93 protein-coding genes and 1 pseudogene (2 of these 94 only partly in view) are annotated in these 115,343 nt (G+C 65.0%); 42 read left to right on the top strand and 52 right to left on the bottom strand.

All coding sequences use genetic code 11. The features are described from left to right. The 5 genes from FJV43_RS15320 to FJV43_RS15300 all read right to left on the bottom strand — a co-directional run. Positions 1-6: the beginning of a tripartite tricarboxylate transporter substrate binding protein gene (locus FJV43_RS15320; protein WP_239628184.1), read on the bottom strand. 972 nt of this gene lie to the left of the window's left edge; 6 of the gene's 978 nt are visible here — the first part of the coding sequence; its start codon is at positions 4-6; its stop codon lies off the left edge, out of view. A gap of 205 nt (positions 7-211) precedes the next feature. After that, positions 212-3,079, bottom strand: a complete 2,868-nt coding sequence (locus FJV43_RS15315; protein WP_239628183.1) for a PAS-domain containing protein — start codon at positions 3,077-3,079, stop codon at positions 212-214. Positions 3,080-3,406: 327 nt separating this feature from the next. Continuing rightward, a complete protein-coding gene (locus tag FJV43_RS15310) occupies positions 3,407-4,282 on the bottom strand; it encodes an acyl-CoA acyltransferase (protein ID WP_239628181.1) in 876 nt (291 codons plus the stop codon). Between the two features lie 36 nt (positions 4,283-4,318). Next, positions 4,319-5,299, bottom strand: a complete 981-nt coding sequence (locus FJV43_RS15305; RefSeq protein ID WP_239628179.1) for an amino acid--[acyl-carrier-protein] ligase — start codon at positions 5,297-5,299, stop codon at positions 4,319-4,321. A gap of 56 nt (positions 5,300-5,355) precedes the next feature. Further along, entirely contained in the window at positions 5,356-6,573 is a 1,218-nt protein-coding gene (locus FJV43_RS15300) for an acyl-CoA dehydrogenase family protein (RefSeq protein ID WP_239628177.1), read from the bottom strand. Between the two features lie 356 nt (positions 6,574-6,929). Between FJV43_RS15300 and FJV43_RS15295 the strand changes: the two genes are divergently transcribed. The 3 genes from FJV43_RS15295 (at position 6,930) to mtnA (ending at position 9,377) form a co-directional block, all read left to right on the top strand. Then, positions 6,930-7,202 (top strand): phosphopantetheine-binding protein, encoded by a 273-nt coding sequence (locus FJV43_RS15295; protein ID WP_028180428.1) that lies wholly within the window; start codon positions 6,930-6,932, stop codon positions 7,200-7,202. 174 nt (positions 7,203-7,376) lie between these two features. After that, on the top strand, positions 7,377-8,252 hold the full coding sequence (locus FJV43_RS15290) for an S-methyl-5'-thioadenosine phosphorylase (RefSeq protein WP_239628176.1): 876 nt from the start codon (positions 7,377-7,379) through the stop codon (positions 8,250-8,252). Positions 8,253-8,270: 18 nt separating this feature from the next. Beyond that, on the top strand, positions 8,271-9,377 hold the full coding sequence (mtnA, locus tag FJV43_RS15285) for an S-methyl-5-thioribose-1-phosphate isomerase (protein WP_239628173.1): 1,107 nt from the start codon (positions 8,271-8,273) through the stop codon (positions 9,375-9,377). Positions 9,378-9,478: 101 nt separating this feature from the next. Here the strand turns inward: mtnA and FJV43_RS15280 are convergent, their stop codons facing one another. Beyond that, positions 9,479-10,114: an HAD-IA family hydrolase gene (locus tag FJV43_RS15280; RefSeq protein WP_239628172.1), complete on the bottom strand. Its 636-nt coding sequence runs from the start codon at positions 10,112-10,114 to the stop codon at positions 9,479-9,481. 110 nt (positions 10,115-10,224) lie between these two features. On the opposite strand from FJV43_RS15280, the gene FJV43_RS15275 reads away from it, so the two are divergent. Continuing rightward, positions 10,225-10,983 carry a trypsin-like serine protease gene (locus tag FJV43_RS15275; RefSeq protein WP_239628170.1) on the top strand — a complete coding sequence of 253 codons (759 nt, stop codon included), beginning with the start codon at positions 10,225-10,227 and terminating at the stop codon, positions 10,981-10,983. 125 nt (positions 10,984-11,108) lie between these two features. Further along, positions 11,109-12,611 (top strand): NAD(P)/FAD-dependent oxidoreductase, encoded by a 1,503-nt coding sequence (locus FJV43_RS15270; RefSeq protein ID WP_239628168.1) that lies wholly within the window; start codon positions 11,109-11,111, stop codon positions 12,609-12,611. A gap of 226 nt (positions 12,612-12,837) precedes the next feature. On the opposite strand, the gene FJV43_RS15265 is transcribed toward FJV43_RS15270, so the two are convergent. Continuing rightward, positions 12,838-13,758 carry a response regulator gene (locus FJV43_RS15265; RefSeq protein ID WP_035672991.1) on the bottom strand — a complete coding sequence of 307 codons (921 nt, stop codon included), beginning with the start codon at positions 13,756-13,758 and terminating at the stop codon, positions 12,838-12,840. Then, on the bottom strand, positions 13,748-17,119 hold the full coding sequence (locus tag FJV43_RS15260) for an ATP-binding protein (RefSeq protein ID WP_239628167.1): 3,372 nt from the start codon (positions 17,117-17,119) through the stop codon (positions 13,748-13,750). Before FJV43_RS15260 ends, FJV43_RS15265 begins: the two co-directional genes overlap by 11 nt. A gap of 169 nt (positions 17,120-17,288) precedes the next feature. Between FJV43_RS15260 and urtA the strand changes: the two genes are divergently transcribed. The 8 genes from urtA to FJV43_RS15220 all read left to right on the top strand — a co-directional run bounded on the left by urtA (position 17,289) and on the right by FJV43_RS15220 (position 25,341). Further along, complete coding sequence (gene urtA, locus FJV43_RS15255; protein ID WP_028180849.1) at positions 17,289-18,548, top strand: urea ABC transporter substrate-binding protein; 1,260 nt, start codon at positions 17,289-17,291, stop codon at positions 18,546-18,548. Positions 18,549-18,675: 127 nt separating this feature from the next. Beyond that, positions 18,676-19,602: an urea ABC transporter permease subunit UrtB gene (gene urtB / locus FJV43_RS15250; protein WP_239628165.1), complete on the top strand. Its 927-nt coding sequence runs from the start codon at positions 18,676-18,678 to the stop codon at positions 19,600-19,602. Between the two features lie 17 nt (positions 19,603-19,619). Next, the gene (gene urtC, locus FJV43_RS15245) at positions 19,620-20,762 is read left to right on the top strand and encodes an urea ABC transporter permease subunit UrtC (RefSeq protein ID WP_239628163.1); all 1,143 of its coding nucleotides are present in this window, start codon (positions 19,620-19,622) and stop codon (positions 20,760-20,762) included. Positions 20,763-20,772: 10 nt separating this feature from the next. Next, positions 20,773-21,528: an urea ABC transporter ATP-binding protein UrtD gene (gene urtD / locus FJV43_RS15240; RefSeq protein WP_239628161.1), complete on the top strand. Its 756-nt coding sequence runs from the start codon at positions 20,773-20,775 to the stop codon at positions 21,526-21,528. 246 nt (positions 21,529-21,774) lie between these two features. Beyond that, the gene (gene urtE / locus FJV43_RS15235; protein ID WP_239628160.1) at positions 21,775-22,464 is read left to right on the top strand and encodes an urea ABC transporter ATP-binding subunit UrtE; all 690 of its coding nucleotides are present in this window, start codon (positions 21,775-21,777) and stop codon (positions 22,462-22,464) included. Positions 22,465-22,491: 27 nt separating this feature from the next. Then, a complete protein-coding gene (fmdA, locus tag FJV43_RS15230) occupies positions 22,492-23,721 on the top strand; it encodes a formamidase (protein ID WP_239628158.1) in 1,230 nt (409 codons plus the stop codon). Positions 23,722-23,860: 139 nt separating this feature from the next. Continuing rightward, positions 23,861-24,238: a zinc ribbon domain-containing protein gene (locus FJV43_RS15225; RefSeq protein WP_239628157.1), complete on the top strand. Its 378-nt coding sequence runs from the start codon at positions 23,861-23,863 to the stop codon at positions 24,236-24,238. A 62-nt stretch (positions 24,239-24,300) separates the two neighbouring features. After that, on the top strand, positions 24,301-25,341 hold the full coding sequence (locus tag FJV43_RS15220; protein WP_035716139.1) for an aliphatic amidase: 1,041 nt from the start codon (positions 24,301-24,303) through the stop codon (positions 25,339-25,341). A gap of 65 nt (positions 25,342-25,406) precedes the next feature. On the opposite strand, the gene FJV43_RS15215 is transcribed toward FJV43_RS15220, so the two are convergent. The 4 genes from FJV43_RS15215 to FJV43_RS15200 all read right to left on the bottom strand — a co-directional run bounded on the left by FJV43_RS15215 (position 25,407) and on the right by FJV43_RS15200 (position 31,799). Continuing rightward, the gene (locus tag FJV43_RS15215; RefSeq protein WP_239628155.1) at positions 25,407-26,231 is read right to left on the bottom strand and encodes an MlaD family protein; all 825 of its coding nucleotides are present in this window, start codon (positions 26,229-26,231) and stop codon (positions 25,407-25,409) included. Positions 26,232-26,429: 198 nt separating this feature from the next. Continuing rightward, positions 26,430-28,646 carry an acetate--CoA ligase family protein gene (locus tag FJV43_RS15210; RefSeq protein ID WP_239628147.1) on the bottom strand — a complete coding sequence of 739 codons (2,217 nt, stop codon included), beginning with the start codon at positions 28,644-28,646 and terminating at the stop codon, positions 26,430-26,432. A gap of 140 nt (positions 28,647-28,786) precedes the next feature. Continuing rightward, entirely contained in the window at positions 28,787-29,356 is a 570-nt protein-coding gene (locus FJV43_RS15205) for a class GN sortase (RefSeq protein ID WP_239628145.1), read from the bottom strand. A gap of 178 nt (positions 29,357-29,534) precedes the next feature. Then, positions 29,535-31,799, bottom strand: a complete 2,265-nt coding sequence (locus FJV43_RS15200; RefSeq protein ID WP_239628143.1) for a marine proteobacterial sortase target protein — start codon at positions 31,797-31,799, stop codon at positions 29,535-29,537. Between the two features lie 186 nt (positions 31,800-31,985). On the opposite strand from FJV43_RS15200, the gene FJV43_RS15195 reads away from it, so the two are divergent. Beyond that, a complete protein-coding gene (locus FJV43_RS15195) occupies positions 31,986-32,747 on the top strand; it encodes a helix-turn-helix transcriptional regulator (protein WP_239629432.1) in 762 nt (253 codons plus the stop codon). 83 nt (positions 32,748-32,830) lie between these two features. On the opposite strand, the gene FJV43_RS15190 is transcribed toward FJV43_RS15195, so the two are convergent. Together FJV43_RS15190 and FJV43_RS15185 are read right to left on the bottom strand one after the other, a co-directional pair. Beyond that, entirely contained in the window at positions 32,831-34,054 is a 1,224-nt protein-coding gene (locus FJV43_RS15190; protein WP_239628141.1) for an ABC transporter substrate-binding protein, read from the bottom strand. Between the two features lie 74 nt (positions 34,055-34,128). Then, positions 34,129-35,679 (bottom strand): long-chain fatty acid--CoA ligase, encoded by a 1,551-nt coding sequence (locus FJV43_RS15185; RefSeq protein WP_239628139.1) that lies wholly within the window; start codon positions 35,677-35,679, stop codon positions 34,129-34,131. A gap of 262 nt (positions 35,680-35,941) precedes the next feature. Here FJV43_RS15185 and FJV43_RS15180 point away from each other — a divergent pair, with 262 nt between their 5' ends. The 8 genes from FJV43_RS15180 (at position 35,942) to FJV43_RS15145 (ending at position 45,765) form a co-directional block, all read left to right on the top strand. Continuing rightward, on the top strand, positions 35,942-37,078 hold the full coding sequence (locus tag FJV43_RS15180) for an acyl-CoA dehydrogenase family protein (protein WP_239628137.1): 1,137 nt from the start codon (positions 35,942-35,944) through the stop codon (positions 37,076-37,078). A 114-nt stretch (positions 37,079-37,192) separates the two neighbouring features. Continuing rightward, complete coding sequence (locus FJV43_RS15175) at positions 37,193-38,356, top strand: acyl-CoA dehydrogenase family protein (RefSeq protein WP_239628135.1); 1,164 nt, start codon at positions 37,193-37,195, stop codon at positions 38,354-38,356. Beyond that, positions 38,356-39,012, top strand: a complete 657-nt coding sequence (locus FJV43_RS15170; RefSeq protein ID WP_239628133.1) for a glutathione S-transferase family protein — start codon at positions 38,356-38,358, stop codon at positions 39,010-39,012. Before FJV43_RS15175 ends, FJV43_RS15170 begins: the two co-directional genes overlap by 1 nt. Before the next feature lie 192 nt (positions 39,013-39,204). After that, positions 39,205-40,005, top strand: coding sequence for an AraC family transcriptional regulator (locus tag FJV43_RS15165; protein WP_239628131.1), 801 nt, complete (start codon positions 39,205-39,207; stop codon positions 40,003-40,005). A gap of 193 nt (positions 40,006-40,198) precedes the next feature. Next, complete coding sequence (locus FJV43_RS15160) at positions 40,199-41,065, top strand: 3-keto-5-aminohexanoate cleavage protein (RefSeq protein WP_239628129.1); 867 nt, start codon at positions 40,199-40,201, stop codon at positions 41,063-41,065. 115 nt (positions 41,066-41,180) lie between these two features. Beyond that, on the top strand, positions 41,181-42,797 hold the full coding sequence (locus tag FJV43_RS15155; protein WP_239628127.1) for an acyl-CoA carboxylase subunit beta: 1,617 nt from the start codon (positions 41,181-41,183) through the stop codon (positions 42,795-42,797). Beyond that, on the top strand, positions 42,794-44,770 hold the full coding sequence (locus FJV43_RS15150) for an acetyl-CoA carboxylase biotin carboxylase subunit (RefSeq protein WP_239628125.1): 1,977 nt from the start codon (positions 42,794-42,796) through the stop codon (positions 44,768-44,770). Before FJV43_RS15155 ends, FJV43_RS15150 begins: the two co-directional genes overlap by 4 nt. A gap of 182 nt (positions 44,771-44,952) precedes the next feature. Continuing rightward, complete coding sequence (locus FJV43_RS15145) at positions 44,953-45,765, top strand: hypothetical protein (protein WP_239628124.1); 813 nt, start codon at positions 44,953-44,955, stop codon at positions 45,763-45,765. On the opposite strand, the gene FJV43_RS15140 is transcribed toward FJV43_RS15145, so the two are convergent. The 7 genes from FJV43_RS15140 to FJV43_RS15110 all read right to left on the bottom strand — a co-directional run bounded on the left by FJV43_RS15140 (position 45,737) and on the right by FJV43_RS15110 (position 54,509). Next, complete coding sequence (locus FJV43_RS15140; RefSeq protein WP_239628122.1) at positions 45,737-46,723, bottom strand: dipeptide ABC transporter ATP-binding protein; 987 nt, start codon at positions 46,721-46,723, stop codon at positions 45,737-45,739. The genes FJV43_RS15145 and FJV43_RS15140 overlap by 29 nt on opposite strands. Next, a complete protein-coding gene (locus FJV43_RS15135) occupies positions 46,720-47,727 on the bottom strand; it encodes an ABC transporter ATP-binding protein (protein ID WP_239628120.1) in 1,008 nt (335 codons plus the stop codon). Before FJV43_RS15135 ends, FJV43_RS15140 begins: the two co-directional genes overlap by 4 nt. Beyond that, positions 47,727-48,620, bottom strand: a complete 894-nt coding sequence (locus FJV43_RS15130; protein WP_239628119.1) for an ABC transporter permease — start codon at positions 48,618-48,620, stop codon at positions 47,727-47,729. The genes FJV43_RS15135 and FJV43_RS15130 overlap by 1 nt, the downstream gene beginning before the upstream one ends. A gap of 368 nt (positions 48,621-48,988) precedes the next feature. Further along, the gene (locus tag FJV43_RS15125; protein ID WP_194390406.1) at positions 48,989-49,936 is read right to left on the bottom strand and encodes an ABC transporter permease; all 948 of its coding nucleotides are present in this window, start codon (positions 49,934-49,936) and stop codon (positions 48,989-48,991) included. Positions 49,937-49,978: 42 nt separating this feature from the next. Next, the gene (locus FJV43_RS15120) at positions 49,979-51,577 is read right to left on the bottom strand and encodes an ABC transporter substrate-binding protein (protein WP_239628117.1); all 1,599 of its coding nucleotides are present in this window, start codon (positions 51,575-51,577) and stop codon (positions 49,979-49,981) included. 208 nt (positions 51,578-51,785) lie between these two features. After that, entirely contained in the window at positions 51,786-53,336 is a 1,551-nt protein-coding gene (locus FJV43_RS15115; RefSeq protein WP_239628115.1) for an AMP-binding protein, read from the bottom strand. Positions 53,337-53,354: 18 nt separating this feature from the next. Beyond that, positions 53,355-54,509: an iron-containing alcohol dehydrogenase gene (locus FJV43_RS15110; RefSeq protein WP_239628113.1), complete on the bottom strand. Its 1,155-nt coding sequence runs from the start codon at positions 54,507-54,509 to the stop codon at positions 53,355-53,357. A gap of 494 nt (positions 54,510-55,003) precedes the next feature. On the opposite strand from FJV43_RS15110, the gene FJV43_RS15105 reads away from it, so the two are divergent. From FJV43_RS15105 to FJV43_RS15095, 3 genes are all read left to right on the top strand, one after another. Next, positions 55,004-56,209, top strand: a complete 1,206-nt coding sequence (locus tag FJV43_RS15105) for an efflux RND transporter periplasmic adaptor subunit (RefSeq protein WP_239628111.1) — start codon at positions 55,004-55,006, stop codon at positions 56,207-56,209. Continuing rightward, positions 56,206-59,370, top strand: coding sequence for a multidrug efflux RND transporter permease subunit (locus FJV43_RS15100; protein ID WP_239628110.1), 3,165 nt, complete (start codon positions 56,206-56,208; stop codon positions 59,368-59,370). Before FJV43_RS15105 ends, FJV43_RS15100 begins: the two co-directional genes overlap by 4 nt. A 170-nt stretch (positions 59,371-59,540) precedes the next feature. After that, on the top strand, positions 59,541-60,731 hold the full coding sequence (locus tag FJV43_RS15095; protein ID WP_239628108.1) for an ABC transporter substrate-binding protein: 1,191 nt from the start codon (positions 59,541-59,543) through the stop codon (positions 60,729-60,731). 97 nt (positions 60,732-60,828) lie between these two features. Here FJV43_RS15095 and FJV43_RS15090 read toward each other — a convergent pair whose 3' ends face one another. The 4 genes from FJV43_RS15090 to FJV43_RS15075 are packed head-to-tail and all read right to left on the bottom strand — an operon-like array spanning position 60,829 to position 65,427. Next, on the bottom strand, positions 60,829-61,215 hold the full coding sequence (locus FJV43_RS15090) for an MAPEG family protein (RefSeq protein WP_239628107.1): 387 nt from the start codon (positions 61,213-61,215) through the stop codon (positions 60,829-60,831). A gap of 27 nt (positions 61,216-61,242) precedes the next feature. After that, the gene (locus FJV43_RS15085) at positions 61,243-62,325 is read right to left on the bottom strand and encodes a lipocalin-like domain-containing protein (RefSeq protein WP_239628106.1); all 1,083 of its coding nucleotides are present in this window, start codon (positions 62,323-62,325) and stop codon (positions 61,243-61,245) included. Then, positions 62,315-64,777, bottom strand: coding sequence for an FtsX-like permease family protein (locus FJV43_RS15080; protein WP_239628105.1), 2,463 nt, complete (start codon positions 64,775-64,777; stop codon positions 62,315-62,317). The genes FJV43_RS15085 and FJV43_RS15080 overlap by 11 nt, the downstream gene beginning before the upstream one ends. Then, positions 64,774-65,427 (bottom strand): ABC transporter ATP-binding protein, encoded by a 654-nt coding sequence (locus FJV43_RS15075; RefSeq protein WP_239628104.1) that lies wholly within the window; start codon positions 65,425-65,427, stop codon positions 64,774-64,776. The genes FJV43_RS15080 and FJV43_RS15075 overlap by 4 nt, the downstream gene beginning before the upstream one ends. Before the next feature lie 143 nt (positions 65,428-65,570). Here FJV43_RS15075 and FJV43_RS15070 point away from each other — a divergent pair, with 143 nt between their 5' ends. Beyond that, the gene (locus FJV43_RS15070) at positions 65,571-66,908 is read left to right on the top strand and encodes an MFS transporter (RefSeq protein ID WP_239628101.1); all 1,338 of its coding nucleotides are present in this window, start codon (positions 65,571-65,573) and stop codon (positions 66,906-66,908) included. A gap of 56 nt (positions 66,909-66,964) precedes the next feature. On the opposite strand, the gene FJV43_RS15065 is transcribed toward FJV43_RS15070, so the two are convergent. The 11 genes from FJV43_RS15065 to soxX form a co-directional block, all read right to left on the bottom strand. Beyond that, complete coding sequence (locus tag FJV43_RS15065; RefSeq protein WP_239628099.1) at positions 66,965-68,680, bottom strand: amidohydrolase family protein; 1,716 nt, start codon at positions 68,678-68,680, stop codon at positions 66,965-66,967. A 213-nt stretch (positions 68,681-68,893) separates the two neighbouring features. Next, positions 68,894-70,102 carry an MFS transporter gene (locus FJV43_RS15060; protein ID WP_239628097.1) on the bottom strand — a complete coding sequence of 403 codons (1,209 nt, stop codon included), beginning with the start codon at positions 70,100-70,102 and terminating at the stop codon, positions 68,894-68,896. A gap of 482 nt (positions 70,103-70,584) precedes the next feature. Beyond that, the gene (locus tag FJV43_RS15055; protein WP_239628095.1) at positions 70,585-70,758 is read right to left on the bottom strand and encodes a hypothetical protein; all 174 of its coding nucleotides are present in this window, start codon (positions 70,756-70,758) and stop codon (positions 70,585-70,587) included. Positions 70,759-70,841: 83 nt separating this feature from the next. Beyond that, positions 70,842-71,879 (bottom strand): MBL fold metallo-hydrolase, encoded by a 1,038-nt coding sequence (locus tag FJV43_RS15050; RefSeq protein ID WP_239628093.1) that lies wholly within the window; start codon positions 71,877-71,879, stop codon positions 70,842-70,844. Positions 71,880-72,170: 291 nt separating this feature from the next. Further along, positions 72,171-72,629: a hypothetical protein gene (locus tag FJV43_RS15045; RefSeq protein WP_239628091.1), complete on the bottom strand. Its 459-nt coding sequence runs from the start codon at positions 72,627-72,629 to the stop codon at positions 72,171-72,173. After that, positions 72,626-74,377, bottom strand: coding sequence for a thiosulfohydrolase SoxB (gene soxB / locus FJV43_RS15040; RefSeq protein ID WP_239628089.1), 1,752 nt, complete (start codon positions 74,375-74,377; stop codon positions 72,626-72,628). The genes FJV43_RS15045 and soxB overlap by 4 nt, the downstream gene beginning before the upstream one ends. A gap of 54 nt (positions 74,378-74,431) precedes the next feature. Continuing rightward, the gene (locus tag FJV43_RS15035; protein ID WP_239628087.1) at positions 74,432-74,737 is read right to left on the bottom strand and encodes a hypothetical protein; all 306 of its coding nucleotides are present in this window, start codon (positions 74,735-74,737) and stop codon (positions 74,432-74,434) included. Further along, positions 74,734-75,597, bottom strand: a complete 864-nt coding sequence (soxA, locus tag FJV43_RS15030; RefSeq protein WP_239628085.1) for a sulfur oxidation c-type cytochrome SoxA — start codon at positions 75,595-75,597, stop codon at positions 74,734-74,736. Before soxA ends, FJV43_RS15035 begins: the two co-directional genes overlap by 4 nt. Beyond that, a complete protein-coding gene (gene soxZ, locus FJV43_RS15025) occupies positions 75,597-75,908 on the bottom strand; it encodes a thiosulfate oxidation carrier complex protein SoxZ (RefSeq protein ID WP_239628084.1) in 312 nt (103 codons plus the stop codon). Before soxZ ends, soxA begins: the two co-directional genes overlap by 1 nt. Before the next feature lie 14 nt (positions 75,909-75,922). Beyond that, positions 75,923-76,414: a thiosulfate oxidation carrier protein SoxY gene (gene soxY, locus FJV43_RS15020; protein WP_239628081.1), complete on the bottom strand. Its 492-nt coding sequence runs from the start codon at positions 76,412-76,414 to the stop codon at positions 75,923-75,925. A 25-nt stretch (positions 76,415-76,439) separates the two neighbouring features. Continuing rightward, positions 76,440-76,790 (bottom strand): sulfur oxidation c-type cytochrome SoxX, encoded by a 351-nt coding sequence (gene soxX / locus FJV43_RS15015; protein WP_239628080.1) that lies wholly within the window; start codon positions 76,788-76,790, stop codon positions 76,440-76,442. Between the two features lie 231 nt (positions 76,791-77,021). On the opposite strand from soxX, the gene FJV43_RS15010 reads away from it, so the two are divergent. Beyond that, positions 77,022-77,693 (top strand): DUF938 domain-containing protein, encoded by a 672-nt coding sequence (locus FJV43_RS15010; RefSeq protein WP_239628075.1) that lies wholly within the window; start codon positions 77,022-77,024, stop codon positions 77,691-77,693. Between the two features lie 247 nt (positions 77,694-77,940). On the opposite strand, the gene FJV43_RS15005 is transcribed toward FJV43_RS15010, so the two are convergent. Further along, complete coding sequence (locus FJV43_RS15005) at positions 77,941-80,010, bottom strand: prolyl oligopeptidase family serine peptidase (RefSeq protein WP_239628073.1); 2,070 nt, start codon at positions 80,008-80,010, stop codon at positions 77,941-77,943. Positions 80,011-80,234: 224 nt separating this feature from the next. Between FJV43_RS15005 and FJV43_RS15000 the strand changes: the two genes are divergently transcribed. Next, positions 80,235-81,482: an MFS transporter gene (locus FJV43_RS15000; protein WP_239628072.1), complete on the top strand. Its 1,248-nt coding sequence runs from the start codon at positions 80,235-80,237 to the stop codon at positions 81,480-81,482. A gap of 212 nt (positions 81,483-81,694) precedes the next feature. Further along, complete coding sequence (locus FJV43_RS14995) at positions 81,695-82,930, top strand: MFS transporter (RefSeq protein ID WP_239628070.1); 1,236 nt, start codon at positions 81,695-81,697, stop codon at positions 82,928-82,930. 122 nt (positions 82,931-83,052) lie between these two features. On the opposite strand, the gene FJV43_RS14990 is transcribed toward FJV43_RS14995, so the two are convergent. Both FJV43_RS14990 and FJV43_RS14985 read right to left on the bottom strand, forming a co-directional pair. Continuing rightward, entirely contained in the window at positions 83,053-83,547 is a 495-nt protein-coding gene (locus FJV43_RS14990) for a VOC family protein (RefSeq protein WP_239628069.1), read from the bottom strand. An 89-nt stretch (positions 83,548-83,636) separates the two neighbouring features. Further along, a complete protein-coding gene (locus FJV43_RS14985; RefSeq protein WP_239628066.1) occupies positions 83,637-84,182 on the bottom strand; it encodes a carboxymuconolactone decarboxylase family protein in 546 nt (181 codons plus the stop codon). A 135-nt stretch (positions 84,183-84,317) separates the two neighbouring features. On the opposite strand from FJV43_RS14985, the gene FJV43_RS14980 reads away from it, so the two are divergent. Both FJV43_RS14980 and FJV43_RS14975 read left to right on the top strand, forming a co-directional pair. Continuing rightward, the gene (locus FJV43_RS14980) at positions 84,318-85,517 is read left to right on the top strand and encodes an acyl-CoA dehydrogenase family protein (RefSeq protein WP_239628060.1); all 1,200 of its coding nucleotides are present in this window, start codon (positions 84,318-84,320) and stop codon (positions 85,515-85,517) included. 126 nt (positions 85,518-85,643) lie between these two features. Then, a complete protein-coding gene (locus FJV43_RS14975; protein ID WP_239628059.1) occupies positions 85,644-86,783 on the top strand; it encodes an acyl-CoA dehydrogenase family protein in 1,140 nt (379 codons plus the stop codon). 472 nt (positions 86,784-87,255) lie between these two features. Here the strand turns inward: FJV43_RS14975 and FJV43_RS14970 are convergent, their stop codons facing one another. The 10 genes from FJV43_RS14970 to FJV43_RS14925 all read right to left on the bottom strand — a co-directional run bounded on the left by FJV43_RS14970 (position 87,256) and on the right by FJV43_RS14925 (position 98,457). After that, positions 87,256-88,293: an amino acid ABC transporter substrate-binding protein gene (locus tag FJV43_RS14970; protein ID WP_239629431.1), complete on the bottom strand. Its 1,038-nt coding sequence runs from the start codon at positions 88,291-88,293 to the stop codon at positions 87,256-87,258. A 130-nt stretch (positions 88,294-88,423) separates the two neighbouring features. After that, the gene (locus FJV43_RS14965) at positions 88,424-89,017 is read right to left on the bottom strand and encodes a L,D-transpeptidase (RefSeq protein ID WP_239628057.1); all 594 of its coding nucleotides are present in this window, start codon (positions 89,015-89,017) and stop codon (positions 88,424-88,426) included. Between the two features lie 273 nt (positions 89,018-89,290). After that, positions 89,291-90,265 (bottom strand): hypothetical protein, encoded by a 975-nt coding sequence (locus FJV43_RS14960; protein ID WP_239628056.1) that lies wholly within the window; start codon positions 90,263-90,265, stop codon positions 89,291-89,293. Positions 90,266-90,367: 102 nt separating this feature from the next. After that, the gene (locus tag FJV43_RS14955; protein ID WP_239628054.1) at positions 90,368-90,931 is read right to left on the bottom strand and encodes a thioredoxin family protein; all 564 of its coding nucleotides are present in this window, start codon (positions 90,929-90,931) and stop codon (positions 90,368-90,370) included. A gap of 31 nt (positions 90,932-90,962) precedes the next feature. After that, complete coding sequence (locus tag FJV43_RS14950) at positions 90,963-91,661, bottom strand: cytochrome c biogenesis CcdA family protein (protein ID WP_239628053.1); 699 nt, start codon at positions 91,659-91,661, stop codon at positions 90,963-90,965. A gap of 331 nt (positions 91,662-91,992) precedes the next feature. Continuing rightward, positions 91,993-92,604 carry a sigma-70 family RNA polymerase sigma factor gene (locus FJV43_RS14945; protein WP_197968692.1) on the bottom strand — a complete coding sequence of 204 codons (612 nt, stop codon included), beginning with the start codon at positions 92,602-92,604 and terminating at the stop codon, positions 91,993-91,995. Positions 92,605-92,916: 312 nt separating this feature from the next. Further along, positions 92,917-93,651 carry a response regulator gene (locus tag FJV43_RS14940; RefSeq protein ID WP_239628051.1) on the bottom strand — a complete coding sequence of 245 codons (735 nt, stop codon included), beginning with the start codon at positions 93,649-93,651 and terminating at the stop codon, positions 92,917-92,919. Positions 93,652-93,661: 10 nt separating this feature from the next. Beyond that, on the bottom strand, positions 93,662-95,407 hold the full coding sequence (locus FJV43_RS14935) for a DUF3369 domain-containing protein (protein WP_239628050.1): 1,746 nt from the start codon (positions 95,405-95,407) through the stop codon (positions 93,662-93,664). Further along, positions 95,377-97,455, bottom strand: coding sequence for an ATP-binding protein (locus tag FJV43_RS14930; RefSeq protein ID WP_239628048.1), 2,079 nt, complete (start codon positions 97,453-97,455; stop codon positions 95,377-95,379). Before FJV43_RS14930 ends, FJV43_RS14935 begins: the two co-directional genes overlap by 31 nt. Positions 97,456-97,461: 6 nt before the next feature. Continuing rightward, complete coding sequence (locus FJV43_RS14925; RefSeq protein ID WP_239628047.1) at positions 97,462-98,457, bottom strand: TRAP transporter substrate-binding protein; 996 nt, start codon at positions 98,455-98,457, stop codon at positions 97,462-97,464. 204 nt (positions 98,458-98,661) lie between these two features. Between FJV43_RS14925 and ugpB the strand changes: the two genes are divergently transcribed. From ugpB to FJV43_RS14875, 10 genes and pseudogenes are all read left to right on the top strand, one after another. Further along, the gene (gene ugpB, locus FJV43_RS14920; protein WP_239628045.1) at positions 98,662-99,984 is read left to right on the top strand and encodes a sn-glycerol-3-phosphate ABC transporter substrate-binding protein UgpB; all 1,323 of its coding nucleotides are present in this window, start codon (positions 98,662-98,664) and stop codon (positions 99,982-99,984) included. A gap of 158 nt (positions 99,985-100,142) precedes the next feature. Then, positions 100,143-101,090: an aminoglycoside 3'-phosphotransferase/choline kinase family protein gene (locus FJV43_RS14915; RefSeq protein WP_239629430.1), complete on the top strand. Its 948-nt coding sequence runs from the start codon at positions 100,143-100,145 to the stop codon at positions 101,088-101,090. 229 nt (positions 101,091-101,319) lie between these two features. Further along, positions 101,320-102,942, top strand: coding sequence for an ABC transporter substrate-binding protein (locus FJV43_RS14910; RefSeq protein ID WP_239628043.1), 1,623 nt, complete (start codon positions 101,320-101,322; stop codon positions 102,940-102,942). Between the two features lie 115 nt (positions 102,943-103,057). After that, positions 103,058-104,071: an ABC transporter permease gene (locus FJV43_RS14905; RefSeq protein ID WP_239628042.1), complete on the top strand. Its 1,014-nt coding sequence runs from the start codon at positions 103,058-103,060 to the stop codon at positions 104,069-104,071. Between the two features lie 221 nt (positions 104,072-104,292). Next, positions 104,293-105,192, top strand: coding sequence for an ABC transporter permease (locus FJV43_RS14900; RefSeq protein WP_239628040.1), 900 nt, complete (start codon positions 104,293-104,295; stop codon positions 105,190-105,192). Between the two features lie 325 nt (positions 105,193-105,517). After that, positions 105,518-107,334, top strand: a pseudogene (locus FJV43_RS14895) (ABC transporter ATP-binding protein). 26 nt (positions 107,335-107,360) lie between these two features. Beyond that, on the top strand, positions 107,361-107,540 hold the full coding sequence (locus tag FJV43_RS14890; RefSeq protein WP_239628038.1) for a DUF4089 domain-containing protein: 180 nt from the start codon (positions 107,361-107,363) through the stop codon (positions 107,538-107,540). Positions 107,541-107,547: 7 nt separating this feature from the next. Then, a complete protein-coding gene (locus tag FJV43_RS14885) occupies positions 107,548-108,942 on the top strand; it encodes an AtzE family amidohydrolase (protein WP_239628037.1) in 1,395 nt (464 codons plus the stop codon). A gap of 1 nt (position 108,943) precedes the next feature. Beyond that, positions 108,944-109,339 carry an oxalurate catabolism protein HpxZ gene (hpxZ, locus tag FJV43_RS14880; protein WP_239628035.1) on the top strand — a complete coding sequence of 132 codons (396 nt, stop codon included), beginning with the start codon at positions 108,944-108,946 and terminating at the stop codon, positions 109,337-109,339. Further along, positions 109,336-110,058, top strand: a complete 723-nt coding sequence (locus FJV43_RS14875) for a GntR family transcriptional regulator (RefSeq protein WP_239628033.1) — start codon at positions 109,336-109,338, stop codon at positions 110,056-110,058. The genes hpxZ and FJV43_RS14875 overlap by 4 nt, the downstream gene beginning before the upstream one ends. Before the next feature lie 128 nt (positions 110,059-110,186). Here FJV43_RS14875 and atzF read toward each other — a convergent pair whose 3' ends face one another. After that, positions 110,187-111,992 carry an allophanate hydrolase gene (gene atzF, locus FJV43_RS14870; protein ID WP_239628031.1) on the bottom strand — a complete coding sequence of 602 codons (1,806 nt, stop codon included), beginning with the start codon at positions 111,990-111,992 and terminating at the stop codon, positions 110,187-110,189. A gap of 195 nt (positions 111,993-112,187) precedes the next feature. Then, positions 112,188-112,694 carry a MarR family winged helix-turn-helix transcriptional regulator gene (locus FJV43_RS14865; RefSeq protein WP_239628029.1) on the bottom strand — a complete coding sequence of 169 codons (507 nt, stop codon included), beginning with the start codon at positions 112,692-112,694 and terminating at the stop codon, positions 112,188-112,190. A 150-nt stretch (positions 112,695-112,844) separates the two neighbouring features. Here FJV43_RS14865 and FJV43_RS14860 point away from each other — a divergent pair, with 150 nt between their 5' ends. Next, a complete protein-coding gene (locus FJV43_RS14860; RefSeq protein WP_239628027.1) occupies positions 112,845-114,695 on the top strand; it encodes a feruloyl-CoA synthase in 1,851 nt (616 codons plus the stop codon). Positions 114,696-115,104: 409 nt separating this feature from the next. Here the strand turns inward: FJV43_RS14860 and FJV43_RS14855 are convergent, their stop codons facing one another. Next, a protein-coding gene (locus FJV43_RS14855; protein ID WP_239628025.1) for a MarR family winged helix-turn-helix transcriptional regulator crosses the window boundary here: on the bottom strand, positions 115,105-115,343 show its 3' end. The gene runs 268 nt beyond the window's last position; only the last 239 of its 507 coding nucleotides appear in the window; its start codon lies beyond the right edge, outside the window; it ends in the stop codon at positions 115,105-115,107.

Raw genomic sequence — 115,343 nt, 5'->3', positions numbered from 1 at the left:
CGACATCGAAACGCCTCCCTCGCAGCGGCCCCTTTGGGCCGCCGCCTCTTGTTCTTGTGAGACGATTGTTCCTGAAATCGCGGGAGAAGAAAAGCGCATTGCGCGGACCGCACGTGGCGATCGGTTGGGCCATGCCGGCAGAGCCGGCAGATGCGACAATTCGTCGTTCGGCCGCGTGCCGAGAGGCGGAATTTGAGGGGGGGAGAAGCCGTTAGGCCACGCGCCGGACCATGTTCAGCCTCTCGATGGTGCGGCCGACCTCCGATGCGAGACACGGCTTGCCGAAATAATAGCCCTGCACGGCAGTGCAGCCGCATTCGCGAACGAAATCGAGCTGCTCCTCGGTCTCCACCCCCTCCGCCGTGGTCTCGACGCCGAGCACGGAGCCGAGGCTTGCGATCGTTCGGACGATGGCAACGCTCTCCGGGCTTTCGCCGAGCGTGCCGACGAAGGAGCGGTCGATCTTGATGCGGTCGAAGGGAAACTTGCGCAAATAGCTCAGCGAGGAATAGCCGACGCCGAAATCGTCGAGGCTGACGCGCACCCCTAACGTGCGGAGCTGGTGCAGGATCTCGATCGTCGCCTCGCTGTCATCGAGCAGCGCCGTCTCCGTGACCTCGAGCTCGAGCCGCTGCGGCGGCAGGCCTGCCTCTGCAAGTGCGCTCGTGACCATCGCCACCAGCCCGCGCGCGCGGAACTGCACCGGCGACAGGTTCACCGCGACGGTGACATCGGGCCAGGACGCGGCGGCCGCGCAGGCCGTGCGCAGCACCCATTCGCCGATCGGTACGATCAGCCCGTTCTCCTCTGCAATCGGAATGAACTCGGCCGGAGCGACGAAGCCGCGCGAGGGATGTTTCCAGCGCAGAAGTGCCTCGAAGCCGGTGAGCTCGCAGGAATCGAGCCGCATCTGCGGCTGGAACACCAGGTGGAATTCACGTCCTTCTAGCGCGCCAACCAGATCCTGCTCCAGCGCGTGCCGGCTGCGCGCCTCTTCCTCCATCTCGGGCTCGAACAGCTGATAGGCTCCGCGCCCCCTGGCCTTGGCCTGGTACAGCGCGAGATCGGCGCATTTCATCAGCTCGTCGGCATCGAGCCCATGGTCGGGTGCGATCGCGATGCCGACGGAGACGCCGACATGGATCGACTGGCTCTCCAGCGGCGGCGGATGACCGATGATGTCGACGAGGCGGCGGGCGAGCTCCTCGGCCGATTGCGGCTGCGGTCCGCGCTGGAGGATGGCGAACTCGTCGCCGCCGAGGCGGGCGACGGTATCGTGCTCGCCGACGTTCTCCTTCAGGCGTGCTGCGACCCAGCGCAGCAGGCGGTCGCCTGCGGCATGGCCGAGACGATCGTTGACGGTCTTGAAGTTGTCGAGGTCGAAGCACAGCACGGCCATGGCGCCGCCGGCGATCGCGACCTGGTTCAGTCCTTCGCCCATCTTCTCGCGGAACAGCGTGCGGTTGGGCAGGTCGGTGAGCGAATCGTGCTGCGCCATATGCGCCACCCGGGCCTGGGCCTTGTGACGCTCGGTGACGTCCTCGTAGGTGACGACCCAGCCGCCGTGCTCCATCCGCTTGTGATTGAGCTTGATGATGCGGCCGTCGCTCAAGTGCCGGTGCAACGTGTGCTCGCCCTCGCGCAACCTCTCGACATAGTCGGCATAGAGCTTGGCGCCGGTCATGTTCGGATGGATGCCGAGCTCGCAGCCGTACTCCATGATCTCTCGCATCGAGACGCCGGGCTTCACGATCTCCGGCGACAGCCCGTACATCTCGAGATAACGGCGGTTGCAGACGATCACGCGCAGGCTCGAATCGAGCATGCACAGGCCCTGGCTCATGTTGTTCAATGCAGCGTCGAAGCGCCGATATTGCTCGCCCAGCTCCTCGACCGCGTGCTCGCGCTCAGTGATGTCCTCATAGGTGGCGACGAAGCCGCCCTCGGCGAGTGCGCAGTAGCGCACCGACACCACGGTGTCGTTCGCCATGCGCCGGCGCATTGGCGAGGAATCGCGTTTCGCAATGCTCGTGCAGGCGGCTTCGAGGAGCTGTTGCGGACTGTATTCGGAGGAGAATGCGCCCTTCGCCATCGAACGCTCGATCAGCTCGGCGAGATGCGTGCCGGGCCTGGTCTCCTCCGGCGACAACCGGTAGAACTTGCGGTAGGTGGCGTTGCAGACCCGAAGGCGCATGTCGCTGTCGTAGAAGGCGAGCCCGTGCGCCATGTTCTCCAGCGCCGCATCGAGGATGAAGTTCTGCTGCCTCAGCGTTTCCTCGTATTGCAGCCGCTCCGTGACGTCCTCGTGCACCGTCACCCAGCCGCCGTCGGGCAGGAAGCGGGAGACCGCCTGGACCATCCGTCCGTCGTAACGCATCACCAGCAGGGTTTTCGCCTTCCTGCGGCGCACATCTTCCAGCCGGCTTTCGTAAAATTCGTCGTTCGACATGCCCGGCAGGTTGCCGCGCGACATCCAGTGCTCGATCACCGCACAATGCGGGACGCCCGGCTTCACGATCTCGGGATCGAGATCGTAGAGCTTCAGGAACCGTTCGTTGCAGAGGACGACGCGGCTGTCGACGTCGTACATGATGAGGCCATGCGACATGTTCGCGAGCGCGTGCTGGCTCCGCTCGGTCTGCAGGCATAATTCCGCTTCGAGCCGGGCGAGGCGGCTGACATCGTCGCAGATCGTCATCCAGCCGCCGCCGGGGAGCGGCTTCAGCTCGAGCGACATGACGAGGCCGCTCGCAAGCCGCTGCTCGGTCCGGAACGGCATGCCCGCGGCGATCTGCGCGATCCGCGCCGAATACAACGCGTCGAGCTCGTCTTGCGGAAAGTTGCCGCGCCTCGCGCTGTGCTCAAGCACCTCACGGTAGCTCGTGCCGACCCGCACGATGTCGGCCGACATGTCGAACAGCGTGAGGTAGCGCTGGTTCACCAGCACGATCCGGTTGTCGGCGTCGTAGACGCAGACGCCCTGCTCCATGTGGTCGAGCGCAAGCTGGCTCAGGACGACCAGGGCGTCCGGGCCCTGCTCGCGGCGTGCACCAGGCTCGTTGTCGCGGGTCGACATCATGGGCTCGGCGGGACCTCGGCAGGCAATAGACTTAAAGCAACCTAATTCAGCGGCCGAGGGTAGCGAAGAGGCCGGAAAATTCCCTTAAGCGCGTTAGTTTACGGAGGGTGACCGGCGATGGTGAAGATGTATGTGCCGCGATCTGCACGGTGGAGCCGTACCTCAGGCACCGAACTTTCACCGTCATCCTGAGGTGCCGGAGCGAAAGCGGAGGCCTCGAAGGACGACGGCCCGGCTGCATCCCGCCGTTCACCCTTCGAGGCTCACCACGCTGCGCGCGGTGAGCACCTCAGGATGACGGTGCTGGACTGTTGGCTCTAGGTCTAACTACGGCCCGTACAGCACGAGCTCCGTGTCCGTGAGGTCGCCAAGCTGCGGCCGGTGCGGGCCCTTGAAGTATTTGCGGCCGCGCCGCTCGGTGTAGATGCCGACGAGGCCGGCAACCGGACCGTTGGCATCGACGGCCACCGAGACCTTGCCGAGCCGCAGCAGCAACCGGCCGATGCGGCCGGCGCATTCGGCATATTCCTCGGCACTTCGGCAATAGATCAGCTTCATCGCGGGCGGTGCGATAAAACCGCGGCGGATGCGAACCGGTTGCAGGATGAAGGGGAACGTTCCCTTCGGCGTGCGGCAGACGAGGCTGAGGCAATTGTAGCGCGCATGCCGCGTCAGGAGCTCGGTCTCGGCGTCGGAAAGCCCCTCGATCTCCTTGGCGTGCGGCGCGATAACCTCGATCTCGCTCCAGCGCGGAGCGCGCGCCAGCAGAGGGACCGAGAAGAATATGCCGCGGCAATAGGCGCGAAAGCCCTGCGTCTCGATGATCGGCCAGGTCCACGGCGCCGGGCTGATGTTGAAATAAGTGACGTCCTTGTGCCGCTGGGCGATCTTGGTCAGCAGCGGGGCGTAGTTGCGGTAGGCCGGATCGACATACCAGCTCGACAGGTTGCACCGGATGGCGGTCTCTTCGCCATCCTTACGCGCCGTGTAGATCAAGAGCAGCACGCCGACCGGTGTGCCGCCGTCGTCGAGCATGTAGCCGAAGCGCGGATAGCCCTCCGGCACGGGCCGGAAGGCCTGCCGCCGCAGGCCCTCAACCCAGTATTCGCGCGAACGTCCCGCGAAGCCGCGCGTCAGCAAGTCCGCGATCTTGTCGACGTCGGACTCGGTGATCTCGCGGCATCGGACCTTGGTATGGATCACGCTCGTCTTGCCCGTGGAAATGGTCGACCTCTTACCTTAGCGCCAGCCTTCGCCATGAGCCTCGGCCGCGACCTGCGGCTGCAAGCCCAGGATGTCCCGCACCTTCGCCGGCCAGGCGGAAAGGTCGGTGCCGTGGGTGTGGAACATGGCGACGGCCAAGCGGTCCATGCCGAAGGCAACGCAGCCGGTATGGGCCGGCTCGCCGTTGGCGTCCTGGATGCCCCAGGTCGTGCCGAAATGCTCGCGGTGATAGTTGAAGCTCATGCAGGCGGTCGGCTGCTCTTCCGAGCGCAGCGGGATAAGGAGCTCGAACTTGAGCTGCTGCTGCTTCTGGCTCACCGCCTTCATCTGGCCGACGCGGCCGAAGAAAGGATCGCTGGCGTAATCGACGCGGAAGGTGAGGCCGAGGTCGCGGGCGATCGCCTGCGCGCGCACCATCCAGCGCTCGCGGAAGTCGGCGACGTCCTCGGGGCTGCCGATGCAGACATATTCGCGCATCCGGAACGATTGCAGCCGGTCGAGATGCTTCGACGGCTCGCGGCGGAAGCAATCCGCCGCGACGTCGAAGCGCAGGCCGCCCTTCGGCAATTGGCCACGGCTCGCCGCGATCGGGTAGACCGGATAGCAGGCGGCCGGTGACAGCACGAGATCGGCGGGGGACAGCGAACTCGTCCAGTCGCCGCCGGCATCGAAGCGGCTCACCGCGGCATTGATCTCGCGCTCGGTGCCGTGCAGGCCGCAGACGCAGCCGAGCAGGTTCGGAAAGCTCTTGAGGTAGCCGGATTTTTCCAGCTGGGCGCGGCTCATGACCGGCGGGAAGCGCATCACCTCGGTGCCGGTCTCGCGATGGCTGGTGATCAGCGCGGCGAGCTTCTCGACGATCCCCTCATAGAGTGCGGTGCGGGCGTAGACGCCGTCGGCCCCCATGCGGTGGAACAGCTTGTCGGCGAGATGATCGAGCGGATCGATCATCTGCGGGGCGGTGGCGGGCGAGTCGGGGAGGACGGCAATATTCATGGTTCGATGTCCTGCTATCTCAAAATTGTTCTTGTTGATTCAGTCGCCGGGGCATTTCAGTCGCGAAGGCTCGTCGGCACCCCGCTCATCAGCGTCGACGTCGCGGCGTTGGCGAGGATGCGGTCGTTGTTGATCATGATCGGCGACGACAGCACGTCGCGCAGGTGGCGACCCATGGTGAACTCGCCGTCGTTGCGGTAGCCGGAAAGACCCGCGGTGCGCATCGCATGCATCGCGGTCTCGACCGCAAGCTCGGAGGCCTGCACTTTCAGCAGCGTGATGGAGGACTGGAAGTCGAGCGAGGCGAGCGCACGCTCGTCATGCTCGGCCCGCGCGAAAGCGTCGATGTTGGCGGCGATCAGCGCGCGCAGCTTGGCCAGCGACATCTTGGCTGCGGTGAAGTGCGCCGCGGCCGGAGGCATCTGGCCGCCGGAGGAACGCGCCGCCTTGCGGATGAAGGCCTGCGCGCGGGTCACTGCCGCAGCGGCGATGCCGGCCCAGACCGACGACCAGCACAGATGCGCGAACGGCGTCATGGTCTGGGCGTGGATCTTGTCATAGGCTTCAGGGAACACGCGGTCGGCGGGGCAGTCGACCTTCAGCTCGAACCCGGTCGAGCAGGTGCCGCGCATGCCGAGCGTTTCCCAGCCCAGCGTCCGCTTCAGCGAATAATCGTCCCTGGCGAGCGCCAGCAGCACCTGGTCGGAGGCCGCCGCATCGGTGGCGCGGCGGGCGATGGTGACGAGACCGTCGGCCTCGGCGCCGTAGGAGATCACGGTGGCGTCGCGCACCAGCGAGACGGTGTCGCCGGCATGATCGACCGCAGCGGCGCTGGCGCGGATGTTGCCGCCATTCTGGCCCTCGGTGGTGGAGGAGGCGAGTAGCCACTGGTCGCGGGCGACCCGGCGCATCATGGTCTCCATCCAGGGAATGCCATGGCCGTGCCTGATGATGCAGGCGACCTTGGTCTGGTGCATCGCGTAGATCATCGCGGTGGACGCGCAGGCGCGTCCGAGCGTGTAGCAGATGTCGGTGACGTCATGGATCGAAGCGCCGAAGCCGCCGAACTCGACCGGAACCATCACGCCGAGCAGCTTCTGCTCACGTGCGACCCCGAACGCCTTGTGTGGGAAACGGGCGTCGCGATCGACCCCGTCTGCGTCGGCCGCTGCAGCGGCGGCGGTCCGGGCGGCGCGCTCGATCAGGGAGGGACCCTGCTCGAGGAAGCTCGTCTGCATCTCGTCGACAGTAAGGACCGCTTCACGCACGTTCATGCTCGTCCGCCTCCGTTTTGCCGTTCGAGATCGCCGGCATCATTCGCGATGCCGCCGGTGATCCTCCGGCCATCTTTGCTTGTGAGACGAGGCTACGGATTTAATTCAAATTCGTCGATGAAATAGAGGGTAAACAAAGCCCAATTCCGGACGAACAGTTAAGGGCCGGTTGTTTGCATCACCGGATTCTCCGGCATCGCGTTAGGACTCTGGAAGAAGCCTGAATTCCGGACAATCTGAGTCATCGTTTACTAAGAAACGCGAAGTATTGGTGATGCCCATTGCAGGACCGGCGAGCCGTGCCCATCGTAGCCGGCAGTCCGGTCCGACCTCGTTAGACAGATGGGAATTTGCCGATGCAGGCCTTCAATACCGACGTGCGCAATCGCATCATCAAGCTGGTGAAGGGCATCCTCGAACAGAATTCACTCACCGCAGACGTCACGTCTTCCGCCAAGCTCGTTGATGTCGGCCTGACGTCGATGGACATGGTCAATCTGATGCTCGGCGTCGAAGCCGAGTTCGATTTCACCATCCCGCAATCCGAGATCACGCCGGAGAATTTCCAGTCCGTCGAGACGCTGGAGCGGATGATCGCGACCCAGCTGCAGCCGGCGACCGCGGCGTAGGTTAGGCGCCACTGCCTTCTTCGCCGTCGTCCCTCCGAACGCAGGGACGACGCTGAGCGCGAGATCTCGTCATCGCTCCTTCACAGTACCTCTGCTCCAACAACCCGTTCCAAAACCGCCGCAAAGCTGGCATAGCTTAACCATGTCACACATGGCGGACAGGTTGGAGCGGGCATGACGCAGGCGGTATTGGGTATCATCGGCGGCTCGGGCATCTATGACCTCCCGGGCCTCGAGGGTGCGCGCGAAGAGGTGATCAAGAGCCCCTGGGGCGAGCCGTCTGCGCCTTTGCGGCGTGGCTCCATCGCCGGCCTGCCCATCGTGTTCCTGCCGCGGCATGACAAGGGCCACCGGCTGTCCCCCTCCGACATCAATTATCGCGCCAATATCGACGTGCTGAAGCGGGCCGGCGTCACCGACCTGATCTCGCTCTCGGCCTGCGGCTCCTTCAGGGAGGAACTGCCGCCCGGGACTTTCGTTCTCGTCGACCAGTTCGTCGACCGTACCTACAAGCGAGAGAGCTCGTTCTTCGGCCGCGGCTGCGTCGCGCATGTGTCGATGGCGCATCCGGTCTCGCCGCGGCTGCGCATCCATCTCGCGGCGGCGGCCGAAGCCGAGGGCATCGCGGTCGCGCGCGGCGGCACCTATGTCTGCATGGAAGGGCCGCAATTCTCCACTTATGCGGAAAGCACGACCTACAAGACATCAGGCTATTCCGTGATCGGCATGACCAACATGCCCGAGGCGAAGCTCGCACGCGAGGCGGAGATCTGCTACGCCACGGTCGCGATGGTGACTGATTTCGACTGCTGGCATCCCGATCACGATGCCGTCACCGTTCAGGACATCATCCGCGTGCTGACCTCGAACGCCGACAAGGCGAAGGCGCTGGTGGCGCGGCTGGCAAAGGATTTTCCGCGCGAGCACGAGCCGTGCCCGATTGGTTCGGACCGTGCGCTCGACACCGCGCTGATCACGGCGCCGGAGGCGCGCGATCCGGAGCTTCTGAAGAAGCTCGACGCTGTGGCAGGCCGAATCCTGCGGGCGTGATGTGAAAGGCAGAATGCTATGAAGGTCGACGGCAAGCATTTCCGCAGCATCTGGCGCGTGCGTGACGGCTGGTCGGTCGGTGCGATCGACCAGCGCCGATTGCCGCACGAGTTCGTCATCGCGCGCCTCACCTCCTGCGAGGACGCGGCCACCGCGATCCGCGACATGCTGGTGCGCGGCGCGCCGCTGATCGGTGCCACCGCGGCCTATGGAATGGCACTCGCGATGCGCGAGGATGCCTCGGATGCAGGCCTGAAACGCGCCTATGACGCGCTCGTCGTGGCGCGGCCGACCGCGATCAATCTGAAATGGGCCCTGGACGAGATGCGGGCGACGCTCGCGCCGATCGACCCCCTTGAAAGGGCCGAAGTGGCCTATGCGCGCGCCGACGAGATCGTCGAGCAGGACGTCGAGATCAATCGCGGCATTGCCGGCAACGGTCTGAAGCTGATCGAGGCAATCGCGGCGAAGAAGCCGGGGCAGGCGGTCAACGTGCTGACCCATTGCAACGCCGGCTGGCTCGCCACCGTCGATTGGGGCACGGCGACGGCGCCGATCTATCTCGCGCATGAGCGCGGCCTCCAGATCCATGTCTGGGTCGACGAGACCCGTCCGCGCAACCAGGGCGCCTCGCTGACGGCCTGGGAACTCGGCCATCACGGCGTGCCGCACACCGTGATCCCGGACAATACCGGCGGACACCTGATGCAGCATGGCATGGTCGATCTTGCCATCGTCGGCACCGACCGCGTCGCCGCCAATGGCGACGTCTGCAACAAGATCGGCACCTATCTGAAGGCGCTTGCTGCGCATGACAATGGCGTGCCGTTCTACGTCGCGCTGCCGTCGCCGACGATCGACTTCGCCGTCCATGACGGCATTCGCGACATCCCGATCGAGCAGCGCAGCGGCACGGAGGTCACTGACATGACCGGCCGTACCGCCGATGGAAGGCTGGAGACGGTTCGTATCGTCCCGGAGAACTCGCCGGTCGCGAACTACGCGTTCGACGTGACGCCGGCGCGGCTCGTCACCGGCCTCATCACCGAACGCGGCGTGCTGAAGGCGGATCGCGACTCCCTGGCGGCGGCGTTTCCCGAGCGCATCGCCGCTGCGGCGGAGTAGGCTCCCGTAGGGTGGGCAAAGGCGCGAAGCGCCGTGCCCACCATATGCTGGTGGTGGGCACGCTGCACTTTGCCCACCCTACGGTTGCGGAATGAGTTGCGCTAGTTGAGCTTCAGCCCAGTCGCCGCTTCCAGCTCGGCGATCGCCTGTGCGCCGCTCGTCACCTTGATGGTGGTCATGCCCATCTCGCGCGCGGGCTTGAGGTTGACGCCGAGATCGTCGAGATAGACGCAGTCCTTCGGATCGACCTTCAGTGTGTCTACCATTAGCGCGTAGATGCGCGGGTCAGGCTTGCGCAGTCCGATCTTGGCGGATTCGATGACGTGATCGAACAGCACCATCACTTCGGCGATGTAGAGGGAGCGTCCCGTCATGCTGCCGATGGCGTTCGCCGGCAAATTGTTGGTGATGCAGCCGGTCTTGAACTGCGCCTTGATGCGCTTCAGAGCCTCGACCATCTCCGGGCGCAGATCGCCCTGCAGCAGCGGCAGCACGTCACGGCCGCGCACTTCCGCGCCAAGCGCGAGCGATTCGGCGGCGAACAATTCGTCGAAGGTGTCGATGTCCACCTCGGCCCGCTCGAACTTGGCCCAGGCGTTCTCCAGATGGTTGGCGGCGTTGGTGCGCCGGATGATGTCGATGGGCAGGCCGCGCTCGGTCTCGAACCGCGTGAACGCCTCGAATGGTGAGCTCGTCAGCACGCCGCCAAAATCAAAGATTACAGCCTCGATCGTCAATGTCCTGCCCTCGTCAATTCCTTTCCAAGAGGGCTAGCATGCGCTATCGGCAAGAGCCAGTCCGAAGCCGTCTCCCTCCTTCACCGATGCTGACGCCAAAGCGTGTTCCCATGAAGAAGCTCGCCACGTTCATCGCAGCAGCGACGCTGCTCGCCACGCCTGCCCACGCCATCGTCGGCGGCGGCACGCCGCAGGCCGATGGTGTCGCGCGCGCCGTCGTCACCATCGTCGGATCGCGGGGCAATTTCTGCACCGGCAGCCTGATCACCTCGAAGGTGGTGTTGACAGTCGCTCATTGCGTGCAGCCCGGCGCCGACTACAAGATCGTCGATCGCGGCGCGGACGGCCAGCCGCAATTGCTGAACGTCCGCGCCGTCGCGATCCATCCGAATTTCAATATGCAAGCGATGCAGGCGCACCGCGCCACCGCCGACGTGGCGCTGCTGCAGCTGGAAATTCCATTCAAGGGAAAATCCACGGTGACGGTCGGCACGCCGACGATTCCAATTCAGGTCGGCAGCCGCTTCGTCATTGCCGGCATCGGCGTCACCGTGCGCGGTGAAGGCAAGAGCGGCGGCACGACGCGCGTTGCCGGCCTCGTAGCCACAGGGCAGCCCGGCACGCTCCAGATTCGCCTGGTTGATCCCGTAACCAACGGTGTTCGCGACGGAATTGGCGCCTGCACCGGCGATTCCGGCGGCCCCGTGTTCGAGGACAGGCCGAATGGTCCCGTGCTCGTCGGGCTCATCAGCTGGTCGACAGGGCCGAACGGCGCCGCCGGTTGCGGCGGATTGACCGGCGTCACGCCGCTCACGCTCTATCGCGACTGGATCTTGCAGACCGCGCGGAGCTGGGGTGCGGCGCTGTGATTTGACCGCGACTTGATCTATGTCATTTTGTAGCGGAAGCGCGGCGGGCGAAGCTGCCCGGCGCGGAGGAAACGCGCCGTCCGGTCAAGGACGGCCACAAAAACAAGCAAGGCATAGAAACAACAATGAATGTCGCTGTTCGCAGTCACGCCACGGCCAAACAGGCTTCTGAACATTTCGACGTGCTGATCGTCGGCGCCGGCATCTCCGGCATCGGTAGCGCCTATCACATCCAGAAGCAGCTTCCGGGCACGAGCTACGTCATCCTGGAGACGCAGGAGACATTCGGCGGCACCTGGAGCACACATCGCTATCCCGGCATTCGTTCCGACAGCGATCTCCATACCTTCGGTTACAGCTTCAAGCCGTGGGTCGGTCCGCCGATTGCGACCGCCGAGGAAATCCTCTCCTATATGAAAGAGGTGATCGATGACAACGATATCGCGCGGCACATCCGCTACAAGCACAAGATCAATTCGGCGAGCTGGTCGAGCGAGCGCAATCTCTGGACCATCGAAGCGGTAACGACCGACACCGGCGAGTCCAGAGCATTCACCGCCAACTTCCTCTGGATGTGCCAGGGCTATTATCGCCACTCAGAAGGCTACACGCCGCAATGGAAGGGCATGGACCGCTTCAAGGGCCGCATCGTCCATCCGCAGACATGGCCCGACGACATTGACCTCGCGAACAAGAAGGTGGTGGTGATCGGCTCGGGTGCGACGGCGGCAACGCTGGTGCCGAACATCGCGGACAAATGCACGCATGTCACCATGCTCCAGCGCTCGCCGACCTATTTCCGCTTGGGGCGCAACGCCATCGAGATTGCCGAGGAATTGCGCCGGCTCCAGGTCGACGAGGCCTGGATCCACGAGATCGTCCGCCGCAAGATCCTGTTCGAGCAGGATGCCTTCACCAAGCTCTGCGTGTCCAAGCCCGAGCAGGTGAAGAAGGAGCTGATCGGCCAGATCAGCGCCGTGCTCGGTCCCGATTACGACGTCGAGACACACTTCACGCCGACCTACCGGCCGTGGCGGCAGCGCATCGCCTTCGTGCCGGATGCCGACCTGTTCAAGGGCATTGCCAGCGGCAAGGCCTCCGTCGTCACCGACGAGATCGAGTGCTTCGTCGAGAACGGCATCCAGCTGAAATCGGGCAAGCTGCTCGAAGCCGAAATCATCGTGACCGCAACCGGCTTCAATCTCGCCGCGCTCGGCGACATCGCTTTCGAGATCGACGGCAAGCCGCTCGCCTTCGGCGACACCGTCACCTATCGCGGCATGATGTTCACGGGCGTTCCGAACATGGTCTGGGTGTTCGGCTATTTCCGCGCCAGCTGGACGCTGCGCGTCGATCTCGTCGCCGATTTCGTCTGCCGGTTGCTCGGTCACATGAAGGCGAAGGGCGCGAGGAAGGTCGAGGTGAAACTGCGCCCCGAAGACCACAACATGCCGATCCTGCCCTGGATCGATCCGGAGAACTTCAACCCCGGCTACATGATGCGCAACATGGGCCTGTTGCCCAAGCGCGGCGACAAGCCGGAATGGCAGCACAGCCAGGATTACTGGATCGAGAAGGACGAGATCCCGAAGACGGACCTGGACGACAAGGCGTTCGTTTACGGGTGAGTGGGGCGGAGGCGGAAGTTGCGGTGGACGCGCTCGCCACACACTCCACTGTCGTCCCGGGGCGCGAAGCGAACCCAGGACCCCTAATCACAGGGAGCGGTGGTTACGGGGATTCGGAGTTACCAACTCGCGCCGAAACTATTCCCTGTGGTTATGGATCCCGGATCTGCGCTACGCTTGTCCGGGACGACACCGGTTGTTGGGTCGGTGGCGTGTCAACTCACGCTCACGAATTCCGCCTCGTCGCATTCGCCGCAATGGCCGCCGCGGCCGTCCGGTTCTCCACGCCGAGCTTGGCGTAGATCTGTTCGAGATGCTTGTCGACCGTGCGCGGGCTGAGACCCAAAATCTGCGCGATGTCGCGGTTGGTCTTGCCCTTGCTGAGCCAGGCCAGAACCTCTCCCTCGCGCGTGGTAAGGCCGAGCTCGCTGGTGAATTCGGGTGGCAGCGCGGTGCCGGACTCCCTGGAGAGCCGCAGCAGGAACTCGTTCGGCGCGGTCTCACCCATGTAGAAGAGCCGAAGTTGCGGATTGTCGGGCAAGGAGGCGCCTTGCGACTTCGAGCTGCCCTTGGCCTTGGCCTGCTCCAGCCATTGCAGCAGCGCTGGGGGCAGGACGAAATCGTCGGCCTGCGCGCCGTGATGGTCGGACAGCAATTTCTGCGCCTGCGGCGTCGCCCACAGCACGTTGCCCTGGCGGTTGACCGCGAACAAGAACCGGCCGGAGACGTCGAGCGCGGTCCGGGCGCTCTGGGTCAGCCGGGCATTGCCGAGATGGACGCGGATACGCGCCAGCATTTCCTCGATCACGATCGGTTTGGTCACGTAGTCGACGCCGCCAGCTTCAAGCCCGCGCACGATGTGTTCGGTCTCGGCAAGGCCCGTCATGAAGATCACGGGCACGTTGGCGAGACCGGCATCGCGCTTGAGCCGGCGGCAGGTCTCGAAGCCGTCGATGCCGGGCATCACGGCATCGAGCAGAATGATGTCGGGCGTGATCTGGTCGATGATGCGCATCGCCGCGGCGCCGTCGAGCGCCACCATGACCGTCATGCCGGCGCCGTCGAGCGCGTCGGTGAGCAGCCGCAGCGTCTCCGGAGAGTCATCGACAACGAGCGCGACGTCGCGCTTCTTCGACTCAATGTTCATACGCGTGCAACGTCTTCAATGTGGCCATGTACTGGTCGAGATCGAAGCGATCGACCAGCGACCGCATCTGCGCGACGAAGTCGGCATGCTCAGGATGTTCGCTGCCGATCTCGTCCAGCTTCAACTGGATACCCTTGACGTAGCCGATCTGGCCGAGCCCGATCAGCGCCTCGATGTGCCGCACCGGCGGCTTTGATCCGGTCTCGGGACGCCAGAACGGCACCGCGATCTCGTCCGAACCGTATTGCCATTCGATCTTGAGCAGGTGGCGGATCGTCTCCAGGAGCCGCGGGATGTCGATCGGCTTCATCAGATAGCCGTCGTGGAAAGGTTGCGCCAGCGGAGCGCCGTGGGCCTCCAACGCGCTTGCCGACACCATGAGGATGCGCGCCTGGTGATGGCCGCTCGCGCGCAAGGCCTCGGCCACGGTCCAACCGTCCATGGCAGGCATCGAGATGTCGAGCAGGAACAGATCGGGCCGGCAATGCTGTGCCAGCGCGAGGCAGCCAGCGCCGTCCGGCGCGCTGAGCAGGATGAAACCGAGCGGCGTCAGCACCTCGCGCAGGAGATCGCGATGCACGGGGTCATCGTCGGTAACGAGGATGGTCTTGCGCGCGCCGTGATAGCCGGAGACCGGGGCCTCGACCGGCGCGATGCGCCGGGGATTGGTGACCTCCGAGAGCAGGACCTTGACCTTGAACGTTGATCCGGTGCCGACCGTGCTCGTGACCTTGATATCGCCGCCCATCACGCCGGCGAGCAGGCGGCTGATGGTCAGGCCGAGCCCGGTCCCGGTCTGCGGCTGCGAGACGCCGAGCGCACCGCGCTCGAAGGGTGCGAAGATGCGTTCGAGATCGTCGCCCCGGATGCCGGGGCCGGTGTCGATCACCTCGAACTCGGCAACTGGGCTGCGATAGTGCACCACGAACTGCACACTGCCCGCCTGGGTGAACTTGATGGCGTTCGAGAGCAGGTTGATCAGCACCTGACGCAGACGCTTCTCGTCGGCATAGACCACGCGCGGCAACGACGCCGGCCGCCCGAACACGAAATCGACGCCCCTGGCTGCGGCCTGAAGGCGGAACATGCCGACGAGCTGATCGAGGAATTCGCCGAGGTGCACCTCGTCGCGCGACAGATACAGCCGCCCGGCCTCGATCTTGGAGATGTCCAGGATGCCGTCGATCAGGCCGGACAGGTGGTCGGCGCTGCGGCGGACGACGCGGACCTGGTCGCGCGGCTTCGGGCCCAGTGTCGTATCCTGCTCGAGCAGCTGGGCATAGCCGCTGATCGCGTTCAGCGGCGAGCGCAGCTCATGGCTCAGGCCCACCACGTAGCGGCTCTTGGCCAAATTGGCGGATTCGGCGACCTCCTTGGCACGTTGGAGCTCGGCGTCGGTGCGCTTGTGCGCGTCGATCTCCTGGATCAGGAGCGTGGTCTGCCGCCGCGTCTCGGCCTCGGCGGCGCGGCGGCTCTGCTGTGCCAGCACGAACAGCCAGGCAACCACGCCGATGATGATGCTGAGCGAGAAGAACACCTTCCACAGCACGTCGGAGACGAGCTCGTTCTCGCCATGGACGCTCGCCGATGTCTGCAGATAGATCAGTCCCAGCACCAGGGCGACCAGGCCGGCGGAGACCACGAACACGCCGATATAGTGGCCGAGCTGCGAGTTGATCCGGGCGTAGATCGGTTGCGGCATCAGCTTGCCCAGCGTCTCTGCCACTTGCGCCTGGATTCGTGCATGCGGCTTGCAGAGGTCGTGGCAGCGCGCGTCCAGCGAACAGCACAGCGAGCAGATCGGCCCTGCGTAAGCGGGACAGGAGGCCATGTCCTCCGGCTCGAACGCGTGCTCGCAGATACAGCACTGGATCGCCTCGAGGTTCTGCCAACTCCGCTTCGGCTTGCGCGCGATGTAGTACTTGCCGTCCGTGGCCCAGGCAATCAACGGCGCGGCGAGGAAGGCCACTGCGAGCGCTATGAAGGCCGACAGCGCCCTCGCGGTAGGTCCGAACAGGCCGTAAAAGGCGCTGATGGAGACGACGGTTGCGATCGTCATCGCGCCGACGCCGACCGGATTGACGTCGTAGAGATGCGCGCGCTTGAATTCGATCTGCTGCGGCCGCAATCCAAGCGGCTTGTTGACGACGAGATCGGCGACCAGCGCGCCGACCCAGGCGATCGCGACGTTCGAATAGAGCGCCAGCGTCTGCTCCAGGGCCTTGTAGACGCCGATCTCCATCAACAGCAGTGCCACGATGACGTTGAAGACCAGCCAGACCACGCGCCCGGGATGGCTGTGGGTCAAACGCGAGAAGAAGTTCGACCAGGCGATCGAGCCGGCATAGGCGTTGGTGACGTTGATCTTGACCTGCGACAGGATCACGAAGGTGCCGGTCAACGCCAGTGCGAGCTCGGGCTGCGACAGCACATAGCGGAACGCTTCGAGATACATGTGCGCCGGCTCGGCGGCCTCCTCGGGAGGCACGCCGTGGCTGAGCGCGAAGAAGGCGAGAAACGAGCCGGCCAGGAGCTTCAGCGCGCCGAGCACGATCCAGCCCGGTCCTGCGCTCATCAGCGCCATCCACCAGGAAAACCTCGAGGCGCGGCGGTCGCGCGGCAGAAAGCGCAGGAAGTCGACCTGCTCACCGATCTGCGCCACCAGGGAAAACACCACCGAGGCCGCAACGCCGAACAGCAACAGATCGAAATGTCCGTTGAGATCGCCGTGCTCGCCCGAGAACTTGCGCCATTCCGCAAAGGAGTGCGGGTTGTGCCAGGCAATCGCCGCGAACGGAATGATGTGAAGGATCACCCATAGCGGTTGCGTCCACAATTGGAAGCGGCTGATCAGCGTGATGCCGTAGGCCACCAGCGGGATGATGACGACGGCGCTGATGAGATAGCCGACCGGCCGCGGAATCCCGAAGCACATTTCGAGTGCGGACGCGAGGATCACGGCCTCGATCGCAAAGAAGATGAAGGTGAAGGACGCGTAGATCAGCGATGTGACGGTCGATCCGATGTAGCCGAAGCCGGCGCCCCGCGTCAGCAGGTCGATGTCGATGCCGCACTTGGCCGCATAATACGCAATGGGCACCCCGCAGCAGAAGATGATGATCGAAACCACGAGGATGGCGGCAGTCGCGTTGGTGACGCCATAGTTCAGCGTGATGGTGCCGCCGATCGCCTCCATCGCCAGGAACGAGATCGCGCCCAGGGCCGTGTTGGCGACGCGGGCGGCGGACCAGCGGCGTGCGCTCTTGGCGGTGAACCGCAGGGCGTAGTCTTCCAGAGTCTGGTTGGCGACCCATTGGTTGTACTGGCGCCTGACGCGGTCTATTCGCTGCCGCCCTGCCACTGAACCCCCACTCCCGATACGGACCCGGACCCCTCGCAAATTCCGTACCAGAAGCCTACGTCGGCATTTTGCGGTGCAGTATACGCGATCTTGCGTATGCTTGCGCTGCATAAATTCGAGCCATCCTCACGGCACCAATAGCGCGTTCTCGAACAAAAGTGGGGTGCTCATGTCAGACGAAGCAAACAAGGGCCTGTTGTCGCCGCTTCGGCGCAAATTGTTGATGGGGATGGCGGCCGTGCCGGCCGTCACGATGCTGCCGCGGGCATCCTTTGCGCAGGCCCCGGCGACCTCGGCGGTCAACACCACGGGTCTCGCGGTCACCGACACCGAGGTGACGGTCGGCATCCTGCACTCGGCGACCGGCACCATGGCGATCTCCGAGACCGGCTCGATCGAGGCCGAAAAGCTCGCGATCGAGCAGATCAACGCGGCGGGCGGCGTCCTCGGGCGCAAGATCAAGTTCATCCAGGAGGACGGCGCCTCCGATTGGCCGACCTTCGCCGAAAAGGCCAAGAAGCTGCTGGTCAACGACAAGGTCGCGGCCATCATGGGCTGCTGGACCTCGGCCTCGCGCAAGGCGGTGCTGCCGGTCGTCGAGCAGTACAACGGCATGCTCTACTACCCGACCTTCTACGAAGGCCTCGAGCAGTCCAAGAACGTGATCTACACCGGCCAGGAGGCGACCCAGCAGATTCTCGCCGGCCTGAACTGGATCGCCAAGGAGAAGGGCGCGAAGACGTTCTTCTTCATCGGCTCCGACTACATCTGGCCGCGCACCTCGAACAAGATCGCGCGCAAGCACGTCGAGAACGTCCTGAAGGGCAAGGTCGTCGGCGAGGAGTACTATGCGCTCGGCTCGACGCAGTTCAACTCGGTCATCAACAAGATCAAGCTGACCAAGCCCGACGTGATCTTCACCGACGTCGTCGGCGGCTCCAACGTCGCCTTCTACAAGCAGCTCAAGGCCGCCGGCATCGACCTCGCCAAGCAGCCGCTGCTGACGATCTCGGTCACCGAGGACGAAATCGACGGCATCGGTGGCGAGAACATTGCGGGCGCGTACGCCTGCATGAAGTACTTCCAGTCGCTCGACAATCCCAACAACAAGGCCTTCGTGCCCGCCTTCAAGAAGATGTGGGGCGAGAAGACCGTGATCGGAGACGTCACCCAGGCTGCCTATCTCGGACCGTGGCTGTGGAAGCTGACGGTCGAGAAGGCTGGCTCCTTCGACGTCGACAAGATCGCGGCGGCGTCGCCCGGTGTCGAGTTCAAGGGGGCCCCGGAAGGTTACGTCCGCATCCACGAGAACCATCATCTCTGGTCGAAGACCCGGGTGGGTCGCGCCAAGCTCGATGGCCAGTTCGAGCTGATCTACGAGACCGCCGATCTCGTCGAGCCCGATCCGTTCCCGAAGGGTTACCAGTAAGCGGCATCCGTCGCGCTTTCTCCCCGATACCAAGCCGCTCCCTGGCGTGGATCGCAAGTCCATGCCTCAAGCCCCCGCGTCGCGCACCTGCTCGCGACGCGGGACCCCATCTCGACGGAGGACCTAGATGTTCGGCGACTATTCGATTGGCGACCTTGGCTCGATCTTCGTCATGCAGGGTTTTGCCGGACTGATCCTGTTCTCCGTCTATGTCCTCATGGCCCTCGGGCTTGCCATCATCTTCGGCCAGATGGGCGTCATCAACATGGCCCATGGCGAGTTCATGATCCTCGGGGCCTACGTCACCTGGATGACCTCAAATCTCTTCCAGGCCTACATGCCGAGCCTGTTCGGCGGCTACTTCTTCCTCGCGATGATCCTGGCCTTCATCGCATCCGGCGCACTGGGCATGCTGGTGGAGTGGGTGCTGATACGGCACCTCTACAAGCGCCCGCTCGACACGCTGCTCGCCACCTGGGGTCTCAGCCTGATGCTTCAGCAGGCTTATCGCTCCGTGTTCGGCGCGCGTGAGGTCGGCGTCGAGCTGCCGCAGTGGATGCTCGGCTCGCTGCACGTGACCGAGAGCATTGAAGTGCCGATCAACGGCGTCTTCGTGATGGGCCTCACCGTGCTGATCACCGTCTCCGTCGCCTATGTTCTCTACCTGTCGCGCTGGGGTCGCCAGGTCCGCGCGGTGGTGCAGAACCGCATCATGGCCGGCGCGGTCGGCATCAACACCGAGAAGGTCGATCGCTATACGTTCGGACTCGGCTGCGGCATTGCGGGTGTCGCCGGCAGCGCCTTCACCATGATCGGCTCCACCGGGCCGACCTCCGGTCAGCTCTATATCGTCGACACGTTCCTGGTCGTCGTGTTCGGCGGCGCCGCGAGCCTGCTCGGCACCATCGCCTCGGCCTTCTCGATCTCGCAGACGCAATCGACCCTCGAGTTCTTCATGTCGGGCTCGATGGCCAAGGTGCTCACGCTGCTCGCTGTCGTCGGCATCCTGATGCTGCGGCCGCAGGGTCTCTTCGCCCTCAAAGTCCGCAAATAACGAGAAGCAGGCAAGCCATGATCATCAACTCACGCTTCTTCAATCGCTCCGAACTCACGGGCTTTGTCGTCCTCGCCGCCGTGTTGTTCGTGATCCTGCCGCTGTCGCTGGACGTATTCCGCCTCAACCTCGTCGCGAAATACCTGACCTACGCCTTCGTTGCGATCGGCCTCGTGCTGTGCTGGGGCTATGGTGGAATTCTCAGCCTGGGGCAGGGCGTGTTCTTCGGCCTCGGCGGCTACTGCATGGCGATGTTCCTCAAGCTCGAGGCTTCGAGCGTCGAGAACACCAAGATCCAGTCGACGCCCGGCATTCCCGACTTCATGGACTGGAATCAGATCACGTCGCTGCCGTTGTTCTGGCAACCGTTTCACAGCCTGACCTTCACCATCCTTGCCATCATTCTGGTTCCCGGTCTCTTCGCCCTGATCATCGGCACTGCGATGTTCAAGCGTCGCGTCGGCGGCACCTACTTCGCGATCATCACCCAGGCGGTCGCCGCCATCCTGACCATCCTGATCGTCGGGCAGCAGGGCTACACCGGCGGCATCAACGGCATGACCGACCTCCGCACGCTCAAGGGGTGGGACATCCGGCCCGACCACGCCAAGGTCATCCTGTACTTCGTCGAGGTGGTGCTGTTGTTCGCCTGCATCGGCATCGCGCAGTTCATCCGCTTGACCAAGCTCGGCCGCATCCTGGTGGCGATGCGCGAGCAGGAGGACCGCGTCCGCTTCTCCGGCTACAGCGTCGCCAACTTCAAGATCTTCGCCTTCTGCATGGCCGCGATCTTCGCCGCGATCGGCGGCGCCATGTTCGCGCTCAACGTCGGTTTCATGTCGCCGTCCTTTGTCGGCATCGTGCCGTCGATCGAGATGGTGATCTACACCGCCGTCGGCGGACGGACGTCGATCTTCGGCGCGGTTTGGGGAGCCATCCTGGTGAACTTCGCCAAGACCAGCCTGTCGGAATCCTTCCCGCAGCTCTGGCTGTTCGGCCTCGGCGCGCTGTTCATCGCGGTCGTGCTTGCCTTCCCGAACGGCCTGTCCGGGCTCTGGGCCGACTACGTGCAGCCGCGCATCGACCGGCTGTTCGCCTCGCGCAAGACGAAGGCGGGCTGGAACGACAATTCGGTCGCCGACGGCGCACCGGCAGAGTGAGGGGACCATCATGCTCGTCGGTCATCAGCCGAAGGAATTCCTGCTCGCGGTCTCCGGACTGACCGTCTCGTTCGACGGGTTCAAGGCAGTCAACGATCTCTCCTTCTATGTCGAGGAGAACGAGATCCGCGTCATCATCGGTCCCAACGGCGCCGGCAAGACCACGGTGCTCGACCTGATCTGCGGCAAGACCAAGGCGACCTCGGGCTCGATTCAGTTTCGTGGCAAGGAGCTCACGAAGATGAAGGAGAACGAGATCGTGCAGACCGGCGTCGGGCGCAAGTTCCAGACGCCGTCGGTCTTCGAGGACCTCACGGTCTTCGAGAACCTCGAGATCTCGTTTCCGCGCGGTCGCACCGTGTTCGGCTCGCTGACCTTTCAGCGCGACCAGCCGGTGAAGGGCCGGGTGGAGGAGGTCGCGGAGATGATCTTTCTCAAGGACAAGCTCAACACCTATGCCGCCGAGCTAAGCCACGGCCAGAAGCAGTGGCTCGAGATCGGCATGCTGCTGATCCAGGACCCGGACCTGTTGATGTTGGACGAGCCCGTCGCCGGCATGAGCGTGTCGGAGCGCGCCAAGACCGCCGAGCTGCTCAACCGCATCATCCAGAACCGTTCCGTGCTGGTGATCGAGCACGACATGAAGTTCGTCGAGGACATCGCGCACAAGGTCACCGTGCTGCACCAGGGCCAGATCCTCTCGGAGGGCACCATGGAGAAGGTGAAGAACGATCCAAAGGTCATCGAAGTCTATCTGGGCCACTGAGACATGACGAAGGTGAGTGAAACAGTTGCGGCTCGGGCGGTGCACCTCTCCCCTTGTGGGAGAGGTCGGATCGCATCGCCAGATGCGATCCGGGTGAGGGGTGTCTCTCCGCGTGTCAAACTGCCTCGTGCATCCGCGGATGCAAACCCCTCATCCGTCGCGGACTGCGTCCGCGCCACCTTCTCCCGCAAGGGGAGAAGGAAGGCGTTCGTGCCTCATCATTCACTCTGAACCAGGAACACGCTGATGCTGGCAATCTCCGATCTCCACGTCGCCTATGGGCAGAGCGAGGTGCTGCACGGCCTCAACGTCAAGGTAGCGCCCAACGAGATCGTTGCGATCATGGGTCGCAACGGCATGGGCAAGACCACGCTGATGAAGTCGCTGATGGGAATCCTGCCGGCCAAAAGCGGCTCGGTGTCCATGGACGGCACCGAGCTCGGCAGCCTCAAGAGCTACGAGCGCGTCGCCAAGGGCCTCGCCTATGTGCCGCAGGGCCGCATGATCTTCTCGACCATGACGGTGGAGGAGAACATCGAGACCGGGCTCGTCGTCTCCGGCGGCTCCGAGGTGCCCGGCGACATCTACGAATTGTTTCCGGTCCTGCTCGAGATGAAGGGCCGCCGCGGCGGCAATCTCTCCGGCGGCCAGCAGCAGCAGCTCGCGATCGCGCGTGCGCTCGCGACCAAGCCGAAAGTGCTGCTGCTGGACGAGCCGACCGAGGGCATCCAGCCGTCGATCATCAAGGAGATGGCGCGCACCCTCAAGCGCATCCGCGACGAGAAGGGCCTCTCGATCGTCGTATCCGAGCAGGTCCTGAGCTTCGCGCTCGACATCGCCGACCGCGTGCTGGTGATCGAGAACGGCGAGATCGTCCGTGACGATCGGCGCGATGCCGTCGATGCCGCGCAAGTCTCGAAATATCTGTCCGTCTAACCAACCGTAGTAAAGGGGAGCATCTCGATGCCAGAGACACTGATCAAGGTCGATCTCACCAAGTCGGCCTATGATAATGACATGGTGCACAACCGCTGGCACCCCGATATCCCGATCGTGGCCTGGGTCAATCCCGGCGATGACTTCATCATCGAGACCTATGACTGGACCGGCGGCTTCATCAAGAACAACGATTCCGCCGACGACGTGCGCGACATCGATCTGTCGATCGTGCACTTCCTGTCCGGCCCGATCGGCGTCAAGGGCGCCGAGCCCGGCGATCTCCTCGTCGTCGATCTGCTGGACGTGGGGCCGCTCAAGGAGAGCCTGTGGGGCTTCAACGGCTTTTTCTCCAAGCAGAATGGCGGCGGCTTCCTCACCGACCATTTCCCGCTGGCGCAGAAGTCGATTTGGGACATCAAGGGCCTCTACACCTCGTCCCGCCACGTGCCCGGCGTCAACTTCGCCGGCCTGATCCATCCCGGCCTGATCGGCTGTCTGCCCGATCCGAAGATGCTGGAGATGTGGAACAAGCGCGAGGCCGAGCTGATCTCGACCAATCCGACCCGCGTGCCCGGCCTTGCCAATCCGCCCTTCGCACCGACCGCCCATGGCGGCCGCGCCAAGGGAGATGCCAAGGCCAAGATCGGCGCGGAGGGCGCGCGCACCGTGCCGCCGCGCGAGCATGGCGGCAATTGCGACATCAAGGATCTTTCGCGTGGCTCGAAGATCTACTTCCCGGTCTACGTGCCCGGTGCGGGTCTCTCGATGGGCGACCTGCATTTCAGCCAGGGCGACGGCGAGATCACCTTCTGCGGTGCCATCGAGATGGCCGGCTGGCTGCATCTGAAGGTCGAGGTGATCAAGGACGGCATGTCGAAGTACGGCATCAAGAACCCGATCTTCAAGCCGTCGCCGATCACGCCGAACTACAAGGACTATCTGATCTTCGAAGGCATCTCGGTGGATGAAGCCGGCAAGCAGCACTATCTCGACGTCCACATCGCCTACCGCCAGGCCTGCCTCAACGCCATCGAGTATCTGAAGAAGTTCGGCTATTCCGGCGCCCAGGCCTATTCGATCCTCGGTACTGCACCGTGCCAGGGCCATATCTCCGGCGTGGTCGACGTGCCCAACGCCTGCGCCACGCTGTGGCTGCCGACCGAGATCTTCGACTTCGACGTGATGCCATCGGCGGCCGGTCCCATCAAGCACATCACCGGCGATATCCAGATGCCGATCTCGCCTGACAAGTGACGCTTGCGCTCCCTTTCCCCGTTCTTGCGGGGAGAGGGTTGGGGTGAGGGGCTGTCTCCGCATGAACGATGACAGTGAGTTTGCGGAAACTCCCCCTCACCCGGACGCTCCGCCATGACCGAACGTGAAGGGGTACAAGATGCCGGTCTACGAATATCTTTGTGACGACTGCGGTCCATTCAAGGACCTGCGCCCGATGGCGGAATGCGACGATCCGCAAAGCTGTCCGCACTGCGAGACGCTGGCGCCCCGCGTCATCCTGACCGCGCCGAACTTCTTCTGCATGCCGGCCGACAAGCGCAAGGCGCACGCGGTCAACGAGCGCAGCACACATGCGCCGCAGACGCTCGCACAGTACAAGGCTTCGCACGGCCCCGGCTGCGGCTGCTGCTCCTCGGGCAAGACCGTGAAGGACAAGGGCGCAACGGACAGGAAGAAGCCGGCGCGTCTGATGACCAAGACCAGGAGCGGCGCCAAGGGTTTTCCGACAGCGCGGCCCTGGATGATCAGCCACTAACCCACGCGGCTGCCTGATCGGCGGCGGCCCAGAACAACGAGTCAAGTACAGGAGCGGTCAACATGCTTCACGGCGATATTTCCAGCAGCAACGACACGGTCGGCGTTGCAGTGGTCAATTACAAGATGCCCCGGCTGCATACCAAGGCCGAGGTGCTCGATAACGCCCGCAAGATCGCCGACATGATCGTTGGCATGAAGCTCGGCCTGCCGGGCATGGACCTCGTGATCTTCCCGGAATACTCCACGCAAGGCATCATGTACGACTCCAAGGAGATGTACGAAACGGCATCCATGGTGCCGGGCGAGGAAACCGCGATCTTTGCCGAGGCCTGCCGCAAGGCGAAGGTGTGGGGCGTGTTCTCGCTGACCGGCGAGCGCCACGAGGAGCATCCGCACAAGGCGCCCTACAACACCTTGATCCTGATGAACGACAAGGGCGAGATCGTGCAGAAGTACCGCAAGATCATGCCCTGGGTGCCGATCGAGGGCTGGTATCCCGGCAATTGCACCTATGTGTCCGAGGGGCCGAAAGGGCTCAAGGTCAGCCTGATCATTTGTGACGACGGCAATTATCCCGAGATCTGGCGCGACTGCGCCATGAAGGGCGCCGAGCTGATCGTGCGTTGCCAGGGCTACATGTATCCGGCCAAGGAGCAGCAGGTCATGATCTCCAAGGCCATGGCGTGGGCCAACAATGTCTATGTCGCCGTCGCCAATGCCGCCGGCTTCGACGGCGTCTATTCCTATTTTGGTCATTCCGCGATCATCGGCTTCGACGGCCGCACCCTCGGCGAGTGCGGCGAGGAGGATTACGGCATCCAGTACGCCCAGCTCTCGAAACATCTGATCCGCGATGCGCGCCGCAACGGCCAGTCGCAGAACCATCTCTACAAGCTGGTCCACCGCGGCTACACCGGCATGATCAATTCCGGCGACAGCCCGCGCGGCGTCGCGGCGTGTCCGTATGATTTCTACAAGAACTGGATCAAGGACCCCGAAGGCACGCGCGACATGGTGGAAGCGATGACCCGCTCGACCCCGGGCACGGACGAATGCCCGATCGATGGCATCCCGAATGGAGCGTCTCCGAGCAATTACTGAGGTATTGCCGGCGCACGTCACCCGCTCATGCGCCGGCAACGACGTCGCGCGTCACGTAGCGGGTCCTACCGCTTCTGCTGCTCCGTGGGCCTGCGCGGTGGACGCGGCGGCGCTGGCGTCCCGCTCATCTTGTTGGCGGTCTCGCTGACGTCGAGCAGCGAGCGGCGAATGTCTTCGAGGTAGGTCGCCGACTTCTTCTTCATGGTGTCGGCAAGCTCGTGCAGTCCCTTGATCTTCTCCAGGAGCTCGTCGGCCTTGCCGTCGACGAAGCCCGGCACCGCGCTCTCGATCTTCGCGACCGCCTTGTCGAATCCGGCAAAGGCGCTGTCGACCTTGGCCATGACCGAATCGATTTCCGCGCCCTTGCTTCGGAGGTCGGCAGTGTGGCCCTCGAACGTGCGCAGGCCCTCCTTGATCGCCGGCGCGTTGTTCACGATCGTGCGGTCGACGCTGTGCAGCGTTTCGACGATGGATTCGGCGTCGCTGAGATCGGCCGTCAGCACGGGAATGCCGTCCGTGTCCAGCGGCACCGGCGGCGCAGAGGGCGCGCCGCCGATCAGCGAGATCGCGGCAACGCCGGTGAGGCCCTGGAACTCGATGCCTGCCACGGTGTCGTTGCGGATCGGTGCGGTGTTGTCGAGCATCACCAGCGCAACGATCCTGCGGGGGTTGTCGAGCTTGATCGACAGGATCTGGCCGGCGGGCACGCCGTCGAAATTGACCGGCCCCCCGCGGCGCAGGCCGCTGGCGGAACCACCCTCGAATACCACGCGCAACTGGCTGCGGCTCTGGATGGTGCGCCATTTCTGCACGCCGAGCAGGCCGCCGAACGCCACGGCGATCGCCGCCAGCGTTGCCGTTCCGATCACAAGATTGCTCGCGCGCGCCATGCAGGGACGATTCTACGGCCAAAGCGGAGAAGTTGGAAGGAGCCTGGATGGAGCTTTGGCCGTCATATTAGAGCGGGCGGGTTAACGACTTGTCCGCCGCAGCTCGAAGAGCGAAGGCGGAAGCGCAACCTGCCGACGCCTCGCGTGTGGATGGGCCGATTTGGTGGATCACGCTGCGCTGATCTACCCTGCGGTACTTCAATGTCCAGCCGCGCGTCTTGCCGCAGCGTTGTTCAGCACGATCAGGGCATCGACGGCCACGCCCGTCCTGGTGTTGATCAGGAACGGGTTGATATCGATCGAGGCGATCCGGTCACCGGCATCCGCGATCAGGTTGGAGAGGCCGACCAGCGCCTTCACCGCCGAGGCCTCGTGCAAGGCCGGCCTGCCGCGATAGCCTCGCAGCTTGATGCCGGCCTTGGTGCGGCCGATCAGAAGCCGCGCCTCGGCCTCGTCCAGCGGCGCGCCGGCGAGGGCGACGTCCTTCATCAGCTCGATGTCGATGCCGCCGGTGCCGAACAGCACGACAGGCCCCATCTCGGCATCGAGGGAGGCGCCCACCACGAGCTCGAGCTCGGCCTTGACCTGCTGTGCGATCAGGATGCCGTCGAGCTTCGGCTTGCCCTTCAGCTTCTTGACCCGCGCCGTGATGTCGGCGAACGCCTTCTTCACCTCGGCCGCGCTGTTGAGGTTCAGCACTACGCCGCCGATGTCGGACTTGTGCAGGATCTCGGCGCTGACGACCTTTGCCACGACCGGGAATCCGATCTGCCTGGCGATCCCTGCGGCTTCCGCTGCCGTCTGTGCGATCGCCTCTTTGGAGATCGGGATGCCGTAAGCCTTGAGGAGCTTCTTCGAGGCGACCTCGTCGAGCGCGGCGCCGGTCGCCGATTTCAACGTCTTCTCCAGCACGGCGCGCGCGGCGGGCTTCGAGCTCGAGACGATGTCCGGCACCTCCTTGCGCAGCTTCGCGTAGTCGAGCAGCGACTTGATCGCGGTCACCGCACGGTCCATGCCCTGCATGACCGCAAGATCCGGCAGCGACTTGCGCAAGCCCTTGGTAAACTCGGTGAAGCCGATCGACATCGCGCTGATATAGATCACCGGCTTGCCGGCCTGCCCCGCCATTTCGTTGACGATGCGCAGATTCCGCTCGCGCAGCTCGTGTGGCGCTTTCGGCAGTTCGGCATCGACGATCACGATGTCGATATCGGGGTCGTCGATCATCAGCTTGATCGACTTCATATAGACGGAGGGATCGACGACCGCCGCAAAGCCGGCGTCGAGCGGATTGCCGACGATCGAGCCGGGGCCGAGCATCTTGGCCAGCTCCGAGCTGACATGCGGGCTCAGCGGCGCGAAATTCAGGCCCGCGGCGTAGAAGGCATCGATCAGCATGCCGCGCTTGCCGCCGGAGAGCGTGACGGCGGCGAGCCGGCCGCCTTTGGGCACGGCAGCGTGCACGAAGCATTCGGTGGTCTCGATCAGCTCGTCGAGCCCGCCGACCCGGATGACGCCTTCGCGCGTTGCGATGGCATCGAACGTCTCGATCGAGCCCGCAAGTGCGCCGGTATGCGCCATCGCCGCGGCGCGGCCGCCCTCGGATGCGCCGAGCTTGAGCGCGATCACGGGCTTGCTCGCGGCGCGCGCCGCCTTGCAGGCGTCGCGGAACGCCTTGGTGTTGCGCACCCCTTCGAGGTAGACGACGATCACCTTGATGCTCGGATCCTCGGCGAAATAGCGCATCAGGTCGGGCGTCTCGAGTCCGGCCTCGTTGCCTGTCGTCACCATGTAGCCGACCCCGACGCCGCGATCCTCCAGCGCCTGGCGGATCGCCATGACGATCGCGCCCGATTGCCCGGCGATCGCCACCGTGCCCTGTTCCATGGTGACGATTCGATCGTCGATGTTGGTGAAGAGCCTTTCGCCGGCGCTCAGATTGCCCAGGCAGTTCGGGCCGGTGACGGCAAGGCCCGTCTCGCGCACGGCCGCCTGCAGTTCGGCGGCAAGCTTCTGGCTTTCGTCATCCTGCAACTCGCTGAAGCCCGAGGTGACGATGGTGGCCGAACGCGCGCCGGCCGCGGCGGCGTCGCGGATCACCTGCACGGCGAAGCGTGCCGGCACCAGCACCAGGACGTGATCGGGCTTCTCGGGAAGGCTCACAAAATTCTTGTAGCAGGGGACGCCCCAGATGGCGTCGCGCTTGGCGTTGACCGGATAGAGGCCGCCCTCGAAACCGTATTTGATCAGATTGTTCCAGATGCGCTCGGCATAATTGCCTGGCTTGTCGGTTGCACCCACCAGCACGATGTTGCGCGGGTGCAGCATGGCGTGGATGCCCTTGACGATGTCGCTGGCATCGGACGCTGGAGACCATGGATGGAACGCGGACGCAGCAGACACCTGGGCTTCCATGCCGTGACCTCACCTGTTGTTCTTCTTGGTCGAGTGCCACTCCGTTCTATGGCGAGTCCTTCGGAGTGGCAACCTTGGGGGTGGTATGCCGTATGGTGGAATGAGCGACGCTGGCGCGTGTCGTCGGCTCGGTGAGCGATCTACCTGTCGGCCCCAACCAATGTTGCATGCAGGATGTAGCGCTCGGGGCCGGAGGTGACGGCGTCGAATGGCCAACAGGTCGCGAGAACAAGCTCGAAGCCCTGTGTCGTGGCGTCGATGCCCGATGCGTCGAAACGGACCACGGCCGAGGAATCCGCGCGATAGCTGAAATGTCGACCGTCGCGACGTGTGACATCGATGATGTCACCAATGGCGACATTGCGCAGGAAGCGGAAATGAGTGTCGCGATGGGCGGCATAGACCGCAATCCCGCGTTCACCCGCATCAGCCGATTGGTCGATATGGCCGGGGCCAAAAGCGAGCGCCTGTCCGCTCGCGCCTTCCAGCACGATGGCGCTGGCACCGATCCGCCTCACCTCGATCCGCGCGACCGGCCAGGTGTCGGCCCAGGACCACGGCTTCACCGCCTGTCCCGTCGCAATGCTTCGGTCGAACGCCCGCTCCAGCAGCATTTGGGCGAGCCATGCCTTGGCGTGGATGTAGGCGCCGTCGCCGAACAAGAAGAGGCCGACAAGCGTGAGAGCCAGAGGAGAGATGAGGCGGAGCATCTGTATCTCTTTGTTGGTCATTCCGGGGCGGCTCGTAGAGCCGAACCCGGAATCTCGAGATTCCGGACTCGATGCTTCGCATCGCCCCGGAATGACATCCCCAAAAAAGGCGCGCGCGGCCGTTTGTAGGGGACGGGCAGCCGCGCGCGCTGACAGAGGAGTTCGGGGCGCTCCTCTCTCAAGCGGCGTCGGTGAGCAAGCGCCGACGCCGGTTGAACACGAACAGGATCAGGGCGAGCACGATCAGGATCAGGCCTGCGATCATTTTGAGCTCGGCCGAGGTTGCAGTCTTTGGCAGGCGGATCGTGTCGGGTGCCGCGGGCTTCGGTTGCCTCGCTGACGGCTGGTTGCGCGCGTCGGCATGGCGTTCGCGCAGCTGTGTCGGCGTCAGGTGCGACCGCTCGCCGAACACTTTCTCGAAATCCCAGCCGGCCGGCAGATTGATCGGGAGGTCGCTGAGCTTGAGCGGCTCGCCTTCGGGCCGGCTCGGCGTCCTGTCGACTGCAACGAGGCTGGTGAGCCGCGTGACGATCTGATGATCGAGCGCCAGCGCCAGGATCGCCTTGTCGGATTCTTCGGGCGTCATCTCGCGCATGGCGCGCGCCACTTCGGCATCGCCGATCTTGCGCTTGGCCCAGAGCTTCGACAGGCCCCTGCCTTCAGCGGCGCTCTGTAGCGGCAGCGTCACCGACCACGGGCGATCGCCGACGCGTCCCTTGATTTCAAGTGAGCCCGCGAGCTTGTCGAGCCTGGCCGCCAGCACCAGCGGCTCGTCACGGTAGACGTCCGGAATGATCGCCGGGGTGATGTCGGCCTTGGCGTCGGAGAATTTTGCGGTGAGGCCGGTCACCACCGGATTCTCCAGCTTGGCGAACAGGCCGCGCATGCGTTCCTCGACCTGCTCGACCGAGCCGATGTGGGTGAACGCGCCGCGGCCGAGCTCGGCGGCGCGCGTCATCAGGTGGGTGTTGGGCGCCGAGCCGATGCCGACCATGAACACGCGCGAACGGCCGCGCATGGCCGTGATCGTCTCGAACAATTGCTGCTCGTTGCCGATCGCGCCGTCTGTCAGGAATACGACCTGACGGACCATGCTGCTGTCGCCGAGCTTGTCGGCGAGCGCAGCGCGCATCGCCGGTACCATCTCGGTGCCGCCGCGCGCCTGCAAGGCGCTGACGAACGAGGTCGCCTCGCCGACATGCGCGGCGTCCGCCGGCACGGAAGCCGGAAACAGCACGTCCATGGTGTCATCGAAGCGGATCACGTTGAAGCGGTCATTCGGCTGGAGCCGGCCGAGGGCATAGAGCAGGCTCGCCTTGGCCTGAACGATGGAGGTGCCGCCCATCGAGCCGGAATTGTCGATCACGAACACGACCTCGCGGGGCAGCGGCTTCTGCGTTGCCTGCTCGACGCCGGGCGGAGTGACGAAGGCGAGCAGGTAGTCGGCATCGCCAACATGCTCGCGGAACAGGCCAACCGACGGCGCCATCCCGGCGGCTGGCTTCCAGGTCAGCTCGAAATCGCGATCGGCGGGGACAGCGCCATCAGCGAGCGTCACGATACGCGTCGTGTCGTCCGGACTCTCGACCTTGACGTCATGGTGGTGACTCCTGACCTCGCCGAGCGCAAAGCCGGCCTTCAGGCGCACGGTGATGCTGGTCGGGTTGACCGGCGCATTTCTGGCGGGATCCAGCACCTGCGGCGAGATGCGGTCGCGATCCGGAACCGGATCAGATGTCGCTGCGCCCCACCCCGAGCCGTCGTTGCGGAAGTCGACGCTCTGCACGATCGGCGCCGGATTGTAGCGCGGGGCGACCACCAGCGGCACGCGGAGCGAATATTCGCCGCCGGCCTGATGCACCGGCTCCTGATACTCGATCTGCACCAGCACGGTCTCGCCGGGACCGATATTGGCGACCGAGTTGGTAAAGACGTTGGGCCGCTCCTGCTCGGTGAGCGCGGCCTTCTGGCCGGCGCTTCGTGCCTGCTCGTAGATCACACGGGCTTGCTGCCGCTCCTTGATGTCGCCGACGATGACGTGGTCGCCGACCACCATCTTCAGCGTGTCGACGGCACCATTGGCTGCGAGCGGATAGACATAGGTGGCCGCGACCCAGTCCCTGGTCGGATTGCGGAACAGTTGCGTGACGCGGGCGCGCAGCGTCGGGCCCGATACGGTGATGTCGATGTCGGTGCCGAGACGGATCGCCTCGGTATAGGCGCCGTCTTCCTTCAGGAGCAGGCTGCCCGACCGTGCCTCGCCAGGTTGGAGGAGGCTGGCCTGCTCGGCCGTTGCCGACCAGCCCGTCCCGAAGCTCACCAGCAGGGCCACGAAGGCCACCAGCATCACCGCGACGCCCTGTGCGAGAAGGAATAATCCGAGCTTGATCAGCCGGCCCAGCACGGGGTGTTCGTCGCTGTCGGCTGTGTCGTAGGTATCCATTTGGCCTGCTCCCGTTGGCTGCTTGCTGGCCCTCAGGATCGACTTGGAGAGGCTGATTTCGCGAGCAGAATGATCGGCAATGTTCCGCCGCGGCCGGCGCGAGCAGGCTGCCGTCGGGCGGCCATGTGCGGTTTTGTGCTGGTTTGTCCGCCCTGCTAGAATGGCACTCCCAGGGCAGGGTTGATGATGCAAATGCAGGCCGACAAGCAGCTTTCGGACGAGCAGAGCCGCGAGATCGCGGAGACCATTCGCGAAGAGCTGGCCAGACGCCGGATCTCCCGGCAGGCCCTGGCCGAGCAGGCCAAGCTCAGCCTGTCGACGCTGGAGAAGGTGCTCGGCGGCCGCCGGCCGTTCACGCTGGCGACGACGGTCCGGCTCGAGCAGGCGCTAGGCGTCTCCCTGCGCAAAAGCGCCATCGTGGTGACGCCTCCGGCCGCAAGCGACGTCGCGCCCGACAGCCTCGGCTCCTATGCTCATCGCGCCGTGACCTGGCTCGAGGACGTCTACATCACCCTGCGGCCGTCCTTTGGCGACAAGGACGCGATCTTTGCCTATCGCACCGAGATCGTCTGGGAGCCGAAGGTCTCCGCACTGGTCTTTCGCGAGGGCGAGCGGACCGACGCCGCCTATGAGCACACCGGCGAGGTTGCCGTTCCCCATCAGTCCGGCTTCATCTACCTCGTCATCATCAAGCACGGTCAGCATCGCGTGATCACGGTGTCGCGGCCGACGGTTGCCGGCGAGATGTACGGCATCATCTCGACGCTCCGCGCCGGCCCCGGCTCGCAGCTCACGCCGATCGCCGCGCCCATCGCCTATGTGCCGCTCAGGAATATTCCAAAGCCGTCCCTGGGGCGGGTTGCGCCCGACGACGGCAACTACGTCTTGTACCGAAAGCACCTGCGCCGCACGGTGGAAGAGCCCTTTGCGCTCTTCCTGCCGGCATAGCCTCGCCTCGACGTCGCTCGTACACAAGAAGATAGCGGCCTTTCGGCCGCTATCTGGGTTGGGCAAAGTTCAGCTGATGTGAGCTAGCCTCCCGTCTCGGCGCTGATGATGTCGCCGAACAGCTCCCACTGACCAGCCTTGAAGCGGATCATCTTGAGCTGCTCGATCGGTGCGAAGTCGTTGGCGCCGGTATTGATCTTGATGCCGGGGATCAGCGTATCGGGCGCAAAATCCTTCAGGCTCGCGGCCTGCTTCATCACGTTCTCGCGCGTGAGGTTGTCGCCACACTGCTTCAAGGTCTGGACCAGGGTCTGCGCGGCGGCATAGCCGTAGACGATGTTGGTGTCGGAGACGTTGGCGCCCGGCATGTACTTGTCGATGAAGGCGAGAAACTTCTTCATGCCTTCGTCGTCCTTCCATTGCGGGTCCGATGCGTCCTTCAGATAGCTCGCCGACAGCACGCCTTCCGACGCGTCGAGCCCGGCAGGCTTCATCACCGCGCCGATCGAGATCGACACGTCGGTCATCACATGCATCGGCCTCCATTCGAGCTCGGCGATCTTCTTGATCGCCTGTGCCGCGAATTTCGGCGTCGAGATGTTGACGAAAACGTTGGCGCCGGTGCCCTTCAGCTTGACGATGTGGGAATCGATCGAAGGCTCGGTGGTCTCGTAGCTCTCTTCCGCGACGATCAGCGAGGAGGCCTTGTCGCCGAAGATCTCCTTGATGCCGGCGACGTAGTCCTTGCCGAAATCGTCATTGGCATAGAAGATCGCGACCTTCGCATCGGGCTTGGCCTGCAAAATGTACTTGGCGAAGATCCGCGCCTCGACCCGGTAGCTCGGCTGGAAGCCCATGGTCCAGGGAAAACCCTTGGGGTCGTTCCATTTGCTGGCGCCCGTGGCGAGGAAGAGCTGCGGGACCTTCTTGGCGTTGTGATACTTCTGCACGGCGGTCTGGGTCGGCGTGCCCAGCGCATTGAAGACCAGGAACACCTCGTCGCTCTCGATCAGCTTGCGGACCTGCTCCACGGTCTTGGGCGGCGAATAGCCGTCGTCATAGGAGATCCAGTTGATCTTCCGGCCGTTGATGCCGCCCAGGTCGTTGATCATCTTGAAATAGGCTTCCTCGGTCTTGCCGATGATGCCGTAGGCGGAAGCGGGACCCGAATAGGCCTCGACATTGCCGATCTTGATCTCGGTGTCGCTGGCGCCGGTGTCGTATTTCTTTTGTGCGAAGGCGCCTTGAACTGAAAGCAAGGTCAGGGCCGTTGCCGCGGCGAGCAGGGCGAGTTTCTTGTTCTTCATGGAAATTCCTTGAGGTTTCTTGTGGTTTGGATAGGCACTTCAAAACAAAAAAGCGCCCGCGAGGGGCGCTTTGGTCAGGCATTGGCGACCTTCTTGTCGATTTCGGAAGCGACCGAGAACTCCTTGCGCAAGGTCGGCTTGTGGATCTTGCCGGTGGCGTTGCGCGGCAGTGCCTCGACGAAGCGGATCTGACGCGGGCATTTGAAACGCGCCAGATTGGCCGCGCAATGCGCGAAGACCTCGGTCTCGGTCAGCTTTTGTCCCGGCTTGACCGCGACGATGGCGAGCCCCACCTCGCCCCATTGCGGATCGGGAATGCCGATCACGGCCGCCTCCGCGATGGCCGTGAGCTGGTGCAGGACGTTCTCGACCTCGGCCGGGTAGACGTTCTCGCCGCCGGAGATGTACATGTCCTTCCAGCGATCGACGATGTAGTAGAAGCCTTCCTCGTCGACGCGGGTCGCATCACCGGTGTGCAGCCAGCCGTCGGTGAAGGACGTCTTGTTCGCTTCCGGCCTGTTCCAGTAGCCCGGCGTGATGTTGGGGCCCTTGACCCAGAGCTCGCCGAGTTCGCCGACATCGGCGTCGCTGCCATCGGGACGCACGATGCGTACCTCGGTGTGCAGCACCGGCTTGCCGGCGGAGCCGGCCTTGCGCGCGGCATCCTCGCGATCGAGCACCAGCACGGCCGGCGAGGTTTCGGTCATGCCATAGCCCTGCTGAAGCGCGACGCCGCGCGCCTCCCAGACCTTGAGCAACGGCACCGGCATCGGAGCGCCGCCGACACCGCCGACGATCAGCCGGCTGAGGTCGGTGGTCGCGAAGGCCGGGTGCTGCGCCATGAACTGGTAGATCGCGGGCACGCCGAAGAACACGTTGATGCCCTGCGCGGGATCGTTGATCAGGCCGAGCGCCGTGCCAGGATCGAAGGCGCGCATGATCATCACGGTGCCGCCGGCGTGCAGCACCGGATTGGTGTAGCAATTGAGACCGCCGGTGTGAAACAGCGGCAGCACGGTGAGGAGCACCGAGGCCGGCCCGATGCAGGCGGGGCCGCCGAGATTGACGCAGTTCCAGAATGTCATGCCATGCGTGATGGTCGCGCCCTTCGGATGGCCCGTCGTGCCCGAGGTGTACATGACGGTCGAGACGTCATCGAGCGTGACCTCTTCGGCGCGGTCGAGCGGCTTCGCGGCGGCAATGCCGGCTTCATAGGTGCCGCCCGGGCCGAGCAGCAGGCTGGTCGCAACGTTGCAGAGCTTTGCGACGGCGAGCGCCGTCTCGGCCAGATCTGTGTCGTGGATCATCACCTTCGGCGCACAATCGGCAGTGATGAACTGGAGCTCGGGAACGGTGAGGCGCGTGTTCAGCGGAACGAAGATGGCCCCTAACCGGCCGCAGGCGAACTGCACCTCCAGCGTATCGGTCGTGTTCAGCGCCAGCACCGCGACACGGTCGCCGCGCGAGATCTTCAGCGTGTGACGCAGGAACGAGGCGAGGCGCGAGACGCGGGCGTCGAGCTGCGCGTAGCTGAAGCGGCGCTCGCTTGCGAGATCGATCACCGCAACCTTGTTCGGCGTGCGGCGGCCATGATGGGCGATCCAATCGTAGTAGCGAACGGCCAAGAATTCCTCCCTCGGCGGTCTGTGCCGCCCTCCTCCTTGCTGCCCGTGCGCGATGCCCGGCGTGGCGTTGGCGCCAGCCGGAGTCTGTGCAGCAACGTTTTTTGAGCCAGAGTTAGCCTGTGCGGGATGAAAATCGTCTTGCGTGGAGTTGCTAGGCCAGAGGCTGCAGTGGAGCGGCTCCCATGGTCAGCCACTCCGCGCAAGTGAATGGCAAATGTTCCAGCCATGGTGGACGAGCGAATCCGCCAGCAGGGCGAGACAAATGAAGAGCCCGTTCTATACCGCCGAGCACGACGCCTTTCGCGACGTCATGCGCCGTTTCGTCGAGAAGGAGATCACCCCGTTCGCCCATGAGTGGGACGAGGCCGGTGAATTCCCGCGCGTGCTCTATCGCAAGGCGGCCGAGATCGGCCTCCTGGGGCTCGGTTTCCCCGAGGAATATGGCGGGATCACCGCCGACCAGTTCATGAAGATCGTCGCCAGCCAGGAACTGGCGCGCGCCGGCGCCGGCGGTGTCAGTGCCAGCCTGATGAGCCACACCATCGGCTCGCCGCCGATCGCGCGCGCGGCTCGGCCCGGGGTGAAGGCGCGCGTGCTGCCGCAAGTGCTCTCGGGCGAGAAGATCTCTGCGCTCGCGATCACGGAACCTGGCGGCGGCTCCGATGTCGCGAACCTCAGCACCCGGGCCCGGCGCGACGGCGATCACTACGTCGTGAGCGGCGAGAAGACCTTCATCACCTCAGGCATGCGTGCGGACTATCTGACTGTTGCAGTGCGCACCGGTGGCGAGGGCGCCGGCGGCGTCAGCCTGCTCCTGATCGAAGGCGACACGCCCGGCCTGTCGCGGACGAAGCTGAAGAAGATGGGCTGGTGGGCCTCCGACACCGCGACGCTGCATTTCGACCAATGCCGCGTGCCGGCAGAGAACCTGATCGGCGAGGAGGGCCAGGGGTTCAAGATCATCATGCAGAATTTCAACAGCGAGCGCATGGGCATGGCGGCAAGCTGCACCGCCTTCGCCCGGGTCTGCCTCGATGAGGCGGTTGCCTACGCGAAAGAACGCAAGACCTTCGGCAAGCCGCTCGCCCAGCACCAGGTGATCCGCCACAAGATCGTCGACATGGCGCAGAAGGTCGCGGCATCCCAGGCGATGCTGGAAATGCTGGCCTGGCGGCTCGAGCAGGGCGAAAGCCCGGTCGCGGAAATCTGCATGATGAAGAACCAGGCGACGCAGACCATGGCCTTCTGCGCCTCGGAAGCCGTACAGATCTTCGGTGGCGCCGGCTTCATGCGCGGCATCAAGGCCGAGCGCATCTACCGCGAGGTCAAGGTCAATGCCATCGGCGGCGGCACCGAGGAGATCATGAAGGATCTGGCATCCAGGCAGATGGGGTTGTGAAAACCGTCGTCCCGAGGGCGCGCGCAGCGCGAACCCGGGACCTAGAGCCGAGTCCCAATCATATCGAGATTCCGGGTTCGACGCTTCGCGCCGCCCCGGAATGACAGGAGCAAGATGCTATTCACCACCGACCACGACGACATTCGCCGCTCGCTGCAAAAGTTCATCGCGAACGAGATCAATCCCCATGTCGATGAATGGGAGAAGGCCGACATCTTCCCGGCGCACGAGCTGTTCAAGAAGATGGGCAATCTCGGCTTCCTCGGCCTGAACAAGCCGGTCGAGTTCGGCGGCTCTGGTCTCGATTACTCCTACGCGCTGATGATGGCGGAGGAGTTAGGGGCCATCACCTGCGGCGGCGTGCCGATGGCGATCGGGGTGCAGACCGACATGGCGACGCCCGCGCTGGCACGATTCGGCTCGGACGAGGTCCGTCGCGAATTTCTGGCCCCCTCGATTGCCGGAGATTACGTCGCCTGCATCGGCGTCTCCGAGCCCGGCGCGGGCTCCGATGTCGCCTCGATCAAGACCCAGGCGAGCTCCGACGGCGACGATTACGTCATCAACGGGGGCAAGATGTGGATCACCAACGGCACGCAGGCCGACTGGATCTGCCTGCTCGCCAACACCGGCGACGGGCCCGTTCATCGCAACAAGTCGCTGATCTGCGTGCCCATGAAGAGCAAGGGCGTCACCATCGCCCGTAAGCTCGACAAGATGGGCATGCGCTCCTCCGACACCGCGCAGATCTTCTTCGACAATGTCCGCGTGCCCAAGCGCAACCGCATCGGCGAGGAGGGCAAGGGCTTCACCTACCAGATGATCCAGTTCCAGGAGGAGCGGCTGTGGGGCGCGGCCGCCTGCCTCAAGTCGCACGAATACATCATCAACGAGACCATCGAATATACTCGCAATCGCAAGGCCTTTGGCCAGAGCATCCTCGACAACCAGGTCGTGCACTTCAAGCTCGCGGAGATGCAGACCGAGGTCGAGCTGCTGCGCGCGCTGATCTATCGTGCCGCCGAGCAGCTGGTGGCGGGCGAAGACGTGACGAGGCTTGCGACCATGGCCAAGCTGAAGGCCGGCCGCCTCGGCCGCGAGCTCACCGACGCCTGCTTGCAATATTGGGGCGGAATGGGCTTTACCAACGAGACGCCGGTCAGCCGCGCCTATCGCGACAGCCGCCTGACCTCGATCGGCGGCGGCGCCGACGAGGTCATGCTGATGGTCCTGTGCAAGATGATGGGCACATTGCCCGGCAGCAAAGGGAGTGCCTGATGATCACGCTCTATCACTGCGACGCCGCGCGCTCGTTTCGCCCGCTCTGGATGCTGGAGGAGATGGGGCTGCCCTATGAGCTGAAGATGCTGCCGTTCCCACCGCGCGTCTTCGCCAAGGAATATCTTGCGCTCAATCCGCTGGGCACGATTCCCTTCATGGTGGACGGCGAAACGAAGATGACCGAGTCCTCCGGCATCTGCCACTATCTCGGCGTCAAATACGGCCCGACGCCGCTGATGGTCGGACCGGAGGATCCCGCCTATGGCGCCTTCCTGAACTGGATGTATTTCAGCGACGCCACGTTAACCTTCCCACAGACGCTGGTGCTCCGATACACCCAACTCGAGCCGGAGGAGCGCCGCAACCCGCAAGTCGCCACCGACTACGTAAAATGGTTCCTGGGGAGACTGCGCGCCGTTGAGGCAGCCACCGCGAATGCCGAAACATTGTGCGCGGGCCGCTTCACCGCCGCTGACATCGTCATCGGATACGCGCTCCGCCTGGCGAGCAACATCGGGCTCGCCAAGGATTTTGGGCCAAATGTCGCAGCCTATTGGGCTCGCCTGCAGCAGCGCGACGGTTTCAAGCGCGCAGTTGCTGCGGAACAGAAGGCTGGCGCCGACCAGAATGTTGCAGCGAGGGTGAGGGCGTAAGGGAGGCTGTCATTCCGGGGCGATGCGAAGCATCGAGCCCGGAATCTCGAGGTTCCGGGCTCGGTCCTGCGGACCGCCTCGGAACGACGATGCATGTTTCATGACAGCGCTATCCTGTCGTGACAGCGCCCAAATTTCCGCTAAGGTGACCTCCGTCCGCAGCGGCCAGAGAGCCGCGCGAGGAGGACCCCAATGGAAGATAAAGGTCGCGAATCCGACCATCTGATGCTGATTACGCCGGAGCGGGTATTCTATGCCGGGCTGCTCGGCCGGCCCCGCAGGCGCACCCCCGGTTGCTGCCATGTCTATGTGGCGGTGAAGGGCAGCCTGCACCTGACGATCGACGACGTCCAGACATCGGACGAGTTGATCGTGACCCTGCCGAACCAGCGGCACACCATCGCCAGCGACTACCGCACCGTGATCAGCGTGACGCTGGAGCCGGAAAGCATGCCGGATGGCGTGATCGAGGCTTTGGCCGAGCGGCTCCGGGGGCCGGACAAGGCCGCCTATGCGCGCAAGATCCTGGCCGCCTATACGCTGCTGCGCCAGCGGCGCTACGGCGACATCACCACCGCCGAGTTCGACGAGATGTGCTTTGGCGAGGCGCTGCCACGTCGCGTGCTCGACCCGCGCGTGATGCGCGCGGTCGCCCGCATCGGGCGTTTCTCCGGCGAGCCGGTGACGGCGGATACGTGTGCGGCAGAAGCAGGCCTCTCGGCATCGCGCTTCCTGCATCTGTTCAAGGAGGAGACCGGCATCTCCTTCCGCTCCTTCCGTGCCTGGAAGCGCGCGCGGCATCTGCTGCACTTCGCCAACCAGGACCTCAACCTCGCTCATCTCGCGCAGGACATCGGCTATCCCGACTCGACGCATTTCAGTCACTCGATCCGCCGCTTCTACGGATTGAAACCGCGTGCGATCTTCGTCGGCTCGCGCGACCTTGCGATCTACCGCAGCACCGAGACGGTGCGGCTGGCGGAGGCTTCGTAGATTCGTAGGGTGGGCAAAGGCGCACTTGCGCCGTGCCCACCGCCTCTCGGCAACTGGCAAAGAGCGTGGGCACGCTTCGCTTTGCCCACCCTACGAAAGCCTGCCCTTTCTCAGCTTCTCCGCGCAAGAAGCCGCATGTCGCGCGTCACATGATCGCAAGCGTTGAATTCTCAACGTGCGAGACATTAGTGGCATGAGCGACAAGGCCGTCATCACCTGCGCGCTGAACGGCGTGCTCACCGACCCGAAGCAGCACAACGTGCCCGTGACGCCCGAGCAGATGGCGCGCGAGGCCAAGGCTGCGTTCGATGCCGGCGCGTCCATCATGCACATCCATCTGCGCCAGCAGGCGCCGAACAAGGGGCACCTGCCGTCCTGGGAGGTCGCTGTCAGCAGGGAGATCCAGCAGGCGATCCGCGAGGCATGCCCGGGCGTGATCATCAACCACACTTCGGGGGTCTCCGGCCCAAACTACAGCGGCGCGCTCGATTGCATCCGCGAGACCAGGCCGGAGATCGCCGCCTGCAATGCCGGCTCGCTGAACTACCTGAAAGTGAAGGCCGACAACACCTGGGCCTGGCCGCCAATGATGTTCGACAATGCGGTCGAGAAGGTGAAGGACTATCTCGACGTCATGAACGCGGTCGGCACCATCCCCGAGTTCGAGTGCTTCGACGTCGGCATCGTCCGCTGTGTCGGAATGTATCGCCAGGTCGGCATGTATAACGGCCCGCTCGAGTATAATTTCGTGATGGGTGTCGCCTCCGGCATGCCTGCTGATCCCGAGTTGCTGCCGATCCTGATCAAGCTGAAGCGCCCCGAGGCGCATTTCCAGGTCACCGCGATCGGCCGCGAGGAGATCTGGCCGCTGCACCAGCGCTGCGCCGAGCTCGGCGGCCATCTCCGTACCGGCCTCGAGGACACTTTCTATCTCGCCGACGGCACGAAGGTGACCTCGAACGGCCAGCTGATCGAAGCGGTCGCCGCCTGCGCGCGACGTGCCGGCCGCGAGATCGCGAGCCCCGCCGAGGCGCGGAAGATCTTTGGGACGAACAGGTAAGGTATCGCCTCACCCGTCATTGCGAGCGAAGCGAAGCAATCCAGAATCTCTCCTCGGATGCAGTCTGGATTGCTTCGTCGCTTCGCTCCTCGCAATGAGGAGCAGGATCAAGTCCATGTCCATTCTCGAAAGCACCGTTTCCCCCGGCAGCGCCGCCTACCATGCCAACCGTGACGGCATGCTCGCCTTGATCGACCGCATGCGCGCGCTGGAAGAGCGCACGCGGGCGGCGTCGGCCGCGGCCAAGGATCGCTTCCACAAGCGCGGACAATTGCTGCCGCGCGAACGCGTCGCCCTGGTGCTCGATCCCGGTGCGCCCTTCGTCGAGCTGTCGACGCTCGCGGGCTACATGTTCGACGTGCCCGATCCGAACAAGAGCGTGCCCGGCGGCGGCGTCATCGCCGGCATCGGCTTCGTCTCGGGCATCCGCTGCATGGTCAGCGCCAACGACGCCGGCATCGATGCCGGCGCGCTGCAGCCTTACGGTCTCGACAAGACGCTGCGGGTGCAGGAACTCGCACTGGAGAACAAGCTGCCCTACGTGCAGCTCGTCGAAAGCGCCGGCGCAAACCTGCTGCGCTACCGCGTCGAGGATTTCGTCCGCGGCGGCAACATCTTTCGCAATCTGGCGCGCCTTTCCGCGGCCGGCCTGCCGGTCGTCACCGTCACGCATGGCTCGTCCACCGCGGGCGGCGCCTATCAGACCGGTCTTTCCGACTACATCGTCATGGTCCGTGGCCGCACCCGTGCCTTCCTTGCAGGGCCGCCGCTGCTGAAGGCCGCGACCGGCGAGGTTGCGACCGAGGAAGAGCTCGGCGGCGCCGAGATGCACACACAGGTTTCCGGTCTCGGCGACTATCTCGCCGAGGACGACCGCGATGCCCTGCGCATCGCGCGCGAGATCATGGCGGCGTTGAAGTGGGAGCGGCCGGACAGGGCGACGCCAGAATTCAAACCGCCGCGCTACGACCAGGACGAGCTGCTCGGCATCATGCCGATGGACCACAAGCGTCCGGTCGACATGAAGCAGGTGATCGCGCGCATCATCGACGATTCCGATTTCACCGAGATGGCGCCGAATTACGGGCCCGCCACGGTCTGCGGCCACGCCAGGATCGAAGGGCAGGCCATCGGCATCATCACCAACAATGGCCCGCTCGATCCCGCCGGCGCCAACAAGGCGACGCATTTCATCCAGGCCTGCTGCCAGACCCGTACACCGCTGCTCTATCTGAACAACACCACCGGCTATATGGTCGGCAAGGCCTATGAAGAAGCCGGCATGATCAAGCACGGCTCCAAGATGATCCAGGCGGTCACCTCGGCGACGGTGCCGCAGATCACCATCTATTGCGGCGCTTCGTTCGGGGCCGGCAATTACGGCATGTGCGGGCGCGGCTTCCATCCGCGCTTCTGCTTCTCCTGGCCGAATGCCAAGACCGCCGTGATGGGCGGCGAGCAGGCGGCCGAGACCATGGCGATCGTGACTGAAGCCGCCGCAGCGCGCCGCGGCAAGCCGATCGAGAGGGACAAGCTGGATGCCATGAAGGCGCAGATCGTCGGTGTGTTCGACGGCCAGATGGACGTGTTCTCCACCAGCGCACGCGTGCTCGACGACGGCGTGATCGATCCGCGCGACACGCGCGCGGTGCTGTCGGAAGTGCTCGCGATCTGCCGCGAGGGTGATGCGCGCACACCCCAGCGGATGCAGTTTTCGGTGGCCCGGCCATGAGGAACGGATCAGTGCAGCACCGGCCGTTCTTCAAGGTCCTGATCGCCAATCGCGGCGAGATCGCGTTGCGCGTCATGCGTAGCGCGCGCCGGCTCGGTCTCGGCGTCGTCGCCGTCTACTCGGATGCCGACCGCGATGCGCTCCACGTGAAGCACGCCGATCAGGCCGTGCGCATCGGCGAAGCGCTTCCGGCGCAATCCTATCTCAGCATTCCCGCGATCATCGCAGCCGCAAAGGCGAGCGGCGCGGACGCGGTCCATCCCGGTTACGGCTTCCTGGCCGAGAACGAGGAGTTCGCGCGCGCCTGCAAGGAGGCGGGTCTCGTCTTCATCGGGCCGTCGCCGCAGGCGATCGCGGCGATGGGCAACAAGGCCGGCGCCAAGGAGATCATGAAGAAGGCCGGCGTGCCCATCGTGCCCGGCTATCAAGGAGTCGAGCAGGGTGACGAGGTCATGCTGACGGAAGCCAGAAAGATCGACTTTCCCGTGATGATCAAGGCGGTCGCCGGCGGCGGTGGACGCGGCATGCGGCTCGTGGCCGATACGGCCTCGTTTCCCGATGCGCTGCGCAGTGCGCGTTCCGAGGCGAAGGCCGCGTTTGGCGACCCCACCGTCATCCTGGAACGTGCGATTCAGAACCCGCGCCATATCGAGATCCAGGTGTTTGGCGACAGCCACGGCAACGCCATCCATCTCGGCGAGCGCGACTGCTCGGTGCAGCGGCGGCACCAGAAGCTGATCGAGGAGGCGCCGTCACCCGCAGTCACGCCCGAGTTGCGCGCGAGGATGGGAGAGGTCGCGGTCGCCGCGGTCAAGGCGCTGCGCTACGAAGGGGCGGGGACGCTGGAGTTCCTGCTCGACGAACGTGGCGAGTTCTACTTCATGGAGATGAACACGCGTCTCCAGGTGGAGCATCCCGTGACCGAGGCGGTCACCGGGCTCGATCTCGTCGAGTTGCAGCTGCGCGTGGCGCGTGGCGAGCCGCTGCCGGTGAAGCAGCAGGACATCCGATTCGAAGGCCATGCCATCGAGGTGCGGCTCTGCTCGGAGGATGCCGCGCAGGATTTCATGCCGCAATCCGGCCGCATGGCGCGCTGGCAGGTGCCCGACGGCATCCGGGTCGAGCACGCGCTGCAGTCGGGCGCGGAAATCCCGCCGTTCTACGATTCCATGATCGCCAAGATCATCAGCCATGGTGCGAGTCGCGAGGAGGCGAGGGGACGGCTGATCGTCGGCCTGGAGCAGCTCACGGCGTTTGGCGTGACCACGAACCAGGCGTTCCTGATCTCCTGCCTGCGTCACTCCGGCTTCGCCAAGGGCGAGGCGACGACAGCCTTCATCGGTGCGCATCGCGACGAGCTTCTGGCGTCACGCAGGGGCGCTGCATTCGATACTGTGTTGGTGGGCTTGCTGCTCTACGTCACAAATCCGCGCGCGCCTGCCTGGCAGGGTGGTCGGAGTCTGTCCGCAACGTTCCCGCTTCCAGCGAAACTCGAGATCGCCGGCCACGTCCACGAGCTCGATGTCACGCGCGAGCGCGATGGCAGCTACACCGTCGCCACCGACGGCCGTCAGGACAGGTTCGAGATCGAGCAGCTCGATGCCGATGCGATCCGTTTTCGCCATGACGGCGTGATGGACAGCGCCAAATTCCTGCGCGATGCCGACCGGCTCTACCTCCAGCATCGCGGCATCCCGCTTGCGGCGATCGATCTCACGCTGGCGGCGCCGAAGGCTGCAGCAAGCAATGGCGGTGACGGCAAGGTTCGCGCCGCCATGAATGGCCGCGTTGTCGCCGTCCTGGTCAAGCCGGGCGATCGCGTCACCGCGGGCCAGCCGGTGCTGACGCTGGAAGCGATGAAGATGGAGCACGTCCACAAGGCCGGCCTCGACGGCGTCGTCGCGGCGATCAACGTTGCCGAAGGCGAGCAGGTGACCACGGGCAGGATCGTGGCGGAGATCGGGGCGGGCTAGGGCCGCGAATGCAGTATCTGATGGGCAGCGGCGCATAGCGCCGTGCCATCGTCTGCTGATCGAGAAATACGAAGAGATTCAATGCGATAGGTCGCGAATCGTGCCCGTGCGCAATTCGGATTGAACGGCGTTCATTTTCGTGCGACAAATATGAACATTGTTCAATTCGTATGGAGCCTCGCATGTCGCGCGCAACTGATCCCGCCCAAGAGACGGATGCCGCGCTCCCTTCAGTGTCCAGGCGGCTGCCGTTCGCCGCACCAACGGTCCGCGAAAAATGCCTGGTCGGTACGCTGTTCGTCCTTGCGCTGGTGGTGCTGCTCGCACCTGCGCTGCCTGCCGCCGCCTGGCACATCCCGCATTTCGTTGACACCCGCCCCTGGCTGGGTGTGCCCAATGCCGGCGACGTGCTGAGCAATCTCGCCTTCCTCGCGATGGGCGTCTGGGGCACAGAGCGGCTGCGCGCCCGCAATGATGCGCCCGTGGGTGCAGGCTGGTTCTTCATCGGACTGATCCTCACCTGCTTGGGCTCAGGCTTCTATCATCTGGACCCCGACATGCCGCAGCGGCTCGTGGCCGATCGCGTCGGCATGGCGGTGGCGTTCGCGGGCTTTCTTGGCATCGCGGCCAGCGAGCGCATCAGCGTGCGCGCAGGCGAAGCGGTGCTGGTGCTGATGATGGTTGCGGGCCTGCTCGCGGCCTGGGTGGCACACGAGAATCTCACTCCATGGGCGGTCGTGCAGTTCGGCGGCATGGCTCTCGCCGTGGGACTGGCGTTCGCACGGCCGCTGCCGGGTGCGCTCGGCGTGCCGCTCGGCGGCGTGATCTTCTTCTATGTGCTGGCGAAATTCTTCGAACTCGGTGACGCGACGGTGTTCGAAGCGACGGGGCACATCGTCTCGGGCCACACGCTCAAGCATCTGGCCGCGGCGTTGGCGGCCTGGCCGGTGATCCGGGCGTTGCGGCCTACTGGCCGCGCCCCGTCCCCTCATTGAGCAAGCACGCCACCTGGTGCCCGTCGCCGGCGTCCACCAACGCCGGCCGCTCCGTCTTGCAGCGTTCCATCGCGAACCGGCAGCGCGTGTGAAACGCACAGCCCGAAGGCGGGTTGACCGGGCTCGGCACGTCGCCGTCGACCAGCGGAGTCAGCTTCTTCGCGAGCGGGTTGGCGACGGGCACCGAAGCGAGCAGGGCCTGCGTGTAGGGATGTCGGGGGTTGCGGAACAGCTCGTCCTTGTCCGCGATCTCGACGATGCGGCCGAGATACATCACGGCGACGCGGTGGCTGATATGGGCGACCACGGCGAGGTCGTGGGCGATGAAGAGGTAGGAGAAGCCGTGCTGGCGCTGCAGGTCGATCAGGAGGTTGATCACCTGCGCCTGGATCGAGACGTCGAGCGCGGACACCGGCTCGTCGCAGACGATCAGGCGCGGCCCCAGCGCCAGGGCCCGCGCAATGCAGATGCGCTGGCGCTGGCCGCCGGAGAACTGATGCGGGAAGTTGCGCATCTGGTCGGGCCGCAGGCCCACTTGTTCGAACAGCTGTGCGACGCGCGCCGCCAGCGCCTTGCCGCTTGCAAGGCCATGCACGGCGATGGGTTCGCCGACGATGTCGCCCGCAGTCATGCGCGGATTGAGTGAGGCAAACGGGTCCTGGAACACGATCTGCATCGAACGCCGGTGCGGGCGCAGTGCCGTCTTCGACAGATGGGTGATGTCCTCGCCGTCGAGCCGGATCTGGCCCGAGGTCGGCTCGACAAGCCGCAGCACGCTCCGCGCCACCGTGGACTTGCCGCAGCCGGATTCGCCGACGAGGCCCAGCGTCTCGCCGGTCCCGAGCGCGAACGAGACGCCGTCGACCGCATGCACGGTGCCGACTTGCCGGCGCAACACGCCGGCGCGCACCGGGTAGTGCTTCTTGAGGTCGGTGACTTCGAGCAGCGCTTCGGTCATGCCACCTCCGCGACGTCTTCCGCGCGCCAGCAGGCAGCGAGATGGCCGCCGCCCCAGTCCGCCAGCGGCGGATACTCGGCCTCGCAGCGCTTGATGGCGAGCTTGCAGCGCGGCGCGAAGGCGCAGCCCTTCGGCAGCCCCACCAGCGAGGGCACCGTGCCGGGGATCTCGTTCAGCCGCGCCTGCGCCGGGACACCGGATGCCGGGACGGCCGGGATCGAGGCCATCAACCCGCGCGTATAGGGATGCATTGGCGCGGCGAACAGCGCCTCGACGCTGGCCTCCTCGACCTTTCGCCCCGCATACATCACGATCACGCGCTGCGCCGTCTGCGCGACGACGCCGAGATCGTGCGTGATCAGCACGAGGCCGGTGCCGAGCTCCTTCTGAAGGTCGAGGATCAGCGCCAGGATCTGCGCCTGGATGGTGACGTCGAGCGCGGTGGTCGGCTCGTCCGCGATCAGCAGCGCCGGCCGACAGGCCAGCGCCATCGCGATCATCGCGCGCTGACGCATGCCGCCGGACAGCTGATGCGGATATTCCCGCGCACGTCGCGCCGGCTCGGGAATGCGCACCAGGCGCAGCATCTCGATCGCGATGGCATGGGCCTCTTTCGCCGTGATGCTCCGGTGCAACCGCACCGCCTCGACGATCTGGTCGCCGATCCGCATCACCGGATTGAGCGAGGTCATCGGCTCCTGGAAGATCATGGAGATGCGGTTGCCCCTGACCGCGCGCATCTGCGCTTCATCCAGCGACAGCAGCTCGGTGCCTTCGAGCGTGACGGAGCCGCCGACGATGCGACCGGGCGGATCGGGCACGAGCCGCATCAAGGACAGCGCGGTGACGCTCTTGCCGCAGCCGGATTCGCCGACGATGGCCAGCGTCTCGCCGCGTCTGACATTGAACGAGAGATCGTCGACGGCCTTGAACAGGCCGGAATTGGTGAAGAACACCGTCTTCAGGTTCCTCACGTCGAGCACGAGATCGGATTTGTCCGCCATCAGCCGCGCTGCCTCGGATCCAGGATGTCGCGCAGGGCGTCGCCGAACAGGTTGGCGCCGAATACAGCGAGGCTGATGGCGATGCCCGGGAAGATCACCAGCCACGGCGCGGTGCGGACATATTCGGCGGCGGATTCCGACAGCATGCGCCCCCATGACGGATAAGGCTCGGGAATGCCGAGGCCGAGGAAGGACAACGAGGCTTCGGTGAGGATGGTCGAGCCGAGCTGCGCGGTCGCCAGCACGATCAGCGGCGCCAGCGTATTCGGCAGCACGTGGCGCAGCGCGATCCGCATCTCGCTCATGCCGATCGACTTGGCGGCTTCCACGAAGGGCTGCTCGCGCAGCGCCAGCGTATTGGCGCGGATGACGCGCGCGACCGTCGGGATCAGCGGGATGGCGATGGCGATGATCACATTGGGCAGCGATGGGCCGAGCGCCGCCGTCATCACCAGGGCCAGCACCAGAAGTGGCAGCGCCTGGAGAACGTCGGAGACGCGCTGGAAGACGAGATCGACCCAGCCCGAGAGATAGCCGCAGGTGAGGCCGACGATGACGCCGATCGTGCCGCCGAGCGCGGTCGAACCGAGCCCGACCGCGAGCGAGATCCGCGCGCCGTGGATGATGCGGCTGAACACGTCGCGGCCGAAGGAATCGGTGCCCATCCAGTGCGCCAGGCTCGGGCGGGCCAGCGCGCGGGCGGAATCGACCGTCAGCGGATCGTAGCGCGCGATGAAGTCGGCGAAGATCGCGGTCAGCACGAACATCGTTATGATGACGAGGCCGGCCGCGCCCAGCACATGCCGCTGCGCCATGAACAGCACGCGCCGCCAGCCGCCGGTGGCATATGCACCGGCGCGCCGTAGTTCGAGATCATAGTCGATTGCGGCCATGTAAGCTCTATCTTCCCCCTCTCCCCGCTTGCGGCAGGGCTATCGCACATGAGACGTGGCTATGGGTACCGACTGTTTCCACAGCGTCATGGCCGGGCTTGTCCCGGCCATCCACGCCTTTCCACGCAGCACAAAGAACGTGGATGCCCGGGACAAGCCCGGGCATGACGACCTCTGCAATATTCAAATGCGATTGCCCTGCCGCTTGCGGGGAGAGGGTTGGGGTGAGGGGGACTCTCCGCAGGGGAGGTGAGAGTTGGGCTCGCGGAGAGTCCCCCTCACCCGGATTGCTGCGCAATCCGACCTCTCCCCGCAGGCGGGGAGAGGTGAAGGAGAGCGCACACGCTGTGTGAGAGTAAATCATGCGGCTAATCCGTGTATCTGATGCGCGGGTCGAACACCGCGTAGAGCATGTCGACGGTGAAATTCGCGAACACCACCACGACCGCGATGAACATCACGAGATTCTGCACGATCGGATAGTCGCGCCAGCGGATCGCCTCGACCAGGAAGCGCGCGACGCCCGGAATGTTGAACACCGTCTCGGTGACGATCAGGCCGCCGATCAGGAACGCCGCCTCGATGCCGATCACGGTGATGACGGGCAAGATCGCGTTCTTCAGCGCGTGGTGATAGTTCACCGCCGCTTCGGAGGCGCCCTTGGCGCGGGCGGTGCGGATATAGTCCTGCCGCAGCACTTCCAGCATCGAGGATCGCGTGATGCGCATGGTCAGCGCCGCGCTGCGGAAGCCGACGGCGGCCGCCGGCACGGCGTAGGTCGCGAACGCCTCGAGCCAGGTCTGCGGATTCGGATTGAAGATCGGCATCTGGCCGAACATCGCCACCGATGCGGTGAGGATCAAAAGTCCGAGCCAGAACGAAGGCAGCGACAATCCGCTGAGGCTGACGACGCGGAGCGCGTAGTCGAGCTTTGTCCCCTGCTTCACCGCGCTGATGACGCCGAGCGGAATGCCGATCGATGCCGAGAACAAAAGCGCGAGGCCGGCGAGCCGCGCCGTGATCGGGATCCGCGGCAGGATCTCCTGCAGCGCCGGCTTCTCCGAGACATAGGAGTAGCCGAGATCGCCGCGCAGGAATCCGCTAATCCAGTGCCAATATTGCACGATCAGCGGCCGGTCGATGCCGAGCTCCTTCTCCAGATTGGCCTTGTCGGCCGGGTCGACGTAGCCGGCGGCGGCGAACAGGATGTCGACGATGTTGCCGGGAACGATGCGCAGCAGGAAGAAGATGACGATCGAGATCCCGAACAGGGTCACGAGCATCAGGAACAGGCGCCGCACCAGATAGGCAAACATCCACCGCCTCCCGTCGTGCCCGTCAGCCGTCCGCGGCCTGCGCTACTTGTCCAGCCACACGTCCTCGTACCGATAGCCGTTATAGGAGCTGTTCGTCATGATGGTGATGCCCTTCACGTAGGGCTGCCAGCAGCTGCCCATGCGGCTGTGGAAGATGATGGGCCGTGCGACGTCCTCCTGCAACTTCTTGTCGATGTCCCAGACCAGCTTCCTGCGCTTCTCGACATTGGTCTCCTGCGACTGCACGTCGAACAGCTTTTCGATCTCCTTGTTGCAGTAATTGGTGTAGTTGCGCTCCGAGCCGCAGGAATAGTTCTCGTAGAACGACTGGTCGGGATCATCCACGGCGTTGCCGGTCAGATTGAGTCCGATCATGTAGTCCTTGCGCGCGACCTTCGGGAACCAGTTCGCGGTCTCGACGACGTCGAGCTCGCCGTCGATGTAGATGTTCTTGAGCTGGTCGATCAGGATCACCGCGGGATCGCGATAGATCGGGATGTTGCGCGTGGAGACCTTCACGGCGAGATGCTTGTCCGGCCCGTAGCCGGCCTTCTGCATCAGCTTCTTCGCCTCCTCGCGGTTGGCCTTCACGTCGGAGCCATAGCCCGGAATGGTCTCCAGCATCTCCTTGGGCATGCCCCACAGGCCGTTCGGCGGCGGCAGCATGGTGCCGCCGATGTCGCCCTGGCCCTCGAACATGATCGAGATGAAAGCCTTGCGGTCGAGTGCCATCGCCATGGCGCGGCGGATGTCGACATTGTCGAACGGGGGCGAAGACGAGTTGACGATGATGTTGGTCGAGACATTGGTCGGCGCGATCTCGCAGATCGCGTTCGGCGCCTGCGACTTGACGTCCTTCACCAGCGGGATCGTCACCTCGGTCGGAAAGGCCATGTCGAACTTGCCGGCCACGAAGGCGAGGATCGCGGTCGAGCGGTTCGGGATGATGGTGAACTCGATGCCGTCGAGATGGGGCCGGCCCTTGCGCCAATAGTCGGGATTGCGGGTCAGCTTGATGGACTCATTGGCCTTGAACTCGACGAACTTGAACGGGCCGGTGCCGATCGGATGGGTGCGCATCTCCGCCGGCGAGACGTGGCAGGGATAGACCGGCGTGTAGCCCGAGGCGAGCAGTGCCAGCAGCGAGGGCTGCGGCCGTTTCAGATTGAAGGAGACCTCGGAGTCGCCGTTGGTCGAGATGTCGACGACCTGATCGTACCAGGACTTGCGCGGGTTCTGCCGGAATTTCTGCTGCGCCTTGCCCATCAGCATGTCGAAGGTGCACTTGACGTCGGCCGAGGTGAACGGCTTGCCGTCGTGCCATTTCACGCCTTGGCGCAGCTTGAAAGTCAGCGTCTTGTTGTCGTTCACCCAGGCCCAGCTCTCGGCAAGGTCGGGGACGATGCTGTCCATGCTGTTCTGAGCCACGTCCTGCTTGTAGATGACGAGGTTGTTGAACACCGGCATGAAGGGAACGTTGAGGGAGTAGGTCGCACCTTCGTGGATCGAAGCATTGCCGGGACTGTCGCGGTGATACATCCGTAGGACACCGCCCTGCTTGGACTCGCCGGCGAGCGTGGCGGTCGAGGTCGTCAGCACAGATAGCGCCGCCATTGCGGCGAGCGCCCACACGCTCCGCATGCTCATCCTCCCTGGACAACGGCCTTTTGCGGCCTGTTTGTCAGACGATAGCGAGGCGCGTGCAGCGAGGCAACCCGCAAGGCCGCAGGACGCCTCGACAATTCGGATGACGGATGGCCGCGGGACTTTCTCTCTCCCGATGCGAGAGTGCAGGTGCGAAGAGGCGGCTCCTGGCGCATTGTGCAGCTGTTGTTTGCGGCGCGTGTCCTCACACGATCCGGGACGCCTTGTTCCCCCAATACCGGTCCCGCAGCAGCCGCTTGTACAACTTCCCTGTCGGCAGCCGCGGCAACTCCTTCTCGAAATCGACCGAGCGCGGCACCTTCTGCCGCGACAGCGATTTTGCGCAGAACGCGATCAGCTCTTCGGCCAGAGCCGGCCCCGGCACCACACCCGGCACAGGTTGCACCACGGCCTTCACCTCTTCGCCGAGATCGGCATTGGGCACGCCGAAAACGGCCGCGTCGGCAACCTTCGGATGGGTGATCAGCAGGTTCTCGCATTCCTGCGGATAGATATTCACCCCGCCGGAGATGATCATGAAGGTCGCGCGGTCGGTCAGGTACAGGAATCGGTCGGCGTCGACATAGCCGACGTCGCCGACCGTGCTCATGCTGCCGTCGGCCGAGCGCGCCTCTTTGGTCTTCTCCGGATCGTTGAAATATTCGAACGGCGTTGCCGTCTTGAACCAGACCTGGCCCGGTGTGCCGGTCGGGCATTCCCGCATGTTCTCATCCAGGATGTGCAGATCGCCGAGCAGCACCTTGCCGACCGTGCCGCGATGGGCGAGCCATTCCTCGCTGTTGCAGGCGGTGAAGCCGAGGCCCTCGGTCGCGCCGTAATATTCGTGGATGATCGGTCCCCACCATTTGATCATGTCGTCCTTGACCAGGGCCGGGCAGGGTGCGGCGGCGTGGATCGCGATCTCCAGCGAGGAAAGGTCGTAGCGGCCACGCACCTCCTCCGGCAACTTCAGCATGCGCGAGAACATCGTCGGCACCAGCTGCGTGTGGGTGATGCCCCATTGCTCGACGAGCTGGAGGTAACGCTCGGGATCGAAACTCTCCATGATGATCACGGTGCCGCCCATGCGGATCGTGAGGTTCACGGCAGCCTGCGGGGCGGAGTGATAGAGCGGTGCGGGCGACAGATAGACCATGCCTTCCCGGTAGCGCCAAAGCTTCGTCAGAAAATCGAACAGCGGCAGATTGTGCCGCGGCGGCTCTTCCGGCAGGGGCCGCAAGATGCCCTTCGGCCGTCCCGTCGTGCCGGACGAATAGAGCATGGCGGTACCTAGCCACTCGTCGGCGATCGGCGTCCTGGGCAGCTCGGCAGTCACCTCCGCAAGCCCGACGATACGTTCGCTCTCACCGGGGCCGTCGGCGACGATGCAGAGCTTGACGTCGGGGCAGGCCTTGATCGCCTCGCGCGCGATGTCGAGCTTGGCCATGGACGTGATCAGGATCTTCGACTGGCTGTTGACGAGGAGATAGGCGAGCTCGCCCGGCGTCAGGAAGGAGTTGATGCAGGTGTAGTAGAGCCCGGCGCGTTCACCCGCGCCGCAGGCTTCCAGGTAACGCGAATTGTTCTCCATGAAGATCGAGTAGTGATCGAGCCGCCTCAAGCCGTGCCTGCGGAGCAGATGCGCCAGCCGATTGCTGCGTGCCTCGAGCTCGCGATAGGTGACGGTCTCGCCCGTCGCCGCCATGATGAAGGCGGGCTGGAGCGGGCGCAGGCGGGCATGCGTACCAGTATACATCGATCCTCCGGCTTTCGATCAGGCGGCAAGAAGCAGGATTTCGCGCACGTCGGCGGGGCCATCGATCCTGCGTGGGTTACGTGGAATCCAGTTCGTACGCATCGCCTGCTCGGCGATGGCATCGAAATGCTGCGGCGACACCCGCACGTCAGCGAGGCTGCGCGGCAGGCCGAGCGAGCGGATGAAGGCATCGAGCACATCGGCGGCATCGTGGCCGGGATAGCCCATGGCGGCCGCGACGATCATCTGGCGCTCGGCATTGTCGCGCGCATTCCATCGCATCACCGCCGGCAGCATGATGCACGAGGTGTAGCCATGCGGCACGTCGAAGGCCGCGCCCAGGACGTAACCGATGCCGTGGCTCGCGCCCATCGGCACGCCGGCTGCGAGCGCGCCCATCGACAGCCAGGTGCCGATCTGCGCGTCCATCCGCGCGTCGAGATCGGCAGGATTGGCCTTCACCCGCGGCAGCGCATCGGCGAGCATGGCGAGTCCCTTCACCGATTGCGCGTCGGCATAGGGATGCGTCTCGCGAGAGCAGATCGCTTCGACGCAATGATCGACGGCGCGGATGCCGGTGGACAGGAACAGCCATTCCGGCGTGTGCACGGTGATGGCGGGGTCGAGGATGGTCGCACGCGGCACGATGAGCGGATGCCGCAGCATCTGCTTCACATGCGTACTGCGTTCGGTGACACCCGCGATCGCGCTGAACTCGCCGCCGGCGATCGTGGTCGGTACGCTGATCTGCCGCACTGTTGGCGCGGTCATCTCGGGCGCGACGCCCTTGTGCACGCGGATGCGCTCGATGCCTTCGATATCATCGATGCCGTTGGCGAGGCAGAGCTGGACCGCCTTGGCGCCGTCGGTGATCGAGCCGCCGCCCACGGTGACGATGAGGTCGGCGTCCGCCTCGCGCGCCGCCTGGGTCGCCGCGATCACCGCCTCACGCGGCGTATGCGCCGGCATGGCGTCGAACAGGCCGGCACAGCGCTCCCCGAGCGCCTGCGTGATCTTCTCGATTTCGTCGGTCTGCCGGTTCAGCGTGCCCGAAACCATCAGGAACGCGCGGCGCGTTCCCAGCCGGTCCATCTGCGCGACGATGGCGCCGGCTGCAGGATGGCCGAACACAACCTCCTCGATCGCGCCGAAAACGACACGTCCCTGGTGCACGCCTGTCCTCCCCGGACAATTCGTCTTGTTTTTGTGGGGGTAATCTAGCCGAGCGGCCGGCATCCGTCATGTGCGAAGACGCTGGCCGTTTCTTACCCTCCCCCTCCAGGGCAGGGCTATCGCATATGAGACGTGGCTATGGGTACCGACTGTTTCCACAGCGTCATGGCCGGGCTTGTCCCGGCCATCCACGCCTTTCCACGCAGCACAAAGAACGTGGATGCCCGGGACAAGCCCGGGCATGACGACCTCTGCAATATTCAAATGCGATTGCCCTGCCCTCCAGGGGAGGGTGGCACCTTCGATGTGGCATCCATCAACCGACCGCACGATGCCGCGACCCTCTCCCTGTCAACCCGTCATCCGGTTAGGACATCTCGCCGAGCATTGCGCGTTTCGTCGTCTTGAAGATTTCATCAACTCCACCCATCTTGTGTCGCCCGCGGGTAGGCGCGTACCCTGCTTTTTGCGCGGCTTTGATGCGAGGACCTGGGATGACTGCACCGGACGGAAGCGAGCGACTTGTCAAAAGGCACGATTTCGTTCAGCCACGCCACTATGGCATTGTCGGCCTTCTCGCCGCCTCATTCACGCTCACCGGTTGCGGACAGCCGACCTCGCAAGCGGGCGCTCCGCCGCCGGCGCAGGTGACGGTCGCCCAACCGGTCAAGCGCACCGTCACCGATTGGGACGAGTTCACCGGCCGCTTCGAGGCGGTGGAGGAGGTGCAGGTGCGGCCGCGCGTCGGCGGCTTCGTCAACTCGGTCGAGTTCACGGACGGCGCCATCGTGCGTCAGGGCGATCTGCTCTACGTGATCGACCCGCGCCCGTTCGAGGCGGTGGCCGCTCAGGCGGAGGGCCAGCTCTCGGATGCACGGGCCAAAGTGGAGCTCGCCAAGCGCGAGCTCGATCGCGGCCTCAGCCTGGTGCAGACCAGTGCCGTCTCCGAACAGGTGGTGGATCAGCGCCGCCAGGCCTTGCAGGCCGCGCATGCGGCCGAGATGCAGGCGGAAGGAGCGCTGAAGGCCGCAAAGCTCAACATCGAATTCACGCATGTGACGGCGCCGCTCACCGGCCGCGTCAGCCGCCATCTCGTCAGCCCCGGCAATCTCGTGCAGGGCAGCGACAACGGAACGTCGACGCTTCTGACCTCCATCGTGACACTCGATCCGATCTACATCTATTTCGACATGGATGAGGCAACGTTCATCAAATACAGCAAGCTGTGGTTCGAAGGCCGTCGCCCGAGCTCGCGCGACACGGCAAACCCGGTGCAGGTGTCTCTCGCCGGCGAGACCAAGCCGTCTCACGAAGGCACCATCAACTTCCTCGACAATCGCCTCGACGTCTCCACGGGAACGTTGCGCAGCCGCGCGGTGGTCAAGAACACAGATTTGTCGATCCTGCCCGGCCAGTTCGGTCGCGTCCGCCTCATCGCCAGCGCGCCCTATGAGGCGCTGCTGATTCCGGACGTCGCGATCGCGACCGACCAGTCCCGCAAGATCATTTTCGTGGTGAAACCTGATGACACGGTCGAGGCGCGCCCTGTCGTGCTCGGGCCGCTCGACGAGGGCCTGCGCGTGATCCGCGAAGGGCTGAAGCCGGACGATCGCGTCATCGTCAGCGGCATCCAGCGCGCCCGCGTCGGTGCCAAGGTCGCCCCGCAGACCGCGCAAACCCCGGCCGGTGGCAAGTCATGAATCTCGGCCGCCTCTCCATCAACCAGCCCATCCTGGCGATGGTGCTGTCGATTGTGCTGCTGATCGTCGGCGCGCTCGCCTACACCACGCTGCCGGTGTCCGAATATCCGCAAGTGGTGCCGCCCACCGTGGTCGTCACCACGCAATATCCCGGCGCCTCGGCGCAGACCGTGTCCGATACGGTCGCGGCTCCCATAGAGCAGCAGATCAACGGCGTCGAGGACATGCTGTATCTCTACAGCCAGGCGACCTCAAACGGACAGTTGACGATCACCGTCACCTTCAAGCTCGGCACCGATCTCGACAAGGCCCAGGTGCTGGTGCAGAACCGCGTTGCGATTGCACAGCCGCAACTGCCGGACGAGGTGCAGCGCAACGGCGTCGTCACCCGCAAGAACTCGCCCGACATCCTGATGGTCGTGTTCATGCTGTCGCCGGACGACACCTTCGACCAGCTCTACATATCCAACTACGCGCTGCTTCAGGTCCGCGACCAGCTGCTGCGCATCGACGGCGTCGGCGACATCCAGATTTTCGGTGCGCGCGACTATTCGATGCGGCTGTGGCTCGACCCTGATCGAATCGCCAATCTCGGCCTGACCTCGGCCGAGGTATTGGCCGCGATCCGCGCGCAGAACGTCCAGATCGCCGGCGGCCAGATCGCCGAGCCGCCGATCGCGGACCGCGCCTTCCAGCCGAACCTCACCTTCACCGGACGTTTGAAGGACCAGAAGCAGTTCGAGGACATCCTGATCAAGGCCGGTTCCGACGGCCGCACGGTGCGCCTGCGCGACGTCGCCCGCATCGAGCTCGGCGCACTCGCTTACTCCACCAACAGTTTCCTGCTGCGCAAATCGGCCGTCGCCATGCTGGTGACCCAGCGGCCCGGATCGAACGCGCTCGCGACGGCCAAGAGCATCTCCGACACCATGACGAAGCTCAAGGAGAGCTTTCCGAAAGGTCTCGACTACAACATCGGCTATAATCCGACCGAGTTCATCGCCCAGTCCGTCCACGAGCTGATCAAGACAATCTACGAAGCCATGCTGCTTGTGGTCGTCGTGGTGCTGGTATTCCTGCAAGGATGGCGGCCCGCGATCATTCCGATCATCGCGATCCCGGTCTCGCTGGTCGGCACCTTCGCGGTGATGGCGGCGCTTGGATTCTCGATCAACAATCTGACCCTGTTCGGACTCGTCCTCGCCGTCGGCATCGTGGTCGATGATGCCATCGTCGTGGTCGAGAACGTCGAGCGCCATCTCGAGCACGGCCTCAGTCGTCGCGATGCGGCGCTGAAGACGATGGAAGAGGTCGGCGGCGCGCTGGTCTCGATCGCCCTGGTGCTGTGTGCGGTGTTTGTCCCGACCGCGTTCCTCGGCGGCATTTCCGGGCAGTTCTTTCAGCAGTTCGCCGTCACCATTGCCGTTGCGACCGCGATCTCCTGCTTCTGCTCGCTGACGCTGTCTCCCGCGCTGGCCTCGCAGATCCTCACGCCGCACGAAGAGAAGCGTCCGCCGGCCGCCTGGAATGTCATCGCGCGCGGCTGGAACGCATTCACTGGCGTGTTCAACCGCGTATTCGACCGTCTGGCGCACGGCTATGCGGGCCTCGCCAACTTCGTGATCCGCCACTCCGTCGTGATGCTTCTGATCTACGTCGTGCTGATCGGCAGCGCCGGCTGGCTGATCGTGACCACCCCGCAGGGCTTCATCCCCGCGCAGGATCGCGGCTATGTCATCATATCGGTGCAATTGCCGGGCGCCGCTTCGCTGGCGCGCACCACCGAGGTGGTCCGCGAGATCGAGCGCATCTCGCTGGATACGCCGGGCATCATCCGCGTTGCCGCTTTCGCCGGCTTCTCCGGCGCTACGCGCACGCAGGCCGGCAACGCGGCCGCGCTGTTTCCGGTGTTCGACGAGCCTGAGGCGCGGATGAAGAAGGGATTGTCTGCGAACGCCATCACGGTCGAGCTGCGCAAGCGCCTGGCCGCGATCCAGGGCGCCTTCATCATCGTGATTCCGCCGCCGGCCGTGCCCGGCATCGGCACCGGCGGCGGCTTCACCATCCGTATCCAGGACCGCCAGGGTCGCGGGCCTGAGCTGCTCGCCGCGGCCACCGACGAGCTCGTCGCTGCGGCGCGCAAATCGCCCTTGCTGCTCGCTCCGACGGTGTTCTCGCCGTTCAGTGCCAACACGCCGCAGCTCTTCGTCGACATCGACCGCACCAAGGCGCAGAAGCTGGGCGTGCCCATCTCCAACATCAACGATACGATCCAGACCTATTTCGGATCGACCTATGTCAACGACTTCAACCTGTTCGGCCGCACCTACCACGTCACCGCGCAGGCGGACTTCCCGTTCCGGAAAGAGCCCAGCGATCTCGCGCGATTGCGGACGCGCAACGCCAATGGCGACATGGTGATGCTCGGCAGTGTGGTCGAGTTCAAGGACGTGTCCGGCCCCGACCGCGTGGCGCGCTACAATCTCTATGCGGCGTCGGAACTTCAGGGCGAACCGGCACCGGGCACCAGCTCGACCACCGCGCTCAACACCATCAAGCAGCTCGCGGACGACACGCTGCCGAGCGGCTTCACTTTCGAGTGGACGGACCTGTCCTACCAGCAGATCACTGGCGGCAACGCCGGCCTCTACGTGTTCCCGATCTGCGTGCTGTTCGTCTATCTCGTGCTCGCAGCGCAATATGGCAGCTGGACCTTGCCCTTCGCGGTGATCCTGATCGTGCCGATGTGCCTGCTCGCCGCCACCATCGGTGTGCGCATCATGGGCCAGGATGTCAACATCCTAACGCAGATCGGCTTCGTCGTGCTGGTGGGACTGGCGGCGAAGAACGCGATCCTGATCGTCGAGTTCGCGCGCGACATCGAGAACGAGGGCAAGCCGCGGCTGGAGGCCGTGATCGAGGCCTGCCGCCTGCGCCTGAGGCCGATCCTGATGACGTCGTTCGCCTTCATCCTCGGCGTGCTGCCGCTGGTGATCTCCAGCGGCTCCGGCTCGGAGATGCGGCAGGCCGTCGGCGTTGCCGTCTTCTTCGGCATGATCGGCGTCACCCTGTTCGGGCTTCTGTTCACGCCGATCTTCTACGTGGTGGTGCGGAACCTCGCGGAGGGGCGGCGGGACAAGAAGCCGGAGGTGGCCGCATAAGGTGCAAATGTCGTCCTGGCTTTATGCTCCGCTTCGCTGCGCTCGTGCGGAACGATCCATGGCGACGCCTGCTTCATACTAACGACCAACATGCAATGGATGGGCACGCGCGGCGTTCTTCACTAATATCCGCGCGATTTCAAAACAGAAAACTACTGGGAGCTTAACGAATGAAATCAGCATTTTTGGTCGCCGCAGCGTCGGCCGTGTTGCTCGCCGCGCCGGTCTCGGCGCAAGGCGTCAAGATCGGCATCCTCAACGACCAGTCCGGCGTCTATGCCGACTACGGCGGCAAATGGTCGGTCGAAGCGGCCAGGATGGCGATCGAGGATTTCGGCGGCGAGGTGCTCGGCCAGAAGATCGAGCTCGTCACCGCCGACCATCAGAACAAGCCGGACCTCGCCGCCTCGATCGCGCGGCGCTGGTACGACGTCGAGAACGTCGACATGATCACGGAGCTGACGACCTCCTCGGTCGCGCTTGCGATCCACGAGCTCTCCAAGGAAAAGAAGAAGATCGACATCGTCGTCGGCGCCGCGACCTCGCGTCTCACCGGCGATGCCTGCCAGCCCTACGGCTTTCACTGGGCCTACGACACCCGCGCGCTCGGCGTCGGCACTGGCGGCGCACTGACCAAGGCCGGCGGCGACACCTGGTTCTTCCTGACCGCGGATTACGCCTTCGGCTATGCGCTGGAGAAGGACACCAGCGAGATCGTCACCGCCAATGGCGGCAAGGTGGTCGGCTCGGTGCGCGTGCCGCTCAACTCCTCGGACTTCTCCTCCTTCCTGCTCCAGGCGCAGAGCTCGAAGGCGAAGATCGTGGGCCTCGCCAATGCCGGCCTCGACACCACCAACTCGATCAAGCAGGCGTCCGAGTTCGGCATCGTCTCCGGCGGCCAGAAGCTCGCGGGCCTCTTGATGACGCTCGCCGAAGTCAACGGCCTCGGCCTTCAGGCCGCGCAAGGTCTCGTGCTGACCGAAGGCTATTACTGGGATCTCAACGACAAGACGCGCAATCTCGGCGAACGCTTCCTCAAGCGCACCGGCCGGATGCCGAGCATGATCCATGCCGGCACCTATTCGGCGACGCTGAGCTATCTCAAGGCGGTCAAGGCGGCCGGCACCAAGGATCCGGATGCCGTCGCCAAGAAGCTGAAGGAGCTGCCGGTCGATGACGACTTCGCGCAAGGCGGCAAGGTGCTCGAGAACGGCCGCATGGTCCACGACATGTATCTGTTCGAGGTCAAGAAGCCCTCGGAATCGAAGAAGCCGTGGGACTATTACAAGCTGCTCGCCACCGTCCCGGGCGACAAGGCCTTCTTCACCGCCAAGGAGAGCGGTTGCCCGCTGACGAAGTAGGGAAGAGGCAAGGCTGCCACTGCGCACTCCGCCGTTGTCCCGGATCGGCGCTTCGCTTGTCCGGGACGACACCGAGTATGTTGCGGCCTCCCGCCTCTCACACCATGCGCAACACCACCGCCCCCAGCGCTCCCACCCACAGCGCCATCGCCGCGATGCCCTGGATCGCAAAGCCCGGGCCGCGCTTGGCCGCCGCCTTCGAATAGCCCACGAAGTAGACGACGCGCCCGATGATCCAGACCACGCCGATGCCCGCCGCGATGGCGTCGCTGATGTAGATCGCGAACAGCCAAAGCGCCGGCAGGAAGATCGGCATCCATTCCAGCGTGTTCATCTGGATGCGGAACGCGCGTTCAAAATCCGGATGGCCCGACATCGCCGGCACCTTGACGCCGGTTGCGGTACGCGAGCGCGACACGTTGATGCAGGTGAAGAAGTAGAACGCAATCGCCAGCAGCGTGACGAGGGCGGTGAGATGATACATCGCTAGTCCCTTCGAAGAGGTCGCGCTTCAATACCCTGTCAGCTCGAGATAGCCAACGCCGTCATGCGAGCCGGCAAAGCTGATCGGTCCTTCCCAATAGGAGAAGCCGGTCCCCATCCAGGCCTTGGAATTGAGCGGCTTGCAAGCAATCGAGAACGATCGCGAGGGGATCGCGATCTGCCATTCCACCGGCAGCTTGCGTCCCGCGACATCCGCGGTGGCGCTTGGCATCATCTGGATGTCGCCTCCCGCAATCATCTGCGTCTCGCCGGCAGCGCTGATCCAGTTGCCGAACGGATAATCCTTGCCGTCCTTCTGCCGCAGCCGGTACAGCATCAGCTTGTCGCCGGATGCGAGATGCAGTGAGAGCCAGTCCCAGCCGGTCTGGTCGGCATCGAGCGGCTGGCTGCTCCACTCCCTGTCCATCCAGGCCTGGCCCGAGACGTCGACCGGCCTGTCGTCGATGGTGAGCGTGCCGCGCGCGCGATAGAACGGCTGGCTGTAATAGTAGGACGCCTGCCCGCGCTCGGACTTGCGGCTGTAGCCGCCATCGCCCTGCAGGACCACCGGACGATCGGCCTCCAGCGTTAATGCGTAGCTGAAATCGGTGCCGGACGCCTTCAGCGTCAGCGGTGCCAGTGTGCGATCGTCGGTGCGTTCAAGGCCCTTCATCTCCCAGTCGTCGATCCAGGCATCGAACGGCTTGGCCGTCACGCCGGCCTGCCCCACGCCGCCGCGCGAAAACGTTTCGCTGAAGCGGTGGGTGTCGGGCCGTGTCACCGCTGCATGCGCCATCCACACCTGCTGATTGGCCCAGCCCTCGCCTTGCGGGCCCGGCTGCGCGGCCTGGCGGAACAGCGTCCATTGCAGGCCGCAGGCCGCGCCGCTGCCATCGACCAGGTTCGCCGTGAGATACCACCACTCGATGCGAAAGTCCGGATGCGGCCCGTGATCGGCGGGGAAGGTGAATGTCCTTCCGGGCGTGACCTTCGCAAAGCCGTCGGCGGTCTCGCCGAGCCCGGCATAGCCCTGCGCGTCGGCGTGCCGCGCGAGAGCGAGGGCGGCGATGCCGGCGGCGAACGTGCGCCGCGAGATCCGGTCAGCGCTCATTGGCAAACACCTTGACGAGGGTCGCCGGCTGCATCCGCGCCAGCCGCAGCATCGGCAGCAAGGCGGCCACCAGCGAAGCAAGCAGTGCGACCACGACCAGTTCGACCAATTGCAGCGGAAACACGTGGAACGGCAGCCGCCAGCCGAATGCCTTCACATTGACGATCGCAATCAGGCACCACGCCACCAGGAGGCCGAGCGGCACCGCCAGCAGGGACGTGAACAATGCGACCGAAAGCGTCTTGGTCAGCTCGATCGCGGCAAGGCGCGGCCGCGTGACGCCGATCGCCCAAAGCGGGGCGAGCTGGGGCAGGCGGGAGTTCGCCAGCGTCAGCAGGCTGGTCAGCAGCGCGATGCCGGCGACGCCGAGCGTGAAGGCGTTCAGCGCCGAGGTCACGGCGAAGGTGCGGTTGAAGATGCGGATCGATTCCGCCTTCACCGTCGCCTGGTCGGCGACGCTGCGGTCGTCGAGCGCAAACTGCTTCTGCAGGGCCGCGATCAGGCCGGGGATATTCTCCTTTTCGACGATCAGCCCCATCCGCGTCTGCGGCGTCTGCGGAAACTGCCGGATCAGCGCCGCGACATTCACGGCCAGCTGCCCCCTGGGATTGCCGTAATCGGCATAGATGCCGACGATGTCGAGCTCCCAGGTGCCGCCCGGCGCCGGCACTTCGATCACGTCACCGAGGCGCACATTCAGCCGGCGGCTCAACTGCTCGCTGATGAAGGCGGCATTGCCCGGCACCAGACGGGTCCAGGCGCGCGGCGCGGCTTGCAGCAGCGGCCAGCGCTCGCGATAGAGCGCGTGATCGGGCAGGCCCAGCAGTTCGACCGGCTGGCCTTGAATCTGCGCTTCCGCACGTCCGCCCGAGAGGATCGACTGGACGTCGCTGCGCTCCTTCAGCCAGTTGCGGATCGCAACGCCCTGCGCATTGTCGGACGCGCTGATGTAGACGTCGGCGGCGAGCCGCCCGTCGAGCCAGCCGATGAAGGTGCGGCTGAAGGTCTCCACCATGGTGGACACCCCGACATTGACGGCGAGCGCGAGCAGCAGCGCCATCAGCGCGAGCGACAATCCGGAAAGCTGTTGCCGGCTGTCCGCCCAGAACCACAGCGCAAGCGGGCCACGCGCGAGGCGCTGGCCGGCGAGCAGGATGATGTCGAGGAAGGCCGGCAGGATCAGCGCCGCGCCGAGCATCAGCGCCGCGAGCACGCCAAAGCCTGCGATCAGCGATTGACCGTACTGGAGCAGCAGCAACGCGACGGCGAACACGGCGCAGGCCGCACAGCTCTGCAGGACCAGCCAGCGGCGTTGCCGCTGCTGCCAGGCGCGCGGCTGGGCGGTTGCCAGCACCGGCATCCTGATCGCCTTGATCAGGCTCGTCGCGGCTGCCACCAGCGCGCCGGCGACGCTGATGCCGATGCCGGCGAGCCACCATTCGCTTCGCAGGCTGAGCTGCCCCGGAATCTGCGCGCCATAGAGCCCGCGCAGCGATGCGGCGACGTCGGGTAGCAAAGCAGCCGCGATGAAATAGCCGCAAGCGAGCCCGATCAGCCCGGCGATCAGCGCCAGTGCCACCAGCTCGATCACCAGCACCGTGTTGACCAGCTGCGCCGAGGCGCCGCAGGCGCGCAAGGTCCGCAGCATCGGCAGCCGCTGCTCGAAGGCGAGGCCGACGGCCGAGTTGACGATGAACAGGCCGACGAAGAACGACAACAGGCCGAACGCGGTGAGATTGAGATGGAAACTGTCGGTGAGGTGCTCGAGCTCCGTCTCGGCATCCGGCTCGACCCGCTGCAACTGCTCGCCGACGACGCTGGCCAGCGGCGCCGGCTTGCCCTTCGGCTTGCCGATCAGGAGCCGGGACACCTGATCCGGCTTGTTGAGGAGGCGCTGTGCCACGCCGATGTCGACCACGAGCACATCGGGCACGAGCTGCGGCAGCACGCGCAGCGGCGGCAGCCTTGCTCCATCGCTGATCGCCGGCGCCGCGCCTTCCGCCTCGTGCAAGTCGGCCAGCGTCTCCCGCGCCACCAGCGTCCGGCCCGGCGGCGCAACGAAGCTGCTCAGATCCGAGGCGCCGAGCCGCGGCGCGTTGCCGACATCGGCCGGCAGCGTCACCGGCTCGATGCCGAGCAGCCGCACCGAGCGCCCGTTGATCTGGACCCGCCCCTCCAGCACCGGCGCGACCGGCCAGCCCGCGCGCCGGAGCTTGACGAACAACTCCTGGGAGAAGGTTGCGGCCTTTGGCGCAACCAGCATCGCCGTGCGCACGCCGCCGAACGTCGCCGCGGCACGGTCATAGGCATTGCGGGCCTGCTGGTTGATCGCCTGCACGCCGCTCCACAGCGCGGTCGCTGCGATCAGCCCGATCAGCAGCGTGGCGAACTGCATCTTGTGACGCCGCCAATGGCTGAGCAGCACGGCGAGGATCCACAGCGCGCGCCTCATGCGATGCGTCCCGCATGCAGGGTGAGGTGACGGTCGAGCGTCGCTGCCAGATGCAGGCTGTGCGTCACCATCAGGAAGCCGCAGCCGGTGCGCGCGACGAGGTCGCGCGTCAGCGCCAGCACGTCCTCGGCGGTGGCTTCGTCCAGATTGCCGGTCGGCTCGTCCGCGAGCAGCAGCGAAGGCTTTGTCGCCAGGGCCCGGCCGATCGCGACCCGTTGTTGCTGGCCGCCTGATATTTGCTCTGGATAACGCTTGAGCAGGCTGCCGAGTCCGAGTCGCTCGACAAGCTCCTTGATCCAGGCCCCATCATGCCGGCCGGCGATCCGCGCCTGGAAGGCGAGATTGTCCGCGACCGAGAGGCTCGGGATCAGGTTGAATTGCTGAAACACCAGCCCGATGCGATCCCTCCGCAAGCTGGCGCGTCCCGCATCCGACAGCTTGGTGACCTCGATCTCCTCCAGCCGGATCGTGCCGCCGTCGGCGGCATCGAGCCCCGCGATCAGATGCAGCAATGTGCTCTTGCCGCTGCCGGACTCGCCGGTCAGTGCCACGCGCTCGCCGTGCCTGAGGTCGAGATCGACGCCGCGCAGCACATGGACCGGCTCGACGGCCGAGGAGAACGTCTTGGACAGATTTCGGATGCTCAGCACGATGAATGGCGCCGGACGGAATTGACACAATTGCTGCGTAGCACACTCGCTGCGGAAATGCCCGTTGCGTTGGCTCCAAAGCCGTTGTTAGCTTCCAAGATGGCCAAATCAAAAAAGTGCCAGCAAGACATACGGGGAGATTCATGAGCGCTCAGGGAACGCCGGCGGCGGCGGGCAGGACGGCAGGGGAATCCAAGGCAACGCCGAAGGGCGCCTGGACCATTACATTTCTCCTCTTTCTCTTCATGGTGGTGAACTTCGCGGACAAGATCGTCGTCGGTCTCGCCGGCGTGCCGATCATGACCGACATGAAGCTCAGCGCCGAGCAGTTCGGCCTGCTCGGGTCCTCGTTCTTCTTCCTGTTCTCGATCTCTGCCATCGTGGTCGGCTTCATCGTCAACAAGGTGCCGACGCGCTGGGTGCTGCTTGCTCTGGCCGTGATCTGGGCGCTGGCGCAATTTCCGATGGTCGGCACCGTCTCCTTCACCACGCTCCTGATCTGCCGCATCGTGCTGGGCGCCGGCGAAGGCCCGGCCTTCTCGGTCGCCGCGCACGCCATCTACAAATGGTTCCCCGACGAGAAGCGCACGCTGCCGACCGCGATCCTGTCGCAGGGTTCGGCCTTCGGCGTCATCCTCGCGGTGCCGGCGCTGAACTGGATCATCGTCAACCATTCCTGGCACTACGCCTTCGGCGCGCTGGGCGTCGTCGGCCTGATCTGGGTTGCGGCCTGGCTCGCGCTCGGCAAGGAAGGGCCGCTGGAGGACACGCAAGTCTCGGCCGCGGCCGAGCCGAAGATCCCTTACCTGCAGCTCCTCACCTCGCGCACCTTCATCGGCTGCGTCGCCGCAACCTTCGGCGCCTATTGGGCGCTGTCGCTCGGCCTGACCTGGTTCACGCCGTTCATCGTCAAGGGGCTCGGCTTCTCACAGAGCCAGGCCGGCTGGATTTCGATCCTGCCCTGGGTGTTCGGCGCCACCATCGTCATGCTGACCGGCTGGATCTCTCAGGTGATGATGGCGCGCGGCTACAACACCCGTGCGGCTCGCGGCGTTCTCGGCTCGGTGCCGCTGGTGATCGGCGGGCTGATCCTGGCGATGATGCCGCATGTCCAGGGCGCGGGCCTTCAGATCGCGCTGCTTGTGGTCGGCTCGGGCCTGTGCGGGGCGATCTACGTCGTCTGCCCGCCCATGCTCGGCGAATTCACGCCGACGTCGCAGCGCGGCGCGATTCTCGCGATCTACGGTGCGCTCTACACGCTCGCCGGCATCATCGCGCCGGCCGTGATGGGCGCCACGATCCAGCGGGCCGGCAGCACGATCGACGGCTACATGACCGGCTTCACCATCAACGCCGTGATCATGGTCGGCTCCGGCCTGCTCGGCCTGCTGCTGCTCTGGCCGAACACGGAGAGGACCAGGCTGACGCGCGGTGCCGCTCCGCAGGCAGCTGCGCTGAAAGGCGTGGTGTCGCCGACGTAAGGCGATGCCTCTCTTACCCTCCCTCCAGGGGAGGGTAAGCAAGGCGCCCGTCTCGCCTAATTCACACCCTGCGTACCGCGAATCAGCTTGCCTGGGCGACGCCCCGTCGCCTCGCCATGTCGCCGTGTCACCACGCCCGACACGATGGTCGCGTCGTAGCCGTCCACATCCTGCAGCAACCTCCGCCCGCCGACCGGCAGATCGTAATGCACCTTCGGCGGATGCAGATGCAGGCGGTCGTAGTCGATCACGTTGACGTCGGCCTTGTAGCCGGGCGCGATCAGGCCGCGGTCGACGAGCCCGACCGAGAGCGCGGTCTTGCGCGACTGCGCCGCGACCACGAACGGAATCGTGAGCTTCTCGCCGCGCTTGCGGTCACGCGTCCAGTGCGTCAGCAGATAGGTCGGGAAGCTCGCGTCGCAGATGATGCCACAATGCGCGCCGCCGTCGGACAGGCCCGGCACCGATTGCGGGTCGAGCAGCATCTCGCGCGTCGCATCGAGATTGCCGTCGGAATAGTTGAGGAATGGCACGTAGAGCATGCCGCGGCCTTCGTCCGACAGCATGGCGTCATAGGCGAGCTCTTCCGGCTGACGTCCCTGCCTGCGCGCTTGCGCCCCCAGCGCGTTCTCCGGCGGCTGCTCGTAGTCGGGGGGATCGCCGAGCAGGAACATCTTGTCGTAGTCGGGACGGAAGAACAGCGGATCGTCGGTCGCGGTCGCCGTCTCGCTCAGGATTGCCTTGCGCACATCAGGCTGGCGCAGCCGCGCCAGCCGCTCCTGCAGCGGCAGGTGGGCGATCGCCCTGTAGCTCGGATGGGTCTGGAAAGGGTTGCGCGACAGCTCGAGCCCGAGCAGGAGCCCGACAGGGCGCGCCGCGATCTGCGCGGTGACGGAGAGGCCGCGCCGTGCTGCCGCATTGATCTCGTCCAGCGTCTGGCGCCAGCGCTGCGGTGCCTTGTCGTTCTGCGTGATCGAGAACGAGATCGGGCATTTCGTCGAGTCTGCGACCCGCAGCATCATCGGCAGGTCCTCGTGGATGGTGGAGAGGTCGAGCACGAATTGCAGCACGCTGCGGCCCTGCCGGTGCATCGCGCCGGCAATCGCGGTGAGCTCGTCCTCACCTGCTTTCAGCGTCGGTGTGAAATCGCCGGTCGAGGTGCGATGATTGAGCGTCCGCGAGGTCGAGAAGCCGAGCGCGCCCGAGCGTACCGCCTCGCCCGCGAGCCTCGCCATCGCCGCATTGTCCTCCGCGGTCGAGGGATCGCGGCGCGCGCCGCGCTCGCCCATGACATAGACGCGCAGCGCCGCATGCGGCAATTGCGCACCGACATCGATGTCGAAATCGCGCCTGGAGAGCCAGTCCATGTAGTCCGGAAAGCTCTCCCAGGCCCAGGGAATGCCGGCGCTCAGCACCGGCTCCGGAATGTCCTCGACGCCTTCCATGAGCTGGATCAGGCGGGTGTGGTCATCAGGCTTGCACGGCGCAAAGCCGACGCCGCAATTGCCCATGATCGCCGTGGTGACGCCGTTCTGTGAGGACGGCGTGATGTCCTGGCTCCAGGTGACCTGCCCGTCGTAATGGGTGTGCACGTCGACGAAGCCGGGTGTCACCAGCTTGCCGCGCGCGTCGATCTCTTCACGGCCTGTGCCTGCGACCTTCCCGACCTCGCTGATCTTGCCGCCGCTGATGGCAACATCGGCCTCGAACAACGCGCCGCCGCTTCCGTCCGCAACGGTGCCGCCACGGATCACGAGATCAGGAGTGTTCATGGTGCTTCTTCCCGTTTTGTTGTTTTGCTTTTCTCTATCCGTCGTCCCGGACAAGCGAAGTGCAGATCCGGGACCCCTGCGCGATCGCTTGCGTTCGTCGCCATAACCACAGGCAGATGTTTTGCGAAGACCCGGAGTTACCAACCTCGCGCGACGATTGCTCCCTGTGGTTATGGGTCCCTGCGTTCGCAGGTACGACAGTTGAGTTTGTAGCTACGCCTTCGTTTGCGGCTTCCGTTCCGTGAACGGCGACAGCACCACCGTCGCGACCATGAAGATCACGGACGCGCCGAACACCCAATGCGGCGCGCCCTGGTCCATGATCCATCCGAACAGCAGCGGTGAGACGATGCCGCCGAGATTGAAACCGGTAGAGACGATGCCGAAGGCGCGCCCCGCAGCGCCGGCAGGCGCCGCATTGCGCACCAGCATGTCGCGCGAGGGCGCGATCACGCCGGAGAGGAAGCCCGCGGTCGCCATCGTGGCGGTCAGTGCCCAGCCCGGCAGCGTCACCAGCGCGATCAGCAGCACGATTGCCGCGTTCGCCGCAAAGCAGGCAGCCGCGACATAGCCGTGACGCTCGGTGTGGTCGGCGAGGAAGCCGCCCGCGAGCACGCCGATGGCACTGGCGCCCAGGAACGCGGTCAGCGCGATGTTGGCGGCGGAGTAAGAGGCGCCGTAGCCGCCCATCAGCGCCACCACGCCGAAATTGTTGATGCCGGCGACCGACAGGCTGAGCAGCATGAACAGCGCGGTCAGGGTGATCAGCGCCGGCGTGATCACCGCCTGCTTCGGCGCGCTCTCGCCGCCCGGCTTCTTCTTGTGCGCGCCGGCGTCCGGAATGTTCATGACGATCAGCAGCAGCGCCACTGCGACACCAATCGCGCCGGACGCGATCAGCGCCCCGGCGCCACCGGACAATGTGACGAGCGCTGCGACGAGGGCCGGCGCCACCGCACCGCCGAGAAAGCCGGCAAAGGTGTGGATCGAGAAGGCGCGGCCCATCCGCGCCTCGTCCATGTGCTCGGCCAGAATCGCGTAATCGGCGGGATGGTAGACGCTGTTGGCGAGGCCGAGCAGCACGGCGCAGGCGATCAGCGAGGCGTAGCTGAGATGCAGCCCGAGCAGGATCAGCGCGACACCGCCGAGCGTCAGCCCGGCCAGCAAAATCCTGCGCGCACCGAAATGGTCGACCAGATAGCCCGTCGGCGCCTGCGTCAGGCCGGACACCACCGCAAACACGGTGAGCGCGAAACCGAGCTCGATATAGCCGACGCCGAGCTGGCTCTTGAGAAACGGGAACAGCATCGGCAGCACCAGCAGATGGAAATGGCTGACCCAATGCGCGATCGAGATTCCGGTCAGCGTGCGCAGCGCACTGTCCGCCTTGCCTTGCTGCGGTGCGGCGAGAACGTCGACCATTGCAGTTCCGTTTCACTCCCGATGGAGGTGCAAACTATCGGGGAGAGCGGTTATTTGTCCATGAACGCAGGCGCATGGCAGCCAGCGCGGGCGCTGCAATCTCGATGATTGCTCGGCGGTGCAGTGTGGCACACTGCGCTCCCTCCCCCCTTGCGGGCAGGGCAATCGCATTTGAATTTTGCAGAGGTCGTCATGCCCGGGCTTGTCCCGGGCATCCACGTTCTTGTGCCGCGTGGAAAGGCGTGGATGGCCGGGACAAGCCCGGCCATGACGCTGTGGAGACAGCCGGTGCCCATAGCGACATCTCATATGCGATAGCCCTGCCCTTGCGGGGGAGGGTGGGGGAGAGGGGGTAGCCCAGCAAAAAGTGTTCGTCGTCGCGAAGAAGATTTTTGCGCGAGCGATGGAGTCCCCGTGTGGCACCCCTCTCCTAACCCTCCCCCGGGGAGGGAACGCACCGTTCGCGAGGCAGCTTCATGCCCTCACAACGGATCGTCATCCGGCCCGTAGCGGTCGCGCTTCGGTGTTGCGATATCGCCGTCCTCGTAATCGTCGTCATCGATCTCGCGCGGCGGCAGAGGCTTCTTCGCCTTGTCGTCCGCCGACCTGTTCTCGGTGGTCTTGGGCGGCTCGCTCGGCTTGCCAGTCTTGGCCATGATTGGTCCCGGATGGTGATGCTGAACCCGATCCTATCCGGAAAATGCTTGCAGCGCCTGACCTATCGCAAGCCGATGGCCGTTCAGTGCAGCACCGGCCCGCCCGCCTTCTTCCAGGCATCGATGCCGCCGGCGATATGGGCGGTGTTGAGAAGTCCCGCTTCCTTCGCAGCCGCCACGGCCATCGCCGAGCGTTCGCCAAAGGCGCAGAAGAACACCACACGGCGGCCGGTGGCGGCCGCGACCTCGCGCAGCATGCCGCCGGGCTTGAGGCTCTCCTCGACGGAGGGATAGGGCGTGTGCAGCGCGCCTTCGAGCGTGCCGTGCTTCACCCGCTCGTTGGTCTCGCGCAGGTCGACCAGAAGGATGTCGGGCCGGCCGAGCGCGCGAATCGCCTCGACGGCGCTGAGCGCGCGGCCTTCCTTTTCCAGCTCCTCCTGATGCAGGCCGACATGCATGTTGGCGGGCACCGCCACGTCCATCATCTTCGGATTGGGCAGCTTCAGGTTCGCCATCAACTCGATATATTCGTCCACCGAGCGCACCTGGAGCCGCGGATTGTAGCGCTTCTCCTCGCCGATGGTGGAGACGGTGTCGCCCTTGTAGTCATGCGCCGGGAACACCATCGTCTCGTCCGGCAGCTTGAGCAGGCGGTTGAAGATCGAATCATACTGGGCGCGCGAGGATCCGTTCTGGAAATCGGTGCGGCCGGTGCCGCGGATCAGGAGCGTGTCGCCGGTGAAGACGCGGTCTCCCATCAGATAGGAATAGGAATCGTCGGTGTGACCCGGCGTGTACATCACGTCGAGCGACAGGCCCTCGATCGTCACCTTGTCGCCGTCGGCCACCCGCATCGCCACCACGTCGGCCTTGGTCTGGTCGCCCATCACGGTCATGCAATGGGTGCGGTCGCGCAGTTCGCCGAGGCCGGTGACATGGTCGGCATGCAGATGGGTATCCACTGCCTTCACCAGCTTGAGGTCGAGCTCGCGCAGCAATTGGCAGTAGCGGTCGACCTTTTCCAGCACGGGATCCAGGATGAGCGCCTCGCCGCCGGCGCGGCTGGCCAGGAGATAGCTGTAGGTGCCCGAAACGCTGTCGAAGAGCTGGCGGAAGATCATGGCGGGAAGTCCGGCAGTGGAACTCGTTTCGAGAATTCTACTACGTTCCGGGCAAAAAAGAGAAGCAATTCACTGTCTTGGCGAGAGGATTTGGAAGATTTTTGTTGCGGTGCGGGTATAGGAGATGGTCGGCCATGCCATTGCCTCACGCCCAGCTGTCATCGCCCGAAGGCGGGCGATCCAGTATTCCAGAGGCCAAAGTGAGATACGGAGAAGCTGCAGAGTACCGGATTCCCCGCTTTCGCGGGGAATGACACTGAGCACGTGGGGACGCCGTGGCACGGAATAGTCCTACGGCCTCACCAATGTGTACCCGTTCTCCGCCAGGAACAGGATCTGTCCGACCCCCACCTGCACCGGCGTGGCAGCGGGGATGAACTCCGGCCGCTTGCCGGTTTCCCGCTCGATCGTATCGACGGTGTTGAGGCAGATGTCGAAGCGAACGCCTTGCGCGATCAGACTCTCGACCTGCTTGCGGCGCTCGCTGCCGGCAAGAAGCAGGTCGATGCCGGGACCGAACGCCACCACTTCGATCGCGATCTTGTCAGGATCGTAGGCCTTCAGGAGGTTGTTGGCGACGCTCAGCACCAGCGCCTGCTTCCTCGCATCGCCGTCGGAGAGTTGCAGCACGACCCTGTGCTCGGCGAACGGCTTGTCCTGGAGCGGCACCTGTTGCGCAAGAGCGGGCGGGGCCGCCGTCCAGACGAGCAGTGTCAGCATCATCGCGGCCAAGAGCTGCGATCGCATCATCCCTGTCCTGCAATGCCTGGATTGCCCTCGACCCCCTTCAGCGTGACGCCGGAGCCGACCCGCTCCGGCAACATCCGGCCCGAGCGCAGATATTTGCCGACGACGTCCCACACCGGCGCGCCTTGCTGGCCGTTGACCGAAGCCCAGCCCGCGACCTTGTAGCGGTGGCTGGCGCCGAGCGCCTTGCCGCTGCCCAGCTTCAGCTCCGAGATGCGGCTGCCGATCGCGGCTGTCGGCGTGCAGGTGTAGCTGAGCCCGCCGACGCGCACCATGTCGCCACCCTGCTGGTAATAGGGATCAGCGTTGAAGAGGTTGTCGCAAACGTCCTCCAGCAGGTCCTTGATCTGGGCTCCCGTCATTTCCTGCACATAGGTCTCGGGGTAGCTGATCGCGGTCTCCGCCAGCAGATCCTCCATGGTCAGTGCCTGGCCGGACAGCGCGGTGATGCCCCAGCGAAATCCCGGCGACAGCGCGATCTCGGCGTCGAGTTCGGCACGCAGCGCGGTGCAGATCATCTCGTCGACGGGCCCGGAGAAATTGCCGCGGCGGTAGAGCAGGTGATCCGGTGTTGCGATCTTCTCCGACCAGTCGCTCACATGCGGCGCGCGCAGCCGGCCGATCAGCTCGGCCATCGCAGGGTCGGGCTTCAGCAGTTCGGAATAGACCGGCAGCAGATGATAGTGAACGTCGCTGACCTTGCCTCTGTCGAGTGCAAGATCGAGCACGGCCAGGAATTTCCCGTTGGAGCCGGCATTGGTGACGAGCGTCGTGCCGCCTGCATTCTTCACGGCAATCGGCTGCGGTACGGCATCATGGGTGTGGCCGCCGAGGATGACGTCGATGCCGGTGACCCGGCTTGCGAGCTTGAGGTCGACATCCATGCCGTTGTGCGACAGCAGGACGACGGCATCGACCTTGTCGGTGCTCCGCAAGGCATCGACATGCTTCTGCAACTCCTCCTCGCGGATGCCGAAGCTCCAGTCCGGTGTAAATCGTTTGGGATGCGCGATCGGAACGTAAGGGAAGGCTTGGCCGACGATCGCGACGCGATGCCCGCCGATCTCCTTGATCATCGAAGGCTTGAACACGCGGCCAGTGGCCTTGTCGAAGGCGGGGGCGTCGTTGAACGCGGCTTCCTCGGTCAGGAACACGTTCTGCGCCAGGAACTCGCCCTTGAAGCGCTCGAGATTGTCGCGCAGCGCCTGCTCGCCATAGGTGAATTCCCAATGCCCGGTCATCGCCTCGATGCCGAGCAGATTGGCAACCTCGACCATGTCGCGGCCCTGCATCAGGTTCGCGAGCCCCGTGCCCTGCCAGAGATCGCCACCGTCAACGAGAAGCGAGCGCCTCTCGCCGACATCGGCGCGCAAGCGGTCGACCAGCGTCTTCAGATGGGCAAAGCCGCCGAGCTTGCCGAACCGGCCTGCGGACTTTTCGAACTCGAAGCAGGTGAAAGCATAGGCATCCGCGCTGTCGGGCCGGATGCCGAACCGCTCCAGGAAGGCGCGGCCGACCAGGTGCGGCGGCCGTCCCGCCATCTCACCGATGCCGATGTTGACGCTGGGCTCGCGGAAATAGACCGGATTGAGCTGCGCGTGCGTGTCGGTGATGTGCAGGATCCGTGCGTTTCCGAACCGCTCGATGTCGTAGATGCTCGCGGTCTCGGTGCCGCGGGCCAGCCGCGGCAGGCCGAGCGTCGCGGCGGCAAGGCCTGCACTTCTCAGGAAATCGCGGCGGCGGATCGCCATCCAAGAATTCTCCGCGCCTCTCGTGATCGTCGGACTATTCCACTCAGGCGCAGTCTAGCGGATTTCCATCGCCTTCCAGGCTTCTTTTTCGGACGTGGCCTGGAAGATCGACGCCTTCGCCAGCGCCTCGGCCTCCCTGGCTGCGGCAACCGCACGGTCGAAATCCCCGCCGTCGGCAGCCTTCTTCGCTGCTGCCAGCGCAGATACGGTCACGGTCCATTGATTGCGCATGCCGGTCGCCTCCTTGGAGGCGGCTTCGGCGGCGGCATAGGCCGCCTTGTAGTCCGCCTCGTTCGCCGCGCGCGCGGATGGCGCAAGGCTCAAGACGAGCAGCATGGCGAGAGCAAGTGACCGCTTCATGGCCGTGCTCCCGGTCCCGAGATCGGCAGGCCGTTGGCGACGTAGGACAGGAAATATTCGACGTCGCGATATTCGTCCGATTGCGGCTCCAGCGGAACCGCGCGGGTCTGGCTGTTGCAGGTGACGAAGCGGCGGCTGGTGGTGCCCATGCCGCTCCATTCGGAGCGGTAGATCGGCATCGCGTTGAGGATGCCGAGCGCGGGTGCCAGGGTCTCGGCGCGGATGCGCTCACCCGGGCTCTGCACATGGCAGCTGGCGCAGGAGAAATTCATCTGGCCGCGCCGCGTGTAGAAATAGCGCTTGCCGTTCTCGAACGCCGCCAGCGCACGGGGATCGTCGGGAATCTTGATGTCCATCGGCTTGCCGCGCGAGGTGTAGGCCATGTAGGCGGTGAGCGAGGCCATCTCGTCCTTGACGTAGGAATAGGGCGCTTCGCCATTGGCCTCGCGGCAGCGGTTGAGTGCAAGCTCCAGCGTGACGACCTTGCCTTCCTTCTCGTCGAAATAGGGATAGTTCTGTCGGATGCCGATGCCGCCGTTCGGAAAGCAGTCGGCGTAGGTCTTGCCGTTCTTGAACGGGGTCGAGAACATCTCCTTGCCAGCATCGAGCGCAAACTCGTAGGGCGGGAATTCCTCCTTCTCCTGCCACTGCCGCTTCATGTCCTCGTTCATGGAATAAGGACCGTTGACGAAATCCTCGTGCTTCACGTTCGGAAACTTCTGGAAGAAGAAGTTCTGGAACGCCTTGGCATCGGCGACGGGATCGACCTTGTCGGCGGCGACGACACGCGTTGCGGCGAAAGCGAGCGCCGCGAGTGCGACGAACGCTGAGCCGAGCAGAACAGTGGCGCGCTGTTTCATCACGCGATCTTCGCGGTCGTCGTATCCGACGCACCCTTGTTGTCGGTCCAGGAGATCTTGAGCTCGTCGCCCTTCCTGGCGCCCTTGAAGCTGAACTTGACGTAAGGGTCCTTGGAGACCGCAGTGCCCCAATTGGCGACGAAGACGTCCTTGCCGTTCCATTCGAACTTCAGCTCCTGGATGAAGTGCGCCGGAATCAGCTCGCCCCTGGAATCCTTGACCAGGCCGGTGTCCATGGGGTGCTGGATCAGCGTCTGCACCTCGGTGATGTCGCCGTTGGATGTCGCGCGCACGCGAATGCTGGATGCCATGTCGAACTGCCTCGCTAACCGCCACAACCGCCGACGGTGACCTTGACCTCCTTGGTCGCGCTGTAGAGCCTGCCGTCGGCTTCCACGATCGCGGTCAATTTGGTGGTCTTGGCCATCTTCAGCCGGTTGGCGACGGCAGGGATCGTGCCCTCGGGAATCTTGTAGCTTGCCGCGAGCGCGTTCGGGTTCTCGGCCACGAAGAACGAGATCGAGGTGACCTTGTCGAGTGACGTCGTCACCGAGATCGGCACCACGCCGCCATTCTCGGCGATCTCCGGCGCGTCGAGCTTGACCTTGTCGGACGGCTCCGCGGTCTTGCCATAGAGTGCCTTGATCGCGTCGGCCTCGTTCTTCTGCTTGAACGCCTCTTCCGGATATTTGTCGTTGGCCGCGGCGCGCGCGGGAGCGGCGCCGAACGGCAGATTGCCGAGGCCGAGCAGCACGACGGAGGCTGCGCCCTGAAGGATCAGGCGCCGCGTCGGACGAGGCTTCGTGGTCGTGGTCATCTCGAGTCTCCTGGGCAGCCGGCCGTTACAGGGTCTGCAGGAAATCAACGATCGCGTTGATCTCCTGTTCGGTCAAAATCCGGTTCCGGCCGAACGGCGGCATCATGGTCTGCGGATTGCGCTTGGTCTCGTCGAAGATGATGGCGAACAGCTCGTTGCGATCGGGGTATTTGGCCTTGATGTCCTTCAGTTCCGGCCCGATCGTTCCCGGCAGATCACCGCCTTTGATGACGTGGCAGGTCAGGCAATTGCCCTTGCCGCGGTCGAAGGCGAGCTTCTCGCCCGCGGCCACGTTGGACTGCGCCCGCGCCGGGGCCGCGCCGGCGATAAGGGCCAGCGCAACCAGCAGGGCGGGCTTGCAAGGAAAGACGGTCAAGGCATCGTCCGGAGCGGTATCTCGATGATCTCGTTTGCGGAATTGTTCAAAAGCACAAAGGGCATCGCCTGACAATCAAGACTATGCACGCGGCAAAATGGAGTTAATATCCCGCGCATTGCAACCGATGAGATGGTTCGTTCATCGGATCGACTGGAATTAGCAAATTATTCTCGGGGCCGTTCTGGTCCTGAAACCGTGTTTTCTGCTTCACATTATTGGGGACGTCACTTGGCTGACTATGTCGTCGAATTTGGCAGGGATGGCGGACGGGTCGAGCCGGATGGCCGGCTCGATGCGCCGGCCTTTCATCGCAATCACGAACCGATCTGGGCCGCGCTGGAAAAGTATCTCGCGGGCTGCACCGGCAACGTGGTGGAACTCGGCAGCGGAACCGGCCAGCACGTGGTTCATTTCGCCCGCCACGCGCCCGATCTGATCTGGTGGCCGAGCGACCTCAACCAGCGCCATCTCAAGAGCATCGAAGCCTGGCGCGTGCATGCGGGCCTGCCGAACATCCGCTCGCCCCTGCGGATCGATCTCACCGATCCCGACTGGTGTCCGGAGATGAAGAGCGGGCAGGGGCCGACTGACCTCGCGGCCGTGTTCTGCGCCAATGTCATTCACATCGCACCCTGGGCCGTGGCCGAAGGCCTGTTCGCCGGCGCCGGTCGCTTTCTGCGCGCCGACGGCAAGCTGTTCCTCTATGGCCCCTTCAAGCGCGACGGCAAACACACCGCGCTCAGCAATGCGGTGTTCGACACTTCCTTGCGCGAAGGCAATCCCGATTGGGGCGTGCGCGATATCAGCGATGTCGAGACACTGGCAAAAGGCACGGGCCTTCATCTCGTCGACACCATCGATATGCCCGCGAACAATCTCACGCTGGTGTTTGCGCGCTGAGGCGTTGCTGGCTTGGGCCCGGGTGCGCGCCGCAACGGCGCTGCGCTCCCTCCCCCCTTGTGGGGGAGGGCGGGGGAGAGGGGTAGCCCAGCAAAAGGTCTAACCATCTCCGATCATGTCGCGCGTACATCGAGAGAGTCCCCGTGTGGCACCTCTCTCCCTGCCCCTCCCCGCAAGGGGGAGGGAATGAGAGAGTGGTGGCCGGCTTACGTCGCGATGCGATCAGAGGCTTGAAGCGGGGTCACGACTACACCTCGCCGTCCTTCCACCCGATCCTCTCCTTCAAAAACCGGAAGCCGAGCACCTCGAAGCCGGCGCGCTCCTTGTTGTCCTTGCCGTAGCCGTGTCCGCCGGCAGCGGGCTCGTAGAACCAGGCTTCAAAGCCCATCGCCTGCAGCTTGGCGGCCATCTTGCGCGCATGGCCGGGATGGACGCGGTCGTCGCGTCGCGTGGTCGCGATCAGGATCGGCGGATAGGCCTTGCCGGCCTTCACGTTGTGATAGGCCGAGTAAGTCTTCAGCCACTCCCATTCCTCGGGCTTGTCGGGGTCGCCATATTCCGCGATCCAGCTCGCGCCCGCGAGCAGCTTCGTGTAGCGGCGCATGTCGATCAGCGGGATGGTGCAGAACAGAGCGCCGAAGCGCTCGGGGTAGCGCACCAGCATGTTGGTGATGAGGATGCCGCCGTTCGATCCGCCCTGCGCCGCGATGCGCTTCGGCTGCGTCACGCCGCGGCGGACCAGATCGGCCGCGACCGCGGCGAAATCGTCGTGCGACAGCTTCTTGCCGGCCAGCCGTCCGGCATCGTGCCAGCGCGTGCCGAACTCGCCGCCGCCACGCAAGTTCGCCTGCACCGTCGTGCCGCCGCGCTCCAGCCACAGCTTGCCGAGCGAGGCGTTGTAGTACGGCTTCACGGCAAGTCCGAAGCCGCCATAGGCACTCATATAGACCGGCGCATCGCCGGTCTCCCCGGCGGGCCCGGTCTGCACATAGGGAATACGCTCGCCGTCGATCGAGATCGCCTCGTGCTGCGTCACCACGAGGCCGTCGGCGGTGAACGTCTTCGGCGCCTGCTTCAGCACGGTCGGGCTGGCGATGCCGCGCTCGATCAACAGCAGCGACGGCGGCGTGAGCGGGTCCTGCACATTGGCGAGCAGGTCGCCATTGCTTTCGGAGGGATGGCGATCGAGCGGCCAGACGTCGACGACGCCGATTCCCGGCAGGCCGGGAAGCGTCTCGCGGCTCCAGCCCGTTGCGGATGGCGTGCAGATCTCGAAGCGCGGCTTGAGCTCGTCGAGGATCGAGAGCACCAGCTGTCCGGCGGCCCAGAACAAACCCTGCAGCGCGCGCCGCGGTGCCGGCTCGAACAGCACCGCGAAATCGCGGCTGCCGGCCAGGAACGCCGAAAGCGAGATGCCGAGCACGGTATCGGTGACATGGGTCTGACCTGCGACCGTCCAGTCCTTGCGCAGCTTCATCGCGAACCAGTCGCCATGCGCCTGCATCCAGATTCCGGTCGGCAGATCGAGCTTCGTCGTCGTGCCCGCCGCATCGCGCAGCCAGGTCGCGTGATTGAAGAAGTCGATCTGGTCGATGATCCACACCCGCGGCGCCGCACCGGTGTCGTCGACGCTGCCATAGATCGTCATGTGATCGGCCGCGGTCTCGATGATCACCTGCGCCTGATCGACAGGCTGGCCTCGCTGCCACAGGCGAACCGTCCGCGCATATCCCGAGCTCGTCGCCATGCCCTCGCCATGGGCGCTCGACAGCAGCAGCGTGTCGGCATCGAGCCAGTCGACGCTGCCCTTGGCTTCCGGCAGCGTGAAGCCGTCCGCCACGAAACTCTTCGTGGCGAGGTCGAATTCCCGCAAGGTGACGGCGTCGCTGCCGCCGCGCGACAGGCTCAGGATCGCCCGCGAGCTTCCCGGCATCGTGGCGATCCCGCCGAGCAGCCAGTCCTCGCCTTCGCTCGCTGCGAGCCGGTCGATATCCAGCATGGTCTCCCATGCCGGATCGGCCTTGCGAAATTCCGCCAGCGTGGTTCGCCGCCACAGGCCGCGCGGGTTACTGGCGTCCTTCCAGAGGTTGTGGAGGTCGTTGCCGCGCCGGCTGACATAGGGAATGTTGTCCGGCCGGTCGTAGATCGCCGCGAGGATGTCGCGGTCGCGGGCGAAAGCCGCTCCGCCGAACGCGGCGAGCGTCAGGCTGTTCTGCCGCTCCACGAAATCGAGCGCCTGCGTGCTCTCGATCTCCTCCAGCCACAGCCAGGGATCGTCGTCGGGAGCGCTGAGCGTGGGCCTGTCGTCGACGGACATGAACGAAACTCCTGGGGACCGAGGCTCTTGGAAATCGCGGCGGATAGGATTTGATCGAGCGCAAGCCGTCAAGCGCGGCGGCCCGCTATCATCTGCCCGATTGCGTCAGAGACATGGCCTGCGCCCGTTTGCGCCGGTTGCCCGCCTTCCCACGCCCCTCCATAGTGCCGGGAATCAACAGCCCTCGTGAGCCCTTGAAAGTCCCTTGGGGCGGAAAAATTTCGATGTTGGACGTGACTGCAGTCAATGAGATCGCCGACGATGCCCGCGTGCGTGCCAATGTGGTGCGCCTTGCCGCCGCGCAGGCGCTGACCGGCGCGAACTCCGCGGTGATCTTCGCCACCGGCGCGATCGTCGGCGCGACGCTCGCGCCCGACATGTCGTTCGCGACCGTGCCGATCTCGATGTATGTGGTGGGGCTCGCTGCGGGCACGCTGCCGACCGGCGCGATCTCGCGTCGCTTCGGTCGCCGCGTGGCTTTCGTCATCGGCACGGGCCTCGGCGCGCTCACCGGCCTGCTCGGCTCGTTCGCGATCCTGCACGGCTCGTTCGCACTGTTCTGTGTCGCGACCTTCCTGGGCGGCCTCTACGGCGCCGTGGCGCAGTCCTATCGCTTCGCCGCCGCCGACGGCGCCAGCGCGGCCTACCGTCCCAAGGCGGTGTCCTGGGTGATGGCGGGCGGGGTGTTCGCCGGCGTGCTCGGTCCGCAGCTCGTGCAATGGACCATGGACGTCTGGCAGCCCTATCTGTTCGCCTTCAGCTTCCTGGTGCAGGCCGCCGTGGCGCTGGTCGCGATGGGCATCGTCGCCGGCGTCGACATGCCCAAGCCCGCGCCGGCCGATCTGCACGGCGGCCGGCCGCTGCTCACCATCGTGACCCAGCCACGCTTCATCGCGGCGGCGCTGTGCGGCGTGATCTCCTATCCCATGATGAACCTGGTGATGACCTCGGCGCCGCTCGCCATGAAGCTGTGCGGCCTCAGCGTGTCCGATTCCAATTTCGGCCTGCAATGGCACATCGTCGCGATGTACGGACCGAGCTTCTTCACGGGCACGCTGATCGCCCGCTTCGGTGCGCCGAAGGTCGTGGCCGCCGGCCTGCTGCTGGAAGCCGGCGCCGCCGGTATCGGCCTCTCCGGCCTCACCGCGATGCATTTCTGGGCGACGCTGATCGTGCTCGGCGTCGGCTGGAATTTCTCCTTCATCGGCGCCTCCGTGCTGGTGCTGGAGACGCACCGGCCGCAGGAGCGCAACAAGGTGCAGGCCTTCAACGATTTCCTGGTGTTCGGCATGATGGCGATCGGCTCGTTCTCCTCCGGGCAATTGCTCGCCAATTACGGCTGGTCGGCGGTGAACCTGGTGGTGTTCCCGCCTGTCGTGCTGGGCCTTGCCGTGCTGTCGCTGGTCTCCTGGGCCCGCCGCCGCAAGGCGCGGCTGGATGCGGCGATGGGTGAGTTTCCTGACGCGGTCTAGGTTGGCGGGAGGCTGTCAGCAGCGTTGATGCTTCGATCGCCGTCGAAGTGATTTTCTGGTGAGGGTTAGTTAGATGTCGTCATGGCCGGGCTTGTCCCGGCCATCCACGTCTTTGCGACGTCGAAGGAAGAGAGTGGATGCCTGGGCATAGGCGAGCGGAAGCGACGCCGTCCTTCAGACGGCTATGCCCGGGCATGACGGAGTAAGCGGCAATGCTTGATAATCCTCAACATCCCATGATCGACGAATCCTCCCTCCGCTACGAAGGCTGGCGCATCGTCGCGGTCTGCTTCCTGCTCGCCACCTTCGGCTGGGGTCTCGGCTTCTACGGCCAGAGCGTCTATGTCGCCGAGCTCCAGCGCGCGCGGGGCTGGCCGACGACGCTGATCTCCGCAGGGACGACGTTCTTCTATCTGTTCGGCGCGCTGCTGGTCGTCTTCGTCGGCGAAGCCGTGCGAAAATACGGTCCGCGCCTCTGCCTGATTGCCGGCACGCTGGCGATGGCGGCGGCCGCGGTCGCGATCGGCGCGGTGCGCGAGCCCTGGCAGCTCTATCTCGCGAATGCCGTGCTCGCCTTCGGCTGGGCCGGCACCAGTCTCGCCATGATCACCAACACGATCAGCCTGTGGTTCGACCACAAGCGCGGTATGGCGATCAGCCTCGCGCTGAACGGCGCCAGCTTCGGCGGCATCGTGGGCGTGCCGCTGCTGGTGACGCTGATCGGCCATGTCGGCTTCGCCAGCGCGATGTATGCCGCCGCCGGCGCCATGCTGGTGCTGCTGCTGCCGGTCATCCTCCTTCTCGTCGGCCGCCCGCCCGATCGTCATGGCTGGCACGCGACGGCGAAGGCCAAGCCGCAATCCTCGGCGCAGATCCGCGCATGGGCGCTGCGTGACGTCGGCTTCCTCACGGTGACGATCGCCTTCGCCCTGGTGCTGTTCGCCCAGGTGGGCTTCATCGTGCACCTGATCTCGTTCCTCGACCCCGTAATCGGTCGCGAGCGCGCCGCCGTCGCCGTCGCGGTGCTGACGGCGATGGCCGTGGTCGGCCGCGTGCTGTTCTCGCTGGTGATCGACCGCCTCAACCAGCGCCTCGCCTCGGCGCTGTCGTTCCTGAGCCAGGCCGCGGCGCTGTGCGTCGTCATCAACCTGCACAACGACTACGTGCTGATCGCGGCCTGCGCATTGTTCGGCTTCTCGGTCGGCAACCTCATCACGCTGCCCTCGCTGATCGTGCAGCAGGAGTTCGACAGTGCCGCGTTCGGCGTGCTGATCAGCTTGAATACGGCGATCAACCAGGTGACCTACGCGTTCGGCCCGGGCGTCGTCGGGGCCTTGCGCGATTGGTCCGGCGGCTATGTGCTGCCGTTCTACCTCTGCATCGCGCTGGAGGTGATGGCCGCGGCGCTGATCATGGTGCGGGAGAGGCCACCCGCCAAGTTGAAATAGACGCGACCGCGCCTCAACAAACTCCGTCATTGCGAGCGCAGCGAAGCAATCCAGAGTCTTGCCGTGGAGGGATGGATTGCTTCGTCGCTTCGCTCCTCGCAACGACGAGGAGAGAGCGGGGATCACCCCTCCCGCTGCTTCAGCAATCCCTCGACATCCAGCCGCTTGGTGAACATCGCCAGCTTCCCATCCGGCCCGAACGGCCATTGCTCCCTCGGCCTGTCCCAATACAGCTCGACGCCGTTCTCGTCGGGATCGCGCAGATACAGCGCCTCGCTGACGCCGTGATCGCTCGCCCCATCCAGCACAATCCCGGCCGTGAGCACGCGGTGCAAGGCATCGGCCAGCGCCGGCCGCGTCGGATAGAGGATTGCCGTGTGAAACAGCCCGGTCGTGCCCGGCGGCGGTGGCGAGCCGCCCTTGCTTTCCCAGGTGTTGAGTCCGATGTGGTGGTGATAGCCTCCGGCGGAGATGAAGGCGGCGCCCGAGCCCATCCGCTGCATCAGCTCGAAGCCGAGCACGCCGCAATAGAAGCCGAGCGCGCGATCGAGATCGGCGACCTTGAGGTGGACGTGGCCGATCCTTGTGCCGGCGGCGACGGCGGGACTTTGCGACATGGGAATGCTCCGTTGCTGAATTCCAGATAGGGCGGCCCTCGGGACAGCGCCATTGCTCATCTCGAAACCCATCGTTTCCCGATAAGAAACTAGCTCAGCTCCGACACCTCGCCCTCGGGCAGGCCGAACTCGAACGTGTTCAGCGTCATCGATACCAGCGTGTAATAGCCGCACAGCCCGATCACCTCGACCACGCCGCGCTCACCGAGCAGCTTCACCGCCTCATCATACAAACCCTTCTCGACGCCGTGGCCCTCGTGCAGCGACTTCGCGACGTCGTAGATCATCTTCCCCTTGGGATCGTCGAACTCGGGCGTGCGGCGGTCGCGGATCGCGTCGATGATCTCGGGCTTCATGCCGCCCGCAAGCGCGAGGCGCTTGTGTGCGTACCATTCGTAATGCGCGGTCCAGTGCCGCGCCGTCACCAGGATCGCGATCTCCGAGAGCTTTGCCGGGAATATCGTGTCGAAGCGCATGACCTCGCCGAGCCGCGTCGCGTGACGCGCCATCTCCGGGCTGTTGAGCCAGGCCATCATCGGCGCCGGCGGCTTGCCGCGCTTGCCGGCAATCGATTCGTCATAGGTCTGCCGCTGGCTCTCGTTCATTTCGCCAGGCGAAAGAAGCTTCAGGCGCATTGTCGTTTCCTCTTTGTTTTCAAGGTTCGCCGCAGGGCGACTATAGCCGACTGCGAATTGCGGAAGTGGTTGAATTCCGCGGGGGCTTGGCCCAGAGTCGCGCCCAACAAGTCTTTTTGATTGATGGAAACGACCATGAGCGACACTGAGACTGCCGATCTCGAAACATTCCGCGATGAGACGCGCGCCTGGCTGGAAGCCAATTGCCCGCCGGAAATGCGCAAGCCCGCGACGTCGGATGCCGACGTGTTCTGGGGCGGACGCAACGCAAAATTCTCGTCGGAGCCGCAGCGCATCTGGTTCGAGCGGATGCGCGACAAGGGCTGGACCGTCCCCGACTGGCCGAAGGAGTATGGCGGCGGCGGCCTGAGCGCGGCCGAGCACAAGGTTCTGCGCGCCGAGATGGCGAGGATCGGCGCGCGCCCGCCGCTGTCGAGTTTCGGCATCTGGATGCTCGGACCGGCGCTCTTGAAATACGGCAACGACGCCCAGAAGAAGGAGCATCTGCCGAAGATCGCGGCGGGCGAGATCCGCTGGTGCCAGGGCTATTCCGAGCCGAACGCCGGCTCCGATCTCGCTTCGCTCCAGACCCGCGCCGAGAGCGACGGCGACGACTTCATCATCACCGGCCAGAAGATCTGGACGTCTTACGCCAATTACGCCGACTGGATCTTCTGCCTGGTGCGCACCGATCCCACTGCGAAGAAGCATGACGGCATCAGCTTCATCCTGTTCGACATGACCTCGAAGGGCGTTTCGACCAAGCCGATCCTTTTGATCTCCGGCTATTCGCCGTTCTGCGAGACCTTCTTCGACAATGTCCGCGTGCCGAAGTCGCACGTGGTCGGCACCATCAACCGTGGCTGGGACGTCGCAAAATATCTGCTCCAGCACGAGCGCGCGATGATCTCAGGGATGGGCGAGCGCGGCGTCGGCCGGCCGCTCGGCCAGATCGCGGCGGACTCGGTCGGCACCGATGGGCAGGGCAGGCTGGACGATGCCATGCTGCGCGGCCAGATCGCGCGCTTCGACGTCGATGAAGCCGCGCTCGCGGCCTGCGCCGAGCGCGCGGTCGATCTCGCCAAGGCCGGGCAGGCGCATCCGGCGTTCTCGTCGGCGATGAAGTATTACGGCACCGAGCTCAACAAGCGCCGCCACGAGATCCTGATGTCGGCCGGCGGCGTCGATGCGCTGGAATGGGAGAGCGAGCGCTCCAAGCAGGGCGCCCGCCCGCGCGCCTGGCTGCGCACCAAGGCCAACTCGATCGAGGGCGGCACGTCCGAGGTCATGCTCGGCATCGTCGCCAAGCGCATCCTGGATCTGCCGGGGGCCTGATCGCGCCGTCGTTCCGGGGCGGTCCGCAGGACCGAACCCGGAACCTCGAGATTCCGGGTTCACGCTTCGCGTGCCCCGGAATGACACCAACAATATGCATTCCACGCGATATCAGAGACTTTGCACATGGCCCTCGTCCTCACCGAAGAACAATCGATGCTCCGCGACAGCGCGCGCGGGCTGATCAGCGACAAGGCACCGGTGTCGCACCTGCGTCATTTGCGCGACAGCAAGGACCCCACCGGCTTCTCCAAGGAGCTCTGGCATTCCTTTGCCGAGATGGGTTTTGCCGGTCTTCTGGTGCCTGAAGAATTTGGCGGCAGTGGCCTCGGCCATGTCGAAGCTGGCGTCGTCATGGAGGAGATCGGCCGCACCCTGATGCCATCGCCCTTCCTCGCCACCAGCGTGGTCGCGGCCTCGGCGCTGAACCGCGGCGGTAACTCCGCGCAGAGATCGGAATATCTGCCGAAGATCGCAAGCGGGTCGCTGCTCGCAACGCTCGCAATCGACGAGGGCGCCAAGCACCGTCCGCTCCACACCGGCCTGCAGGCCGTGCGCGCCGGCAACGGGTTCAAGCTCAGCGGTGCCAAGGCGCTCGTGGTCGATGGTCACGTCGCCGATCTCCTGATCGTCGCCGCGCGCACGACGGGCGCCGCCGGTGAGCGCGAGGGGTTGACGCTGTTCCTGGTGAACCCCGCGGCGAAGGGCGTCGCGATCGAGCGCACCATCATGGTCGATGCGCACAATGCGGCGCGGATCGAATTCGCCAATGTCGAGGTCAATGCCGACAGCGTGCTCGGCGAGGTCGATCAGGGCGCAAGTCTGCTCGAAGGCGTGCTCGATATCGGCCGCGGCGCGGTCGCCGCCGAAATGGTCGGTCTCAGCGAGGAGGTGTTTGGCCGCACCGTCGAGTACCTGAAGAGCCGCAAGCAGTTCGGCAAGCTGATCGGCGAATTCCAGGCCCTCCAGCACCGCGCCGCCGAGCTCTATGTCGACATCGAGATCACCCGCGCCGCAGTGATGAAGGCGCTGCAGGCCCTGGATGGCGACGTCGCCAAGGCGGCTTCGGCCGTCGCAGTCGCGAAAGCCCGCGCCGGTACCACCGCCACGCGCGCGGTGCAGGAAGGCGTGCAGATGCATGGCGGCATGGGCATGACCGACCAGTTCGACATCGGCTTTTTCATGAAGCGCGCGCGGGTGTGCGAGGAATTGTTCGGCGATGCCAACTACCACACCGAGCAGCTGGCGCGCGCGCGGGGGTATTGAGCAGTTGCTCGTGTAACACGGTACCCTGCGCTCCCTCCCCCTTGCGGGCAGGGCTATCGCATATGAGACGTGGCTATGGATACCGACTGTTTCCACAGCGTCATGGCCGGGCTTGTCCCGGCCATCCACGCCTTTCCACGCAGCACAAAGAACGTGGATGCCCGGGACAAGCCCGGGCATGACGACCTCTGCAATATTCATATGCGATTGCCCTGCGCTTGCGGGGGAGGGTAGAGGGTGTCTCCGCGCCGGGATTATTGAGAACAACTGAGGACACGTCCCTGCGCGGCGAGAGCCCTCACCCGCCGCGCTCTGCGAGCGCGTCGGCCTCTCCCGCAGGCGGGAGAGGCGGAGCAAGCCTGCAGACAGTCCCCGTGTAATTCATATGCGATTACCCTCCCCCGCAAGGGGGGAGGGACCGCACCGCACGTGTTGTTAGCACTATCGACGCAATGACGGCGGAGAGACGGTCTTACCGCATCGGCGGTGCGTACTGCACGCCGCCGGCATTCCACAGCTGGTTCATGCCGCGGGGGATCTTCAGCTTGGACTTCTCGCCGATGTTTCGGTCGTACATCTCGCCGTAATTGCCGACGTGGCGGATGATGCGGGCGGCCCAGTCCTTGGTGAGGCCGAGCTGCTCGCCGTAACGGCCTTCGGTGCCGACGAGGCGCATCACTTCCGGCTTCTTCGACTTCAAGGCCTCGTCGATGTTCTCAGAGGTGACGCCGAGCTCCTCGGCGTTGATCATGGCATACAGCGTCCACTTCACGATCATCATCCAGTCGTCGTCGCGCTGACGCACGACGGGGGCGAGCGGCTCCTTGGAGATCATGTCCGGCAGGATCATGTGGTCGCCGGGCTTCGAGAGGTTCAGCCGCAGCGCATAGAGCTGGGAGACGTCGGCCGAGAGCGTGTCGCACTTGCCGGTGTCGTAGGCCTTCACGACGTCGTCGAGCTTGTCGAACTTTACCTCTTCATACTTCATGTTGTTGACGCGGAAGTAATCGGCGACGTTGAGCGTCGTCGTGGTTCCGCTCTGCACGCAGACCTTGCTGTCTGTCAGGTCCAGCGAGGTCTCCTTGTTGCGCGAGCGCAGCACCATGAAGCCGACGCCGTCGTAATAGGCCACGGCCGGAAAATACAGGTCGTAGTCGAGCTCGCGCGCCATGCTCCAGGTCGTGTTGCGCGAGAGGATGTCCACCTTGCGGCTCTGCAGCTCCTTGAACCGCTCATTGGCGTCGAGCGGAACGAACTTCGCCTTGCCCGGATCGTTGAAGATCGCGGCGGCGACCGCGCGGCAGAAATCGACGTCGAAGCCGGTCCAGTTGCCCTTGTCATCGGGGATCGAGAAGCCCGGCAGGCCCTTGTTGACGCCGCACAGCACTTCGCCCCGGCGAACGGTGCGCTTCAAGGTGCGGGTGTCGTAGAATTCATAGATGATGGCCAGGACGGCGACCAGCACGGCGATGGCGAGCCCGATCAGCAGGCCGCCACGAAAAGTGCGCATCATGTTGCTCTCTCGAAAAACTGGGAAAAGGAGTCAGGCGAGGACGGAGAGCATGATCCGGATTCGGAGGGCGGCGTGAGCGCGAAGCGCGAAGCGGCCGTCCGAAAAGATCATGCTCGGACGATAAGCTTTAGAGCTCGGGCTTCTGCCGGATGACGACCTTGGTGCCAACAGGAACGCGATCATAGAGATCGGCAACGTCATTGTTGACGAGGCGGAAGCAGCCGGAAGACACCTTGGTGCCGATCGTGTCGGGGCGGTTGGTGCCGTGGATGCGGTAGACCGTGGTGCCGAGATACATGGCGCGGGCCCCCAACGGATTGCCGGGGCCGCCGGCCATGAAGCGCGGCAGATAGGGCTGGCGCTGGATCATCTCCGGCGGCGGCGTCCAGTCCGGCCATTCTTTCTTGTTGGTGATGGTCACCAGTCCTTGCCACTGGAAACCGTCGCGGCCGACGCCGATGCCATAGCGGATCGCGCGCCCGCCGGGCTGCACCAGATAGAGGTGCCGTTCTGCGGTCGAGACGATGATCGTTCCCGGCGGCTCGGTGGTGCGGAAGTAGACCACCTGCTTCTGCCATTCCGGCTCGAGCTGGTAGCCGTCATCGGCGACCAGTCCCGGCTCGTCCCCGCGGTCCGGCTGCTGGGCGAAAGCTTGTGGCGTCGACAGAATCAGGCCCATCGCAGCCACAAACATCCCGGTCAGGCGACGAAAATCCGTCATGTAAAGCTCTCCCCGCTGCCACAGCGCAAATCAATCATGAACCATCAAACCTGAGGGGCAAGTTCGTGGCAAGTTGATGGCGCGCCACCCTGGTATGTCACGAGAATGCTTTGGCTTTTTGACGGGCCGGAGCAATGCCACGAACAGGGGATGGCGCGAAAAGCATAGATTGTCGCGGCGAGGCGGTACTGCGCTCCTCTCCCGCCTGCCTGCGGGAGAGACTCCGACGGAGCTCGCGGGAAGATCGACTTCGATAATTGGCGGTTGGTGCAGCTAAATCTTGTTGCTCTCCGGCACAATTTCCAGGCGGCGCACGATCTCCGTGGCCACGGCGCGCGCCTCGGCTCGCGACCCGATACGGGGGCTGCGAAATCGCCGCCCCGAGTGCAACCGGATCACGACGATGCAGTGCTCGTCCTCGGAGCGGCCGCGGCGCTCGACGGAGATCGATTTCACCTCATGCCCCTCGATATGGTCGGCGCGCAGGCTGCCGTCGCCCCACAGGCGCTCGACGCGAATGTCGGCCGGCCGGATGATCCAGAAGGCGCCGGTGACGAGGTTGGCGTATCTGTAGACGACGAACGCCGCGATCGCGCCGGCGGGCAACAGCGCGATGTCGATCGGGCCCGGCGGCAGGCCGCGCCAGAGCTTGTAGGCATAGGGAACGGTGCACACGGCGACCGCGATCAGCGCAACGATGTAGATTTCCCGCGCCGGAAACGGCTCGATGGGTTCGCCGAGATGCATCTCGGGATTGCTGGCATCGAGCGGATTGCGAGGTGCCTCGACATTGGGAACGCCGAAATGCGTGGCGATCCGGGTCACGGTGTCATGCACATGCGTGACGTCCGAGATCGGCGGGGACGTCAGGCGTTCCCCCGAGGCCAGCGTGAAGGCCAGCTGGAAACGGGCTTTCACCCTCTTGCTGCCGGGAACCTGCAATTCCCTGATGTCGTCCTTGGGCACGACCCGCGTGCGGAGCCTTCCGAACGGACGCTGCTGCCCGATCAGGATCTCGCTCGGTGTGATGATCCACACCACGGCCGGCGCCATCATGATGCCGACGACGAAGCCCGCCCCCACGAGCAGCGCGACCACGGAGATCGCGATTTCCAGGATGTCGCGCGTGAACAGGCCCGGCGTGAAGCACAGCGCAACCGCGGCCGCAAAGCCGGACATCACCAGCCGCTGGGCGATCGAGGCGCCTTCACGAAGGCGGATGTCGGTGCTGGTGGTCGCGTCGTCCATCGCGTCGGCTGATTGCTTCGCTTGCGAAACTCCACGGACGGGTCCGTGGAGTCAAGCAACAAGGGCGACAACCGATACCTGCCGCGTGCTCGCCGTGCGGCATCAGCTGTCGACGTTCAGCAGCCTCGCCACCGTGCGGTCGATCTGGTCATAGCTGCCTTCGCCGGCGTGCTGGAACACGATCTTGCCGCTCCGGTCGATGATGTACTGCGCCGGCCAATATTGGTTGCGATAGGCGTTCCAGGTCTTGGAATCATTGTCCTGCGCCACCGGATAGGTGATGCCGTGGCGCTTCAGCGCGGCCTGCACGTTCGCGGCCGACCGCTCGAACGGGAATTCCGGCGTGTGTACGCCGACCACGACGAGGCCCTTGTCCTTGTACTTGGCATAGAGGCCGGTGACGTGCGGCAGCGTGTTGACGCAGTTGACGCAGCCATAAGTCCAGAAGTCGACCAGCACGACCTTGCCGCGGAGGTCGGCGATGCTGAGCGGTTTCGAGTTGAACCAGTTGGTGATGCCGGTGAAGTCGGGCGCGGTCTGTTGGCTTGCGGCGGCGACGCGGACGGGGCTTGCGCGGGAAACCTCGTCGCAGACGCCGGGGATGACGGCGCCGGTGACGGTGAAGCCGATCAGTGCGGCGGAAACGGCGAGCAGTTTGAGAGTCATGGAAGCGTCCTCCGGGTGAAATCTTCGACGGTCAGAGGTCGATCTGGCCGGTGGGATAGAAGCGGGTGAGCCACGCCACGATCAGCGTGTCGTATTGGAAATACGCCGCGACGGCGAAGCCGATCACGACGACGCCAAAGCCCTGTTGCAGCCGCGGCGAGATGCGCGCGAGGCTGCGCACGCGCGTGGTGGCGGCCTGTCCGCCATAGGCGATCGCCAGCATCGGGATCGCCGCGCCGATGGCGTAGGCGACCAGCAGCGTGCCGGCCCAGGCAACATCCTTCGAGGTCGCGACCAGCGTCAGGATCGAGCCGAGCACCGGCCCGGCGCAGGGCGTCCAGACCAGGCCCAGCGTGGTGCCGAGCACGAGGCCACCGAGCGCGCCCTCGCGCTGCGCGCCGTTCGAACTGCCGAGATCGAGCCAGCCATTGAGTCGTGCCGACAGCCACTCGAACGGCGCCGGCCACAGCATCAGCAGGCCGAATCCGAGCAGCAGGATCGATGCGGCTTCGCGCAGCACGTTCGGGTCGAAATCGAGCAGCCGCGTGATCGCACCGAGCAGCAGCGCGACTGCGGAGAACGAGACGACGAAGCCGAGCGCGATCATCGCCGGCCGCAGATGCCCGACGCGCCCGATCGAGGCGCCGAGCAGGATCGGCAGCATCGGCAGCGTGCAGGGCGCGGCAACGGTGAGCAGGCCGGCAAGGACGGCGAAGAGGAGGTCGAGCATTGGCCCTCGTGGATGGGGTCACGAGGGCAGTTCGTGTCCGGAGCGCCGCACGTTACGCGACGTCACGTGGTCGTGACGGCTCGGTCGTTGCGGAGGTCGTCATGGCCCTCACAAGGCCGCTTCCCCCCCAATACAAAACGACCCGGACGGGGGCATCGTCCGGGTCGCTGGAGGTCCTTGGGAGGTTTAACGAAACCGTATGGGGACTTTATAGGAGTGAAGTTTTTCCGCCTGATGTTGCGCTTTGTTTCAATTGTTTCGTCGGCGGTAACACTTCCGTGTCCGGGGACAGGGCCTGCGCTGCGGCCCTATCCCGTTGAATTGATTGGAGTTAGGCGGCGAAACGATCGACGCCGGCACACTTAAGCAAATCGGCCAGTTGCTTGCGGGCATAGAACATCCGCGTCTTCACCGTGCTCTGGGGGATGCCGATGATCTGCCCGACCTCCTCCACCGATTTCTCGTGATAGTAGACGAGGTTGATGATCTCCCGATGCGCAGGCGACAGCTTCTGCACGCAGGCGCGCAGGATGGCGCTGGTGTCGCTGCGGTCGAGCGAAGTCTCCGGCGTGTCGGCACCATCGGCAATCTGGCGCACATCCTCCTGGTCGATGTCCTCGAAGCGGCGCTGGCGCATCGCGGTCAGCGCCTTGAAGCGGGCGATCGAGAGCAGCCAGGTCGAGACCTGCGAGCGGCCCTGGAATTGGCCGGCGGTCCGCCACACATCCAGAAACACCTGGCTGACCAGGTCTTCCGCCGTGGTGGCGTCGCGCACGATGCGCAGGATGAAGCGGTACACCCGCACATTGTGCCGGCAATAGAGGATGTGCATCGCCGTCCGGTTGCCGTCGGCAATGCTCTCGAGGAGCATGTCGTCCGAGGTCGCCTGAGCGGCGATGATGCTCTGGCTGGCTTGGGCGTTGATGGCGATGACGTTCGGCATTGACTTGGCTCCCCGTAGCGCCGCAACCGAGCGGCGTTTCCTTAGGCCGAAGTGTTAATCAGCCAACGTTTCGGGATGTCTGCACGAAAAGGAGAAAATGGTTTCGTGCGCCGCCAAATTGTTTCGTCGCAGCGGCCGCGACGAAACATTCGGGCCAAAAAGACGTGGAATTTCAACGTGCGGAAAATACGGGAGTGGGAATTTGGGGCTGAGCGGAGGCGCCGGGAACGTATTTCTGGCTGTTGCGTTCGGTGTCGTCCGCCCTTGCCGTGATTCCCGGGGTCGCCCTCGGGGCGTCCCGGAATGACGTCCCTACGCCTTCTCGCCGGCCGGCGAAAACAGATAGCCGCCGCCGCGGATGGTGCGGATTACGGCCGGCTTGGCCGGGTCGGGCTCGATCTTGCGGCGGATGCGCATGATGCGGAGATCGACCGCGCGGTCGAAGGCCTCGGCGTCGCGCGCATTGGCCAATTCCAGCAGGCGCTCGCGCGACAGCACGCGTTTCGGATTGGCCGCGAACACCTTGAGAAGCCCGAACTCGGAGGCCGTGAGCGGATGCTCGTTGCCCTCGTCGTCGCGCAAGGCCTGCGCTTCGAGATCGAGCCATTTGGTGCCGAAGCGCACCAGCTGCTCCTTGTCCGATTTCGCCGCCGCCTCGGGCACTGCTGCCTTGGCCGGCACGCTCCGCCGCAGCACCGAGCGGATGCGCGCCATCAGCTCGCGCAACTCGCAGGGCTTGGCCACGTAATCGTCGGCGCCGAGCTCGAGTCCGACGACGCGATCGATCGGGCTCGCGGTCGCCGTGAGCATGATCACGGGCACGTTGATGCGGCTCTTGAGGTCGCGAATGATCGAGAGCCCGTCTTCCTCGGGCATGTTGAGATCGAGCACGACGAGGTCGGGCATGCTGCCCTGGATCGCGGCGCGCAAGCTCTTGCCGCCGTCGCACAGCGTCACGGTGAAGCCGTGCATCTTGAGGTAATCGCCGACCATCTCCCGGGCCGGGGCCTCGTCGTCGACGATCATGATGTGCTGGCTTTGGGTCATGGGCTTTGCATCACGGCGTTTCAGTCGCGGGGAGGGTGATGGTGAAGGTCGATCCCTTGCCGGGGCCGTCGCTGTCGGCGGTTACCTCGCCGCCATGCATGTCGATGATACGCTTGACGATGGAGAGCCCAAGCCCCGTCGAGCTCTCGCCGGCGGTCGGTTTTGCCGACAGCCGCTGGAACCGGCCGAACAGGCGGCCGAGATCCTCCGGCGACAGGCCGGCACCCTCGTCGCTGACGCGGACGGTGGTGTCGCGGCCCTCATGGCTGACGACCACGTCGATCTTGCCGCCGATCGGAGAGTATTTGATGGCGTTGCTGATGAGATTGTCGATCGCCTCGCGGATGCGGTCGGTGTCGCACATGGTGACCATGTTGGCCGGCGCGGCAACGCTGATCGTCTGCTGCTTGTTGACGGCGAGCGGCTGGTTGGCTTCGGCAACCTCCTTGACCAGCGCGGCGACGTCGACCGGCTCGCGGCGGATGGTGATGTCGAAGGCATCGGCCATCGCATCCGAGATCAGGTGATCGACCATCGTGGTCAGCCGCTTGGTGGCGTCGCGAATGTGGTCGACCTGGGCGACCACGCCGCTTTCCGAGGCGCCGGTCGAGATCAGCTCCTTCAGCATCTCGGTGCGGCCGAGGATGACCCCGAGCGGATTCTTCAGGTCGTGCGCGACGGTGCCCAGAATCTCGTTCTTGAAGCCGTTGGCGCGCTGCAGCCGCAGCCATTGCGCCGAGAGCCGGCGGTTGGCCTGCATCAGCGCGCGGGTGCGCTGGGCGACGCGGTCTTCGAGCTGGGTGTTGGCGTCCTGGAGCTGCTGGTAGAGGATCACGTTGTCGAAGGCGATCGAGAGCCGGCTGGAGAAGATCTCGACCAGCGAACGGTCGGTCTCCGACAGCTCGCGTTCGGCCTGGAGCAGCACCACGACCTCGCGGCCGCTTCCGGTGCGCAGATAGATCACGCTGCGGTGGTCGGCGAATTCGTTCTTGCGGCGCTGGAACGCGGCCTCGACCATCTCGCGCAGGTCGGGATCGAGCGCCTTCGACGTGGTGGTGCCGATGAAGCGGCTGTAGCAGCCGCTGCCGGCGAGCACCGAGAGCTCGGGATCGACGCCGCCATTGTCGCGCAGGACCAGGATGCCGGCGCAATCGACGTTGAGCAGCGAGGCGAGCTGGGTCAGCACGCCCTCGGCGAGCCGCTGCATCGACTTGAAGTCGTACAGCGTCGAGGCCGCGTCGATGATGATCTCCAGCCCGCGCCGCGTCTGCACCATGCGCTCGAGCTGCTGATAGGAGCGCAGCGCCGCGGTCAGGGAGGTGAACAGCTTGTCGGCGGTGAGCTCGGTCTTGGCCTTGTAGTCGTTGATGTCGTACTGCACGATCACGCGCCGCTCCGGAGCCTGGCCGGGCTGGCCGGTGCGCAGGATGATGCGCACGGTCTCGTTCCTGATCTCGTTGCGGATGAACTCGACCAGTTCGAGGCCGGCGACGTCGGTCTCCATGATGACGTCGAGCAGCACGGCGGCGATGTCGCCGTGCTCGGCCATCAGCTTGCGGCCTTCCGCTGCGGAATAGGCCGAGAGGATCTCCAGGCTCTGGCCGTTGAGGCTGTAGTCGGACAGTGCGAAACGGGTGCCGTCATGCACGGCCGGATCGTCGTCGATGACGGCGATCTTCCATTTCCGGGCGTTACTATCCTCCGACGCGGTACCGGTATCGTCGATCAGGTGGAGGACATCGTCCTGTTCGGCCATTGCGAAGATCCGTCACTTTCTGTGCTTTGCGTGCCGCCCTTGGCGACCCGGGGTATGATAATGCGAAAAGTGGTGCCTTGTCCCAGCTTGGATTCCAGCACCATGCGGCCGCCGAGCTGCTGGGTGACGAGGTTATAGACGATATGGAGGCCAAGTCCCGTGCCGCCTTCATTGCGCCGGGTGGTAAAGAAAGGGTCAAAGGCCTGGCGCTGCACGTCGGGGGTCATGCCGGCTCCGTCATCGGCGAAGCTGATTTCGATGTCGTCGGTCCCGCGCGGCCGCGCCGAGATCGCGATCGTGCCGGCGCGGCCGTCGGCGAAGGCGTGGTTGGCGGCGTTGAGGAACAGGTTGGTCAGGATCTGGCCGTAAGAGCCGGGATAGCCGTCGAGCAGCAGCCCCTCGGGCACGTCGACCTGAAGCGTGATCGGCGACCGCTTCAGCACCGGGCGCAGGCTGGCGATGATCTGGTCGGTGGCTTCGCTGAGCGAGAATTGCCGCCGCTCGATATGCGAGCGATCCACCGCAACCTGCTTGAACGACTGGATCAGCTCGCCGGCGCGCTGGAGGTTGGCGACGAGCTGCTGCGAGGCGTCGCGTGAGGACTGCACGAATTCCTCCAGCTGCGACCGGCGCAGGCCGCCCTCGCCCTTGAGCTGGGCCTCGAAGATCTCGGTGCGCCGGGCCAAGCTGGAGGCCACCGTGAGGCTGATGCCGATCGGGTTGTTGACCTCGTGCGCGACGCCGGCAACCAGGCCGCCGAGCGCCGCCAGCCGTTCGGCATCGATCAAATTCTGCTGCGCGGTATTGAGCTCGAGCAGCGCGCTCTCGGCTTTCTCCTTGGAGGCGCGCAGCTCGTCCTCGGTCTCGCGCTTGGCGATCGCGTTCTCGCGGAACACCTCCACCGCGCGCGCCATGGCGCCGACCTCGTCGCGCGCCTTGGTGCCCTGCACCTCGCGATCGAGGTCGCCGAGCGTGATCGCACGCATCGCGGTCATGATCTGCTGCAGCGGCAGGCGGATCGACAGTGCGATCAAGACGCCCGCGGTGAGGATGATGCCGAGGAAGATGACCGCGATCGACAGCACCCGCCGGGAAATATCTCCCAGCGTGCGGTCGAAGGTCTCCTGCGCCTTCTGCTCGCGTTGGCGCATCTTGCTCGAGAGGTCGTCGATGGCGCCGATCGCCTCGGCCTGGCTGGCGTCGATGGTGTTGCGGAGCAGCTCGGTGCGGCTCGCAAGCTGTTCGGAGAGCTTGGCAAAGCCCTCCCGCAGCGCCATGGTGCGGGCCGCAAGCCGCCGCAGGGCCATCTTCTGGAGGTCGTTGTCGGCGAGATCGATCATGACCGGGATGGTCTTCTCGATCGTCTCGGTGTTGCGGCGCGCGTCGTCGGCGGCGCCCGATGACTGCGACAGGTAGTAGGAATTGGCCGCCACCAGCATCGCGGTGAAGGCCTCGCGGGACTTGCCGAGCGAGGGCCAGATCAGCGCGTCGCGATGGCCGGTGGCGCCCTCGATGATGGAGTAGAGGCCGGCCATGTCCCTGGCCGGGCCCTGCACCTGCTCCTCATAGGTCTTGGCGATCGTCGCCTGCACGCTGCGCAGCTCGCCGAAACCGTTGAGGAAGCGATCGGTGGTGCGCTCCAGCTCCTCGACCGAGCCCGACAGCATCGGGTCCTTGGCGGCGCGGTTGGTCAGCGTGCCCAGCACCGCCTCGCGCAGCAGGAGGATCTCGGCGAACAGGTCCGGGCTCGGCTGGTTGATATAGCGGTGGATCAGGTTCTGGAGCCGTCCGGTCTCGCTTTCGAGCAGCGCCAGGATCCGGTCGGACTCGCGCACCTGGCGCACGTCGTGCCAGGCCGAGCCCAGCACCTGCGCGCCGTTCCAGATCATCGCCACCAGCACCACGACCACGGCGGAGTTCAGCGCGGCGATCGACAGGATGCGCCAGCGGATCGGCACCGCCCGCAGCACGCCGACGAGCCGCGCGCGCAGCTGCCCGATCGGGCCGGGCGGCCTGTCCGCGTGTTCGTGATGTCCAAGTGCAGCCAACAGGCCTCACTCCACCTTGCGAATGCGTTCGATCAGCGCGGCCGCCGCAGGATCGCGTCCGGCCTTGGCGTAGATGGCGGCCATCGCCGCCTCGAACGGCTTGCGGTCGATGTCCTTGGTGATGGTCACGCCCGCGTCCTGCGCCTTGCGCTGCGACTGTTCCTCGAGGTCGCGCCACTTCTCGCGCATGAAGCGGCTGGAGCGCTGCGCGGCCTCCCTGAAGATGATCCGGTCGTCCGGCGACAGGCTCTGCCAGGCCTTCAGCGAGATCACCAGCACCTCCGGGCTCATCGTGTGCTCGGTGAGCGTGTAGTGGCCGGCATGCTTGTAATGGTCCGTCGTCACGAAGGATGGCCAGTTGTTCTCGGCGCCGTCGATCAGGTGGTTGGCAAGCCCGGTGAGCACCTGCCCGTAGGGCAGCTCGACCGGTTCGGCGCCGAGCGCGCGCATCATCTGGCTCATCAACTCCGACTGCTGCACCCGGATCCGCAATCCCTGGAGATCTGCGACGCTTCGGACCGGGCGGACGCCATTGTAGATCGACCGCGCGCCCGAATCGTAGAAGCAGAGTCCAACGAAGCCGTAGGGCTCGAAACTGTTCAAGATCTCGCTGCCGATCGGCCCGTCCAGCACGTTCTGCATGTGCTCGATGGACCGGAACAGGAACGGCATCGCGAGCACGTTCATCGCCGGGACGAAATTGCCGATCAGCGCCACGTTGGTCCGGTTGAGGTCGATCGCGCCGGCCCGGGTTTGCTCGATGGTCTCCTTTTCCTCGCCGAGCTGACGGGAGTGGAACACCTTGATCTCGTGCCGGCCGCCGCTGCGCTCGGCGATCAGGGCGCCCATGTAGCGCAGCGCCTGGACGGTCGGGTAATTCTCGGCCTGAGTGTCGGCGGCGCGAAATTCGCGCGCAACGGCGCCCGTCGTCCAGACGGCCAGCAGAAGCGCGACGAAGATCACCCCGGTCCGCGAAGATTCGGCACGGTTCAGCACTGACACACTCAACCCCTCGGTGGTGGAGTCTATGGTGGAAGGAAAAGGTTCAATGCAATCTAGCAGATGGTCGGGGGAAGGCCATCCCGCCGGTTCCGCGGGGCCGAATTGTGCGGCGCGGCCGGCGCTCGTTCCCGGTTGAAACCGCCAATGCCGCGCCTTAAGCAAGGCAGCCGCCTTCCGGCGTGCGGCAAGGGAAGAGCCACCGTGATGTCAGCACTGCGCCTTTTGCAGCTCGTCGCCGCCCTTGCGGCTCTCTCATTGGCCGCGCCTGTGCGTGCCGCCACGGACATCGCGCTGTGGCACGCCATGTCCGGCGAGCTCGGCCGGCAGCTCGACAAGCTCGCCTCCGACTTCAACGCCTCGCAGTCCGACTACCGGATCGTGCCGGCTTACAAGGGCAATTACACCGAGACGGTGACGGCCGCGATCTTCGCCTTCCGCTCGCGCAGCCAGCCGGCGATCGTCCAGGTCAACGAGGTCGCCACCGCCACCATGACTGCGGCCAAGGGCGCGATCTATCCGGTGTTCAGCCTGATGCGGGACCAGGGCGAGCCGTTCTCGCTGGACGATTACCTGCCCGCGGTCTCCGGCTACTACACCGATGCGGCCGGCAATCTGCTGTCCTTCCCGTTCAATTCCTCGACCCCGATCCTCTATTACAACAAGACCATGTTCCGTGGGGCGGGCCTCGATCCGGAGGCGCCGCCGAAGACCTGGCCGGAATTGGGGACGGCCGCAAAGCGCCTGCGCGACCATGGCGCGGCCTGCGGCTTCACCACGTCCTGGCCGTCCTGGGTCCATGTCGAGAATTTTTCCGCCTTCCACAATCTGGCCCTGGCGACGCGAGCCAACGGGTTTGCCGGGCTTGATGCCGAACTGACCATCAACAATCCGCTTCTCGTCAAGCACGTTGCCCAACTCGCGGAATGGCAGAAGACTGGGCTGTTCGACTACAGCGGCCGCGGGCAATCAGCCGAGCCGCGCTTCCAGAAGGGCGAATGCGGCATCTTCATTGGCTCCTCGGCGACGCGTGCCGACATCAAGGCGAATTCGAAGTTCGAGATCGGCTACGGCATAATGCCGTACTGGCCGGACGTGAAGGACGCGCCGCAGAACTCGATCATCGGCGGCGCCACGCTTTGGGTGCTGCGCGACCGTCCCCGCCAGGAATACAAGGGCGTGGCGCGGTTCTTTGCCTATCTGTCGCAACCCGCCGTGCAGGCCGCCTGGCACCAGAACACCGGCTATCTGCCCGTGACCCGCGCCGCCTTCGAGCTGACGCGGTCGCAGGGGTTCTACGAGCGCAATCCGGGCTCGGCGATCTCGTTCGAGCAGATCACGCTGCATCCGCCGACGGAGAACTCCAAGGGCATCCGGCTCGGCTCCTTCATTCTGATCCGCGGCGCCATCGAGGACGAGCTGGAGCAGGCCTTTTCCGGCCAGAAGAGCGCGCAAGCCGCACTGGATTCCGCCGTCGAGCGCGGCAACAAGCTGCTGCGCCAGTTCGAGCGCGCAAGCCCGGATCGGTAGAAGCAGGATAGAAGCTTGGCGTTGACCGGAGCGCGAGACCTTTCCACAGCGTCATGGCCGGGCTTGTCCCGGCCATCCACGACTTGCCACTCAGCACGAAGAACGTGGATGCCCGGGACAAGCCCGGGCATGACGAGCGCAAACCTACTGTGCGCGCGATGTCGATGACGCTTCCTCACTTCACCGATGCCGACAGCTTTCGCGCCTTCCGCTCCGCGTCCTCGCGATGGCTTCCGATCGCGCTCGACATCGCGCGCGGACACGGTCTCGATGTCGGCGCGCCGCTTGTGTTTGCGACAGGCACCAATCTCGTCGTCGGCCTCGGTGACAATCTGATCCTGAAGATCTTCCCGCCGCTGCTGCGCGCGCAATTCGTCTCCGAGCGCGCCTCGCTGTCGCAGCTTGCCGGCCGCTTGCATTTGCCGATTCCCGAGATCGTGGCGGAGGGCGAGCGCGACGGCTGGCCTTATCTGATCATCACGCGCCTTGCCGGCACGCTCGGCTCGGAGGTCTGGCCGCATTTGCCGGAAGACCAGAAGGAGCGCGTGCTACGCCAGATCGGCGAGACCATCGCTTCCGTGCAGCGCGCCCCGCTCGGCGCGCTCGCGCAGATCGAGCCGCGCTGGGACGACTTCATGCGTCGGCAGATGCAGGGCTGCAAGGCCCGGCACACACGTCTCGGCCTTGCGCCGAAATTCCTCGCCGGTCTCGACGATCTCCTGCGCGATGCGGCTCAGCTGATTCCGATGGATGCGCCGCCGGTGATCCTGATCGGCGAATACATTCCCGAGAACTTTTTGCTCGCCAGCGATGACGGCCAATGGTCGCTCAAGGGCCTGTTCGACTTCGGCGACGTGCTCGCGGGATGGCGCGACTACGACCTGCTCGGCCCCAGCGCCTTCATGGCGGCGGGCCGGCGGGGCAGGGTGAAGAGCCTGCTCGAAGGCTTTGGCTATACGAAGCTCGATTTCGCGCTCAAGCGCCGCTTGATGGCCTTGATGCTGCTGCACCGCGCCAGCGACCTCAACGGCCACATCTGCATCGAAGGCTGGCAGGAGAGGGCGGCGGACCTGGTCGAGCTTCAGGATCTGATCTGGCCTGAGTAAGCCGCGCCTCCCGCCTTTCAAATGGGCTCCTCCATTTGTTAGCCTGTATTTTGAGCAATCGTCTCTCTTTGTATGCAATAAGAGGGCTTGGTCGCGCCCTTCAACTTCCGCCAGAAATGGCAGAACATGATTGGAATCAGCATGTTAATCCGCAGGTAATACCTCGTTAAGCTCTGGCACGAACCTTGCGAAAGAGGTTCCAACCAAAACGTTGTGTTGGAGCAATTTCATGAAGCGCCGCGATTTCCTCAAATCCGTTTCCGGGTTGGCCGCCGGAGCGGCGCTTCCGGCCATGCCGTCCGTGATCTCCTCGGCCAAGGCCGATGCCCGCTCGGAGACGCTGCTGATCGTCTCGGAGGGCGGCCCCAACAATCTCGACATCCATGGCATCGGCACCAACGTGCCCGGCTACGAGGTGTCCTGGAATTGCTACGACCGCCTGATCAGCCACGAGATGAAGAGCGGCCCCGGTGGCGTGCCCTATTACGATCGCGACAAGTTCAAGGGCGAGCTCGCCGAGGACTTCAAGATCGACGACATGTCGGTCACCTTCAAGCTGAAGAAGAACGCCAAATTCCACGACGGCGCGCCGGTCACGGCCAAGGACGTCAAGTGGTCGCTCGACCGCGCCGTCAGCGTCGGCGGCTTCCCGACCTTCCAGATGAGCGCGGGCTCGCTGACCAAGCCCGAGCAGTTCGTCGTGATCGACGATCACACGGTGCGCGTCGACTTCCTGAAGAAGGACAAGCTCACGATCCCCGATCTTGCCGTCATCGTGCCCTGCATCGTCAATTCCGAGCTGGTGAAGAAGAACGCCAGCGAGAAGGATCCCTGGGGTCTCGAATTCACCAAGCAGCAGACCGCGGGCTCCGGCGCCTACAAGGTGGTGAAATGGACCGCCGGTACCGAAGTGGTGATGGAGCGCAACGACGACTGGGTCGGCGGTCCCCTGCCGAAAATCAAGCGCGTGATCTGGCGCATGGTGCCGCAGGCCGGCAACCGCCGCGCGCTGCTCGAGCGCGGCGACGCCGACATCTCCTATGAGCTGCCGTTCAAGGATTTCCAGGAGATGAAGGCGAGCGGCAAGCTCAACGTGGTGTCGCTGCCGTTCTCGAACGGCATCCAGTATATCGGCATGAACGTGACCAAGCCGCCCTTCGACAATCCGAAGGTGCGGCAGGCGATGGCCTATGCGATGCCGTACCAGAAGATCATGGACGCCGTGCTGTTCGGGCTCGGCAATCCCATGTTCGGCGCGCCGAAGGACAAGCCGACCGAAGTCGCCTGGCCGCAGCCGCACAAGTTCAACACCGACATGGAGAAGGCGAAGGCGCTGCTGGCCGAGGCCGGCTACGCCAACGGCTTCGAGACCACGATCTCGTTCGACCTCAACTTCGCGGGCGTCAACGAGCCGCTCTGCGTGCTGGTGCAGGAATCGCTCGCCCAGCTCGGCATCAAGACCACGATCAACAAGGTGCCCGGCGCCAACTGGCGCACCGAGTTGAACAAGAAGGAGATGCCGCTCTTCACCAACGTGTTCTCGGGCTGGCTCGATTACCCCGAATACTTCTTCTACTGGTGCTATCACGGCAACAATTCCGTCTTCAACACCATGAGCTACAAGTCGGCGGAGATGGACAAGCTGATCGATGGCGCGCGCACCGCCGCTGCGACCGGCGACACGGCGACCTACGACAAGGACGTGAAGGGCTTCGTCGATCTCGCCTACACCGACGTGCCGCGCATCCCGCTGTACCAGCCCTTCGTCAACGTCGCGATGCAGAAGAACATCAGCGGCTACCAATACTGGTTCCACCGCCGCCTGGATTATCGCGCGATGGCGAAGGGGTGAGAGAAGCGAATGGCGAGTGGCGAGTAGCGAACAGGGGATGGCGAATGCAGGCTGTCGGCGGTGAAAATCCATTCGCCATTCGCTATTCGCCATTCGCGCGAGCGGAGCGAGCCCCATGCTGACCATGATCGGCAAACGCCTGATCTTCGCGATTCCCTCGCTGATCGGCGTCGTCATCGTCACCTTCCTGCTGACGCGCGCGCTGCCCGGTGACCCCGCCGCCTATTTCGCCGGCCCTGCCGCAACGAAAGAAGCGGTCGAGCAGATCCGGAAAAAACTCGGACTCGACAAGCCGCTGGTCGAGCAGTTCTTCCGCTATGCCAACGACCTCGCCCATGGCGATTTCGGCAACTCGCTCACCACCGGCCAGCCGGTCGCGGCCGAAATCCGCAATCGTCTGCCGGCTTCCGCCGAGCTGACCCTGCTCGGCCTTTTCGTCTCGATCGCGATCGCGATTCCGCTCGGCGTGCTCGCGGCAACCCGGCCGGGATCGTGGATCGACCATCTCTGCCGGGTGACGACGACGGCCGGCGTGTCGCTCCCCGTGTTCTTCACCGGCCTCGTGCTGGTCTATGTGTTCTATTTCCGGCTCGGCTGGTCGCCGGCGCCGCTCGGCCGTCTCGACGTGTTCTACAGCGCGCCGCCGACGGTGACCGGCTTTTACCTGATCGACACTCTGCTCGCGCGCGACGTCGAGGCATTCCGCTCGGCGCTGAGCCAGCTGATCCTGCCGGCGACGACGCTCGCGATCTTCTCGCTGGCGCCGATCGCGCGCATGACGCGCGCCTCGATGCTGGCGGTGCTCGCCAGCGAGTTCGTCCGCACCGCGCGCGCCAGCGGCCTGTCGCCCGCAACCGTGATCGTCACCTACGCCTTCCGCAACGCGATGCTGCCGGTCATCACCACGCTCAGCATGGTGTTCTCGTTCCTGCTTGGCGCCAACGTGCTGGTGGAGAAAGTCTTCGCCTGGCCCGGCATCGGCTCCTATGCCGTGGAAGCACTGATCTCGTCGGACTTCGCACCGGTGCAGGGTTTCGTGCTGACCATGGCGGTCATGTACGTGCTGCTCAACCTCGTGATCGACATTCTCTACGGCGTCATCGATCCGCGCGTCAGGTTGGAGGGGTAGCCGACCATGATCGCGTTCGATGCGAATCACGCGGACGGTGCGCTCCCTCCCCCGCTTGCGGGGGAGGGTTGGGGAGAGGGTTTCTCCGCGGTCGAGAACCCCCAAGAGGAGAAAGCCCTCGCCCTCGCCCGCGCCGTCGGCGCGACCTCTCCCGCAAGCGGGAGAGGTGAAGCCAACTCCAAGCTCGCCACCCAAAGTCATGAAGCTCCAGGAGTGAAGCCATGAGCTCCGTTGCGCCTGCTGTTGAACCCGCCGGTCCCGCGCGCACGTCCGGCCTGGTCGCGATCCTCGAGCAGACCCGCTACGTGCTCGGCGAGAACAAGGTCACGGGCTTCGCCTTCGCGCTGCTGATCCTGATCCTCGCCGCCGCGATCTTCGGCCCCTATGTGGTGCCGTATGATCCGCTCGCCTCCGATACCGCCGCGGCCCTGAAGCCGCCGTCGGCGGCGCACTGGTTCGGCACCGACCAGCTCGGGCGCGACATCTTCAGTCGCGTCATCGTCGCAACCCGGCTCGACGTCTTCATCGCGGTCGCATCCGTCGCGCTGGTGTTCCTGATGGGCGGGCTCGCCGGCATCGCCGCCGGCTATTTCGGCGGCTGGACCGACCGCATCGTCGGCCGCATCGCCGACACCATCATGGCGTTCCCGCTGTTCGTGCTCGCCATGGGCATCGTCGCAGCGCTCGGCAACACCGTGCAGAACATCATCCTGGCCACCGCGATCGTGAATTTCCCGCTCTATGCCCGTGTCGCGCGTGCCGAAGCCAATGTCCGCCGCAACGCCGGCTTCGTGCAGGCGGCGCGCCTGTCCGGCAACGGCGAATTCCGCATCCTCCTGGTGCACATCCTGCCGAACATCATGCCGATCATGATCGTGCAGATGTCGCTGACCATGGGCTATGCCATCCTCAACGCCGCGGGCCTGTCCTTCATCGGCCTCGGCGTCCGCCCGCCCACCGCCGAATGGGGCATCATGGTCGCGGAGGGCGCGGGCTTCATGGTTTCAGGCGAGTGGTGGATCGCGCTCTTCCCCGGCCTTGCCCTGATGATCGCCGTGTTCTGCTTCAACCTCCTCGGCGACGGCCTGCGCGACATCGTCGATCCCCAGCGGAGGACATGATGGCTGGTCTTCCTTGCGGCGCAAGCAACGTGAGACTCGGATGTGAGGAGGGCACCTCTCTATCGCTCCCTCCCCCCTTGCGGGGGAGGGCTGGGGAGGGGGGTAGCCCAGCAAGAGGTGTTGGTGATCCGGATGCCGCGGTGTTCGCATGCGGAGAGAATCCCCGTGTTGCACCCCTCTCCCTGCCCCTCCCCCGCAAGGGGGGAGGGAATGCGAGAGCGGTGCCTCCCTCACACGCGAATTTCTGTCCGAAATTCCCCAATGAAATCAATCTCATTCTACTGTGCATGGGGTTGTTTTCGACCTTTTTGATGCGGAGGCCCTCATGACCGCCCAGCCTCTGCTTGACGTCCAGGACCTCACCGTCGAGTTCACCACCCGCCGCGGCATCGTGAAGGCGGTGCAGCACGTCAACATCTCCGTCGCCAAGGGCGAGACGCTCGCCATCGTCGGCGAGTCCGGCTCCGGCAAGTCGGTGACCTCCTATGCCGTGATGCGCATCCTCGACCGCGCCGGTCGGATCGCCGAGGGCTCGGTGATGTTCTCCGGCATCGACGTGAAGGCCGCGACCGAAGACCAGATGCGCGACCTGCGCGGCCGCGAAGTCTCGATGATCTTCCAGAACCCGCGCGCGGCGCTGAACCCGATCCGCAAAGTCGGCGACCAGATCGAGGACGTGCTGCGCACCCATGTGCAGCAGGCCCAGGTGGCCGATCACGGCGAGAAGGCGATCGAGGCGCTGGAGCAGGTCAAGATCGCCCGCCCGCGCGAGCGCTACCACGCCTATCCCTTCGAGCTCTCGGGCGGCATGTGCCAGCGCGTCGTCATCGCGCTCGCGCTCGCCTGCAATCCGCAGCTCCTGATCGCGGACGAGCCGACCACCGGCCTTGACGTCACCACGCAGAAGGCGGTGATGGACCTGATCGTCGAACTGACGAAGCGCCGCGCAATGTCGACCATCCTGATCACGCACGACCTGGGCCTCGCCGCCGCCTATTGCGACCGTGTCGTCGTGATGGAGAAGGGCCGGGTGGTCGAGACCGCGAACGCCGCCGACATCTTCGCCAATCCGCAGCACCCCTACACCAAGAAGCTGATGCGCGCGACGCCGCGGCTCGGCGTGAACTTGCGCGATCTGCTGCCGGAAGATGAACCCGCGGCGGCGGTTCCCTTCGCCTCTCCCCGCACGCGGGGAGAGGCCGCCGCGAGCCAATTGCGCCCCAGAGCGCGGCGGGTGAGGGGAACTCTCCAAGCATCGTGCTCGCGGAGAGTCCCTCTCACCCCGCAAGCGTGGAGAGCGAGAAGACCCCCCTCCTCCTCGTCGACAAGCTGGTCAAGGAATATCCCCGCCAGGGCGCGACCGCCACGCTCGGAAAACTGTTCCGCCGCAAGCCGCCGGTCGAGCCCGACGTGTTCCGCGCTGTCGACGGCATCAGCTTCTCGATCGGCCATGGCGAGAGCGTCGGCCTCGTCGGCGAATCCGGCTGCGGCAAATCGACGACGTCGATGATGGTGATGCGCCTGCTCGACCAGACCTCCGGACTGATCGAGTTCGACGGCGAGGCGATCTCCGGCATCGCGCCATCGGCCTTTGCCCGCCTGCCGCAGCGCAGCCGCATCCAGATGGTGTTCCAGGATCCGACCGACAGCCTCAACCCGCGCTTCACCGCTGCGCGCGCCATCGCCGACCCGATCATGCAATTGGGCGACATCAAGGGGCGCGACGCGCTCCGCGCCCGCTGCGAGGAACTGGCCACCATGGTCGGCCTGCCGCACAACCTGCTCGACCGCTTCCCGCACCAATTGTCCGGCGGCCAGAAGGCCCGCGTCGGCATCGCCCGGGCCATTGCCCTGCATCCGAAGCTGGTCATCCTGGATGAGCCGACGGCGGCGCTGGACGTCTCGGTGCAGGCCGTGGTGCTCAATCTGCTGCAGGACCTCAAGGCGCGGCTAGGTATGAGCTATCTGTTCGTCTCGCATGATTTGAATGTGGTGCGCTTGTTGTGCGATCGTGTCATTGTGATGCGGACGGGTCGAATCGTCGAGGAAGGCTCTTCCGAGCAGGTCCTGAGCGATCCGCAGGACGACTACACCAAGGAGCTGCTGACGGCGATTCCGCATCCGCCGTTGCAGACACACTAAGAGCGCACGGATTGTTTGAGAGCGTGATGCCCGAACCCCTGGACGACTATATCGACGCCGTATCGAAAGCGCTGGCGCTGCCGCTCGAGGAGGCCTGGAGGCCCGCGGTGCGCGCCAACCTCGAGGTTTCGCTGCGGCTCGCCCGCCTCGTCGACGAATTCGCGCTGCCGGACGAGACTGAGCCGGCGCCCGTCTTTACGGCCTGACGCCGCCATGACCGCCAAGCCAGAGATGACGGCCTCCGAGATCGCGAGTGCGGTTGCAGGCGGCAAGATGTCCGCGCTCGATGCCACCGAAGCTGCGCTCGCGCGCATCAAGCAGCATGACGGCATCCTCAACGCCTTTACCGACGTCACCGCCGAGCGTGCCCGCGCGAAAGCACGCGCGATCGACGCCGATATTGCGGCGGGAAAGAAAGTCGGCCCGCTCGCCGGCGTGCCGTTCGCGGTGAAGAACCTGTTCGACGTCGCGGGCCTGCCCACCCGCGCGGGCTCGAAGATCAACCGCGACCTCGCGCCCGCCAAGCGCGATGCGGCGCTGATCGAGCGGATGGAGGCGGCCGGCGCGGTCCTCGTCGGCGCGCTCAACATGGGCGAATACGCCTACGACTTCACCGGCGAGAATGTTCACGACGGCCCCTCGCGCAATCCGCACGACACCACGCGGATGAGCGGCGGTTCGTCGGGCGGCTCGGGCAGCGCCGTCGGCGGCGCGCTGGTTCCGCTCGCGCTCGGCTCGGACACCAACGGCTCGATCCGCGTGCCGTCGTCGTTCTGCGGCATCTTTGGCCTGAAGCCGACCTACGGCCGGCTGTCGCGGGCGCGGTCGTTCCCGTTCGTGGCGAGCCTCGATCATCTCGGCCCGTTCGCGCGCTCCGTCACCGATCTCGCGCTCGCCTATGACGTGATGCAGGGGCCGGATGCGGACGATGCCGCCTGCACCACGCGTGGGCTGGAACCGACGCTGCCGCTGCTCGCCAATCCGGTCTCGGATCTGCGCATCGCCGTTGCCGGCGGTCACTTCCAGACGAACGTGTTTCCGGAAGCGGTCGAAGCCGTCGGCCGCGTTGCCAAAGCGCTTGGTGCGACGAAAGTCATCGACGTGCCTGAAGCTTCGCGCGCCCGCGCCGCGGCCTATGTCATCACCACCACCGAAGGCGCCTCGCTGCACCTCGATCGTCTGCGCAAGCGCCCGAACGATTTCGATCCGGCCGTACGCGACCGGCTGATCGCCGGCGCCATGGTGCCGGCGCCGCTGGTCGATCGCGCCCAGAAATTCCGCCGCTGGTATCGCGCGCAGCTTGCCGAGATCTTCAAAACGGTCGACGTGCTGCTGGCGCCGGCGACGCCCTGCATCGCGCCAAAGTTAGGTCAGGTGAATTTCAACCTCGACGGCGTCGAGCTGCCGGTGCGCGCCAATATCGGCATCCACACCCAGCCGATCTCGTTCATCGGCCTGCCGGTCGTTGCAGTGCCGGTGCCGCTCGAGCCGCTGCCGATCGGCGTGCAGATCATCTGTGCGCCCTGGCGCGAGGACATCGCGCTGCGCGTCGCGCACGCATTGGAGAAGATGGGCGTCGTTGCTGCGCCCGCGCCAAGAGGATTTTGAGATGGAGATCGATCTCCCCGAGGTGATCGCGGAAGTCAGAGCCGCGTTCGAGCGCTATGAGCAGGCCCTCGTCAGCAACGACGTCGCCATGCTCGGCGAGCTCTTCCGCAACGACCCCCGCACGCTGCGCTACGGCATCGGCGAGAACCTCTACGGCTATGAGGCGATCTCCGGTTTCCGCGCCGCCCGCTCGCCGGTCGGGCTGAACCGGCGCACCGCAAGGACGGTGATCACCAGCTACGGCCGCGACACGGCCGTGGCCTCCACCCTGTTCTATCGCGACACGGCGCCCGGCAAGGTCGGCCGGCAGATGCAGACGTGGATTCGCTTCCCGGAGGGCTGGCGCGTCGTCGCGGCCCATGTCAGCATCATCGACGAGCCGAAAGAGACCGTATGACGCTTGATGATCTTCCGCGGGGAACATTGCCGGCCGAGCCGGTGGTGCCCCGCGTCGACCGGGCACTGCCATCGGTGCAGAAGGTCACGCGCGCAGAGGAGCTGCGTCTTCAACTTGCCGACGAGATCGTGCGCGGGATGCTGGCGCCGGGCTCCCCGCTGGACGAGACCGACATCGCACGGCGCTTCAACGTCTCGCGCACCCCGGTGCGCGAGGCGCTGCGCCAGCTGGTGGCGAGCGGGCTGGTCGAGGCACGGCCCCATCGCGGCGCAGTGGTGGCGCAGCCATCCGTCGAGCGGCTGAAAGGCATGTTCGAGGCGATGGCGGAGCTCGAGGCATTGTGCGCAGGTCTTGCCGCCGAACGCATGTCGGCGGCCGAGCGTCACGGTCTGGAGGCCATCCACGAGGAGCTGCGGGTGCTGAGCTACACCGGCAATCCCGAGCGCTTCCACGAGGTCAACGAGCGCTTCCACAACGCGATCTATACCGGTTCGCAGAACGGCTACATCGCCGAGATCACGCTCGCCACCCGCGTCCGGGTGCAGCCGTTTCGCCGCGCCCAGTTCCGCAATCTCGGCCGTCTCGCCAAGTCGCATGCCGAGCACGATCGCGTCGTCGTCGCCATCATGCGCGGCGACAAGCAAGGTGCGGCAGCGGCGATGCGCGCGCATATCGAATTGGTGCGCGGCGAGTACGAGATCTACGCGGTGTCGGTGTAGCCGCACACGCGGTGCCGTAGGGTGGGCAAAGGCGCAAAGCGCCGTGCCCACGTGTTTCCTAATTGATGAAGATGGTGGGCACGCTTCGCTTTGCCCACCCTACGGCTGCGCCCGGGACACGAGGCCGATCACCCCGTCGCAGCTTCCGCCATGAACTTCCGCCAGCCGCCATACGCAGTGATGTCTCGCGCTTCGCCCAGCACCTCCGGCTCGACGAGGAAGCCCTTCACGCTGCGGCCGTCCGCCAAGCGAACGGTGCCGATCGCCATCGGTGCCGGAATCGCGTTGACGAATCTGCCGAAGGCCGACGGCGACAGCGACCAGATCTCGAGCTCGATCGCGGTGCCCTTGCCGGCTGCGACGCGGAGCATGCCCGGCTTGGCCGGCGTGGTCGGCAGCGCATAGAGCTTGTAATCCGGCGCGGTTTTGGTGACCTCGATCAGGCGCCCATCGAGCGCCGTCAGTTCACCGTTCAGCGCCATGCCGGACAGGTGCGCGCCGACGACCGCGATGGGGATCTCGTCGCTGCTGCCGGTAGCGAGCGCTGCTAGCGGCGGCTGCGCCGTCCCCCTCGCGCCGACGGTCAGCTGGGTATCCGCATGGAAGGCGCGGCCGATGCTGGCGAGCAGCGCATCGCGTCCTGCGGGCGCGAGCAGCGTGATGCCGAACGGAATGCCGTCGCTGCGCATCGATGCGGGTACGGCGAGGCCGCAGAGGTCGAGCAGGTTGACGAAATTGGTGTAGGTGCCGAGACGGCTGTTGAGCTCGATCGGGTTGGCGAGCACCTGTGCGGTCGTGTAGGCCGTCGGTGCCGTCGGCAGCACCAGCGCGTCGATATTGGTAAACGTACGCTCGGCGATCTTGCGAAGCCCTTGCAGACGATAGAGCGCCGAGAAGGTCTCTGCCGCGGTCAGCCGCGCGCCGGCGACGGTGATCTCGCGCGTCACGGGATGGATCGTGTCGGGCGCGGAGGCGAGCAGGTCCTTGATCACGAGATAGCGCTCGGCGACCCAGGGCCCCTCATACAGCAGCCGCGCCGTCTCGTAGAACGGCTCGAGGTCGAACTCGACCAATGTGGCGCCAAGCGCAGTCCATCGCTTCAGTGCATCGCCGTAAGCGGCTTCCGCGTTCTTGTCGCCGAAGAAGATCAGTTGCCCCTTGCGCGGCACGCCCAGGCGCAAGTTTGGCGGCATCGGCGTGATCGCGCCAAGCGGCCGGTCGCGCGAGAACGGATCGGCCTTGTCCGGCCCCGCCATCACCGACAGCGCGAGGGCGGCGTCGTCGACCGTCAAGGCGAACACCGAGATGCAGTCGAGCGTGCGGCAGGCCGGCACCAGACCCGCGGTCGAGATCATGCCGAGGCTCGGCTTGAGCCCGACGATGTTGTTGAGCATCGCCGGCACGCGGCCGGAGCCGGCGGTGTCGGTGCCGAGCGACAGCGGCACCAGCCCGGCGCCGACGGCGACCGCCGAGCCCGAGCTCGAGCCGCCGGGAATGAGATCCTCGCGGATCGAGTTTTTGGGAATGCCGTAGGGCGAACGGACGCCGACGAGACCGGTTGCGAACTGGTCGAGATTGGTCTTGCCGATGATGATGGCGCCGGCGGCGCGCAGGCGCTCCACGGCGGTCGAATCGTGCGCCGGCGTGTACGAGAAGGCCGGGCAAGCGGCCGTGGTCGGAAAGCCCAGCGCGTCGATATTGTCCTTCACCGCGACCGGCACGCCATAGAGCGGCAGGCCGGTGGCGTCTTTCGTGGCGAGACGTTCGGCCTCCGCGATCGCGTCCTTCTCGTCGCGCAGGCTGATGAAAACGGCGGGGTCACTGTGGTCGCGGATGCGCTGATAGGCCCGCGCGACCGTCTGCGCCGGCGTCAGCGTGCCCGCGCGGTGCGCGGCCACAATCGCGGCGATCGTTTCAGGCTGCTCAGCCCCCATGGCGACAAAACTCCGGCAACATGTCCTCACCCGGAGTGAAGCAAGCGATGTGCCATTGTGTACATTATCCGGGCAGGACGATTTCTTCGGATATTATCGTAAAATCAGCGGGTTGGCGGATATTTCGGCAGGCGCGTGAACGGACGCGTCGGCGACCCGTGACGTGCATCTGCCTAAATCATGGGCGGGTCGAGATCAGGTGAAGCCGGCTAGGATCCGGAGCAGGTGCGCCCTGTTCTCCTTGCCGATCTTCGCCTCGACGTGCCGCTCGTGCTCGGCCGCGAGCCGCTTGAACTTCGCCAGCGCGGTCTCGCCCTGCGCCGTGAGGTGCAAGGCATGGGAGCGCCGGTCCTCCTTCGACTTGATCCGCTTCACCAGCTTGCGCTGTTCGAGGCTGTCGAGCAGATGCACCAGCCGGGCGCGCTCGATGCCGAGGCGCTTGGCCACCGCCATCTGCGACAGGCCCGGATTGGCGCCGATCACCGTCAGCACCGAATATTGCGTCGGCCGGATGTCGGCGTCGGCGAGCGTCTTGATGAAGTCCTGGAAGATCCAGATCTGGAAGCGCCGCACCGCATAGCCGGCGTGGCCGGCCAGCGCGTCGAGGCCGACATCGTCGGCGACGTCGCGAGGTGCGGCGCCGTTGCCGGCGCGCTTGCGTGGGGAGGGGCGGCTGTCGGCCCGGGCTGCGCTGGCTGTCACGTCGGTCTCTCCTGTCGCGCAACCCTAGCGCCTCGCGGCCTCGAGAGAAAGATTGTTGTTGACGACAACAATTGCCATGCCCAACATTATCACCAAAGCGGCCCGGACGAGGCTGCGGCCGATCCCATATCCGGGCGGAGGAGGAAACACATGACAGTCGCCCCAGATGGTGACGTTGCAGGCCTGTTCGCAGCACCAAGGACGATCGCAGAGCAACGCGCCGACGGCAGCATCGTGCTGCGATCGCCGGATCCGTTGCGCAATAGCGCCCGTTGCGTCGGCGACTGGCTGGAGCAATGGGCGCGGCGAACGCCCGATGCGATCTTCCTGGCCGAACGCGGCAATGTCGAAGCGCCCTGGATCACCGTCACCTATGCCGAGGCGTTGCGGAAGGTGCGCGCCGCCGCGTCCTGGATCCTGGGGCAGGGCCTTTGCGCAGAGCGCCCGCTCGCGATACTCTCCGACAACAGCATCGATCACGCGCTGCTCGCGCTCGCCGCCCAGCATGTGGGCGTGCCATCGGCCGCGATCTCGCCCGCCTATTCGCTGATGTCGAGAGACTTCGACAAGCTCAAGAGCATGATTGCGCTGCTCGAGCCGGGCGCGATCTACGTCTCCGCGACCAAGCCATTCGCGGCAGCGCTCGCAGCTATCGCGCCGCTGCACCAGGCTCAGATCATCAGCGGCGATGCCGATGACGATGGCGCACTCGCCTTCCGCACCGTTGCGGCAACGCCCGAGACGCCCGACGTCGCAAGGGCCTTTGCCGCGCTCACGCCGGACACGGTCGCGAAACTCCTGTTCACGTCAGGCTCGACCGGCACGCCCAAGGCGGTCATCAACACCCAGCGCATGCTGACCTCCAGTCAGCAAGCCAAGGCTCAGACCTGGACTTTTCTCGGCGAGGGCCCCGGCAATCTCGTCATCCTCGACTGGCTGCCCTGGAGTCACACCTTCGGCGCCAACCACAATTTCAACCTCGTCCTGCGCAATGGCGGCTCGCTCTATATCGACGGCGGCAAGCCTGCCCCCGGCCTGTTCGCGACGTCGCTCGCCAATCTGAAGAGCGTGATGCCGACGGTCTATTTCAACGTGCCGCGCGGCTTCGACATGCTGATCGCGGCGCTGCGCAGCGACGAAGAACTGCGCCGCCGCTTCTTCGGCGAGGTGAGATTCGCCTTCTATGCCGGCGCCGCGCTGCCGCAGAATCTCTGGGATGCCCTGAAGCAGCTCTCCATCGTGACCGTCGGCCGTCCGCTGCCGATGGTTTCGGCCTGGGGCTCGACCGAAACCTCGCCGCTCGCCACCGATTGTCATTTCCTCGCCGAACGCTCCGGCAACATCGGCGTGCCCATTCCCGGCACCGAATTGAAGCTGGTCGGCTCCGGCGACAAGCTGGAGGTCCGCGTGCGCGGCCCCAACGTCACGCCGGGCTACTGGAAGGCGCCGGAGCTGACCAGGCAGGCGTTCGACGAGGAGGGTTTTTATCTGATCGGAGATGCAGTGAAGCTTGCCGATGCGAGCAGGCCCGAGCGCGGCCTGTTCTTCGACGGCCGCGTTGCCGAAGACTTCAAGCTCAATTCCGGCACCTGGGTCAGTGTCGGCACGCTGCGCGTCGCCGGCATCGCCGCGCTGGCGCCGCTCGCGCAGGACATCGTCGTCACCGGCCATGGCGGCGACGAGGTGCGCTTCCTGGTGTTTCCGAACATCGCAGCCTGCCGTGCCCATGCCGGGCTCCCCGAGACGGCCGCTGTGAACGACGTGCTGGCGCATGACAAGGTCAGAACCGCGATCGCGCAGGGCCTGGCGAGGCTGAAACAGCAGAGCGGCAACTCCTCCGGCCACGCCACGCGCGCGCTGCTGCTCGCCGACCCGCCGTCCGTCGACGGTGGCGAGATCACCGACAAGGGCTATATCAATCAGCGCGCCGTGCTGACGCGCCGGGCCGATGCGGTGGCGCGGCTGAACGATGATGCGTCGGCGGAGTGGGTTGGTCCGTAAGGAGTAGAGGTTCTCTCCACTCGGAAGCTCTCGTGCCCCGGACGCAGCGCAGCGCCCCGGCGATGCGAAGCATCGTCCGGTGTGATGCGCTGCAGAGCCGGGGCCCCATCTATCCGAGTGCAGCGCGGCCGCATGGGTCCCGGCTCTGCGCAGCAGCGTTTCACGCTGCAGCGCGTCCGGGACACGGGGATCCAGGCCCGTAAACTAGCCCAGCCACCCTGCCGCAACATATTTCCGATTCTTTTGTTGCCTAAGCAACTAATTTATGCGAACCGTTCCAGGCACGGATGACGGCGAGCAAACCGCCGCGTCTTTTCTGGAGGAAACAATGCGCGGCAGAAGTGGTGCCGCCGGCAAATGCCGGCGCATGCCCGGAGCTGACAGGAGATTGCGCCCCGCGCGCGACCCGTCAGACCTCGGTGCTGCCTGTCACCGCGCCGAGATTTTCGTGCAGCCGGCGCAGCAGTTCGATCAGCGCCTCGCGCTCGTCCTTGCTGAGGCAGGACAGCAGCCGCCGCTCACGTTCGAACGCAGCGACGATCACCTTGTCGTGGGTGGCGCGCCCCTTCGCCGTCAGCGAGATCGAATGCGTGCGGCCGTCGTTCGGATCGGTGCGGATCGACACCAGCCCGCGTTTCTCCAGTCCTG

The sequence above is a fragment of the Bradyrhizobium sp. I71 genome (assembly GCF_022354745.1).
Classification (GTDB): domain Bacteria; phylum Pseudomonadota; class Alphaproteobacteria; order Rhizobiales; family Xanthobacteraceae; genus Bradyrhizobium; species Bradyrhizobium liaoningense.
This window is presented reverse-complemented; position numbering and strand designations above follow the sequence as displayed.

Bases quoted from the DNA above. Each gene is read 5' to 3' on its own strand.
- FJV43_RS15315 (WP_239628183.1), bottom strand. From the start codon at position 3,079: ATGATGTCGACCCGCGACAACGAGCCTGGTGCACGCCGCGAGCAGGGC.
- FJV43_RS15305 (WP_239628179.1), bottom strand. From the start codon at position 5,299: ATGAATATTGCCGTCCTCCCCGACTCGCCCGCCACCGCCCCGCAGATG.
- FJV43_RS15300 (WP_239628177.1), bottom strand. From the start codon at position 6,573: ATGAACGTGCGTGAAGCGGTCCTTACTGTCGACGAGATGCAGACGAGC.
- FJV43_RS15295 (WP_028180428.1), top strand. From the start codon at position 6,930: ATGCAGGCCTTCAATACCGACGTGCGCAATCGCATCATCAAGCTGGTG.
- FJV43_RS15290 (WP_239628176.1), top strand. From the start codon at position 7,377: ATGACGCAGGCGGTATTGGGTATCATCGGCGGCTCGGGCATCTATGAC.
- mtnA (WP_239628173.1), top strand. From the start codon at position 8,271: ATGAAGGTCGACGGCAAGCATTTCCGCAGCATCTGGCGCGTGCGTGAC.
- FJV43_RS15275 (WP_239628170.1), top strand. From the start codon at position 10,225: ATGAAGAAGCTCGCCACGTTCATCGCAGCAGCGACGCTGCTCGCCACG.
- FJV43_RS15270 (WP_239628168.1), top strand. From the start codon at position 11,109: ATGAATGTCGCTGTTCGCAGTCACGCCACGGCCAAACAGGCTTCTGAA.
- FJV43_RS15265 (WP_035672991.1), bottom strand. From the start codon at position 13,758: ATGAACATTGAGTCGAAGAAGCGCGACGTCGCGCTCGTTGTCGATGAC.
- urtA (WP_028180849.1), top strand. From the start codon at position 17,289: ATGTCAGACGAAGCAAACAAGGGCCTGTTGTCGCCGCTTCGGCGCAAA.
- urtB (WP_239628165.1), top strand. From the start codon at position 18,676: ATGTTCGGCGACTATTCGATTGGCGACCTTGGCTCGATCTTCGTCATG.
- urtC (WP_239628163.1), top strand. From the start codon at position 19,620: ATGATCATCAACTCACGCTTCTTCAATCGCTCCGAACTCACGGGCTTT.
- urtD (WP_239628161.1), top strand. From the start codon at position 20,773: ATGCTCGTCGGTCATCAGCCGAAGGAATTCCTGCTCGCGGTCTCCGGA.
- urtE (WP_239628160.1), top strand. From the start codon at position 21,775: ATGCTGGCAATCTCCGATCTCCACGTCGCCTATGGGCAGAGCGAGGTG.
- fmdA (WP_239628158.1), top strand. From the start codon at position 22,492: ATGCCAGAGACACTGATCAAGGTCGATCTCACCAAGTCGGCCTATGAT.
- FJV43_RS15225 (WP_239628157.1), top strand. From the start codon at position 23,861: ATGCCGGTCTACGAATATCTTTGTGACGACTGCGGTCCATTCAAGGAC.
- FJV43_RS15220 (WP_035716139.1), top strand. From the start codon at position 24,301: ATGCTTCACGGCGATATTTCCAGCAGCAACGACACGGTCGGCGTTGCA.
- FJV43_RS15215 (WP_239628155.1), bottom strand. From the start codon at position 26,231: ATGGCGCGCGCGAGCAATCTTGTGATCGGAACGGCAACGCTGGCGGCG.
- FJV43_RS15210 (WP_239628147.1), bottom strand. From the start codon at position 28,646: ATGGAAGCCCAGGTGTCTGCTGCGTCCGCGTTCCATCCATGGTCTCCA.
- FJV43_RS15205 (WP_239628145.1), bottom strand. From the start codon at position 29,356: ATGCTCCGCCTCATCTCTCCTCTGGCTCTCACGCTTGTCGGCCTCTTC.
- FJV43_RS15200 (WP_239628143.1), bottom strand. From the start codon at position 31,799: ATGGATACCTACGACACAGCCGACAGCGACGAACACCCCGTGCTGGGC.
- FJV43_RS15195 (WP_239629432.1), top strand. From the start codon at position 31,986: ATGCAAATGCAGGCCGACAAGCAGCTTTCGGACGAGCAGAGCCGCGAG.
- FJV43_RS15190 (WP_239628141.1), bottom strand. From the start codon at position 34,054: ATGAAGAACAAGAAACTCGCCCTGCTCGCCGCGGCAACGGCCCTGACC.
- FJV43_RS15180 (WP_239628137.1), top strand. From the start codon at position 35,942: ATGAAGAGCCCGTTCTATACCGCCGAGCACGACGCCTTTCGCGACGTC.
- FJV43_RS15175 (WP_239628135.1), top strand. From the start codon at position 37,193: ATGCTATTCACCACCGACCACGACGACATTCGCCGCTCGCTGCAAAAG.
- FJV43_RS15170 (WP_239628133.1), top strand. From the start codon at position 38,356: ATGATCACGCTCTATCACTGCGACGCCGCGCGCTCGTTTCGCCCGCTC.
- FJV43_RS15165 (WP_239628131.1), top strand. From the start codon at position 39,205: ATGGAAGATAAAGGTCGCGAATCCGACCATCTGATGCTGATTACGCCG.
- FJV43_RS15160 (WP_239628129.1), top strand. From the start codon at position 40,199: ATGAGCGACAAGGCCGTCATCACCTGCGCGCTGAACGGCGTGCTCACC.
- FJV43_RS15155 (WP_239628127.1), top strand. From the start codon at position 41,181: ATGTCCATTCTCGAAAGCACCGTTTCCCCCGGCAGCGCCGCCTACCAT.
- FJV43_RS15150 (WP_239628125.1), top strand. From the start codon at position 42,794: ATGAGGAACGGATCAGTGCAGCACCGGCCGTTCTTCAAGGTCCTGATC.
- FJV43_RS15145 (WP_239628124.1), top strand. From the start codon at position 44,953: ATGTCGCGCGCAACTGATCCCGCCCAAGAGACGGATGCCGCGCTCCCT.
- FJV43_RS15140 (WP_239628122.1), bottom strand. From the start codon at position 46,723: ATGACCGAAGCGCTGCTCGAAGTCACCGACCTCAAGAAGCACTACCCG.
- FJV43_RS15135 (WP_239628120.1), bottom strand. From the start codon at position 47,727: ATGGCGGACAAATCCGATCTCGTGCTCGACGTGAGGAACCTGAAGACG.
- FJV43_RS15130 (WP_239628119.1), bottom strand. From the start codon at position 48,620: ATGGCCGCAATCGACTATGATCTCGAACTACGGCGCGCCGGTGCATAT.
- FJV43_RS15125 (WP_194390406.1), bottom strand. From the start codon at position 49,936: ATGTTTGCCTATCTGGTGCGGCGCCTGTTCCTGATGCTCGTGACCCTG.
- FJV43_RS15120 (WP_239628117.1), bottom strand. From the start codon at position 51,577: ATGCGGAGCGTGTGGGCGCTCGCCGCAATGGCGGCGCTATCTGTGCTG.
- FJV43_RS15115 (WP_239628115.1), bottom strand. From the start codon at position 53,336: ATGTATACTGGTACGCATGCCCGCCTGCGCCCGCTCCAGCCCGCCTTC.
- FJV43_RS15105 (WP_239628111.1), top strand. From the start codon at position 55,004: ATGACTGCACCGGACGGAAGCGAGCGACTTGTCAAAAGGCACGATTTC.
- FJV43_RS15100 (WP_239628110.1), top strand. From the start codon at position 56,206: ATGAATCTCGGCCGCCTCTCCATCAACCAGCCCATCCTGGCGATGGTG.
- FJV43_RS15095 (WP_239628108.1), top strand. From the start codon at position 59,541: ATGAAATCAGCATTTTTGGTCGCCGCAGCGTCGGCCGTGTTGCTCGCC.
- FJV43_RS15090 (WP_239628107.1), bottom strand. From the start codon at position 61,215: ATGTATCATCTCACCGCCCTCGTCACGCTGCTGGCGATTGCGTTCTAC.
- FJV43_RS15085 (WP_239628106.1), bottom strand. From the start codon at position 62,325: ATGAGCGCTGACCGGATCTCGCGGCGCACGTTCGCCGCCGGCATCGCC.
- FJV43_RS15080 (WP_239628105.1), bottom strand. From the start codon at position 64,777: ATGAGGCGCGCGCTGTGGATCCTCGCCGTGCTGCTCAGCCATTGGCGG.
- FJV43_RS15070 (WP_239628101.1), top strand. From the start codon at position 65,571: ATGAGCGCTCAGGGAACGCCGGCGGCGGCGGGCAGGACGGCAGGGGAA.
- FJV43_RS15065 (WP_239628099.1), bottom strand. From the start codon at position 68,680: ATGAACACTCCTGATCTCGTGATCCGTGGCGGCACCGTTGCGGACGGA.
- FJV43_RS15060 (WP_239628097.1), bottom strand. From the start codon at position 70,102: ATGGTCGACGTTCTCGCCGCACCGCAGCAAGGCAAGGCGGACAGTGCG.
- FJV43_RS15055 (WP_239628095.1), bottom strand. From the start codon at position 70,758: ATGGCCAAGACTGGCAAGCCGAGCGAGCCGCCCAAGACCACCGAGAAC.
- FJV43_RS15050 (WP_239628093.1), bottom strand. From the start codon at position 71,879: ATGATCTTCCGCCAGCTCTTCGACAGCGTTTCGGGCACCTACAGCTAT.
- FJV43_RS15045 (WP_239628091.1), bottom strand. From the start codon at position 72,629: ATGATGCGATCGCAGCTCTTGGCCGCGATGATGCTGACACTGCTCGTC.
- soxB (WP_239628089.1), bottom strand. From the start codon at position 74,377: ATGGCGATCCGCCGCCGCGATTTCCTGAGAAGTGCAGGCCTTGCCGCC.
- FJV43_RS15035 (WP_239628087.1), bottom strand. From the start codon at position 74,737: ATGAAGCGGTCACTTGCTCTCGCCATGCTGCTCGTCTTGAGCCTTGCG.
- soxA (WP_239628085.1), bottom strand. From the start codon at position 75,597: ATGAAACAGCGCGCCACTGTTCTGCTCGGCTCAGCGTTCGTCGCACTC.
- soxZ (WP_239628084.1), bottom strand. From the start codon at position 75,908: ATGGCATCCAGCATTCGCGTGCGCGCGACATCCAACGGCGACATCACC.
- soxY (WP_239628081.1), bottom strand. From the start codon at position 76,414: ATGACCACGACCACGAAGCCTCGTCCGACGCGGCGCCTGATCCTTCAG.
- FJV43_RS15005 (WP_239628073.1), bottom strand. From the start codon at position 80,010: ATGTCCGTCGACGACAGGCCCACGCTCAGCGCTCCCGACGACGATCCC.
- FJV43_RS15000 (WP_239628072.1), top strand. From the start codon at position 80,235: ATGTTGGACGTGACTGCAGTCAATGAGATCGCCGACGATGCCCGCGTG.
- FJV43_RS14995 (WP_239628070.1), top strand. From the start codon at position 81,695: ATGCTTGATAATCCTCAACATCCCATGATCGACGAATCCTCCCTCCGC.
- FJV43_RS14990 (WP_239628069.1), bottom strand. From the start codon at position 83,547: ATGTCGCAAAGTCCCGCCGTCGCCGCCGGCACAAGGATCGGCCACGTC.
- FJV43_RS14985 (WP_239628066.1), bottom strand. From the start codon at position 84,182: ATGCGCCTGAAGCTTCTTTCGCCTGGCGAAATGAACGAGAGCCAGCGG.
- FJV43_RS14980 (WP_239628060.1), top strand. From the start codon at position 84,318: ATGAGCGACACTGAGACTGCCGATCTCGAAACATTCCGCGATGAGACG.
- FJV43_RS14975 (WP_239628059.1), top strand. From the start codon at position 85,644: ATGGCCCTCGTCCTCACCGAAGAACAATCGATGCTCCGCGACAGCGCG.
- FJV43_RS14970 (WP_239629431.1), bottom strand. From the start codon at position 88,293: ATGCGCACTTTTCGTGGCGGCCTGCTGATCGGGCTCGCCATCGCCGTG.
- FJV43_RS14965 (WP_239628057.1), bottom strand. From the start codon at position 89,017: ATGACGGATTTTCGTCGCCTGACCGGGATGTTTGTGGCTGCGATGGGC.
- FJV43_RS14960 (WP_239628056.1), bottom strand. From the start codon at position 90,265: ATGGACGACGCGACCACCAGCACCGACATCCGCCTTCGTGAAGGCGCC.
- FJV43_RS14955 (WP_239628054.1), bottom strand. From the start codon at position 90,931: ATGACTCTCAAACTGCTCGCCGTTTCCGCCGCACTGATCGGCTTCACC.
- FJV43_RS14950 (WP_239628053.1), bottom strand. From the start codon at position 91,661: ATGCTCGACCTCCTCTTCGCCGTCCTTGCCGGCCTGCTCACCGTTGCC.
- FJV43_RS14945 (WP_197968692.1), bottom strand. From the start codon at position 92,604: ATGCCGAACGTCATCGCCATCAACGCCCAAGCCAGCCAGAGCATCATC.
- FJV43_RS14940 (WP_239628051.1), bottom strand. From the start codon at position 93,651: ATGACCCAAAGCCAGCACATCATGATCGTCGACGACGAGGCCCCGGCC.
- FJV43_RS14935 (WP_239628050.1), bottom strand. From the start codon at position 95,407: ATGGCCGAACAGGACGATGTCCTCCACCTGATCGACGATACCGGTACC.
- ugpB (WP_239628045.1), top strand. From the start codon at position 98,662: ATGTCAGCACTGCGCCTTTTGCAGCTCGTCGCCGCCCTTGCGGCTCTC.
- FJV43_RS14915 (WP_239629430.1), top strand. From the start codon at position 100,143: ATGTCGATGACGCTTCCTCACTTCACCGATGCCGACAGCTTTCGCGCC.
- FJV43_RS14910 (WP_239628043.1), top strand. From the start codon at position 101,320: ATGAAGCGCCGCGATTTCCTCAAATCCGTTTCCGGGTTGGCCGCCGGA.
- FJV43_RS14905 (WP_239628042.1), top strand. From the start codon at position 103,058: ATGCTGACCATGATCGGCAAACGCCTGATCTTCGCGATTCCCTCGCTG.
- FJV43_RS14900 (WP_239628040.1), top strand. From the start codon at position 104,293: ATGAGCTCCGTTGCGCCTGCTGTTGAACCCGCCGGTCCCGCGCGCACG.
- FJV43_RS14890 (WP_239628038.1), top strand. From the start codon at position 107,361: ATGCCCGAACCCCTGGACGACTATATCGACGCCGTATCGAAAGCGCTG.
- FJV43_RS14885 (WP_239628037.1), top strand. From the start codon at position 107,548: ATGACCGCCAAGCCAGAGATGACGGCCTCCGAGATCGCGAGTGCGGTT.
- hpxZ (WP_239628035.1), top strand. From the start codon at position 108,944: ATGGAGATCGATCTCCCCGAGGTGATCGCGGAAGTCAGAGCCGCGTTC.
- FJV43_RS14875 (WP_239628033.1), top strand. From the start codon at position 109,336: ATGACGCTTGATGATCTTCCGCGGGGAACATTGCCGGCCGAGCCGGTG.
- atzF (WP_239628031.1), bottom strand. From the start codon at position 111,992: ATGGGGGCTGAGCAGCCTGAAACGATCGCCGCGATTGTGGCCGCGCAC.
- FJV43_RS14860 (WP_239628027.1), top strand. From the start codon at position 112,845: ATGACAGTCGCCCCAGATGGTGACGTTGCAGGCCTGTTCGCAGCACCA.